100 protein-coding genes and 2 tRNA genes (1 of these 102 running past the window's edge) are annotated in these 114,288 nt (G+C 66.3%); 59 read left to right on the forward strand and 43 right to left on the reverse strand.

Annotated elements, in window-relative coordinates; genetic code table 11:
* Positions 1-18 precede the first annotated feature (18 nt).
* Positions 19-300: a hypothetical protein gene (locus D5301_RS10600; RefSeq protein ID WP_005410817.1), complete on the reverse strand. Its 282-nt coding sequence runs from the start codon at positions 298-300 to the stop codon at positions 19-21.
* 178 nt (positions 301-478) lie between these two features.
* Here D5301_RS10600 and D5301_RS10605 point away from each other — a divergent pair, with 178 nt between their 5' ends.
* The gene (locus D5301_RS10605; RefSeq protein ID WP_012511947.1) at positions 479-814 is read left to right on the forward strand and encodes a Rieske (2Fe-2S) protein; all 336 of its coding nucleotides are present in this window, start codon (positions 479-481) and stop codon (positions 812-814) included.
* Between the two features lie 364 nt (positions 815-1,178).
* On the opposite strand, the gene D5301_RS10610 is transcribed toward D5301_RS10605, so the two are convergent.
* The 4 genes from D5301_RS10610 to thiS form a co-directional block, all read right to left on the reverse strand.
* Positions 1,179-3,026, reverse strand: coding sequence for an SLC13 family permease (locus D5301_RS10610; RefSeq protein WP_110713387.1), 1,848 nt, complete (start codon positions 3,024-3,026; stop codon positions 1,179-1,181).
* A 27-nt stretch (positions 3,027-3,053) separates the two neighbouring features.
* Positions 3,054-3,788 (reverse strand): tRNA (guanosine(46)-N7)-methyltransferase TrmB, encoded by a 735-nt coding sequence (trmB, locus tag D5301_RS10615; RefSeq protein ID WP_010481468.1) that lies wholly within the window; start codon positions 3,786-3,788, stop codon positions 3,054-3,056.
* Positions 3,788-4,582, reverse strand: coding sequence for a thiazole synthase (locus D5301_RS10620; protein ID WP_153855662.1), 795 nt, complete (start codon positions 4,580-4,582; stop codon positions 3,788-3,790). Before D5301_RS10620 ends, trmB begins: the two co-directional genes overlap by 1 nt.
* Positions 4,583-4,699: 117 nt before the next feature.
* A complete protein-coding gene (gene thiS, locus D5301_RS10625) occupies positions 4,700-4,900 on the reverse strand; it encodes a sulfur carrier protein ThiS (RefSeq protein WP_153855663.1) in 201 nt (66 codons plus the stop codon).
* Between the two features lie 207 nt (positions 4,901-5,107).
* Here thiS and D5301_RS10630 point away from each other — a divergent pair, with 207 nt between their 5' ends.
* Together D5301_RS10630 and D5301_RS10635 are read left to right on the forward strand one after the other, a co-directional pair.
* A complete protein-coding gene (locus tag D5301_RS10630) occupies positions 5,108-6,943 on the forward strand; it encodes an autotransporter domain-containing protein (RefSeq protein WP_153855664.1) in 1,836 nt (611 codons plus the stop codon).
* Between the two features lie 115 nt (positions 6,944-7,058).
* Positions 7,059-7,132, forward strand: a tRNA-Gly gene (locus tag D5301_RS10635).
* A 13-nt stretch (positions 7,133-7,145) separates the two neighbouring features.
* Here the strand turns inward: D5301_RS10635 and D5301_RS10640 are convergent.
* A complete protein-coding gene (locus D5301_RS10640; RefSeq protein ID WP_194936638.1) occupies positions 7,146-7,403 on the reverse strand; it encodes a hypothetical protein in 258 nt (85 codons plus the stop codon).
* A gap of 149 nt (positions 7,404-7,552) precedes the next feature.
* On the opposite strand from D5301_RS10640, the gene D5301_RS10645 reads away from it, so the two are divergent.
* A complete protein-coding gene (locus D5301_RS10645) occupies positions 7,553-8,572 on the forward strand; it encodes a hypothetical protein (RefSeq protein ID WP_324187306.1) in 1,020 nt (339 codons plus the stop codon).
* On the opposite strand, the gene D5301_RS10650 is transcribed toward D5301_RS10645, so the two are convergent.
* Positions 8,573-9,010, reverse strand: a complete 438-nt coding sequence (locus tag D5301_RS10650; protein ID WP_153855666.1) for a thioesterase family protein — start codon at positions 9,008-9,010, stop codon at positions 8,573-8,575.
* Positions 9,011-9,139: 129 nt separating this feature from the next.
* Between D5301_RS10650 and rimK the strand changes: the two genes are divergently transcribed.
* From rimK to D5301_RS10710, 10 genes are all read left to right on the forward strand, one after another.
* Positions 9,140-10,018 carry a 30S ribosomal protein S6--L-glutamate ligase gene (gene rimK, locus D5301_RS10655; protein ID WP_153855667.1) on the forward strand — a complete coding sequence of 293 codons (879 nt, stop codon included), beginning with the start codon at positions 9,140-9,142 and terminating at the stop codon, positions 10,016-10,018.
* A 285-nt stretch (positions 10,019-10,303) separates the two neighbouring features.
* Positions 10,304-10,789 carry a hypothetical protein gene (locus tag D5301_RS10660; protein WP_110713376.1) on the forward strand — a complete coding sequence of 162 codons (486 nt, stop codon included), beginning with the start codon at positions 10,304-10,306 and terminating at the stop codon, positions 10,787-10,789.
* A 12-nt stretch (positions 10,790-10,801) separates the two neighbouring features.
* Positions 10,802-11,479, forward strand: coding sequence for a response regulator transcription factor (locus D5301_RS10665; RefSeq protein WP_005410804.1), 678 nt, complete (start codon positions 10,802-10,804; stop codon positions 11,477-11,479).
* The gene (locus D5301_RS10670) at positions 11,442-12,812 is read left to right on the forward strand and encodes a HAMP domain-containing sensor histidine kinase (RefSeq protein WP_110713374.1); all 1,371 of its coding nucleotides are present in this window, start codon (positions 11,442-11,444) and stop codon (positions 12,810-12,812) included. The genes D5301_RS10665 and D5301_RS10670 overlap by 38 nt, the downstream gene beginning before the upstream one ends.
* A gap of 270 nt (positions 12,813-13,082) precedes the next feature.
* A complete protein-coding gene (locus tag D5301_RS10675; protein ID WP_153855668.1) occupies positions 13,083-13,499 on the forward strand; it encodes a hypothetical protein in 417 nt (138 codons plus the stop codon).
* A gap of 222 nt (positions 13,500-13,721) precedes the next feature.
* Complete coding sequence (gene tssI, locus D5301_RS10680; protein WP_153855669.1) at positions 13,722-16,331, forward strand: type VI secretion system tip protein TssI/VgrG; 2,610 nt, start codon at positions 13,722-13,724, stop codon at positions 16,329-16,331.
* Positions 16,324-17,139, forward strand: a complete 816-nt coding sequence (locus D5301_RS10685; protein ID WP_153855670.1) for a DUF4123 domain-containing protein — start codon at positions 16,324-16,326, stop codon at positions 17,137-17,139. Before tssI ends, D5301_RS10685 begins: the two co-directional genes overlap by 8 nt.
* A gap of 10 nt (positions 17,140-17,149) precedes the next feature.
* On the forward strand, positions 17,150-17,311 hold the full coding sequence (locus D5301_RS10690) for a hypothetical protein (protein ID WP_153855671.1): 162 nt from the start codon (positions 17,150-17,152) through the stop codon (positions 17,309-17,311).
* The gene (locus D5301_RS10695; protein ID WP_153855672.1) at positions 17,312-17,938 is read left to right on the forward strand and encodes a DUF3304 domain-containing protein; all 627 of its coding nucleotides are present in this window, start codon (positions 17,312-17,314) and stop codon (positions 17,936-17,938) included. It abuts the gene before it with no gap.
* A 2,699-nt stretch (positions 17,939-20,637) separates the two neighbouring features.
* Entirely contained in the window at positions 20,638-21,024 is a 387-nt protein-coding gene (locus D5301_RS10710; protein WP_153855675.1) for a hypothetical protein, read from the forward strand.
* A 129-nt stretch (positions 21,025-21,153) separates the two neighbouring features.
* Here D5301_RS10710 and coaE read toward each other — a convergent pair whose 3' ends face one another.
* The 3 genes from coaE to D5301_RS10725 are packed head-to-tail and all read right to left on the reverse strand — an operon-like array spanning position 21,154 to position 23,908.
* A complete protein-coding gene (gene coaE / locus D5301_RS10715) occupies positions 21,154-21,765 on the reverse strand; it encodes a dephospho-CoA kinase (protein ID WP_153855676.1) in 612 nt (203 codons plus the stop codon).
* Positions 21,766-21,776: 11 nt separating this feature from the next.
* A complete protein-coding gene (locus tag D5301_RS10720; RefSeq protein ID WP_010481503.1) occupies positions 21,777-22,640 on the reverse strand; it encodes an A24 family peptidase in 864 nt (287 codons plus the stop codon).
* An 8-nt stretch (positions 22,641-22,648) separates the two neighbouring features.
* Positions 22,649-23,908 (reverse strand): type II secretion system F family protein, encoded by a 1,260-nt coding sequence (locus D5301_RS10725; RefSeq protein ID WP_153855677.1) that lies wholly within the window; start codon positions 23,906-23,908, stop codon positions 22,649-22,651.
* 354 nt (positions 23,909-24,262) lie between these two features.
* Between D5301_RS10725 and D5301_RS10730 the strand changes: the two genes are divergently transcribed.
* The 3 genes from D5301_RS10730 to pilB all read left to right on the forward strand — a co-directional run bounded on the left by D5301_RS10730 (position 24,263) and on the right by pilB (position 27,191).
* Positions 24,263-24,712, forward strand: a complete 450-nt coding sequence (locus D5301_RS10730) for a pilin (protein ID WP_153855678.1) — start codon at positions 24,263-24,265, stop codon at positions 24,710-24,712.
* Positions 24,713-24,837: 125 nt separating this feature from the next.
* Positions 24,838-25,245 carry a pilin gene (locus D5301_RS10735; protein ID WP_153855679.1) on the forward strand — a complete coding sequence of 136 codons (408 nt, stop codon included), beginning with the start codon at positions 24,838-24,840 and terminating at the stop codon, positions 25,243-25,245.
* Between the two features lie 215 nt (positions 25,246-25,460).
* Entirely contained in the window at positions 25,461-27,191 is a 1,731-nt protein-coding gene (pilB, locus tag D5301_RS10740; RefSeq protein WP_153855680.1) for a type IV-A pilus assembly ATPase PilB, read from the forward strand.
* 151 nt (positions 27,192-27,342) lie between these two features.
* Here pilB and D5301_RS10745 read toward each other — a convergent pair whose 3' ends face one another.
* Together D5301_RS10745 and D5301_RS10750 are read right to left on the reverse strand one after the other, a co-directional pair.
* Positions 27,343-28,716 carry a sigma-54 dependent transcriptional regulator gene (locus tag D5301_RS10745; RefSeq protein WP_110713353.1) on the reverse strand — a complete coding sequence of 458 codons (1,374 nt, stop codon included), beginning with the start codon at positions 28,714-28,716 and terminating at the stop codon, positions 27,343-27,345.
* Positions 28,717-28,776: 60 nt separating this feature from the next.
* Positions 28,777-30,390: an ATP-binding protein gene (locus D5301_RS10750; RefSeq protein ID WP_164162034.1), complete on the reverse strand. Its 1,614-nt coding sequence runs from the start codon at positions 30,388-30,390 to the stop codon at positions 28,777-28,779.
* Between the two features lie 405 nt (positions 30,391-30,795).
* Here D5301_RS10750 and sucC point away from each other — a divergent pair, with 405 nt between their 5' ends.
* Both sucC and sucD read left to right on the forward strand, forming a co-directional pair.
* Positions 30,796-31,965, forward strand: coding sequence for an ADP-forming succinate--CoA ligase subunit beta (gene sucC, locus D5301_RS10755; RefSeq protein WP_004154430.1), 1,170 nt, complete (start codon positions 30,796-30,798; stop codon positions 31,963-31,965).
* Between the two features lie 20 nt (positions 31,966-31,985).
* Positions 31,986-32,861: a succinate--CoA ligase subunit alpha gene (gene sucD, locus D5301_RS10760; RefSeq protein WP_005410793.1), complete on the forward strand. Its 876-nt coding sequence runs from the start codon at positions 31,986-31,988 to the stop codon at positions 32,859-32,861.
* A gap of 117 nt (positions 32,862-32,978) precedes the next feature.
* Here sucD and D5301_RS10765 read toward each other — a convergent pair whose 3' ends face one another.
* The 6 genes from D5301_RS10765 to D5301_RS10790 form a co-directional block, all read right to left on the reverse strand.
* Complete coding sequence (locus tag D5301_RS10765; RefSeq protein ID WP_153855682.1) at positions 32,979-34,736, reverse strand: ABC transporter transmembrane domain-containing protein; 1,758 nt, start codon at positions 34,734-34,736, stop codon at positions 32,979-32,981.
* A gap of 51 nt (positions 34,737-34,787) precedes the next feature.
* Positions 34,788-35,057 (reverse strand): hypothetical protein, encoded by a 270-nt coding sequence (locus D5301_RS10770; protein ID WP_110713349.1) that lies wholly within the window; start codon positions 35,055-35,057, stop codon positions 34,788-34,790.
* Positions 35,058-35,375: 318 nt separating this feature from the next.
* On the reverse strand, positions 35,376-36,392 hold the full coding sequence (locus D5301_RS10775) for a TraB/GumN family protein (protein WP_153855683.1): 1,017 nt from the start codon (positions 36,390-36,392) through the stop codon (positions 35,376-35,378).
* Positions 36,386-37,399, reverse strand: coding sequence for a hypothetical protein (locus tag D5301_RS10780; protein WP_049447473.1), 1,014 nt, complete (start codon positions 37,397-37,399; stop codon positions 36,386-36,388). Before D5301_RS10780 ends, D5301_RS10775 begins: the two co-directional genes overlap by 7 nt.
* The gene (locus tag D5301_RS10785) at positions 37,393-38,067 is read right to left on the reverse strand and encodes a hypothetical protein (protein WP_153855684.1); all 675 of its coding nucleotides are present in this window, start codon (positions 38,065-38,067) and stop codon (positions 37,393-37,395) included. Before D5301_RS10785 ends, D5301_RS10780 begins: the two co-directional genes overlap by 7 nt.
* Positions 38,068-38,125: 58 nt before the next feature.
* Positions 38,126-38,311, reverse strand: coding sequence for a hypothetical protein (locus tag D5301_RS10790; RefSeq protein WP_141097650.1), 186 nt, complete (start codon positions 38,309-38,311; stop codon positions 38,126-38,128).
* Positions 38,312-38,656: 345 nt separating this feature from the next.
* Between D5301_RS10790 and D5301_RS10795 the strand changes: the two genes are divergently transcribed.
* The gene (locus tag D5301_RS10795) at positions 38,657-40,291 is read left to right on the forward strand and encodes an NAD+ synthase (protein ID WP_153855685.1); all 1,635 of its coding nucleotides are present in this window, start codon (positions 38,657-38,659) and stop codon (positions 40,289-40,291) included.
* 114 nt (positions 40,292-40,405) lie between these two features.
* On the opposite strand, the gene D5301_RS10800 is transcribed toward D5301_RS10795, so the two are convergent.
* Together D5301_RS10800 and D5301_RS10805 are read right to left on the reverse strand one after the other, a co-directional pair.
* Positions 40,406-41,608, reverse strand: a complete 1,203-nt coding sequence (locus D5301_RS10800; protein WP_153855686.1) for a lipase family protein — start codon at positions 41,606-41,608, stop codon at positions 40,406-40,408.
* A 209-nt stretch (positions 41,609-41,817) separates the two neighbouring features.
* Entirely contained in the window at positions 41,818-42,705 is an 888-nt protein-coding gene (locus D5301_RS10805) for an outer membrane protein assembly factor BamD (protein ID WP_110713341.1), read from the reverse strand.
* A 113-nt stretch (positions 42,706-42,818) separates the two neighbouring features.
* On the opposite strand from D5301_RS10805, the gene rluD reads away from it, so the two are divergent.
* The 4 genes from rluD to D5301_RS10825 are packed head-to-tail and all read left to right on the forward strand — an operon-like array spanning position 42,819 to position 45,517.
* On the forward strand, positions 42,819-43,808 hold the full coding sequence (rluD, locus tag D5301_RS10810; RefSeq protein ID WP_110713339.1) for a 23S rRNA pseudouridine(1911/1915/1917) synthase RluD: 990 nt from the start codon (positions 42,819-42,821) through the stop codon (positions 43,806-43,808).
* Positions 43,808-44,578, forward strand: a complete 771-nt coding sequence (gene pgeF / locus D5301_RS10815; protein WP_153855687.1) for a peptidoglycan editing factor PgeF — start codon at positions 43,808-43,810, stop codon at positions 44,576-44,578. Before rluD ends, pgeF begins: the two co-directional genes overlap by 1 nt.
* Before the next feature lie 20 nt (positions 44,579-44,598).
* A complete protein-coding gene (locus tag D5301_RS10820) occupies positions 44,599-45,105 on the forward strand; it encodes a DUF4166 domain-containing protein (RefSeq protein WP_180859878.1) in 507 nt (168 codons plus the stop codon).
* Positions 45,080-45,517 (forward strand): thiol-disulfide oxidoreductase DCC family protein, encoded by a 438-nt coding sequence (locus D5301_RS10825; protein ID WP_153855689.1) that lies wholly within the window; start codon positions 45,080-45,082, stop codon positions 45,515-45,517. Before D5301_RS10820 ends, D5301_RS10825 begins: the two co-directional genes overlap by 26 nt.
* Positions 45,518-45,644: 127 nt before the next feature.
* Here the strand turns inward: D5301_RS10825 and otsA are convergent, their stop codons facing one another.
* The 4 genes from otsA to D5301_RS10845 form a co-directional block, all read right to left on the reverse strand.
* Positions 45,645-47,009 (reverse strand): alpha,alpha-trehalose-phosphate synthase (UDP-forming), encoded by a 1,365-nt coding sequence (gene otsA, locus D5301_RS10830; protein ID WP_324187307.1) that lies wholly within the window; start codon positions 47,007-47,009, stop codon positions 45,645-45,647.
* The gene (locus D5301_RS10835) at positions 47,006-48,787 is read right to left on the reverse strand and encodes a glycoside hydrolase family 15 protein (protein ID WP_153855691.1); all 1,782 of its coding nucleotides are present in this window, start codon (positions 48,785-48,787) and stop codon (positions 47,006-47,008) included. The genes otsA and D5301_RS10835 overlap by 4 nt, the downstream gene beginning before the upstream one ends.
* Before the next feature lie 37 nt (positions 48,788-48,824).
* Entirely contained in the window at positions 48,825-49,583 is a 759-nt protein-coding gene (gene otsB, locus D5301_RS10840) for a trehalose-phosphatase (RefSeq protein WP_110713331.1), read from the reverse strand.
* Between the two features lie 147 nt (positions 49,584-49,730).
* A complete protein-coding gene (locus D5301_RS10845) occupies positions 49,731-52,166 on the reverse strand; it encodes a TonB-dependent receptor (protein WP_153855692.1) in 2,436 nt (811 codons plus the stop codon).
* Between the two features lie 214 nt (positions 52,167-52,380).
* On the opposite strand from D5301_RS10845, the gene D5301_RS10850 reads away from it, so the two are divergent.
* The 4 genes from D5301_RS10850 (at position 52,381) to D5301_RS10865 (ending at position 57,855) form a co-directional block, all read left to right on the forward strand.
* On the forward strand, positions 52,381-52,863 hold the full coding sequence (locus D5301_RS10850; RefSeq protein WP_075676432.1) for a DUF3574 domain-containing protein: 483 nt from the start codon (positions 52,381-52,383) through the stop codon (positions 52,861-52,863).
* 36 nt (positions 52,864-52,899) lie between these two features.
* Entirely contained in the window at positions 52,900-53,757 is an 858-nt protein-coding gene (locus tag D5301_RS10855) for an SH3 domain-containing protein (protein ID WP_153855693.1), read from the forward strand.
* A gap of 132 nt (positions 53,758-53,889) precedes the next feature.
* The gene (locus D5301_RS10860; RefSeq protein WP_153855694.1) at positions 53,890-55,608 is read left to right on the forward strand and encodes a thiamine pyrophosphate-dependent enzyme; all 1,719 of its coding nucleotides are present in this window, start codon (positions 53,890-53,892) and stop codon (positions 55,606-55,608) included.
* 642 nt (positions 55,609-56,250) lie between these two features.
* Positions 56,251-57,855: a hypothetical protein gene (locus D5301_RS10865; protein WP_153855695.1), complete on the forward strand. Its 1,605-nt coding sequence runs from the start codon at positions 56,251-56,253 to the stop codon at positions 57,853-57,855.
* A 79-nt stretch (positions 57,856-57,934) separates the two neighbouring features.
* On the opposite strand, the gene D5301_RS10870 is transcribed toward D5301_RS10865, so the two are convergent.
* Complete coding sequence (locus D5301_RS10870) at positions 57,935-58,645, reverse strand: glutathione S-transferase (protein WP_153855696.1); 711 nt, start codon at positions 58,643-58,645, stop codon at positions 57,935-57,937.
* 172 nt (positions 58,646-58,817) lie between these two features.
* Between D5301_RS10870 and D5301_RS10875 the strand changes: the two genes are divergently transcribed.
* Positions 58,818-59,639, forward strand: coding sequence for a DUF3014 domain-containing protein (locus tag D5301_RS10875; protein WP_153855697.1), 822 nt, complete (start codon positions 58,818-58,820; stop codon positions 59,637-59,639).
* A 181-nt stretch (positions 59,640-59,820) separates the two neighbouring features.
* Entirely contained in the window at positions 59,821-62,406 is a 2,586-nt protein-coding gene (gene clpB, locus D5301_RS10880; RefSeq protein WP_153855698.1) for an ATP-dependent chaperone ClpB, read from the forward strand.
* A 72-nt stretch (positions 62,407-62,478) separates the two neighbouring features.
* On the opposite strand, the gene D5301_RS10885 is transcribed toward clpB, so the two are convergent.
* From D5301_RS10885 to D5301_RS10895, 3 genes are all read right to left on the reverse strand, one after another.
* The gene (locus tag D5301_RS10885) at positions 62,479-63,279 is read right to left on the reverse strand and encodes a MipA/OmpV family protein (RefSeq protein ID WP_153855699.1); all 801 of its coding nucleotides are present in this window, start codon (positions 63,277-63,279) and stop codon (positions 62,479-62,481) included.
* 140 nt (positions 63,280-63,419) lie between these two features.
* Positions 63,420-64,715: an ATP-binding protein gene (locus D5301_RS10890; protein WP_153855700.1), complete on the reverse strand. Its 1,296-nt coding sequence runs from the start codon at positions 64,713-64,715 to the stop codon at positions 63,420-63,422.
* Complete coding sequence (locus D5301_RS10895; RefSeq protein WP_049461520.1) at positions 64,712-65,449, reverse strand: response regulator transcription factor; 738 nt, start codon at positions 65,447-65,449, stop codon at positions 64,712-64,714. Before D5301_RS10895 ends, D5301_RS10890 begins: the two co-directional genes overlap by 4 nt.
* A 182-nt stretch (positions 65,450-65,631) precedes the next feature.
* Between D5301_RS10895 and D5301_RS10900 the strand changes: the two genes are divergently transcribed.
* On the forward strand, positions 65,632-66,918 hold the full coding sequence (locus D5301_RS10900) for an aminotransferase class V-fold PLP-dependent enzyme (protein WP_032128543.1): 1,287 nt from the start codon (positions 65,632-65,634) through the stop codon (positions 66,916-66,918).
* Positions 66,919-67,347: 429 nt separating this feature from the next.
* On the opposite strand, the gene ybaL is transcribed toward D5301_RS10900, so the two are convergent.
* On the reverse strand, positions 67,348-69,045 hold the full coding sequence (gene ybaL / locus D5301_RS10905; protein ID WP_088026892.1) for a YbaL family putative K(+) efflux transporter: 1,698 nt from the start codon (positions 69,043-69,045) through the stop codon (positions 67,348-67,350).
* A 189-nt stretch (positions 69,046-69,234) separates the two neighbouring features.
* On the reverse strand, positions 69,235-71,622 hold the full coding sequence (locus D5301_RS10910; protein ID WP_153855701.1) for a TonB-dependent receptor: 2,388 nt from the start codon (positions 71,620-71,622) through the stop codon (positions 69,235-69,237).
* Between the two features lie 336 nt (positions 71,623-71,958).
* On the opposite strand from D5301_RS10910, the gene D5301_RS10915 reads away from it, so the two are divergent.
* Entirely contained in the window at positions 71,959-73,824 is a 1,866-nt protein-coding gene (locus D5301_RS10915; protein ID WP_043400521.1) for an ABC-F family ATP-binding cassette domain-containing protein, read from the forward strand.
* Between the two features lie 81 nt (positions 73,825-73,905).
* Here the strand turns inward: D5301_RS10915 and ampR are convergent, their stop codons facing one another.
* Complete coding sequence (gene ampR, locus D5301_RS10920; RefSeq protein WP_153855702.1) at positions 73,906-74,772, reverse strand: LysR family transcriptional regulator AmpR; 867 nt, start codon at positions 74,770-74,772, stop codon at positions 73,906-73,908.
* Between the two features lie 175 nt (positions 74,773-74,947).
* Here ampR and blaL2 point away from each other — a divergent pair, with 175 nt between their 5' ends.
* From blaL2 to D5301_RS10935, 3 genes are all read left to right on the forward strand, one after another.
* Positions 74,948-75,859: a L2 family extended-spectrum class A beta-lactamase gene (blaL2, locus tag D5301_RS10925; RefSeq protein ID WP_153855703.1), complete on the forward strand. Its 912-nt coding sequence runs from the start codon at positions 74,948-74,950 to the stop codon at positions 75,857-75,859.
* 86 nt (positions 75,860-75,945) lie between these two features.
* On the forward strand, positions 75,946-77,160 hold the full coding sequence (locus tag D5301_RS10930; RefSeq protein ID WP_153855704.1) for a cation:proton antiporter: 1,215 nt from the start codon (positions 75,946-75,948) through the stop codon (positions 77,158-77,160).
* Positions 77,161-77,213: 53 nt separating this feature from the next.
* Positions 77,214-77,855, forward strand: a complete 642-nt coding sequence (locus D5301_RS10935) for a hypothetical protein (protein ID WP_153855705.1) — start codon at positions 77,214-77,216, stop codon at positions 77,853-77,855.
* Positions 77,856-77,904: 49 nt separating this feature from the next.
* Here the strand turns inward: D5301_RS10935 and D5301_RS10940 are convergent, their stop codons facing one another.
* Entirely contained in the window at positions 77,905-78,648 is a 744-nt protein-coding gene (locus tag D5301_RS10940) for a DUF3011 domain-containing protein (RefSeq protein WP_110713305.1), read from the reverse strand.
* A gap of 158 nt (positions 78,649-78,806) precedes the next feature.
* Between D5301_RS10940 and aspS the strand changes: the two genes are divergently transcribed.
* From aspS to queC, 18 genes are all read left to right on the forward strand, one after another.
* Entirely contained in the window at positions 78,807-80,558 is a 1,752-nt protein-coding gene (aspS, locus tag D5301_RS10945) for an aspartate--tRNA ligase (protein ID WP_153855706.1), read from the forward strand.
* A 16-nt stretch (positions 80,559-80,574) separates the two neighbouring features.
* On the forward strand, positions 80,575-80,892 hold the full coding sequence (locus D5301_RS24025) for a DNA primase (RefSeq protein ID WP_093999652.1): 318 nt from the start codon (positions 80,575-80,577) through the stop codon (positions 80,890-80,892).
* Positions 80,893-80,923: 31 nt separating this feature from the next.
* On the forward strand, positions 80,924-81,445 hold the full coding sequence (locus tag D5301_RS10955) for a GNAT family N-acetyltransferase (RefSeq protein WP_110713301.1): 522 nt from the start codon (positions 80,924-80,926) through the stop codon (positions 81,443-81,445).
* A 75-nt stretch (positions 81,446-81,520) separates the two neighbouring features.
* Positions 81,521-82,153 carry an alpha/beta fold hydrolase gene (locus tag D5301_RS10960; protein WP_110713300.1) on the forward strand — a complete coding sequence of 211 codons (633 nt, stop codon included), beginning with the start codon at positions 81,521-81,523 and terminating at the stop codon, positions 82,151-82,153.
* Between the two features lie 176 nt (positions 82,154-82,329).
* Complete coding sequence (locus D5301_RS10965; protein ID WP_110713298.1) at positions 82,330-83,061, forward strand: YebC/PmpR family DNA-binding transcriptional regulator; 732 nt, start codon at positions 82,330-82,332, stop codon at positions 83,059-83,061.
* 105 nt (positions 83,062-83,166) lie between these two features.
* Entirely contained in the window at positions 83,167-83,688 is a 522-nt protein-coding gene (ruvC, locus tag D5301_RS10970; RefSeq protein WP_088026882.1) for a crossover junction endodeoxyribonuclease RuvC, read from the forward strand.
* A 13-nt stretch (positions 83,689-83,701) separates the two neighbouring features.
* The gene (gene ruvA, locus D5301_RS10975; protein ID WP_005410756.1) at positions 83,702-84,295 is read left to right on the forward strand and encodes a Holliday junction branch migration protein RuvA; all 594 of its coding nucleotides are present in this window, start codon (positions 83,702-83,704) and stop codon (positions 84,293-84,295) included.
* 118 nt (positions 84,296-84,413) lie between these two features.
* Entirely contained in the window at positions 84,414-86,264 is a 1,851-nt protein-coding gene (locus D5301_RS10980; RefSeq protein WP_176510699.1) for a potassium transporter Kup, read from the forward strand.
* 737 nt (positions 86,265-87,001) lie between these two features.
* Positions 87,002-88,042, forward strand: a complete 1,041-nt coding sequence (gene ruvB / locus D5301_RS10985) for a Holliday junction branch migration DNA helicase RuvB (protein ID WP_110713297.1) — start codon at positions 87,002-87,004, stop codon at positions 88,040-88,042.
* Positions 88,032-88,463: a tol-pal system-associated acyl-CoA thioesterase gene (gene ybgC, locus D5301_RS10990; protein WP_049400779.1), complete on the forward strand. Its 432-nt coding sequence runs from the start codon at positions 88,032-88,034 to the stop codon at positions 88,461-88,463. The genes ruvB and ybgC overlap by 11 nt, the downstream gene beginning before the upstream one ends.
* 10 nt (positions 88,464-88,473) lie before the next feature.
* A complete protein-coding gene (tolQ, locus tag D5301_RS10995; RefSeq protein WP_006438802.1) occupies positions 88,474-89,253 on the forward strand; it encodes a protein TolQ in 780 nt (259 codons plus the stop codon).
* A 24-nt stretch (positions 89,254-89,277) separates the two neighbouring features.
* Complete coding sequence (gene tolR / locus D5301_RS11000; RefSeq protein WP_088026880.1) at positions 89,278-89,706, forward strand: protein TolR; 429 nt, start codon at positions 89,278-89,280, stop codon at positions 89,704-89,706.
* Positions 89,696-90,751, forward strand: coding sequence for a cell envelope integrity protein TolA (tolA, locus tag D5301_RS11005; protein WP_110713295.1), 1,056 nt, complete (start codon positions 89,696-89,698; stop codon positions 90,749-90,751). The genes tolR and tolA overlap by 11 nt, the downstream gene beginning before the upstream one ends.
* Positions 90,752-91,035: 284 nt before the next feature.
* Entirely contained in the window at positions 91,036-92,355 is a 1,320-nt protein-coding gene (gene tolB, locus D5301_RS11010) for a Tol-Pal system beta propeller repeat protein TolB (protein WP_110713294.1), read from the forward strand.
* A gap of 64 nt (positions 92,356-92,419) precedes the next feature.
* Positions 92,420-92,938: a peptidoglycan-associated lipoprotein Pal gene (gene pal / locus D5301_RS11015; protein ID WP_153855708.1), complete on the forward strand. Its 519-nt coding sequence runs from the start codon at positions 92,420-92,422 to the stop codon at positions 92,936-92,938.
* Positions 92,939-92,941: 3 nt separating this feature from the next.
* Complete coding sequence (gene ybgF, locus D5301_RS11020; protein ID WP_054172360.1) at positions 92,942-93,760, forward strand: tol-pal system protein YbgF; 819 nt, start codon at positions 92,942-92,944, stop codon at positions 93,758-93,760.
* A gap of 237 nt (positions 93,761-93,997) precedes the next feature.
* Entirely contained in the window at positions 93,998-94,699 is a 702-nt protein-coding gene (gene queE / locus D5301_RS11025) for a 7-carboxy-7-deazaguanine synthase QueE (protein ID WP_153855709.1), read from the forward strand.
* A gap of 78 nt (positions 94,700-94,777) precedes the next feature.
* Positions 94,778-95,443 carry a 7-cyano-7-deazaguanine synthase QueC gene (queC, locus tag D5301_RS11030; RefSeq protein ID WP_014038216.1) on the forward strand — a complete coding sequence of 222 codons (666 nt, stop codon included), beginning with the start codon at positions 94,778-94,780 and terminating at the stop codon, positions 95,441-95,443.
* A gap of 181 nt (positions 95,444-95,624) precedes the next feature.
* On the opposite strand, the gene D5301_RS11035 is transcribed toward queC, so the two are convergent.
* Positions 95,625-96,581 carry a DUF2268 domain-containing putative Zn-dependent protease gene (locus D5301_RS11035; RefSeq protein WP_153855710.1) on the reverse strand — a complete coding sequence of 319 codons (957 nt, stop codon included), beginning with the start codon at positions 96,579-96,581 and terminating at the stop codon, positions 95,625-95,627.
* Positions 96,582-96,759: 178 nt separating this feature from the next.
* On the opposite strand from D5301_RS11035, the gene D5301_RS11040 reads away from it, so the two are divergent.
* Positions 96,760-96,835 (forward strand) — tRNA-Lys (locus D5301_RS11040).
* Between the two features lie 76 nt (positions 96,836-96,911).
* Here D5301_RS11040 and D5301_RS11045 read toward each other — a convergent pair.
* Positions 96,912-97,250 carry a hypothetical protein gene (locus D5301_RS11045; RefSeq protein WP_153855711.1) on the reverse strand — a complete coding sequence of 113 codons (339 nt, stop codon included), beginning with the start codon at positions 97,248-97,250 and terminating at the stop codon, positions 96,912-96,914.
* 231 nt (positions 97,251-97,481) lie between these two features.
* On the opposite strand from D5301_RS11045, the gene D5301_RS11050 reads away from it, so the two are divergent.
* Positions 97,482-98,324 (forward strand): alpha/beta hydrolase-fold protein, encoded by an 843-nt coding sequence (locus D5301_RS11050; protein WP_153855712.1) that lies wholly within the window; start codon positions 97,482-97,484, stop codon positions 98,322-98,324.
* An 82-nt stretch (positions 98,325-98,406) separates the two neighbouring features.
* Entirely contained in the window at positions 98,407-99,345 is a 939-nt protein-coding gene (locus D5301_RS11055; protein WP_153855713.1) for an alpha/beta hydrolase-fold protein, read from the forward strand.
* 37 nt (positions 99,346-99,382) lie between these two features.
* On the opposite strand, the gene D5301_RS11060 is transcribed toward D5301_RS11055, so the two are convergent.
* Both D5301_RS11060 and D5301_RS11065 read right to left on the reverse strand, forming a co-directional pair.
* Positions 99,383-99,808: a response regulator gene (locus D5301_RS11060; RefSeq protein ID WP_049400506.1), complete on the reverse strand. Its 426-nt coding sequence runs from the start codon at positions 99,806-99,808 to the stop codon at positions 99,383-99,385.
* A gap of 94 nt (positions 99,809-99,902) precedes the next feature.
* A complete protein-coding gene (locus tag D5301_RS11065; protein ID WP_153855714.1) occupies positions 99,903-100,670 on the reverse strand; it encodes a CPBP family glutamic-type intramembrane protease in 768 nt (255 codons plus the stop codon).
* A 149-nt stretch (positions 100,671-100,819) separates the two neighbouring features.
* Between D5301_RS11065 and D5301_RS11070 the strand changes: the two genes are divergently transcribed.
* Positions 100,820-101,128: a zf-TFIIB domain-containing protein gene (locus D5301_RS11070; RefSeq protein WP_132810656.1), complete on the forward strand. Its 309-nt coding sequence runs from the start codon at positions 100,820-100,822 to the stop codon at positions 101,126-101,128.
* Positions 101,129-101,217: 89 nt separating this feature from the next.
* Here the strand turns inward: D5301_RS11070 and D5301_RS11075 are convergent, their stop codons facing one another.
* The 6 genes from D5301_RS11075 to D5301_RS11100 all read right to left on the reverse strand — a co-directional run bounded on the left by D5301_RS11075 (position 101,218) and on the right by D5301_RS11100 (position 108,203).
* Positions 101,218-101,730, reverse strand: a complete 513-nt coding sequence (locus D5301_RS11075) for a GNAT family N-acetyltransferase (protein ID WP_153855715.1) — start codon at positions 101,728-101,730, stop codon at positions 101,218-101,220.
* A gap of 81 nt (positions 101,731-101,811) precedes the next feature.
* Positions 101,812-102,792 (reverse strand): copper resistance protein B, encoded by a 981-nt coding sequence (locus D5301_RS11080; protein ID WP_153855716.1) that lies wholly within the window; start codon positions 102,790-102,792, stop codon positions 101,812-101,814.
* Positions 102,789-104,606 carry a copper resistance system multicopper oxidase gene (locus D5301_RS11085; protein WP_153855717.1) on the reverse strand — a complete coding sequence of 606 codons (1,818 nt, stop codon included), beginning with the start codon at positions 104,604-104,606 and terminating at the stop codon, positions 102,789-102,791. The genes D5301_RS11080 and D5301_RS11085 overlap by 4 nt, the downstream gene beginning before the upstream one ends.
* Before the next feature lie 75 nt (positions 104,607-104,681).
* Positions 104,682-105,065, reverse strand: a complete 384-nt coding sequence (locus D5301_RS11090) for a CopL family metal-binding regulatory protein (protein WP_153855718.1) — start codon at positions 105,063-105,065, stop codon at positions 104,682-104,684.
* 232 nt (positions 105,066-105,297) lie between these two features.
* Positions 105,298-107,103, reverse strand: coding sequence for a DNA helicase RecQ (gene recQ, locus D5301_RS11095; protein ID WP_153855719.1), 1,806 nt, complete (start codon positions 107,101-107,103; stop codon positions 105,298-105,300).
* A 551-nt stretch (positions 107,104-107,654) separates the two neighbouring features.
* Entirely contained in the window at positions 107,655-108,203 is a 549-nt protein-coding gene (locus tag D5301_RS11100) for a Dps family protein (RefSeq protein ID WP_005410730.1), read from the reverse strand.
* Positions 108,204-108,289: 86 nt separating this feature from the next.
* On the opposite strand from D5301_RS11100, the gene hrpA reads away from it, so the two are divergent.
* On the forward strand, positions 108,290-112,372 hold the full coding sequence (gene hrpA, locus D5301_RS11105) for an ATP-dependent RNA helicase HrpA (protein WP_153855720.1): 4,083 nt from the start codon (positions 108,290-108,292) through the stop codon (positions 112,370-112,372).
* A 112-nt stretch (positions 112,373-112,484) separates the two neighbouring features.
* Here the strand turns inward: hrpA and D5301_RS11110 are convergent, their stop codons facing one another.
* Complete coding sequence (locus tag D5301_RS11110) at positions 112,485-113,021, reverse strand: hypothetical protein (RefSeq protein WP_153855721.1); 537 nt, start codon at positions 113,019-113,021, stop codon at positions 112,485-112,487.
* A gap of 130 nt (positions 113,022-113,151) precedes the next feature.
* Between D5301_RS11110 and D5301_RS11115 the strand changes: the two genes are divergently transcribed.
* A protein-coding gene (locus tag D5301_RS11115; protein ID WP_248858109.1) for a bifunctional (p)ppGpp synthetase/guanosine-3',5'-bis(diphosphate) 3'-pyrophosphohydrolase crosses the window boundary here: on the forward strand, positions 113,152-114,288 show its 5' portion. It continues 1,020 nt past the right edge of the window; only the first 1,137 of its 2,157 coding nucleotides appear in the window; its start codon is at positions 113,152-113,154; its stop codon lies beyond the right edge, outside the window.

A 114,288-nucleotide genomic window follows, 5' to 3' on the forward strand; every position in this document is an offset into this window, starting at 1 on the left:
GGGCGCGGAGGGCGTGGATCAACGCGAGGCCGGCAGCACCGGCTTGCGCACCACGCGGTACTCGCCTTCGACCACGGTCGGATCGACCGGACGGGCAACGCCCGGCTTGCGCGAGGCCAGCAGCTTCCACGCCAGGCCGACCAGGATCATCGCCGCACCGACGAACACGCCGATGAACACCATCGCGGCCAGGATCGCCAGGCCGAGCAGGCCCACGGCAACGCGCACCAACGGGTGACGCGGCTTGCGCGGCGCGAACAGGGTGCGGAACTGGTTGAAGGCGGATGCGCGATTGAACATGGCGGCTCGATAGGCTGGGATCAGCGAAACCAGAGTATCGGGACGCGCCACTGTCATTGAGTGAAAAACTCGTTAAATATAGCCTATGCTTATTACGGATCAATGACTTGTGTTCATGTCGCAGCCAGTCACCTGAGTGGGCGTGCGACAATGCAGGTTTACTGTCCGAGCCTTCGCCATGACTGCCGCCGCTGCCCTGATCGCCCTTGATGCCATTGCCGATGGCGCGTTTGCCGAGGTCGAAGCGGTGGTCGATGGCGATGCCGAATCGCTGGTGCTGTACCGCGATGGCGCGCAGGTGCGTGCGTTCCTGAACATCTGCCCGCACGCGGGCCGTCGCCTGGACTGGGCCCCGGGCCAGTTCCTGAAGAGCCGCGAGGGCCACCTGGTGTGTGCCGCCCACGGTGCCTCGTTCGCGCTGGACAGCGGCGACTGCATCGCTGGCCCCTGCAAGGGCGACCGCCTGCGCGCGGTGCCGGTGGACGTGCGCGACGGGCAGGTTTATCTCGCCTGAGTCCAGGCCAGGGGTCGGATCCGTTTTCCGCAGGAAAGCGGCTCTTACCCCATCAAGCCAGGAGCAGTCGAGCATGGCTCGACGCTACAAAAGCCGTGTCGACCAAGGTCGACACCTACCAACAGCAGCACGGAATGCCGTTTCGACAGCTCGCATGAATCTGTCGAAGGCGGGGTGGGTCCGGTTGCGGGGGTGTCCGCGGCATGGATGCCGCGGCCAGGCCCCCAGGGACGGGTTTACGGCGTCCCCCGCAACCGGACCCACCCCGCCATCCCACGAAATGCACGCTTTTGCTGTTGAGGTTGCCGGCCAGCGGCCGGCACTACCGGGGTGCAGGGCGCAGCCCTGCCAACAAACCCCAACCTCAGAACATCAGGTTGATCATCAACACCACCACCAGCGTGTAGATCAGCGACAGCGGGCCGCCGACCCGCCACATCTCACGCGGTGTGTAGTTGGCCGGCCCCGTGATCATCGAGATCACCGGATTGGAGGCCGTCATCAGGTTGTTGGACGCCGACAGCGCCACGATCAGCGCGAACGCCGTCGGATTGCCGCCCGCCGCCAACGCCAGGTTCACTGCAATGGGCACCATCACGATGGTCGCGCCCACATGGCTGATCACCAGCGAGAACGCCGTGGTCAGCAGCGCCAGCGCCACCTCCAGTACCCACACCGGTATGCCGGTGGGCAGCTTGTCGATGGTATGGCCGGCCACCCATGCCGCCGCGCCACTGGAATCCATCGCCCAGCCGAGCGGGATCAGCCCGGCCATCATGAACACCGTCTTCCAGTTGATCGAGGCATAGGCCTCGTCCATGCGCAGCACGCCGGTCAGCAGCATGCCGGCCACGCCGGTCATCAGCGTCAGCGCCACCGGCAGCTTGCTGGTCAGCGCGATCAGGATGGTCAGCGCGAAGATCGCCATCGCGATCTTGAACTTGTGCGGGCGCTGCTCGCCGGTCGGGTAGTCGGTCACCACCACGAAGTCACGGCTGCGGGCGGCCTGCGCCAGGTCGGTCCAGATGCTGTGGAACACCAGCATGTCGCCGGCGCGCAGCTGCACGTCGCGCACGTCCTCGCGGATCACCTGCTTGTCTCGGTTGATCGCCAGCAGGCTGATACCGCGCTCCTTGCGCAGGCGCAGGTCGGCCGCGCTCTTGCCGATCACGTTCGAGGTCGGCGGCACCACGGCCTCGGAAATGCCGGCGCGGCTGGGGTTGAACAGGTCGCCCAGATGCTTCAGGCGAGAGGACATGCGCAGGAACTGGTTCTGCGCGAAGTCGCTGATCTGCTCGCGCGGGCCCATCGCACCGAGCACGCTGCCGACCCAGATGCGCATCTCCGCCGGCGGCGCCAGGCGGGTGTCGTTGCCGGTCTTCAGGGCCAGCAGCAGCGGCGCATCGTGCAGGTTCTCCGCCTCGCCCAGGGTCATGCCGACCAGCGGGCTTTCGGCGCTGACCACCAGCTCGAACACATCGCCTTCGATGCCGTAGGTCTTGGCGAAGTAGCTCTCGGTGCGTGCCGGGGTGACCCCGTCGTTGACCAGGCTTTCCTCTTCCACCAGCTTGCGGTCGCCGTAATAGCGGAAGTACAGCAGCGAGGCGATCAGCAGGGCCACGCCGATCGGCAGTGGCGCGAACATGCGCAGCGGCTCGATGGTGGCCAGGCCGGAAGGCAGGTTGTTGTTGGCCGAGGCCAGCAGATCGTTCAGCAGGATCAGCGGTGAATTGCCGACCATGGTCAGCGCACCACCCATCACGATTGCCGCCGAAATGGGCAGCAGCAGGCGCTGCAGGGTCAACCCGGTGCGCGCGGCCAGTCGCGAGGCGACCGGCAGGTACAGCGCCATCACCGACGGGTTCTGCATGAAAGAGGAATTCAGGCCGGCAATGGCCGTGGTCATCATCAACAGCCGCTGCTCGACGCCATGGCCGCGCCGCAGCAGCCACGCGGCCAGCCGGTTCAGCGCCCCGGTGCGGTCCAGGCCCGCACCGAGGATGGTGGTGGCGATGATGCTCATCACCGCGTTACCGGAGAAGCCGCCGAAGATTTCCTCCGGCGCGATCAGCCCGGTGACACCGAGCACCACCAGGACCACCAGCGCGACCACGTCGGCGCGGATGCGCTCGAACAGGAACATCGCCATCGTGAAGCCGACCAGCCCGAGCACGAGCTTCATGTCGTTGGTCAGCGTCAGCGCGGTATCCATGTGGGGAGCGGTGTCCTCAGGCGATCGTCAGGTGCGGTCGTACAGCAGGTCCCAGACGCCATGGCCGAGCTTCTGGCCGCGGGTCTCGAAGTGGGTCTGCGGACGCCAGTCCGGGCGCGGCACGCTGCCACGCGGGCCGGCGCGGTTGACCAGGCCGGCGGTGGCATCGAGCACGTCCCACATCTGCTCGGCGTAGTCCTCCCAGTCGGTGGCGCAGTGCAGGCGGCCACCCGGGCGCAGCTTGCGCACCAGCAGCTCGGCAAATGCAGGCTGCAGCAGGCGGCGCTTGTTGTGGCGCTTCTTGTGCCACGGGTCCGGGAAGTAGATGCGCACTTCATCCAGCGCGCCATCGGCAATCTCGTTCTGCAGCACTTCCACCGCATCGTGGTGGTACAGGCGCACATGGTCGGCGTTGTCGTCGGCCAGCGCGTTCAGCAGCCGGCCCACGCCGGGGGCGTGCACCTCGATGCCGATGTAGTCGCGCGACGGGTCGTGCTGGGCAGCGAAGCGCAGCGCGGCACCGTTGCCGAAGCCGATTTCCAGCACCTTGTGCGCCGGGCGGCCGAAGGTGGCGTCCAGGTCACGCGGCTGGCCGTTGTAGTCGATGCCGAAGCGCGGCCAGCGTTCGTCGAACGCGCGCTGCTGGGCGGGCGTGAAGCGGCCCTGGCGCAATACGAAGCTGCGCACTTCGCGGCGGCCCTCGCTCACGGTGAAGGGCTTGGGCGGGGCCTTGGAACCGGCGCTGTCAAAGGGATTGGTCATCAGCCGATCAACCCATCCACCGGGGAGGAGGCACTGGCGTAGCGCTTGCGCGGGATGCGCCCGGCCAGGAAGGCCTCGCGGCCGGCTTCGACGGCCTTGCGCATGGCACTGGCCATCAGCACCGGGCTGCGTGCACCTGCAATGGCGGTGTTCATCAGCACGCCGTCGCAGCCCAGCTCCATCGCGATCGCCGCATCCGACGCGGTGCCCACGCCGGCGTCGACGATGATCGGCACCTTGGCGTCTTCGATGATCTGCAGCAGGTTGTACTTGTTCTGGATGCCCAGGCCCGAGCCGATCGGCGCGGCCAGCGGCATCACCGCAGCGCAGCCGATTTCTTCCAGGCGCTTGGCCAGGATCGGGTCGTCGGAGGTGTAGACCATCACGTCGAAGCCGTCCTTGACCAGCTGTTCGGCGGCCTTGAGGGTCTGCACCACGTCCGGGTACAGCGACTTCTGGTCGCCCAGCACTTCCAGCTTGGTCAGGTTGTGGCCGTCCAGCAGCTCACGGGCCAGCCGGCAGGTACGCACCGCGTCTTCGGCGGTGTAGCAGCCCGCAGTGTTGGGCAGGATGGTGAAGCGCTCCGGCGGCAGCACGTCGAGCAGGTTCGGCTCGCCCGGGTTCTGCCCGATGTTGGTGCGGCGGATGGCCACGGTGACGATCTGGGCGCCTGCAGCCTCGGTGGCCAGGCGGGTTTCTTCCAGATCCTTGAACTTGCCGGTGCCGGTCAGCAGCCGCGAGCCATAGGTCTTGCCGGCGATCACCAGCGAATCGGGGGAGACATGAACGTTCATGGCGCGATTATCGCTTATCCGCCTGAAGATGGGGTCACGCAGCGGGCGGGGTCGAGCGTGGGGTCAGATCCCTTTGCCTGTGGCAAAGGGATCTGACCCCTGAAGACCCGAGCAGCCTCAGCCCCCGCCCAGCGCGTGCACGATCTCCACCACGTCGCCTTCGGCAAGGACATGCCCGCCATGGCGGCTGCGGCTGACGATCTCGCCATTGACCTCCACCGCCACCCGGCGCTGCAGCAGCTGCTCGGCTTCGAGCAGGTCGTGGACGGTCGCCAGAGCGGGCAGGGTACGGGGTTCGCCGTTGAGCTGGATGTTCATCCGTGCATTGTCGCCGATAGCCCGGTGGGATCGGAACGTTTGCAAATTGAACCGGGCGCCAGCTCTGGCACAACCGGTTTTCACGCGGTCAGGCGACAATCCATGCGGCGGCGCAGCGTGAGCAAACGCCGGCGCAGTGAAACCATTCACCGTGCGCCGGCGTACGTCCGCCGGGTCCTCAACGATATCCCCACAGGAGTTCTTTACATGCTGCTCAGCAAACGCCCGATCCGCTCCCTGATGGCGGCCGCGATCGCGCTGGCCGCGCTTCCGGCCATGGCAGGCGAATCCCCGTATTCCAAGGCCGTGTTCTTCGGTGACAGCCTCACCGATGCCGGCTACTTCCGGCCGTTGCTGCCGCCCGGCGTGCAGCCGGTCACCGGCCAGTTCACCACCAACCCGGGCTGGGTGTGGTCGCAACAGGTGGCCAACTACTACGGTCTCAACGGCGCCGCCAACGGCAACGGCCAGAGTGGCGACAACTATGCGGTGGGTGGTGCCCGCGTCGGCGTGGACGTTCCGAGCGCGATGGGAACCATCCCGTCGCTGAAGTCGCAGGCGGCCCGCTACCTGGCCGCGAACGGCGGCAAGGCTGACGCCAATGTCCTGTATACGGTGTGGGGCGGTGCCAACGACCTGTTCGCCGCCGCCGCTGCGCCGGCGCAGGCGCAGGCCATCATTGGTGCGGCCGTCACCGACCAGATCGCCCTGGTCGGCGCGCTGAAGCAGGCTGGAGCGCAGTACGTGCTGGTGCCGAACCTGCCGAACGTGGGCCTGACCCCGGCCTTCCGTGGCCCGAATGCCGCAGCCGCCACCGCGCTGTCGGCCGGTTACAACAAGGCCCTGTACGGCGGCCTGAAGCAGGCCGGCATCGAGTTCATCCCGCTCGATACCTTCACCGTGCTGGGCGAAGTGGCTGCCAACCCGGGCATGTACGGCTTCACCAACGTCACCAGCACCGGTTGCAAGATCGATCCGGCCAACTCGACGCAGAGCATCCTGACCTGCAACCCGACCAGCTACGTCAGCCCGGATGCGGCCAACACCTACCTGTTCGCCGACGGCGTACATCCGACCACCGCCGGCCACCAGCTGCTGGGCCAGTACGCGGTTTCGGTGCTGGAAGGCCCGCGTCTGCAGCAGGTGCTGAGCCACTCGGCGCAGACCATCGGCCGCTCGCGAGCCGACCAGGTCAGCATGCATCTGGGTGGTCGTCCGGCCGACGGCCTGTCCTGGTGGGGCGGCGTGCGCGGTGACCTGCAGCGCTATGACCACGCCGACCTGTACGACGGCCTGGCGCCGGCCGGCCTGTTCGGTATCGACTGGGCGCGCGACGGCATGGTGTTCGGCGGCTTCGCCGGCTTTGGCCGCCTCAATGCCGACTTCGGCAACAGCCGTGGTGACTTCACCCAGAAGGACACCACCGCCGGTCTGTTCGCGGGCTGGTACCACGACCGCATCTGGGTCAATGGCCAGGTCAGCTACACCTGGTTGTCCTATGACGTGAACCGCAAGGTCCAGCTGGGCCCGGCCACCCGCGAGCACGGTGGTTCGCCGGACGGCAGCAACCTGACCGCTGCCCTGAACGCTGGTTACGAGTTCGGCACCGAGGGCGGTTTCCGCCACGGCCCGATCGCTTCGGTGATCTGGCAGAAGGTGAAGATCGACGGTTACACCGAAAGTGCTGCGGCCGGCACCCTGGCGACCGCACTGGGCTATGACCGCCAGAACGTCGACTCGACCGTCGGCCGCATCGGTTGGCAGGCCCGCTTCGATGGCGGCACCGTCAAGCCGTACGCGCAGGTGACCTACGACCACGAGTTCGAAGACACCAAGCAGGCCAGTGCCTGGCTGCAGACCCTGCCGGAACTGGGCAGCTACCGCGTGCCGGGCCTGAACTTCGACAAGAACTACGCCACCGTGGTGCTGGGTGCCCGTACCGAGCTGTTCGGCCTGCAGAGCAACTTCGGCCTGAGCGCATCGGCCGGGCAGAAGCGTGCCCAGGACGCGACGCTGTTCGCCAACTTCAGCGGCACGTTCTAAGCAGCAACCGCGGGGGGCGGATCCCTTTCCGCAAGGAAAGGGCTCTGACCCCTCGCGGATGCGGTGGCCACCATTGCGCTGTACCGGTCCCTCCGCATAGACTTTCATCCGCGCTGCGGGCGTAGCTCAATGGTAGAGCTGTAGCTTCCCAAGCTACTGACGTGGGTTCGATTCCCATCGCCCGCTCCATCCCGCCTCTCGATCACTCCTGATCGAGCAGGCCACCCAGCCGATCCGCTTCGGCTGAAAGCGCTTTGATCACGGAAAGATGTTCCTTGAGGCGCTCCTGCCGGGAACTGCCCGCCGGCATTTTCGTCAGATTTTCAACGTCACTGAGCACCTGCGAGGAGAACGTGTTCTCCTCCGTTGCTGCGGGCAGCACCGCTGGATATCGCGCTTGGCTTCTCTTAGCCTGTGAGCGCACATTCTGGAGGTCGACGTGATGGATCACAACGAACACTCTGCCTGATCTGCATGGCTTTGAATCCAAGCACGCTTCGCCGTTACACCCAATGGCTGCCCATTCTGGTCTGGGTTGTCATCGGTGTGGCGTGGTGGTCACCTCTGGGAGTGATCGCCGGCTTGGCTGCGTGTCTTGCGTTGGGGGGCGTGCTGCAGCGCTTCGATCTGATCGGCGATGCAGTAGGCGGTGAACGGTTGCGCTCGCGAACACCAGGGCGCTTTGCCAACCGGCCGCCTGCCCACGACGTGCAGCTGGAATGGGGCGAGCTGGGCATGGGAGGGCCCGTCTACAGCACCCAGATGCTGCGTGATGGTGCCATCGTCGAAGACATCGCCATTGCAGGTGGTCGTGATGCCAGTTGCGGATGGAAGGACGTTCCGGGAAGCGCACTGCGCTGGGCCTCCTGCTATGTTGACCGGTGCGAGGCCGTCATCGTCTACGACGAGCGTCACAAGGTGGTGTATGTGCTGGCGATGCCTGGCTGGCAGTTCTGGCAGCAACTGAATGCGCAGCGGCAATCCGAAGGAGACGCTGGCGCCGTGTCGTGGCTGCGCAGCCTGCCCAGCAGCACGCGCCAGCTGTATCCCTGTCGCGGTCTGTGGCTGCACCAGGCGCACCCGGCGCTGAGCGCTGGAGTGCCGAAGGCGTTGCGGCATGTCCTGCCTGATGCCCGGGTGCTGCAGGCCATCCCGCTGCTTCCCGACGACCTGCGCCTGACTGCGCATCCGACCTTGTTCGCGCGCATCTGCCCGTACGCGCTCTGTCTTGATGGCGAGCCCAGTGACCGTCACGCCTGCGATCTGGAGACGGTCATTGCCAGCCCGTCCGGTCGATGCGTGGTGGTGGCGGGCAGCGTGCTCGATGGGGAGCTGCGTCCCATCGAGGGAGTGTGGCTCGTCCACTGGCAGGGGCGTTGGCAAGCCATTGGCCGCCGTGCGATGGGCGGCAGCGGCAAGGCCCGGAGTGGGGCCTGGATCGATGTGATCGAGGCCGGCGATGACGGCATGCTCCGATGCGAGGCCTACCAGGAACGCTGGGAGTTTGATGACATCACGCGTTGCCCGACGGTACACACGTCGCTGGCGCTTCCCGTGGAGTGGCGGGACACTCCGTTGGCACTGCGTGCTCGCAATGGGCGCTTCAACCTTCGCATCCCTTCTCCCTGATCAGGCCTGGGTGGCGCGCTCGCGCGTTTCCCGCAGCGACTGCGCATACTCCTCGGTAAACAGCCCCGACAACGCCCGGCGCTGCCCCGCATCGATCTCGCGCGAAGCGTTGGTCGTGTAGTCGAAATGCACCATCACGCAGCGCCCGCTGGCCACCAGGGCCTCGAACTGGAACGCCTGCTGCACGATCGTCAGCGAAGAGCGGCCGATGCTCTCGATGCGGGTCTCGATGCGCACGTCGTGTCCCGGCTGGATCTGCTGCAGGAAGTCGATTTCGTAGCGGCGCAGGATCAGCGTCAGGTCGCGCATGCCGGCCTCGCGGCTGAAGTACCGGAAGATCTCCTGGCGGCCCTCCTCGAACCAGACGGGCAGGGCGGTGTTGGTGACGTGGCCAAGCACGTCCACCTCGGAAAAGCGTGGGAACACGGTGATCGACATGGGTTTCCTTCCGGTCTGTCCAGATTCTGGCAGTGTGCCGTCCGTTTCCGGCCAGGCCACGCCGCAGAGCATCATCCACCCGCCACACGCCCGCGCTATGCTGCGCGCCTGCCGCCCGATCCTGCCGCGATGAAGCTCGCCATCCTGTCTCGCAACAGCTCCCTGTACTCCACCCGCCGGCTGGTCGAGGCGGCCCGCGCGCGCGGCCACACCGTGCGCATCCTCGATCCGCTGCGCTGCTACATGCGCATCGCCGCCGATGGTTTCTCGATGCATTACAAGGGCAGGCCGATGACCGGGGTGGACATGGTCATCCCGCGCATCGGTGCCTCCATCACCCGCTATGGCACCGCCGTGCTGCGCCAGTTCGAGCTGATGGGCGCGCGCACGCCCAATCCGTCCGACGCGATCCTGCGTTCGCGCGACAAGCTGCGTGCGCACCAGTTGCTGGCGGCCAAGGGCATCGACATGCCGGTCACCGTGTTCGGCGACAACCCCGACGACACTGTCGATCTGTTGTCCATGCTCGGCCCGCCGCCGCATGTGGTGAAGCTCAACGAGGGCACCCAGGGGCGGGGCGTGATCCTCACCGAGAAGGCCAGTGCCTCGCGCGGCATCGTCGAGGCGCTGCGTGGGCTGTATGCCAACTTCCTGATGCAGGAGTTCATCGGCGAGGCCAAGGGCGCCGACCTGCGCTGCTTCGTGGTTGGCGACCAGGTGGTGGCCTCGATGCAACGGCAGGCCCCGGAAGGCGACTTCCGCTCCAATCTGCATGCCGGTGGCACTGCGGTGGGAGCCAAGGCCAGCCGTGCCGAGCAGCAGGTAGCGGTGCGCTCGGCGAAAGCGCTGGGCCTGTCGGTATGCGGGGTGGACCTGATCCGCTCCGCGCGTGGGCCGCTGGTGCTGGAGGTCAACTCCACGCCGGGGCTGGAAGGGATCGAAGCCGCCTGCGGAGTGGATGTGGCCACACGCATCATCGAACATGTTGAAAAGCTCAAAAAGCCCTGATTATTCAGTGGCTTGAAATTCTCATGAGTGAATGAGGCCGGGTTTAACATGCCTTTAATCGGCCCCGGCGTAGCCTTCAGCGAACCGCAGCTCTGCCTCTCAGCAGGATCGGTATCGGGATACAACTTCAGACCCAGGCGGGGGCACCGCCTGGGTCTTTTTTATGGCGATCCAGCTTCGCTTGTGTCTGGAGCCCCTCCTGCTCACCACTCCCGAGTGGCACTTGCTCATGTGAAGGGACGTCAATACAGTCTGCATTCACCTTCGGACAAGGATACGTTTGCCATGAAACGCGCACTGCTCATGACTTGCCTGCTTTCCTGCGCGGTTCTTCCTCCCATTGCATTGGCGGCGAAGGACAAGACTGAGGTGATCCGACCGGGCCAGCCCCTGCTGGCCGAAGTCGAACGGATCGAAACCGATCTAAATGATGGCAAGACCTATTCGGAGCTCAAACCCGATGATCGCAGCCGCGTGCGCGAGGTGCTGGGCCGCCTGCGATCCGCTTCGGAACGCTTCCCGGACGCATCGGCCATGCCTGAATCGGCACGAACTCAAGTGTTCAATGACCAGCAGATCGTGAACACCGTTTTGACACAGGCGCGTGAAGATAGTCGTCTAATATGCAGGCGCGAACGAACTGTGGGTTCCAATCGCCAGCAGACGAGTTGCATGACCGTGGCGGAACGGAATCGCAAGAGAGAAGAAGGCGGCAACGAGCTGCAGCGGGTCCAACGTCTCGGTACACGTATGGATACAACTGATTTTTAATTAGAGGTGACAGTGAGAATCCTGGTAATCGAAGACAACAGCGACATTGCGGCCAACCTCGGCGACTACCTGGAGGACCGGGGACACACCGTGGACTTCGCAGCTGATGGGGTTACCGGCCTGCACCTGGCTGTGGTGCACGAGTTCGACGCGATCGTGCTGGATCTCAATCTGCCCGGCATGGATGGCATCGAAGTGTGCCGCAAGCTGCGCAACGAAGCGCGCAAGCAGACCCCGGTGCTGATGTTGACCGCCCGCGACTCGCTGGACAACAAGCTGGCCGGTTTCGATTCCGGCGCCGACGACTACCTGATCAAGCCGTTCGCGCTGCAGGAGGTGGAAGTGCGCCTGAATGCCCTGTCGCGCCGCGGCAAGGGCGTGCAGACCCGCGTGCTGGAAACCGGCGACCTGGAATACAACCTGGACACGCTGGAAGTGCGCCGCCAGGGCAAGCTGCTGCAGCTCAACCCGACCGCGCTGAAGATCCTGCAGGCGCTGATGGAAGCGGCGCCGGCCGTGGTAACCCGCCAGGAACTGGAAACCCGCGTGTGGGGTGAGGAACTGCCCGACTCGGACTCGCTGCGCGTGCACATCCATGGCCTGCGTGCGGTGGTCGACAAGCCGTTTGAAGTGCCGCTGATCCAGACCCGCCATGGCATCGGATACCGCATCGCCACCCCGGAAGCCTGATTCCGTGGCAACCAAGGGGGAGCGCCGGCGCACGCCCTATCGGCGGCGCCTGCGCAGCCGCATCATCGTCTCGTTCGTGTTGTTGGGCTTCTGCCTGACAACACTGTTCGCGTTCGCCACCAACTGGGCCCGCATGCGCGTGGAAAACCAGTTGGTGGAAGACGTGATGAACCGCAACATCAACGAATATGTGCGTCGGTTCTACGAGAGCCCGGATCGAAACCCCGACCTGCCCGTGCAGCAGATGCGCGCGCGCCTGGTCAAACCCGACAAGTTCGAGGCATTGCGCGAGGAAGAGCCGGATTGGGCAGCGTTGCCTGATGGCAACCACAACATTTCCGGTACCGACGAACGTGGTCAGCCGTACGCCTACAAGCTGGCCGTGCGCAAGACGCCCGACGCCTGGGCGTTCCTGGCCTATGACATGACCGACAGCGTGCGGGGTGGGCAGCAGCTCAACCGCGCGCTGGTGCTGTCGGTACTGGTGTTCAGCCTGCTGTCGCTGGTGCTGGGCTGGTGGTCGGCATCGAAGGTGATGAAACCCGTGTCGGATCTTGCCGCACGGCTGCGCGCCTACCGCGGCGGCACCAGTGACCCCGAACCGCTGGCACCGCGTTTCCCCGATGACGAAGTGGGGCAGCTGGCCCAGGCACTGGACGACTATTCCTCGCGGCTGACCGAAGTGGTGCAGCGCGACCGTGAGTTCAATGCCGACGTCAGCCATGAGCTGCGCACGCCGCTGGCGGTGATTCGTGGCGCCACCGAGCTGCTGCTGACCCGGCCCGGGCTGGATGAGAAGGTGCTGCAGCGTCTGCAGCGTATCCAGCGTGCGGAACAGCAATGCAGCGATCTGATCGGCGCACTGCTGCTGCTGTCGCGCAACGAGCGTGGGCAGGGCACCAGCAACGTCGCTCGCGTGGCCGAACAGTTGCTGGACGCGCATCGCGCCCAGCTGGGTGGCAAGCCACTGGAGCTGGCGCTGGAAGGCGAGCGCAACCTGGTGATCGACGCGCCCGAAGCCGCGTTGTCGGTGGCGCTGGGCAACCTGATCGGCAACGCGGTGAAGTACTCGCAGGATGGCGAAGTGCGCGTGTTCGTCGGCACCAATTCGGTGTCGGTGACCGACAGTGGGCCAGGCCTGAGCGAGGAAGACGCCGCCAAGCTGTTCCAGCGTGGTTATCGCGGCACCCATGCCGGCCATTCGCAGGGCGGTGGCATCGGCCTGTCGATCGTCAGCCGCCTGTGCGATCTGTACGGCTGGCAGGTGAGCGTGCGCCCCGGTGGCGAGCGTGGCGTGATCGCCACCCTGACGTTCTCGCCGAAGCCGTTGTAAGCGCGGACGGCCGTCACACCCGCTTCGGTAGGTGCCGACCTTGACCGGCACTGCATCCGCGAGGCATGGGGTGAATTCAATGTCGCAAGGAGCACGGAAGTGCCTCTTCCTGCCAGTTCGGGCTGGGAGCCGCGCGGTTGTGGGGGCGTGTCGCGGCTCACGGTTCCGGCGATCCCCGCTGCCATTGCCGCATTTGCCTCCTGACAGACTGACGTGCAGATGGCCAGATGCCTGCGCCGGAATCACCCGCCGTCCGCCAGGAGGCTCGCCATGTCACACCGCACCCGTTACCCGAACCTGTATCAACTGGTCGGCGAATCGATCAGCCAGCTGTCCGCCGATATCGCCCAGCGTGTCGAGGACACGCTGTCCCGGCCCGATGGCCTGATGCCGCTCCTGAAGGTCCAGATGGACGTCGACCGCATCACCGGAGAGGCTGCGCAACGCGCCGGGTTGAAAACGTCGGAGTCCGGCACGCTGGCCGGCATCAGGCACACCGTCGCAGGTATCACCATCCTGACCCGGATGATGTACGCCGTGCATATCGCGCGCACCCGCGGAGGTCCGTTGCAGGTCGTACCTTCGGATGCGATGGAAGGCCTGCTGCTGGCTGCACGCGAGCTGACCTGCCACGCGCAACAGCAGTTGTGGGCTGAAAAGATCCGGGGCGGAGCAACGCTGCAGTAGTCGTCGTGGGTCGGCGCATCCTTTGTCGCATTCCGCCTCCCTGGCTGCCAGGCATTGCCTGCACGCCCTGACGTTGATGCCGGTGAGGCCTGTCGTGCCGGGCAGAAATTGATCCTCGACGCTTTTCAGACACTTTTCAGATTGCGTCCCCCGCATTGATCCGCCAAGGCTTGGACTACAGACAAGCGCGCCCTCGCGTGCCGTGTTCGTCGAGGAACTGCCATGGATCACCCATCATCGTTTGTTGCCGCCTACGAGGCGTCGTCGCGCGTCCATCGATTCTGCGGTCCTACCGCCCTGCGGTTGATCGTGGAGCGCTGGCACGGCAGCGAGTCGTTGTCCGAAGGCCTGCGCTGCCAGGTTGATCTGCTGGGCGAGGCATGCGGGCACAGCCTGGATGACTGGCTGACCCGACCGGCAAGCATCACCACACGCCAGCCGGACGGCGCCGAGGTTGTCCGCGTCGGGCTGATCCGCAGCGTCGAGCGCCTGGGTTACGCAGGCCGTCTGGTGCGGTACCGCGTTCACCTGGCCGACTGGACCGCTTGGCTGCATGACAGTCGCCACAGCCGCGTCTTCCAGGATGAGGATGTGGCCAGCATCATCCGCACGGTACTCTCGGTGCATGCGCCCCTGGCGCATTGGTCCTGGCACCTCGGAAGTGCCCATGCGCTGGAGCGTCGGTGCCGGGGCTACCGCGTGCAGTATCGCCAATCGGACATGGCATTCCTGCAGCAGTTGATGGCCGATGAAGGCCTGGGCTGGTGCATCCGCACGCTGCCCGAGGCACCGGGCGGGCACACGCTGATGATCTTCGGCGACAGCACACGATGCTCGCTGCTGTCACCACCGCGGCGCCTTCACCAGAGCCAGCGCGTGCTGGATGGAGGGGGCATCGCACTGTTGCATGAAGCCTGGCGGGTAGTACCGACCCACATGACCCGCGTGACAGACCTGGACGATCCGTTGCGGGTGGTTTCGGCCAGCCTGCCTGTTCGTACAGTGGCCCGTGGCCCCTTGGAGGACTATTCGCCGGCCCGCCACGCGGCGTGGGAGACCTCGCACGACGCCTTGGCCGAGGTGATGCGCGACACCGAAGCGGCGCTGTGTGAGCAGCGGCGCTGGACCGGTGAGGGGACCGAGCCGGACTTCCAGCCCGGCTACGCGTTCGAGGTGCTGCCAGAACCCGGGCAGCGGGCGGTGCCTGCGTTGCTGCTTACGGCGGTGCAACACGCGGCGGTCAATCAACTGCCTGCCGTTGCCGAACTGCAGCAGCACCTGCCGCTGCACGCTTTGCCCGATACCGTGCCCGCAGACCGCGCGCTGAAGCTGGGCTATGCCAACCGTTTCGAGGCCATGCCGTTCGACCGTCGATGGCGACGTTCGCCGGAGGGCAGGGCAGGGCGATCGACGGCCCCCGGGCCACAACTGGCTACCGTGCTCGGCGGCGATGACGGTGCACCGTTGTACATGGACAGCACCGGGCGCATCCGTGTGCGGTTCGGCTTTGCCACCGACAGCAGGGCTGACAGCGGCTGGCTGCGGGTTGCCCAGACCTTCGCCGGCCCTGGCGTGGGCAGTCAGTTCCTGCCCCGCGTCGGCCAGGAGGTGGTGGTGGATTTCATCAACGGCGATCTCTGCCGCCCCATCGTGATTGGCGCGCTCTACAACGGCCGTGGCGAGGCGCGCGCTGAAGCGCTCGCGCAGTCCAGCGATGCTGGCAGCAGCGCCCAGAACAATCTTGCCGGTGGCAACGCCCCGTGCTGGCATGCCGTAGGCGCGGGCGAACCGGCCCAGCGCAATGCAGGCGCCGTGTGGGGCATCAGCTCGCAGAGTTGGGACGGAGATGGCGGCAACAGTCTGGCGTTTGATGACAGCGACGACCAGCTACAGGTGCGACTCGCCACAACGCAGTGCCACAGCGGACTCAGCATGGGACATCTGCGTTACCGGCAGCACAACTTCCGCGGCAGCCTGCGCGGAAGTGGATTCGAACTGCGCACCGACGCGTGGGGAGCCGTGCGTGCCACCGCAGGCCTATGGCTGGACAGCACGCAGCGTGCAGCGTCCGCCCCGGCCGGCCTGCGCGCTGCGCCGGTGGCCCTGCTGCGGCAGACCGTCGTGCTGGCGCAGACCTTTGACGAAGCTGCACGGCAGCAGCGCACAGTGCGGCTGCGTGGCCCTGCCATCGAGGGCGATGGCGCGAGCGTGCTGCAGACCCTGGCCGACAGCGTGGCGGCATCGCAGCGGCTGCAGGGTACTGACGAAGACATCCCCGCAACCGGGTCTGCGGTGCTGGGACTGTCGGCACCGGCAGGCATCTGCCAGGTGGCCGGGCAGGCGATCCAGCTGGGGGTGGGGCACAGCACGCTGCTGGCCAGCGGCGCCAGTTCGGGCGCGATCGTAGGCGGCCACGTGCGTTGGCAGTGCCGCCAGGCCATCGGCGTGCTGGCTGGTGCGACACGCAATCCTGATAGTGCCGGGTTGAGTATGGTGGCTGGCGAACAGGTGCTTGATATGCAGGCGCAGGCAGACGCAGTGCACCTGCAGGCGCGCGCTGGGCTGGTGGCGGCCAGTCGCCAGGAGGAGGTGCAGCTGGCTGCGGGAGGCACCCTGCACATTGCGACGGGGGGCGGCGCGGCAATTACCTTGAAGGACGGCAACCTGCACGTGACCTGCCCGGGCACGCTGACCTTCAAGACCGGCGAACGGCACTTCACTGGCCCAGTGCAGGAGCTGTTTCCGCTGCCGCAGTTCGCGCAGACGGTCTGCGTGGAGTGCCTGCAGAAAGCCATGCAGGCAGGTCTGCCCTGGTCTGCGAAGAATGGCTGACGCCCCGTGGATCGATCCGTGGCGGCATTCCCGGTTGCCGTGGCAGAGCCCCGGCGATCTGCGCGCGGCCGCGCGGCCCGCCTGTGCGCTGCTGGACATGGCATTCGCGCCGGACGCCTGGACGCAGCTGCGCGCGCTGACCGCAGAAATGGAGCCGCTGTTCACGCATCGCTATGCCGGCAATGGATTGGACCGATTGTCGCCGTGCCTGGTTGCCCTGCCGGACGAAGCCGGAGCACGCGAACGGTCCTGGCAGGCGCTGCTGGACCTGAGCCGCGGCACACCAATGCTGTCGGTGCTGCGTACCAGTGCCGACCCGCATGCCCTGGCCGGGCATCTACGGCGGATCTGGGAGGGCTGTTCCAGCACCGGCCAGCCGTGGCTGTTGCGCTGGGCCGATGGGCGCACCGCCTCCCGCCTGCTGGATGCGTTGGACGAAGCACAGCGGATACGCGTGCTGGCTGGTCTGCACGACTGGCACCTGCCTACCCGCATCGGAGATTGGATGTGCGTGACCGGCAAGGGCGGGACGCAGTTCGATGCCGACGCAAGACCACTGACGTTCACTGCGGCTCAGGAAACCGCATTACGGAGCGGAAGCCAGGCCGATGCCATCACGCGCTTCATTCTGCAGCGGCCCGCGCTGCGGCCGGAGGACATGCCGCCCTCGCAGGTGCATCGCTGTGCGGAACACGTGCTGGGACGTCTGGCACGCCGAGGCATCGACCATCCTGCGCTGGCACATCGGATGACGATCAAGGCCGTTGCCTGCTGGAGCGCCCGCCATGGCGATGATGAGATGCCATGAAGGGAGCCGGGTGGCAGCCGAAGACCTGCGCATTCCCGCCGATGTGCGCCGCTGCGTGCACATGGTGGCCGCACATGAAGTACGCGGCTCGTTCCCGGTGGACCTGGTGGATGGCGCGAACTGCGAGCAGATCATCTATCCCAACATGCGTCGCAGGCGAGGGTGCGTTTGAATGAATAGTGTCCGCCGAATGGTCGTGGTGAAGAAAGTGTTCGTAAGCATCGTTCTGATCGGGCTGGCGCTGTTTGCCTTGGCTGGCCTGGTCCTCAAGTTCATGGACTTCAGGATGGGCCCGCTACCGCCTGCTCCGCCGAAGCCACGCATTATTGAGCCTGATACTGGTCATGATATTACCGATGCGCCACCGGAGATGAATCTGAAAATTGGTATTGCCAACTACTCGGATGAGGGGTTGGGGATAGTTTTCATTAATGATGCTTGGGCTGGGGCTATGCGGGCTCGCGCAAGCGGAAATGCTGCCACCTGCTGCGTGACGTTGCCGCGCCTCTGGCATCCCGGGCTGAAGGTTACGGTGGTCTATCGCACCAGTAGTATGTTTATCAAGGATCCCAAGAGCTATGTTGAGAGGGACATCCTTGTCGCTCCGTACAAGCCGTTTCTTGATGGTTTCATTTACTTCTTCTACTTTCCGGATGGCCAAATTCGGGTGGTGGCTACACCTTATACGCCCGGTTATCCTGGCTTCGCATATGACATTGGGTTTGCAGGGCGAGAGCGTGACGAGGAAAGGATTGCCCGATTTCTTGCGGAGACCGCTGTTGAGGAGGTAATAGAATGAGAGTGGCTGTATCGCCTCCGGCTTTTGGCAGTATGACCAAGTTGAGTCATCCTGAAATGGCTCGCAATGCCAGTGCGACTGTTGAATCATCTTCCGATTGTGGTGTGGAGCTCTTCATTGGTTGCTTTTTCGATGGAACGCGAAATCACAGGCTGAATTCTCATCGCCTAGGTAATAAAGCAGAATCAAACATCTCGCGCCTTTTTGAAGTTTTTGATCGCGATCAAAGTGGTGGACCAGGCCGGCGTGCCGTTCGGTTTGCCAGCTATATCCAAGGTGTAGGCACCGAGGCGCTTAAAGAAATTGGCGATACCGGCACCGGTTGGCATGCACGGGCCGGCGCGGCAGCCGGCTGGGGCGGCGAGGGGCGAGTGAACTGGATGCTGATGCAGGTTCAGGATCATTTCCTCGATCACTTCGCAGGTACTACCGTCACCAAAGCGATGGGCTTCGATTCCACTGTCCCCGTCGCGCGCAAGATGAGTGCCGATCTCCGCCTGCATCTGCAGGACGTAGAGCGCCTGGCGCAGGCGGCGCGGATGTCGCTGTCCAACTACCTGGCGGTCAACCAAGGGCAGGAGGAAATCGATCTTCGCAACTCACTCAGCGGCGGCTTCTGGAACATGGTCGGCGCGTTGCAGCGGGTGCGCGGAACCCATCTGGCGCGCGCCGANTCCGCTTGCACCTGCAGGACGTAGAGCGCCTGGCGCAGGCGGCGCGGATGTCGCTGTCCAACTACTTGGCGGTCAACCAAGGGCAGGAGGAAATCGATCTTCGCAACTCACTCAGCGGCGGCTTCTGGAACATGGTCGGCGCGTTGCAGCGGGTGCGCGGAACCCATCTGGCGCGCGCCGATCACGTGGCGCGCCGGGCGGTCTTGCAGGAACGGCGCGCCTTTCTGGAAAAGAAGTTGGCGCCGTTCCAGAAGCAGAATCCCTGGGTAGACCGCATCCGTATATCGGTGTTNNNACTCAGCGGCGGCTTCTGGAACATGGTCGGCGCGTTGCAGCGGGTGCGCGGAACCCATCTGGCGCGCGCCGATCACGTGGCGCGCCGGGCGGTCTTGCAGGAACGGCGCGCCTTTCTGGAAAAGAAGTTGGCGCCGTTCCAGAAGCAGAATCCCTGGGTAGACCGCATCCGTATATCGGTGTTCGGTTTCTCGCGCGGCGCTACCGAGGCGCGCGTATTCTGCAACTNTGGCGCGAACTGCGAGCAGATCATCTACCCCGGGGTGCATTCGGATGTGGGCGGCGGCTACACGCCCGGTGAGCAGGGGCGTTCGCCGAAGGACGCCGACAAGCTTTCACAGATTCCGCTGTGCGACATGTATCGGCATGCGCTGGCGGCAGGCGTGCCGCTGTTGCCCATCGAGAAGGCACGAGTGGAGTTGCAGAGCCAGTTCGAGATTTCCCCGAAACTGCGCCAGCACTACAACGCCTATCTGCAGGCGATGGCGCCGTTCCTGCCGGCTGTGAATCCCGCATCCAGAGCCAATCGCACGGCGGCGCTGATGTATGCGCACTACCGCCAGTATCTGTTGTGGCGGCGCCAGCATCTGGACGACTTCGCCGCGCTGCCGGGTTTCCAGGGTGCGTCGGCGCAGGACCGCGCGGACCTGCGTGGTGGCAACACCGAGCTGGCCCAGGAGGTATGGGGCATGCGCTACAACAACGCTACGCGGCGGGTGCGCAGCACCGTTGTCACCTCGCACCACGGCATGGCTACGCCGCCCCCGTACAACAGCATTCCGGCGTTTGATTTCGTGCAGGCAAAGCTGCGTGGCCAGAAGGAACAGCAGTGGCTGGATGGGCATATCGAGCAGATATGGGAATCGCAGCAGGCACCACCGCAGGCTGTGGCAACGTTTCTGGATGGCTATGTGCACGACTCGCGGGCTTGGTTCAAGCCGTTCGGGTTGGACGATGACGAGTGGCTGCATGTGCAGCAGCGGGAACGCGATTCCTACCGGCAGCGGATGCAGGAGTTGGATGCGATCGAGCTGGCCCACCGGCAGGAGCGGGAGCGCATGCAACGAGCCGGGCAGCTGTTCCAGCCACGGGTGCCGCTGGCGATGTCGGTGCAGGAACTGGAGGAGCTGACAGCGTGGCGCGAGCATCCGGAGAACTATGAGGAAGTATTGCAGCTGACTGGCCGCGAGTACCACTGGCAGTGGGGCTATCTGCGCTGGCGCACCTGTTATCTCAATCCACCCGGTGTGGCGATTGCGGAGGCGTCGGCGCGTAGAGGGCAGGGTGTAGAGGATGCTGCCGCATAGCCATCGCGCGGATTGTCGTAACCGGCACGTAGTTGACCGCCGTGACGGCCCAGCATCGCGGCCCATAGCGACACCTGCGTGACGCGTGCCGCGGCATGGGCGTGCTGTGCCGCACGAATTGGCACGCCCGCGCGCCGCTTGGGATTTCCCCTACAGAACTGACTTTCTTCGGGTGGCCTGATGGCTGAGCCGGGGCGGGTGCCCTGGCCGGGATTGGCGTCCTGAAATCAACTCTTCGACAGGAAGTCTCCGATGTTGTGTTGCGCATCGAGGACAATGCACCGTGGCTCGCCTGCGGCGGACGGTGCGTGGGGATTCCTGGGAATCCGCCGGAGTTTCCACCTGTCGGGAGTTGTCCGGTACGCCAACCCGCACCGTCCGCCACCTCGCCTTTGCGGGTGGCTCGCCGTCTGCGAGGAACCTCATGTCCGCACGCCCCGTGTTTCCCCATCTTTCCGCTCTCATCGGCGACGCCGTTAACCGGCTGCCCGCCGAAGCGGCCGAGCGGCTCGAAACCCTGCTCGATGACCCCGAAGATCTGCTGCCCACCCTGCTGGCCCGCATGGATGGCCGCGACGGTGCCGATGGCCAGCGGCTGGAGGCAGAAGGTCTCAGTCCGGCGCAGGCCGCAACCCGGGCTGGTCTCGGTCGTACGTTGGCGGGTCTGGATGTGCTGGTCCAGGTACTGCACGCTGCCGCCGCCGCGCGTGAACAGGGCGGCGCCCACCAGCAGCTCAGCCCGGATGTGGTCGATGGCCTGCTGCTGGGCGCCCGCGAGCTGGTCCGCCACGCGCGTCAACAGGTGGGGTAGGTCCGTACATATGCGGAATGCCATCTGTGATCGCAGCCGAGCATGGGCTCGGCTCTACAGCAGATCTCCAGATCCCGGCCGCGCGTGGATACGCTTTGGTAGTGCCGGCCGCTGGCCGGCAACCCGGCCTCAGCCCGCAGCCAACCCCAGATACCGCGCATGCAGCTGTTCCACCTGCGCCTGCAGGTCTTCCGGCTGCCCATCATTGACCACCACGTCATCCGCCAGTGCCAGCCGCTGCGCCCGGCTGGCCTGCGCAGCAATCATCCGGTCGGCCAGCGCGGCGTCGATGCCGTCGCGTTGCATCAGCCGTGCATGCCGCACGGCCTCGGGCGCATCCACCAGCAGCACCCGGTCCAGCCAAGGGTAGGCCTTTCGCCCACCGACCTCGGTCAGCAGCGGAATGGCGGCAATCGCATAGGCGCTGGTGGCCTGCTCACACTGCTGTTGCATCAGCTGGCGGATGGCCGGGTGGGTGATGGCTTCCAATGCTGTCCGCTCCGCCGGGTCGGCGAACACGTGGGCGCGCAGGCGGGCCCGGTCCAGACTGCCATCAGCCAGCAGCATGTCGGCGCCGAAGCGTTCGGCAATGCGGGCCAGCGCCGGGCTGCCGGCGGCCACCACGGCGCGGGCAGCCAGGTCGGCATCGGCCACCACGATGCCCAGCGCCTCGAAGCGCCGCGTCACCTCACTCTTGCCCGAGGCGATGCCACCGGTCAGGCCAACCACATAGCGGCTCATGGGGACTCCCCTCAGCGCAGCCCGCTCATCACCAGATACTGCTCCACCAGTGGCGCACCCCACATGAAGTACAGCCAGCCGGCAACGGCCAGGTACGGCCCAAACGGGATGGGCGTGGCGCGGTCACGGCCCCGGCTGTACAGCCAGATCGAGCCGATGATGGCGCCCAGCACCGAGGACAGCAGGATGATCGGCAGGATGCCCTTCAGGCCACACCAGGCGCCGAGTGCCGCCAGCAGCTTGAAGTCGCCGTGGCCCATGCCTTCCTTGCCGGTCAGCTGCTTGAACAGCCACCAGACCGTCCACAGCGACAGGTAACCCACCGCCGCGCCCACCAGGGCGGGCTTGGCCGGCATGTACAGGTTGTCGATGCTGCCTATCAGCCCCAGCCACATCAGCGGCAGGGTCAACTGGTCGGGCAGCAGCTGGGTGCGCAGGTCGATGCCGGACAGGGCGATCAGGAAGCAGGTCAGCACGATGGCGCCGAAGCCCTGCCAGCCGAAGCCGAACTGCCAGACGCAGGCCAGCACCAGCACCGAGGTCAGGGCCTCCACCAGCGGGTACTGCAGCGAGATCGGCGCCTTGCAGTGGCGGCACTTGCCGCCCTGGATGATCCAACTGAACAGCGGGATGTTCTCGTACCAGCTCAGCTTGTGCTTGCAGTGCGGGCAGTGCGACGGCTCGACCACGATCCCCGGTGGGGGTGGTTCATAGAAGTCCGGTTCCTCCAGGACTTCGCGCGCATCGCGCTTCCACTGCCACTCCAGCCGCTTGGGCAGGCGCAGGATGACGACGTTCAGGAAACTGCCCAGCAGCAGTCCCAGGGCGGCCGCGGCGGGGTAGCCGAGGCCGGGGTGCTGGTCGAGAAATGCCATTGATACCTTTAGCCGACGACGGCGCCGAGTTTGAAGATGGGCAGGTACATGCCGATGACAATGCCGCCTACGATGGTGCCAATGAATACCATGATCATCGGTTCCAGCAGGCTGCTCAGAGCATCCACAGTATTGTTGACTTCCTGCTCATAATACTCGGCTACCTTGAACAGCATGGCATCCAGGGCGCCGGCCTCCTCGCCGATGCCGGTCATCTGGATGACCATGTGCGGGAACAGGTTGGTCTGCTTCATGGCCATGTTGACTGGATAGCCGACCGAGACATCGTCGCGCATGCGCAGCACGGATTCCTCATAGACCTTGTTGCCAGTGGCGCCGGCCACGATGCCCAGCGCCTCCACCAGCGGTACGCCGGCCTTGAAGGTCACGGCGGTGGTACGGGCGAAACGGGCGATCGAACTGTTGTGCATCAGCTGGCCGATCACCGGGACCTTCAGGATCAGGCGATCAAACGAGTGCTGCATCGAGGGTGAGCGCTTATAAGCCATCAGGAGTCCGACGCTGCCACCTACAAGGATGATCAGAAGCAGCCACCACCAGGACAGCATGAGGCGGGATGCTGCCACGATCATCTGAGTGAACGCGGGGAGTTCCGCGCCGAAGCTCTGGAAGACCTCCTCGAACTGCGGGACGACGAACATCAGCAGGATTGCAGATACGACAAAGGCCACCACGACGACCATCGCCGGATAGAACAGGGCTTTTTTGATCTTGCCCTTGAGGGCTTCCATGTTCTCTTTGTAGGTAGCGACCGTGTCCAGTACGGTTTCCAGTACACCGGCGCCCTCGCCGGCACGCACCAGATTCCGGTAGAGCTCGTCGAACTGCACAGGATGCTTGCTGATGGCCTCATGCAGCGAAGAGCCTCCCTCGATATCCGCGCGGACGCTCTCAACCATCTTCTTCATGCGGGGGTTCTTGTGCCCGCTGCCGATGATCTCCAGTGCTGAAACAATCGGCACGCCTGACTTCATCATGGTCGCCATCTGGCGGCTGAAGAAGGCAATGTCCTTGGGCTTGATCGGCTTCCCCGCCGCACCGAACAGCGGCTTGGGCTTGGTCTTGACCTGGCCGGGATTGATCCCCTGACGGCGCAGCTCGGCGCGCAGCAGGTTGGCGTTCTTTGCCAGCTGCTCGCCCTTCATCTTCACGCCCCGCTTGTCGGTCCCCTCCCAGACAAACGGCTGCAAGTCCATGGTGGCGCGCGCCACCGGCTCTTTCTTGATCGCACTGCGACTGACAGACATGTTGGCTCCCCAAGGCCCGCCATCCCCAGGCGGGCAACTAGCTGTTGATGGTAGCGGGTTCAGGGCCATCTGGGCAGTTGGCGGGCGGCTCAGTGTGCGAATTCGTGGCAGGGGGCGACCAAAGGTGACGTACTGCGTCACATTGCCGCGTCCATCGCAGATTCGCATGCGGGGGGTTCCCATCCGCGAAATTGCTGCCATCATGGGCGCGGGGAAATCCAGGGGGAGGCGTGCCGGGGTTGGCACGCAACCTGCGTTGATCCACCCGCAGGGGCAGGTCCCGCTCAACCGGCCAATGGTCGGACCGATCCTGTCCGCTGACATCAACCACCACTTATCTTGGGGATGTACCAAATGAAGAACCAGAAGGGCTTCACCCTTATCGAACTGATGATCGTTGTCGCGATCATCGCCATCCTGGCCGCCATTGCGCTGCCGGCTTACCAGGACTACACCGTGCGCGCCCGCGTCTCGGAAGGCCTGACCCTCGCTTCGGCCGCCAAGACCATCGTCGCCGAAAATGCCAGCAACGGCGCTGCCGACCTGGGCCAGGGCTATGCATTCGACGTCACGAAGGCTGACACCAAGAATGTGAAGACGATCGCGGTCACCAAGGAAACCGGCGTCATCACTGTTGGCATGCAGGACAACGCCAAGGCTGTGAGCTTCACCCTGACCCCGATGAGCGGTGGTGCTGCCCTCGCTGCGGGCAGTGTTCCGGGTGACGTGATCACCTGGAAGTGCGAAGTCGCCAACGCTGCCAACAACAAGTACGTTCCGTCGGAATGCCGTAAGGGTTCGTGACGAATGACTACTGTGTGAGCTGAATTGCTCGCACAGTGGAAGAGGGTCCTTTGCCGCTGGTGAGGGGCCCTTTTTTTTTCTGCTTGCATGGGGAAAGCAAGCGGGCATCCTCAAGGGGGAGAGGAATGAACAAGGGGTTTACATTGATTGAGCTGATGGTGGTGGTTGCCATCATCTCGATTCTGACTGCATTGGCGATTCCTGCGTATCAGGACTACACCATCCGTGCCCGTGTCGCCGAGGCCTTGGTCGGGGTCGGGTCATACAAGTCGCTGGTTGCCGAGAACGTTGCGGCGCAAGCCAAGCTGACTTCTTCGGCCTGTGACAACATGGCGGGTATCGGTGGAAAGACGACCAATGTCGAGGCGATTGAGTGCGAGGGAAATGGAGTGCTCAAGGTCACCACGACCGAACGGGCGGGTGCGATCGAGCTACTGTTGACTCCAACGTTGGGAAGCGATTCCGCAATCAGTTGGAGTTGCTCGATCAGGGCCGGTGAGCAACAGCGTGTTCCTGCCGAATGCCGAGGCTGAGTCAGTTGTTGGCTCAGTCACACTCCCACTGATCTGGCAGCGCTATCATGTTCGCGGGAGTAGGGGCCGTGCCTGTTGGAGAAGATGATCTTCGATAGGCCGCATTGCTGAAGGACTGGCATCGTCGTCGATCATCAGGCATCGACGGGCTCTGCTGCCCTGTGCTGCGCCCTTGGAAGGTGCGTAGCACTGTCAGACCACGAGCAAGGATCCCTATGAACGCCGTAACCACCGCCAATCTCGTCGGCATCACCGGCCTGGCCCGTCGCCTGGTCCAGGATGGTGCGCTGGACGAGGCTTCCGCCCGCGATGCCATGGCCAAGGCTGCCGCCGCCCGGCAGCCGCTGCCGACCTGGTTCGCGCAGAACAAGGTGGTTGGGGCAGCCCAGCTGGCAGCCGCCAACGCGGTCGAGTTCGGCATGCCGCTGTTCGACGTGTCCACGTTCGACGCCAGCCAGAACGCCATGAGCCTGGTCAGCGAGGAGCTGCTGCGGAAACACAATGTGCTGCCGCTGTTCAAGCGCGGCGGCAAGCTGTTCGTCGGCACCAGCAACCCGACCCACTCGCTGGATGAGATCAAGTTCCACACCAACCTGGTGGTGGAGCCGATCATCGTCGATGAGGACCAGATCCGCCGGACGCTGGAGCAGTGGCACGCCAGCCATGACACCCTCGGCGACGCCCTGGGCGGCGACGACGAGGGCATGGGAAACCTGGAAGTCGCGGCTGGCGACGAGGACCTGGGGGCCGGTGGCGACTCCGGCATCGACGCCAAGGGTGACGACACCCCGGTGGTGAAGTTCGTCAACAAGGTGCTGGTGGATGCGATCCGCAAGGGCGCTTCGGACATTCACTTCGAACCCTACGAAGACGATTACCGGGTGCGCCTGCGCATCGACGGCCTGCTGAAGATGGTGGCGCGCGCGCCGGTGAAATTGAACCAGCGCATTGCCGCGCGCCTGAAGGTGATGGCGCAGCTGGATATCGCCGAGAAGCGCGTGCCGCAGGACGGTCGCATCAAGCTGAACCTGTCCAAGTCCAAGCAGATCGACTTCCGCGTCAGCACGCTGCCGACCCTGTTCGGCGAGAAGGTGGTGCTGCGTATCCTCGATGGCAGCGCGGCCAAGCTGGGCATCGACAAGCTGGGCTACGAGCCGGACCAGCAGAAGCTGTTCCTGGAAGCCATCCACAAGCCCTACGGCATGGTGCTGGTGACTGGCCCGACCGGTTCGGGCAAGACGGTGTCGCTGTATACCGCGCTGGGCATCCTCAACGATGAGACGCGCAACATCTCCACCGCCGAAGACCCGGTGGAAATCCGCCTGCCCGGCGTCAACCAGGTGCAGCAGAACAACAAGCGTGGCATGACCTTCGCGGCGGCGCTGCGCTCGTTCCTGCGACAGGATCCGGACATCATCATGGTCGGCGAAATCCGCGACCTGGAGACGGCCGAGATTGCGATCAAGGCGGCGCAGACCGGCCACATGGTGCTGTCCACCCTGCATACCAACGATGCGCCGCAGACCATCGCGCGACTGATGAACATGGGTATTGCGCCCTACAACATCACCAGCTCGGTGACGCTGGTGATCGCCCAGCGCCTGGCGCGCCGGCTGTGCGGCAACTGCAAGAAGCCTTCCGATCTTCCCGCGCACGCGTTGCTGGCCGAGGGCTTCACCCAGGCGCAGTTGGATGCAGGCGTGCAGTTGTACGAGGCGGTGGGCTGCGACGAGTGCACCGAAGGCTACAAGGGCCGTACCGGCCTTTACCAGGTGATGCCGATGACCGATGAGATCGCCACCATCGTGCTGGCTGGCGGTAATGCGCTGCAGATTGCCGAGGCAGCGCAGCAGATCGGGGTGAATGATCTGCGCCAATCCGCGCTGAAGAAGGCGGCGGCGGGTATCACCAGCCTGGCCGAGATCAATCGCGTTACCAAGGATTGAGGTAGATCCACGCCATGCGTGGATGCGCGATGCATGGGGTTGCCGGCCAGCGGCCGGCACTACCACGTTGGTGGGTGGATCCACGCCATGCGTGAATGGCGCGGCGGCGCAACGCCAACCAAGGTTGGCGCCTACCAGGGCCGTTCGGCCCTTACTCCATCCCCAGCTTCTTCAGCTTGTAGCGCAGCGCACGGAAGGTAATTCCCAGCTGCGCGGCGGTGCGGGTCTTGTTCCAGCGGTTCTCTTCCAGCGCGCGCTGGATGGCGCTGCGTTCCAGCTGCTCGATGTACGAGGGCAGGGCGGCGCTGCCAGGCTGCAGGTCCACCACCGCTTCGGCGTGCGCTGCGCTGCCGGGCGCGCGCGGGGCGTGCTGCGGCAGGCGCAGGTCGTCGGCGCCGATGCAGTCTTCCTCGGCCAGGGCCAGCGCACGCTCCAGGATGTTCTCCAGTTCGCGCACGTTGCCGGGGAAGGCGTACTGCGCCAGCGCCTCCAGTGCCGAGGGTGCCAGCAGCGGGGTGGCGCGGCCGTGGCTGCGGGCCAGGCGTGCCAGTACCGCGGCGGCCAGTTCCGGCAGGTCCTGGCGGCGCTCGCGCAGCGGTGGCACCTTCAGTTCAATCACGTTGATGCGGTAGTACAGGTCGTGGCGGAAGCGCCCGTCCTCGACCAGCTCGGCCAGATCCTTGTGGGTGGCCGAGAGGATGCGCACGTCCACCGGCTCCTCATTCGCCGCACCGACCGCACGCACCGACTTCTCCTGGATCGCGCGCAGCAGCTTCACCTGCATCTGCAGCGGCAGCTCGGCCACTTCATCCAGGAACAGGGTGCCGCCGTGCGCAGCCTGGAACAGGCCGGGCTTGTCGGCATGCGCACCGCTGAAGCTGCCCTTGCGGTGGCCGAAGAATTCGCTCTCCATCAGCTCGCCGGGAATGGCACCGCAGTTGACCGGCACGAACGGGCCGGCCGCACGTGCGCCCTGGGCGTGGATGGTGCGTGCCACCAGTTCCTTGCCCACGCCCGATTCGCCGAGGATGTAGACCGGTGCCTGGCTGCGCGCGACCTTGCCGATGGTGGTGCGCAGCACGTCCATGGCCGGCGAAGCACCCAGCAGGCGTGCGCCTTGTTCGGCAGCAGGGCCGGGCGCGGGGCGTTCGGCGTTGTTGAGTTCCAGTGCGTGCTTGACCAGGCCGCGCAGCACCGAGATGTCCACCGGCTTGCTGACGAAGTCGAAGGCGCCGGCTTTCAGCGCCTCCACCGCCAGGTCCATGCTGCCGAACGCGGTGATCATCGCCACCGGCGTGCGCGGGTAGTGCTGGGCGATCTCGCTGACCAGCTCGATACCGTTGCCATCCGGCAGCCGCATGTCGGTGATGCACAGGTCGTACGGATTGCTGGCCAGCAGCTCGCGCGCTTCGGCCAGGTTGGCGGCGGTACTGATGCGCAGCCCCATGCGGCCGAGGGTCAGTACCAGCAGTTCGCGGATGTCGCGTTCATCGTCGACGACGAGGGCGCTGCGGGTTTCGTTCATGGGCGTGAAAGATAAACGAGGGGGCTGGAAGCGACAAATGTTTGACGCACAGAATCGGAATCAGGTGGGCAGCAGCGTGTGCGGGCCGGGCAGCACCAGGCGGAAGCAGGAGCCACCGGCGGGCACCGGGATGTAGTCGAGGCGGGCCTGGTTGGCCCGGCACAGCTCGCGGGCGATGTACAGGCCCAGCCCGGTACCGTGCTCCGAGGTGGTGAAGAACGGGCGGAACAACTGCGCCGCCACGGTCTCGGGAATACCGGGGCCGCGATCCATCACGTCAATCACTGCGCTGCGTTCGTGCTGCGCCACGCGCAGGCGCACGCGGGCCGGCTGCTGGCCGATGCGGCCGTATTTCAGGGCGTTGTGCACCAGGACGGTCAGCACCTGGTAGAGGTGTTTCGTGTCGACCTGGGCCATCACCGAGATCTCGCTGATGATCGGTTCGATGCTGTCGGTCTCCAGCGTCTGGCCCTGTTTGTACTCCAGCACGAAGCGGCGCACGAAGGCGACCAGGTCCACGTTCTCGGGCGTGGCGCGTTCGCGACGGGCCAGGCCCAGCACGCTCTCGACGATGCCGTTGGTGCGCTGGCACTGCTGGCGGATGATCTGCAGCAGGCGGCGGTCGCTCTCGTTGAAACCGGTGCCTTCCTCGAGCAGCTGCACGGCGTAGTTGATCGCCGCCAGCGGGTTGCGGATCTCGTGGGCGAGGCTGGCCGAGAAGCGGCCCATCGCCGACAGGGTGAGCGATTCGGCGCGGCGTGAGACCACGCTGGAATCGTCCAGGAACACCAGCGAGAGCTCGCTGCCGGCCAGCAGGCGGGCGAAGCGCGGCTGCACTTCCGGTTGGTCGGGGTTGAGCTGCAGCGGCAGTTCGTCCTGGGCCCAGCCGTTGCGCCAGCGCTGCAGGCGGCGCGCCAGTTCCGGCGCGGCGCTGGCCAGGTCCAGGCGTCCCGTCTCACCGATGCCGTCGTTGTCGCCGAGCAGCATCGACGCGGCTTCGTTGGCCAGGGTGATGCGGTTGTCGGCGTCCACCACCAGCACGCCGGTACGCATGCGCCGGATGATCAGTTCGTTGATCTGGAACAGGTTGGCCACTTCGTCGCCGCGCTGGTTGGCCAGCTGCTGGTTGCGACGGGCGCGGCTGCCCACCTGGTAGCTGATGAAGGCCAGTGCCAGGTAGCTGGTGGCGAACATGGCCAGTTCGGCCAGGGTACGGGTGGGGTCGCCGCCTTCCAGCAGCTTCCAGGTGTACTCGACACCCGTGGCGAGGCTGGCGGCCAACGCCAGGCCCAGGCCCAGGCTGAGCGGCAGCAGGGTGGCGGCGGCGGCGATGTTGAACAGCAGCGACATCGAGATACCGGCACTGGCACCGGGCAGCGCGTGTGACAGCAGGGTGGCGGCGACGATGTCCACCATCACCCCAGTGACCACGATCGGGCGCAGCCAGCGTTCGTTGCGGCCGATCACCAGGGCCAGCAGCGACAACGCCAGATAGATGACCGCAACCACATCGGCCAGCCGTGGGTGATGGGCTTCGCCGACCATGGCCGACAAGGGGCTGTAGAGCAGGGCGGCGATGACCGAGGCGATCAGCACCCGGTACAGCGCGAAGAAGTACAGCTCACGCCGCGGGATCGATTCGATGCGGTCGATCAATGAAGCACTGGGTGACACGCCGGAACTCCCCTTCTGGCTGCCTGGGTCTGGAATCTGCGACAGGCCTGCCTGGCGTCCCCTGAAGCCGGGCGGGCATGTCGCTTCGATGTGGCCTGCGGTGGAAGCCGCCGGGCACCCCCGACTCTACACACCCTGGTTGACCAGTATAGGGCCCCCGCGCAGGTGCCGCCGGAGCGCCCTGGATCGCGCATTTGGCCCGCCGTGGATACCGGTGGGCAACGGCGGCCCCGGCGCAACTGCCTGAATGACGGTGGAAATCTGGCCGGGTGTGGCGTTTTGTACAGACTTCTTTGCGCCCCGGCGCCGGCTCGGCCACAATAGTGGGCCCGCCGCGGTCCATGCCGGCGCCCCGCCGGGGCCCTGAGGAATTGCGTGCGGTCGTTCCTATTCCCACGGTGACGCATGAATTTCCACGAATACCAGTCAAAACAACTGCTTGCCGAGTACGGCATCCCGGTCCCGGCCGGCAAGGTCGCTGCGACCCCGGACGAAGCTGTTGCCGCTGCCAACTCCCTGGGCCAGGGCCCCTGGATGGTCAAGGCGCAGATCCACGCTGGCGGCCGCGGCAAGGCTGGCGGCGTCAAGTTCTGCAAGACCACCGACGACGTGAAGGCCGCTGCGGCCAAGATGCTCGGCACCAAGATGGCCACCTACCAGACCGCTGGCGTTGAACTGCCGGTCAACCTGGTGCTGGTGACCACTGCCGGTGAAATCGTCAAGGAACTGTACCTGTCGGTGCTGGTCGACCGTGGCACCAAGACCATCACCTACATCGCCTCTTCGGAAGGCGGCGTGGAAATCGAGCAGGTCGCGGCTGAAACCCCGGAGCTGATCCACTCGCTGAATGTCGACTTCGTCGAAGGCGTGCAGGGTTACCACGGCCGTGATTTCGGCTTCAAGCTGGGCCTGACCGCCAAGCAGGCCGGCCAGTTCGCCAGCATCATGGTGAACCTGTACCGCCTGTTCAACGAAAAGGACCTGGCGCTGGTTGAAATCAACCCGCTGGCCATCCTGGATGACGGCAACCTGTACGCGCTGGACGGCAAGTTCGACAGCGACGACAACGCCGCGTTCCGCCAGAAGGCCCTGGTCGCCATGCGCGACAAGACCCAGGAAGATCCGACCGAAGTGATCGCTTCGGAACTGGACATCAACTACGTCACCATGGACGGCAACATCGGCTGCATGGTGAACGGCGCCGGTCTGGCCATGGCCACCATGGACGTCATCAAGCTCAACGGCGGCGAGCCGGCGAACTTCCTGGACGTGGGTGGCGGCGCCAACAAGCAGCGCGTCATCGAAGCGTTCAAGCTGATCCTGTCCTCGGACAAGGTTGAAGGCATCTTCGTCAACATCTTCGGCGGCATCGTCCGCTGCGACATGATTGCCGAAGGCATCATTGCCGCCGTGAAGGAAGTGGGCGTCAAGGTTCCGGTCGTGGTGCGCCTGGAAGGCACCAACGTGGAAGAAGGCAAGCAGCTGCTGCGCGACAGTGGCATGGCCATCATCCCGGCTGACAACATCAACGATGGCGCCAAGAAGATCGTTGAAGCTGTCAAGAACGCTGCCTGATCCGACACCAAGGAATTCCCATGTCTGTTTTGATTAACAAGAACACCAAGGTGATCGTGCAGGGCTTCACCGGCCAGCAGGGCACCTTCCACGCCACTCAGATGATCGAGTACGGCACCCAGGTTGTTGGCGGCGTGACCCCGGGCAAGGGTGGCACCACCCATATCGACCTGCCGGTCTTCAACACCGTTGCCGACGCCGTGCAGAGCACCGGCGCCAACGCTTCGGTCATCTACGTGCCGCCGCCGTACGCGGCCGACGCGATCCTGGAAGCCGCTGCTGCCGGCATCAAGGTCATCGTCTGCATCACCGAAGGCATCCCGGTGCTGGACATGCTGCGCGTCAAGAACGTGCTGACCCGTTCGCATCCGGACACCGTGCTGATCGGGCCGAACTGCCCGGGCGTCATCACCCCGGGTGAGTGCAAGATCGGCATCATGCCGGGCCACATCCACCAGCCGGGCAAGATCGGCATCGTGTCGCGTTCGGGCACCCTGACCTATGAAGCGGTCAAGCAGACCACTGAAGTCGGCTTGGGCCAGTCCACCTGCATCGGCATCGGTGGTGACCCGATCAACGGCCTGAACTTCGTCGACTGCCTGAAGCTGTTCAACGAAGACCCGCAGACCGAAGGCATCATCATGGTTGGCGAAATCGGCGGCGACGCTGAAGAAGCCGGCGCCGAGTACATCAAGAACCACGTGAAGAAGCCGGTCGTCGGTTTCATCGCCGGTGCGTCGGCTCCGGCCGGCAAGCGCATGGGCCACGCCGGTGCGATCGCCTCGGGCGGCAAGGGCACTGCTGAAGGCAAGTTCGCCGCGATGGAAGCTGCCGGTGTTGTCACCGTCCGCTCGCCGGGCGATCTGGGCGCTGCCATCGCCAAGCTGGTGAAATAAGATCGACTGCCTCCGGCAGACGATTCTGTAGAGCCGGCCGCTGGCCGGCTGCTTGAAACAGAAAGGCCGCCTCCGGGCGGCCTTTCCTGTTCTGCGGGTGGCACGCTATGGTGGCCATTATTCGACCATGGCCTGCATCTGCGGCCTGATCAGGTCGCGATATCGAGCGCTGCGGATCAGCAGTTCTTCGTGCGACCCGGTGGCGGCGACCGCACCTTCATCGATGAGTACGATTCGATCGGCGGCAAGAATGGTCTGCAACCGGTGTGCGACGATGAGCGTGGTCGGCCCCGTGCCCGTTCCGAAAACATGGTCATGTACCGCCTGTTCGGCGTGTGAATCGAGCGCCGATGTCGGCTCGTCGAGCAGCAGGATATCGGCCCGCTTCAACAGTGCGCGCGCAATGGCTACCCGTTGCTGCTGGCCGCCTGACAATCGGGCTCCGCGTTCGCCCAAGGGCTCATCGTAGCCAGCGGGCAATTCATTGATGAAGGCATCTGCGCCTGAAGACACTGCTGCGTTCCTGACATCCTCGTCGGTAGCGTCGAGCTTGCCGTATCGGATGTTCTCAAGCACGGATCGGCCGAAAATCGCCGGCGCCTGCGAGATCGTCCCGATAGCGTTGCGGATGCTTGCAGGCTGGAACGTGGAGATATCGTGGCCGTCGATGAAGATGGCGCCCGCCCGCACGGGATGCAGGCGCAGAAGCAGCGACAGCAGCGTACTCTTGCCCGCGCCGGATGCGCCCACGATGGCGACCTTTTCCCCCTTCGCAATGTCCAGGTTCAAGCGTCGCAGGACGGGCCTGTCGGGCGCAGCGGCATACCAGAAATCGACATTCTCGAATCGGATGCATCCCTGCAGAGCCTGCACCAGCCTGGTTTCCTGCGCCTCATGGTATGGCAGGTCACCAAATGCGGTGATGCGATCAGTCGCTCCGGCGGAGCGCTGCAGCGCGCCCCATGTGTCCAGAAGCGCGGCGGCGGCCATGCCGCACATCACGGCATACATGGCGAACTGTCCCAGCTGGCCCGCCGAGAGCGTCCGGTCCATGACCTTGTGGGTGCCTGTCCATAACACAGCGGTGATGCCCAGCAGCATGACGATCAATGACAATGCCGTCAGCACAGACTGCCAGGTCGTGCGCCGACGAGCTCCGCTGACGCTGGCATCGAGCGTCGCCGCATGGCGCTCTGTCTCGAAGGGTTCGCGGGCGAAATCCTTGACCGCCCTGATATGGCCCAGCGCTTCCGCCGCAACGACGCGCGATTGCGCAAGCAGATCATTGTAGTCGCGCGCGCTGGCCCGCAGGTGCTTGGAGCCCACGGCGATGGGAACCGATGCAAACGGGATGGCGGCGATCGTCAGCAGCGCCAGGCCAGGGTCGGTAATGAACAACATGGTGACCGCACCGGCCAGCATGATTCCGCTGCGTATTGCCACAGAGAAGCTGACCCCGATGGCTATCCGCAGGTGCTCGATATCCGAGGTCAATCGTGAAAGCAGTTCCGTTGATGGCTGCTGCTGATGGAATTCCAGCGGCTGGACGAGCAATCGTGAGAACAGCTGCCCCCGCAGGTCATTGGTGACTTCGTCAGCGAGGCGATTGATGAAGTAGACCCGCATTGCCGTGGCCACGCCAATCGCCACTGAGATCAAGGCAAGTGTCAGGAAGATGTTGTCGATCTTCTCCAGGCTGTTCAGGTCCAGGCCGCGGTTGCCCCTTGCGGCGATGGGAACGGCAAGGGCGAACGTGGTTGCAACCACGATGCTGGTCAGTGCACCCGCCAGGAGTGGCAGGTGGTTGCGCGAAAGACTCGCCAGCAGCCGGAGGGTACGTGCCACCGGCATGGCCTTCTCGAGGGCTTTATTCACACCCGGCGCTCCTGTCAGTTCCAGTTGCTGGAGCAAGCACCATGGCGATAGCTAGTTCATGCACTTGCGCTGCTCCATCGTCCTGATGATGGCCTCGGCACTGCCGGGGTTTGATGCAAGCGCCTGCCGCAGTTCTGCGCACGCCATCCTCCGCCCCATGCGTGCATACCTTCCCATCCATGAGTTGTCTTCGACGCTCACCTGCAATGTGGGCTCGCGCGCCGGAAAGGCGGCCTGGGCCGGTCTTGTCAGGGAGGGGCGCTTGAACGAGATATCATCTGGACGAATGGCAAGGTCGAGCGGTGCGGGGGCAACAGCCATCGCAGGTCCAGGTGCTTCATCGACCACGTCCAGCGTGGGCCTGCGGGGTGCCGCAGATGCAACTGGCAGCGCCGGGCCAGCAGTCCTGCCGGGCCCTCCCAATGCCCGGGGCATGGCAGCGGGAACGGGCGCCCGCGCGAGAGGGCGCTCGATGAACACGAGCGATACCCTCGTTTCATCATCCCCGACGTTTACAGGTGACTTGCCGGCGACCTGGCACAGCAGGATCAGCAAGGCCAGTTGTGCTGCCGATGCCAGGAAAAGCGCCGATAGTCGATCCACTCGAGGCGACATCGGTCGGTCACTGCGGGAGGGCGTTCAAGGTGACTCGACCTCGTATCCGCGCTGGCGCAGCGCATCGATGTATCCGTCGTTGCCGGACAGGTCGGCGATGGGAAGCACCGCGAGCGTCGTCGTGTTGGTCTGCAGTGCCTTGTCTGCGGCCGCAAGCCATTTCTCCCTTACGACCGTGCGGATGTCGGGCATGCCAAAAGCACGGGCTGCGGGCGCGTTGCTGAGCGAGTCCGTGCATAGTTCATCCCGTTTCGAGGTCAGGGATACGTCGATCCGGGCGGTCTCGCCCGTAGACCATGCATTTGCGTTGGTTACCAGGCGATCCATGCCGGATTCGACAAGATCCATGGTTGCCACCAGGCAGGCGCTGTCGTCGATCGACGTTGACCTGACTGCCTTGAGCATCTGCGCGGCGTTCTGGCGCGAGAGCTTGAGCGTATATCGAGGTGTGTGCAGTCCGATGCCGCGCGCCTTCACTTCGGCGACGATGACGGGAGCGACCACCCCCTTGCTGCTCAGGCCACGCTGGGCCATCACCGCCGACATCAGCTCGTCCGCCGCGGCAAGCGGGCGCTTGCCTTCGAGGTTGCTGCGGCCAGCGAGGTACGTGTCTCGCAGATTCTGCCAGCGCGCGTATACATCCGGTGCCAGGATGTCTTTGAGTTGCGCATTGCCAGGATTGTTCTGTGCCTTCATGTAGCTGTAGCCAAGCGACAGCTTGCCGAGCCAGCCGGTGTCGACGTCTACGGTGAAGGATGGCTCCCACAGCACGGCTTGAGCCTCGGCAATCACCTCTCGCACCGCTGCCGAATCCCATGTGATCGAGGATGGCACCGGCTTGAGCGTGCCCAGGATCCAGAGTGTGTGCTCGCCACGCGAGACTCTCCAGAGTCCGGGACCCGGCGCAACCCCGGACACCACGACGGTATCAAGGGTGCGCAATGGGGGCTCGGTGGCATCTGCTGCGGCGGCGCAGTTGATGCCCGCCGCGGAAAGCGCCGATGCAATGAGGAGCACAAGACGTGATTTCTGTTTCAGCATGTGGGTGCCGTTGCGTCTCTTCTCAGGTCAATTACTGCGGTAGGGGCGAGCATGTCGGGGTCGCGGGCCAGCAGCCCGGCCACGCGCGCCACATCGGACCTCGGCACCTCAAGATGAGGGCCGTTCTGGGCGATGTGTTGCCGTACGTTCTGCCAGTAGATCAGCTGGTGCTGCATGTGGTGTTCATAGAAGGCGAAGAGCCCGCGCATGACGCGGTAGTCGTCTGCAAGCAGCCTGCGTTCGGACTGGCCCTGTGCTGCAGGTGCCGGCTCAGCGCACGGCGGTGCGAAAACGCTCCTGAAGCCCAGGCCCGACGCGACGGGGGTGGAGATCATCGGGACGATCAGCGCATCGGTTCTGCGGGACAATGCGGCGGTGCCGAGCATGATGCTCATCGAGCGCTTGCAGAAGCTGATGGGGTACGTGGCGTTCTCGTCCTTGAAAACGTCCGGCAGGATGAAGACGGCTGCGCCTGCCCTCAGTTCACGGATGGCTGTTGCCAGGCCTTTGCGGGTGTCATGGACGAAACCAACACCGTTGTCCTCGTTCCAGAACCAGCCGTTGAGCCTGTCGAAGATTTCGTTGCCTGGATGGGTTTCCGGGTTTCCATAGAACAGGAAGGTTTTCCGCTCGTGCCGTAAACGCTCCGCCAGCATGATGATCGATAGAATGTAGTGGGCATGGTGCGGCACTGCGATCAGAAGCCCGCGTGGCGTACGTGCCAGTTCATCGAATGCGCTGTAGTCCGTTCGGTCGGCGCGACTGAGCAGGGACAGGAACTCGGTCCGGTTCCCACGCCGCAGAACGTTGGCAACGAACAGCTTCTGCAGGTACCAGTAGTAGTATTCGCCAAATCTCGTGTTTCCCGATTCGGCGCAGGCAACACGCAGGTAGTGCTCGTCGTCGTCGGTCAGAGGGGTCTTGATGATCGACTCGATCCAGGCAATCCGCCGATCAAGGCGGCGCAAGGGACGGGCAAGTTGAGTCAACAATTGCGGAATCAGCATGCAAGCCTTCCCTGTCGATCAACGACATCGCCTTCAAGCGTATCGATCGCTTCCATCAAGGCGTCGAGTTCGGCATCGATACTGTCGGGTTGGTACTGTGCCAGCAGTGCGGATCGGAACATCCTGATCTTTCTGCGCGCGTTGTATGTCCTGATCGCCGGCCTGCGGAGTGACTGTTGTTCGCGCAGCAACCATTGATCCCCCAGGCTGCTGCACTGGTGAAGATGGTCGATGATCCCGTGCAGGATCGCGCTGCTGTCGGCCGAATGGGCCTCGATCGTGGAATAGCCCTGTATGCCCCAGAACGACAGTGCATAGCCGTAGCGCTGATTGAGGATCATTTCGAGCGGCGAGACGTAGATGTCCTCGCGCGAGGTCCGAATCAGCAGGGTTGCTTCGTGTGCTGAGACAAGCTGGTCCGAGAAAATGACGAGTGCTGGTCGCTGGCCGGACTGCGCCAGCTGAACCATGCCGCTTGCGCTCAACCCAGGGCTGTTCTCGTTACACACAACGCGTAGGTGCCCTGCATCTGCGAGCTGTCTGCTTCTGGTCAAGACTGCACGCGTGGATGGCAGGACCAGCGCAAGCGCGTTGGTGCCAGCGTGGTCACTGCCTGCATAGGCATGGAGGCTCCGCTCGAACTCCTCCGGTGCGTTGAATCCATCCATGGAATGTGCTCTCGATAATGAAGAGGGCGAAGGCAACCGCCTTCGCCCTCGATCTGCGTCAGTTGATGCCCGGGTCGATTTCCGGCACGCAGTCATTGCCGTTGCTGCCGCAACAGTCCGAGCAGAACAGTGCTACCGCACCATTCCTCACCACTTCAAATGCGGTGCCAATCGACGTTGCGTCTTCGGCCCTCTGCAGCATCCCAGCTTCAAAGCCTGCGACATCCAATGCCATAGAACTCATCCTGATTCTCCATTCCAATTGGATACAGCGATCAATAGCCGGACCGAATTGGCCGGCCAATCTGGACACAACGTCCAAATTCCTTTTTGAACCAGCTTGCGCGGTGATCTGAGCCGTCGAAGGTGATCACCATGAATTTTTCGTGAATGGGAGAGTGCTACTGATGAAGGCGAAAATCAATAGCCCCAGGACGGACATTCGAGGAGGCGATGGCAGTGCCTGGCCGGCAGGGAAACGTGGTCCTGGTCTGCGCGACGCGGGGCGGACCGATCGCATGCATCGGGCCTGACCGGTCCGTGTCCAAAGGCCTAGAATGGTGCAATTGCAACCACAGGCTGGATTCTCATGGCTTCGATCCGCATCGCGATGGCGCAGTTCGATTTCCCGGTCGGCGATGTCGCCGGCAACACCGAGCGCATCATCGAGATGATCGACCAGGCGCGCGACGAGTATGGCGCCGAGCTGGTGATGTTCCCCGAGCTGGCGGTGAGCGGTTATCCGCCGGAGGACCTGCTGCTGCGTCCCGGCTTCCTGTACGAATGCGAGCAGGCGATGGGCCGTATCGCTGCTGCCTGCCGTGGCATCACCGCCGTGGTCGGCTGGCCGCAGGCGGCTGGCGCGGTGGTCTACAACGCCGCCAGCGTGCTGCGTGACGGCCTGGTCGAACAGACCTACCGCAAGCGCGAGCTGCCCAACTACGCGGTGTTCGATGAGCGCCGCTACTTCGATGTCGATCCGGATGGCGGCAGCTGCGTGTTCGAGGTCAACGGCATTCCGGTGGGCCTGCTGATCTGCGAGGACCTGTGGTTCGCCGAACCGCTGGCCGACACCATGCGCGCCGGTGCGCAGCTGGTGGTGGTGCCCAATGCTTCGCCGTACGAGCGTGGCAAGCACGCCCAGCGCGATGCCGTGCTGGCGGCGCGCACCCGCGAAAGCGGCGCGGCGATTGCCTACCTCAACGTGGTCGGTGGCCAGGACGCGCTGGTGTTCGACGGCGCCTCGGTAGTGGCCGATGGTGACGGCACGGTGCACCCGGCCGCCGCCGCCTTCGTCGACCAGTGGCTGGTGGTGGAGTACGACGGTGAGACCCGCCGCTTCATGCCGCACGTGTGGATGGACGACGGCGACGAGAGCATGGACGCGCTGGCCTGGCGCGCGGTGACCCGTGGCATCCAGGACTACTGCCGCAAGAACGGCTTCAAGAAGGTATGGCTGGGCCTGTCCGGCGGCATCGACTCGGCGATCGTGCTGGCCATGGCCGTGGACGCGATGGGCGCCGAGAACGTCACCGCGGTGCGCCTGCCCTCGCGCTACACCGCAGGCCTTTCCAACGACCTGGCCGCCGAGCAGTGCCAGGCGCTGGGTGTGAAGTTGGAGGCAGTCTCGATCGAACCGGCGTTCAAGGGCCTGATGGAATCGCTGGCGCCGATGTTCGAGGGCACGACCCCGGACGTGACCGAAGAGAACCTGCAGTCGCGCAGCCGTGGCGTGATCCTGATGGCGCTGGCCAACAAGTTCGGTGGCCTGCTGCTGACCACCGGCAACAAGAGCGAGTACGCGGTCGGCTACGCCACCATCTACGGCGACATGTGCGGTGGCTACGCGCCACTGAAGGACCTGTACAAGACGGAGGTGTTCGGTCTTTCCAAGTGGCGCAACACCGTGGGCGGCGCGCCGGTGATCCCGCCGGCCGTGATCAGCCGCCCGCCGTCGGCCGAGCTGCGCGAGAACCAGCTGGACCAGGATTCGCTGCCGGCCTATGACGTGCTGGACGGCATCCTGTACCGCTACATTGACCAGGAGCAGTCGCGCACGGAGATCGTGGCCGCCGGCTACGACGCGGCCGTGGTCGACCGCGTGCTGCGCCTGGTGCGCATCAGCGAGTGGAAGCGGCACCAGGCCGCGCCGGGGCCGAAGGTCTCGCGCCGCGCCTTCGGCCGCGAACGTCGTTACCCGATCAGCAACGGCTACAAGGGCTGAAGCAGCGGTTGGCGGGTAGTGCCGGCCGCTGGCCGGCAACCCGTTGGCCCCTCTCCGGTGGGTGCGGACCTTGGTCCGCACAATGGTCGAAGACCATCCACGCATGGCATGGATCTACTGGGCGTCCTCAAGCAGCTGTTCGAGGCTGGCGGTTTCCGCAGCCTCGTCGAATTGGCCGTCCCCCAGCCGTGCCCGCACGAACGCCAGACCCTCCGCAGCGGCCGCGTCCAGCGTGCCGCGATGGTCGACCGGGTAGCGCCGGAACGCGACCGGCTCGCCACGCAGGGCCAGGCCTGCGGCATACAGCAGGGTGGTCAGGTAGGGCACGTCGCGGTCCTCACTGCCATGGCCCAGCATCAGCGGCTGGCTGAAACCGCGGCGCGGTACGCCGAGATAGTCGTACAGCACCGCCCAGATGCCCGGCACGCTGGTCAGCGGTGCAGTGAACATGCTGCCGGTATCCGCGCCGTCCAGCGTGGCGGCCAGTTCGCCCAGGCACTGCTCGCGTGCCACTGCCACGCGGGCGCGGCCGGTGTCGCTGAGGACGCGGTCGATCTGCGGCGCGACCTGCAGCAGGCCATCAAGCAGGTACGCGTGATAGGCGTTGAGCGCGCCAGGATTGGCGGTGCGGTTGTCGGGCTTCATCACCAGCGCGGTCAGCTCGACCGCGGTGGGCGTACCGGTGGTGAAGCTGCCGCGGTAGTGCAGGGAAGGACCACCATAGGTGGGCGCCAGATGCCCGGCCGTGAGCGCAGCGGCACCACCCTGCGAATGACCAACCGAGACCCAGCGCGGCGACAGCGCTGATGCGCCCAGATACTGGCGGCTGGCCTTGACCAGATCGATGGCGTTGCGGGCCGCCGTGCGGACGTGCAGGTAGGCGTGGTTGCCGGGGCTGCCGAGCCCCTGGTAGTCGGCAGCGACCACGGCATAGCCCTGGGCCAGGAACTGGTCGAGGAAACGCCCGTCGCGTTCGGGCTGGTAGGGGCCCGAGACCGAGGGCGCGCAGCGATCGGCGATGCCCTGGGTGCCATGTGCCCACGACACCACCGGCCAGCCCCCGATGGGCGCCGCGCCCGCGGGGAGATACAGCAGGCCGGTGCCTTCGGCCAGCTGGCCGCGGTGGTCGGGGGTGCGGTAGTGCAGCTTGTACGCTTGCGTGGCCTTGGAGGGCACCCATGACGCGCGATAGGGCGCGGCGGACAGCAGATCACCCGGCGCGGCCGGCGCGGCGCTCAGGGGACTGGACGACAGGACCAGCAGGGCCGTGGCGATGACGCTCGAGAGGGGCCGGAAACGACGGGGCAGTGGGGACATGGGCGCTCCTTGACGGCCGGGATGGCCGTTGCGCCGCAGTGTGGAGGGGCTCGTCCGCGCCGATTGGGACCAGCGTCGCAACCCTTGGGGATTCGTAGGATTCCTAGGTGGGCCCCGGGACGCCGCCGCGCGCTGAGCGTCCTGCAGGAAGCAGTCGAGCATGGCTCGACTCTGCAGAAAGAAGAAAGGCCCCTTGCGGGGCCTTTTTCTTATTTCTTTTCCAGTCGCGCGTTGCGCTGGCCGGTGCTGGCGGACTTCTCGCCGGCGAACGGGTTCAGCTTGCGGATCATCCACGGGTACTTCGGCCACTTGCCTTCCAGCCACGGGTGGTCCGGCTGGTTCAGCTGCAGGACGCGGCGGGCGTCGTCGGCCAGGGTCTTGTTGCCCAGGTGGGTGTAGGAATCAGCCAGCACAGCTACGGCGTCGTACTGGAATGCGCTCTGCGGGTAGGTTTCCAGCAGGTAGTTGGCGCGGCCGGCAGCCGAGACCCAGGCGCCGCGGCGCATGTAGTACAGGGCGTTGTCCAGCTCGTGCTGGGCGAACACGTCACGCAGCTCCAGCATGCGCTGGCGCGCATCGGCGGCGTAGCGGCTGTTCGGGTAGCGGTCGACCACGATGTTGAAGTCCGAATACGCCTGGTGCGGCGTGGACAGGTCGCGGCGGCTGGCATCCAGCGACCATACGCGGCGCAGGAAAACCGTACTGCGGTTGGAGTTGGCCAGGCCGCGCAGGTAGTACAGGTACGCGATGTTGCGATGGGTCGGGTAGGTACGGATGAAGCGGTCGATGCTGGACACCGCGTCATCGTGCTTGCCGGCCTTGTACTGCGCGTAGGCGGTTTCGATCATCGCCTGTTCGGTGTACGGACCGTACGGATACTGGGCCACCAGGCGGCGGAAGCTGGTTTCAGCGCCGCTCCAGTTGCCACCCTGCATCAGCTTGTGGCTCTTCTCGTACAACTGTTCGACCGGCGTCCCTTCATCGGGGCGATCCCCCTTCTTGGCACCACGGTGGCAGCCGGTGGCGGCGATGACCAGCACCAGCAGCAGGGCGGTGAGGCGGACGGGCGCGGAGAGCATGGCGGAGCGTCGGATCATGAGGTCGAGGCGGGACGCGGCTGGAATACGAAGGGTCGATGATAGCCTAGTGTCCTGTCCAGCGACTGAAACCGGCCGCCGGGACCCCAAAATTTCAAAGAATGCCCCCTGCCATGTCTGAACAACCCTCTGAATCGGCCCGCCAGGCCATCGTCCCCGACACCGCTGCCGGCCGTCGTTTCGACGCCGTGGTGGCCGAACTGTTCCCCGAATACTCGCGTTCGCGCCTGACCGAGTGGATCAAGGCCGGTGAGGTGCTGCTGGACGGCGCCCAGGCGCGCCCGCGCGATCCGCTGCGCGGCGGCGAGCTCGTGACCCTCAATGTGGTGCTCGAGACCCAGACCGACGCCCAGCCGGAGGACATCCCGCTGGACGTGCTGTTCGAGGACGAGCACCTGCTGGTGATCAACAAGCCGGTGGGCCTGGTGGTGCACCCGGGCGCGGGCAACCACAGCGGCACCCTGGTGAATGCCCTGCTGTTCCGCGACCCGTCGGTGGCGGTGCTGCCGCGCGCCGGCATCGTGCACCGCCTGGACAAGGACACCAGCGGCGTGATGGTGGTGGCCAAGACCCTGGAAGCGCAGACCGCGCTGGTCGAGCAGCTGGCCGCGCGCGACGTGCACCGCCAGTACCTGGCCATCGTGATGGGTGCGCTGGTGGCCGGCGGTACCGCCGATGCCCCGATCGACCGCCACCCGCGCGACCGCCTGAAGATGGCCGTGCGCGAGGACGGCAAGGAAGCGATCACCCATTACCGCCTGCGCGAGCGCTTCCGTGCGCACACCGCGCTGGAGTGCCGCCTGGAAACCGGCCGTACCCACCAGATCCGCGTGCACATGGCGCACGTTCGCCATCCGATCATCGGTGACCCGCTGTACGGCGGTGCGCTGAAGCTGCCCAAGGGCGCCAGCGACGAGCTGGTGGCCGCGCTGCGCGGCTTCAAGCGCCAGGCCCTGCACGCCGAGACCCTGGAGTTCACGCATCCGATTACCGGTGAGCCGGTGCGCAACACCGCGCCGGTGCCGGACGACATGCTGCACCTGATGAAGGTGCTGCGCGAGGACAGCGAAGCCTTCGCCGCGCGCGAGCGGGACCGCTGGTGATGGCCGCCGCGCTGCCATTGCTGCAGGCGGACTGGCCGGCGCCTCCGGGCGTCCATGCGCTGACCACGCGTCGGCACGGTGCGGGCATCTCGCCGGCGCCGTTCGCGCAGTTCAACCTGGGCAACCGGCACGCGGCCGATGGTGATACCCCGGCCAACGTGGAGCACAACCGCCAGCTGCTGCAGCAGGGGCTGGCACTGCCCTCGGCACCGCACTGGCTGCGCCAGGTGCACAGCAGCACCGTGCTGCGCTTCACCGCGCCGCCGGTGGCCGGCGCCAGCGAACCGGTGGCTGACGCTGCGGTGACCTCGGTGCCGGGCGTGGTGCTGGCGATCCTGACCGCCGACTGCCTGCCCGTGGTGTTTGCCGCGGCCGATGGCAGTGAAGTGGGCGCGGCCCATGCCGGTTGGCGTGGGCTGGCCGACGGCATGCTGGAGGCCACGGTGGCCGCCATGCAGACCCCGCCCGCGCAGCTTCGCGCGTGGCTGGGCCCGGCGGCCGGGCCGGCCGACTACGAGATCGGCGAAGAGGTCTTCCACGCCTTCGTCGGCCATGATCCGGCGGCCGAGGCGGCGTTTGTGGCGACACGCCAGGGGCACTGGAAGGTGGACCTGTTCGCCCTGGCACGTCAGCGCCTGCAGGCGGCGGGCATGGACCCGGCGCAGGTGTATGGCGGCACGGTGTCGACGATGGCCGATCCCGACCTGTATTCGCACCGGCGCGACCGTCGCACCGGGCGCATGGCGACCCTGGCCTGGATCGCGCCCTGACCACGCCGTTGTTCACGCGCGTGCTGGGGCCGGCCTTCGCCACCCTGGCCACGCCGGTGCAGGCGCTGCATGCCGCGCCGTTGCCGTGCCGCTACGTGGGGCAGGCGCGCATCGTGAGAGGGCGGCACTGGCTGGTGCCGCTGCTGGCCGCGTTGGCGCGGTTGCCGAAGGACGGCGACGCGCTGCCCACCGAAGTGGCGTTCAGTGCCCACGGGCAGGGCGAGCAATGGGCACGACGATTCGGTCGCTGGCCGATGGTGTCGCGGCTGTGGGTACACGAGGGATGCCTGCGCGAGCAGCTGGGCGCGGTGCGCTTCGAATTTGATCTGCAGGCCCGCGACGGTGGCATCGACTGGTCGGTGCGGCGGGTCTGGGCGTTCGGGCTGCTGCCGCTGCCGAGGCGCTGGTTTGGTGGTGTGCGTTGCCGCGAAGCCTGGCAGGGTGCGCGTTACACTTTCCTGGTCGATGTGACCTTGCCCTGGGCCGGAGCCCTGATCCGCTATGAAGGCTGGCTCGAACCGCAGTGATTCCGCCGCCGAGGCCGGCAGCGCGGTGATCGTGTTCGATGGCGTGTGCGCGCTGTGCAACCGCTGGGTGCGCTTCCTGCTGCGTTTCGACCGCAAGGGGCGCTACCGCTTTGCGGCGATGCAGGGCGCGCAGGGCAGCGCGCTGTTGCGCGCGCACGGGTTGGACCCGCAGGACCCGATGTCGTTCCTGTTGCTGGACGCGCAAGGGGCCTGGACCGATACCGATGCGATCCTGCGGGTGCTGGCGGGGCTGGGCGGCGCCTGGCGTCTGAGTGGTGCATTGCGCGTGCTGCCGCGCAGCTGGCGTGATGCCGCGTACCGCGCGCTGGCCCGCAACCGCTACCGCTGGTTCGGGCGGCATGACGCCTGTTACCTGCCCGCACCGGAGCAGGCCGCGCGGTTCCTGGATTGACCGCCGGCCTTCTGTAGAGTCGAGCCATGCTCGACTGGGGTTTTTTTTTCCCTGCCGATAGCAGTCGAGCATGGCTCGACTCTACAAGAGCCAGTCGAGCAGGCTCGACGCTACAGGCGCGGCCTCGTCAACCCTCCAGCGCGTCCAGGTAGCTGCGTCGCCAGTGGTTGATGTCGTAGGTGCGCAGGTGCTCCATCATCGCGTGCCAGCGTTCCTTGCGCCTGCGCAGTGACATCGTTGCCGCGGTGGCGATGGCGTCGGCCACGCCGTCCAGATCATGCGGGTTCACCAGCAGCGCCTGCTTCAGCTCGTCGGCGGCGCCGGCCAGCAGCGACAGCACGAGCACGCCGGGGTCTTCCGGGTCCTGCGAGGCCACGTACTCCTTGGCCACCAGGTTCATGCCATCGCGCAGCGGCGTGACCAGGCCCACTGCCGCCGCACGGTAGAAGCCGGTCAGCGTGGCATGGGTGAAGTTCTGGTTGACGTAGCGCAGCGGTGTCCAGTCGGGAGCGGCGTGGCCGCCATTGATGTGCCCGGCGATCTGTTCCAGCTGGCTGCGCAGCTGCCGGTACTCGGTGACATCGCCGCGCGAGACCGGGGCGATCTGCAGGTAGGTCAGCGAGCCGTGCTGGTCCGGATGCCGCTCCAGGTAGCGCTCGAAGCCGAGGAAGCGCTCGGGTAGGCCCTTGGAATAGTCCAGACGATCCACGCCGATGGCCAACTGGCGGTCGCGCAGGCTGGCGCGCAGGTTCTTTACGGCGGCCTTGGTGGCAGCGGTGCCGGCCTGGCGTGCGATCAGCTCGGTGTCGATGCCGATCGGGAACGCCGCCGCACGGAAGCGGCGCCCGCCCGGTGCTTCCAGCTCGCCGTTGTCGAGTACGCGGCCTCCGCCGAACAGGCGCAGGTAGGTCTGGAAGCGATCGGCGTCGCGCTGGGTCTGGAAGCCGACCAGATCGTAGGCATACAGCGCGGAGAACAACCGCAGATGGTCCGGCATCGCCTGCAGCAGGTCGGCCGAGGGCATCGGGATATGCAGGAAGAAGCCAATGCGGCAGCCGATGCCACGCTCGCGCAGCAGCGCACCGAGCGGGATCAGGTGGTAGTCGTGGATCCAGACGATGTCGTCCTCGCGCAGCAGTGGCGCGAGCTTGTCGGCGAACAGCGCATTGACCTTGTGATAGGTCTCGCGGGTGCCGCGATCGTAATCGACCAGGTCCAGGCGGAAGTGCAGCAACGGCCAGAGCGTGCGGTTGGCGAAACCGTTGTAGTAGCCATCGACCTCGCGCTTGCTCAGGTCCAGGGTGACGAATTCGATATCGCCATCCTTCTGCGTGTGCAGCGTGCCGCTACCCTCGCGCACGCTCTTGCCGCTCCAGCCGAACCACATGCCGCCGCGTTCCTTCAACGCGGCCAGCAGGCCCACCGCCAGGCCGCCTGCACGGTTCTCGCCCGGTACGGCCACACGGTTTGAAACCACCACCAGACGACTCACGATGCCTCCTGCCAGGACCGCGACAGGCGCATCGCGGCGGTGATCAGGCCGACATGCGAATAGGTCTGCGGGAAATTGCCCCAGGCCTCACCCGTGTCGAAGGCCAGATCCTCCGACAGCAGGCCCAGGTGGTTGCGCTGTTTCAGCAGCAGCTCAAACATCCCGCGCGCTTCGTCCATGCGCCCGATCGCTGCCAGCGCATCGATGTACCAGAAGGTGCAGATGGTGAAGCTGGTTTCTGGCTCACCGAAGTCATCCGGTGCGACATAGCGGTACAGCGAATTGCCATGCTTGAGGTCGCGGCCGATGGCGTCGACGGTGGCCACGAAGCGGGCATCCAGCGCATCGATGAAGCCGATGTCGGCCAGCAGCAGCAACGAGGCGTCCAGCCGATGACCACCGAAGGTGTCGGTGAAGTGGCCCAGCGCCTCGCTCCAGGACTCGGCCATGATGCGCGCATGGATGGTGTCGGCACGCTCGCGCCAGTAGTGGGCACGATCATCGCGCTTCAGGCGTACGGCGATCTTGCACAGGCGGTCGCAGGCGGCCCAGCACATCGCGCTGGTGTAGGTGTGCACTTCGGTGCGGCCGCGGAACTCCCACAGGCCGGCATCAGGCACGTCGTGCAGGGCGAACGCCTGTTCACCCAAGGGTTCCAGGCGGGCGAAGGTGTGCGCATCGCCCGGGTCCTGCAGGCGGCGGTCGAAGAACAACTGCGTGGACGCCAGCACCACGCTGCCGTAGACATCGTGCTGGCGCTGCACCCAGGCCAGGTTGCCGCGCCGCACCGGGCCCATGCCGCGGTAGCCGGACAGGCTCGGTACTTCGTCTTCGTCCAGCTTGGCCTCGAAGCCGATGCCGTACAACGGCTGCAGCGTGCCGTCGGTGGTGGCCAGGTTGAAGATGTAGCCGAGGAACTGTTCCATCGTGCGCGTTGCGCCGAGGCGGTTCAGCGCACGCACCACGAACGCCGCATCGCGCAGCCAGCAATAGCGGTAGTCCCAGTTGCGCACGCTGCCGGGGGCTTCCGGTATGGAGGTGGTCATCGCCGCGATGATCGCGCCGCTGTCCTCGTACTGGCACAGTTTCAACGTGATCGCACTGCGGATCACCGCGTCCTGCCATTCCAGCGGAATGGACAGGTAGCGCACCCATTCGCGCCAGTAGTCGCGGGTGCGCTGGAAGGCCTCCTGCACGTATCCACTGATCGAGCGGTTGAGCGATTCATCCACGCCCAGGATCAGGTGGATGGGATGATTGAGCACAAACGGCAGACCATCGCGGATGAAGCGCACCGGCACATCGGTGGTCAGCCGCAGCACGTGCTCGGGCAGGATCCAGCGCACATGGTTGCTGCCCCAGGTGGACTCGGGCACGCGCGCGCCCCAGTCGGTCAGTGGCCGTGCGTGCACGGTGATGCGTGGGCTGCCGGCCAGCGGGCGCACCTGGCGGATCAGGCTGACCGGGCGGTAGAAGCGGTCGTTCTGGCGCCAGCGCGGGGCGAAATCAAGGATTTCCAGTTCACCACCGTGCGCATCGCGCAGCACGGTGCGCAGGATCGCGGTGTTGGTCAGGTATTCCTGCTCGCTGCTCGCGAAGTCCTCCAGCTCGATGGCGAAGTCGCCACCGGTCTGCTGGTTGGGGCCGAGCAGGGCACAGAAGGTGGGGTCGCCGTCGAAGGTGGGCAGGCAGCTCCAGACAACGCGGGCACGTTTGTCGACCAAGGCGCCGAAGCTGCCGTTGCCGACCACGCCCAGATCAAGATCGGGTTGGGTCATCACGCGGTACATCTCGGTTGCGGCCGTGGGGGCCGGGTCAATAGGCATTCTCACGCAGCCAGGCGTGCACGCTGCGTATGTCGGGCAGCGCGAATACCGCTTTGCTGGGTTCCCGTTCGCCCACCAGCACGCTCCAGCCATGCTGGCTGTTGGCGGCGTCGAAGCCGAACTCATCGGTGAGGTCGTCGCCGAGGAACACCGGCAGGCGGCCGCGGAACGGCAGGTACTGCATCATCCGCCGCACGGCGCGGCCCTTGTCGGTGCCAACCGGCACGAATTCGACCACATGGTCGCCGGGCTGCAGGCGGTAGCTGGCACGGCCGCGCACATGGCGGTCGGCAAAGGCGCGGACATCACTTGCCGCGTGCGGCGCGCCTCGCCAATGCAGGGCCAGGCCGACGCCCTTGTCTTCCACCAGCACGCCGGGATGGCCGTGGGCGAAGCGCATCGCCTGCTGGTGCAGCGCGTGCAGCCACTCGGCGGTGTCGTCGTCGTGTTCGTCGCGCAGGACACGACCATCCTGGCCACGCAGTTCATGGCCGTGCAGGCCGGCGGCAGGCAATTGCAGGGGAGCGAACAGTTGATCCAGCTGTTCAAGCGGGCGACCACTGACCAGTGCCACGGCACCTTCCAGGCGGTCGCTGATGCGGCCGATGGCTTCACGCACATCCGGCAGCAGCTGCACGGCATCCGGGCGTGCAGCGAATTCGATCAGAGTGCCGTCGACATCGAGGAACAACGCACAGGCGTCATCCAGCAATGGCGGTGGCGGACGCAGGGGGAGCGGTTCAGCCATGACGCCCAGCTTGCCAGCGTGGGCGTGTACGTGGGGTCGAGGGCAGGCTACGAATCAGGGTAGTGCCGGCCGCTGGCCGGCAACCTCAGGGTGCATCCATGGACCGTGACGTTGCCGGCCAGCGGCCGGCACTACCGTACGGGTGAATCAGAACGTATAGCGGACACGGCCGTAGTAATACGCGCCGTTGCTGCCGATCGGCGACAGTACGTCGTACGGCAGATTGCCGAAGTAGTGGATATCGCTGTTGGATCGATCCGGATAGTTGTCGGTCAGGTTCTGCCCGCCGATGGCCACGCTCCACTGCGGCGTGATGCGGTACTCGACTTCCGCATCCAGCTGCCACTCGGCCTGGTAGGTCTGGCGCGGGATGTAGCCATCACCGAAGTTGAACACGCGTGTGGCGCTGCCATAGCGGTTCACGCGGGTGCTCAGCGACCAGTGGTCGTTGCTCCATGCGGCCGAGAAGCTGCCGCGCGTGCGCGGCGTGGCATCGGTAAGGGTGTTGGTTTCTTCGATGCCGAACAGTACGTAGTCCGGGTTCAGCGCACGCAGCTGTGCCGGCGTGGCCAGCACGTTCTTCAGCGTGGTCTTGGTGTAGGCATAGGTGCCGGTCAGCAGCAGCTGGCCGTCGCCCAGCGACTGGCGCCAGTTGCTGACCAGCTCGGCGCCGCGGGTGCGGGTATCGGCGGCATTGACGAAGAAGCTGGCGCTCTGCAGGCCGCTGACGCCGTAGTTGGCGGCCACGTAGTCGGTCAGTGCATCGCCAGTGATGCTCTCCGACAGCGCGATGCGGTCATCGATGTCGATCTGGAAGAAGTCCAGCGACAGGTCGAAGTGCTCGCCAATGCGGCTGGTGAAGCCCAGCGAGGTATTGATCGACTTTTCCGGCTTCAGGTTCTGCGCACCCAGGCCACGTGCGATCGGATTGTTGACCGACAACAGGCGGCCCTGCACCAGCTGGCCGCCAGCGTTGTAGCCGGTGGAAGTGGATTCGTAGCCGATCTGTGCCAGCGATGGCGCACGGAAGTTGTTGGAGATGGCGCCGCGCAACGCGAACGCCGGGGTGAACTCATAGCGCAGGCCGAGTTTGCCGGTCAGTTCACCGCCGAAGTCGTCGTTGTGCTCGTAGCGCGCGGCCAGATCGGAGGAGAACTTCTCGCCGAACTGGCTGGACAGGCTGGCGTAGGCGCTGGCCACGTTGCGCGACAGGGAGGCCGCATCCTGCGGGGTCAGGCCGCCGCCGGCCTGCGAACCGGTCGGGCGATCGGTGTAGGGGCCGGCGGCGTAGCTGGCCGGGTCACCGGGGCGGGTCTGGTAGCGCTCGTGGCGTGCTTCCACGCCCAGGCCCAGGGTGTGGCTGATGCTGTCGCTCTGGGTGAACACACGACTCAGGTCGAGGTTGCCCACGGTCTGTGCGTATTCGTAGTCGGCGGTCTTGAAGCGGGTCGGGCTGGTCGGGCCCAGCGACGCGTTGAGCGAATCACGCAGGCGGTAGGTGAAGTCGTTCTGGCCGTAATCCAGGCTGCCGTCGTAGCTCCACTCGCCCCACTGGCCGCGCACGCCGGCCACCGCCTGCACGTCGCGGTTCTCGCCTTCGGAGATCGGCCGGTAACCGTTCGGATACACCTGCTTCCAGTTGGCATCGCCATCGGGATAGCGGAAGTAGTTCGCGCCTTCGGTATCACGCTGGTTGAAGGTGCCGAACGCGTAGAACGTCGACGTCTGGCCCACCGGAATCTCGGTATTCAACCACAGGTTGATGTCCTTGCTCTTGCCATCGCCCAGCACGTAGTTGCGCTTGCCCTGCAGCGCCAGGTTGCCCGGGGTCTGGTCCCACGGCGGAATCTGGTCGAAGCCGGCGCGGTTGGTGCCGTTGCGGTGCTTGTATTCCAGGCCGATGCGCAGGAAGCCGCCGTCCTCGCCCAGCGAGGTGCCGACCTTGGCGCTGATGTTGCCGGTCTGGCCGTCGGTGAGGGTGCGGCCGATCGGCTTGAGGTCGGTGTGGTTGGCACCGTAGCTGGCCTCGATCTCACCGCCGTCGCCGCCGTTGTCGAGGATCACGTTGATCACGCCGGCCACCGCATCCGAGCCATACAGCGCGCCGGCGCCATCACGCAGCACTTCGATGCGCTTGATCGCGCTGACCGGGATCGAATTGAAGTCGACCGGTGTGGTGCCCTTGCCGATCTTGCTGTCGGTGTTGACCAGCGCGGTGTGGTGGCGACGCTTGCCATTGACCAGTACCAGCACCTGGTCCGGCGACAGGCCACGCAGCTGAGCGGCGCGCACGTGGTCGGCGCCGCCGGAGTTGGACTGGCGCGGGAAATTGAACGATGGCAGCAGCGCCTGCAGCGCGCTGCCCAGTTCCCCGTTGACCACGCCGGCCTTGCGGATGTCCTCGGCGGTCAGCACATCCACTGGCGAGGTGGATTCGAGCACGGTGCGGTCAGCCGCACGGGTGCCGGTGACGATCACGGTGTCGAGGTTGGTGGCGTCCTGGGCCAGGGCCGGGACGGCGGCGGAGGAAAGCGCGAGGGCGATGGCGAGGCCGAGCGGCGACGCGGGCAGGCGGACGGACATGGGGGCTCCAGCAACTACGACGACGGGGAAGGGGGAGATGGTTTCACTTACATCCATACGGATGAAGCGATATATTATCTTCGCGTGATGACCGGTGCCGATGCAAGCCCCTGCCGGTCCGGCATGAGCTGATGCCCGGTTGGCATCAGCACGCCGGGCCGGTGGCGCTGTACGCTGCCGGCTCGCCTTGTCCCCCTTCCCCGGAGCTGTACCGATGAAACACCTTGGCCTCGTCTTCGCCGTGCTGCTGGCCACCAGTGGCTGCGCCAGCCTGTCCTCGCAGGCGCCCAGCGCCTATGCCACGGCCACCACCGCCGAACTGAAGGGTGATGCCGCACGCCCGTCCGCCGGCCACGGCTGGGTACGCAGCGAGCTGTACTTCGGCGTGGGCGAAGAGCAGGGGGCCGGCAACCGCCCGCAGGCCGACACCATCAGCGAGACGCAGTGGCGCACCTTCCTGGACAAGGAAGTGACCCCGCGCTTCCCGGATGGCCTGACCGTGTTCGATGCCTACGGCCAGTGGCTGTTCCGCGGTGATGCCTCGCCCAACCGCCTGCGCACCAAGGTGCTGGTGGTGCTGCACGAGGACACCCCGCAGCGCCGCGCCGATATCGAGGCGATCCGCCTGGCGTGGAAGCAGCAGACCAAGCATCAATCGGTGCTGTGGTCGCGGCAGCCGGTCGAGGTATCGTTCTGAGCTGAAGGTGCCACCGCGGTGCCGCAGGGAGCGATGATGAACTACAGGGAATGCCTGCTGGGCCTGGTGTTGGCCGGCGTGCTGGCACCGACGGCGCAGGCGCGTGGGGACGACAGCGAGACGCTGCGGTTCCAGGTCGCCGCTCACGTGCAGGCGCACGCCGATCCGCAGCAGGACGGCAGCATCGCGGTGCAGCTGTCACCGTCGGGCAAGCGCCAGACGCTGGCGGGTGCGGCGGACGACGACGGCAATTCGCGCTGGTCACTGGAGGACGTCGATTTCGATGGCTACCCGGAACTGGTTGCGCGTGCATCGGTGGGCATGGTCAACGAGGCGGTGGCGGTGTATCGCTTCGATCCGGCCAGTGCTGGGTTCCGCGCGCTGCAGGCGGACACCCATGGCAAGGACAGCTGCGGTGACCTGATGGGGTTGAGCGTGGATGCTGCCACTCGAACCCTGACCAGCAGCTGCCGCAGTGGCCCGATGTGGTACGCCGACCAGTACCGGTTCTCGGGCGCGACGCTCTACCTCTACCGCAGCGAGAGTGTGCTGATGCTGGGCGACACGGTGAACGCCGCGTTGCAATGGGAACAGACCGACGAGCAGGGTCCGCTGGCGGTCTGGCGCACCTATGATCCCGCCGGTCGTGTGCTGGAGACCGCCATCGCCGATGGCCTGGGCGCACCGCCCGACGGGCCGCTACGTGGCCAGCAGGCCACCGTGGTGCCAGCGCGGTTGTTCCTGTTCGATCGACCCGGCGCATCCAGCACCAAACGCTACCTGGTGCAGGGCGACCATGTGGAGATGCTGGATGAGCAGGATGGCTGGATGAAGCTGCGCTACCGCAATCCGAAGCTGGGCGCGGTGGAAGGTTGGATCAACGTCAACGATTGAAGAAAAAAGGGGACGGAGGGAATTAAGTCGTTTGCGGCACATACGACTTAATTCCCTCCGTCCCCTTTTTTTGCGGTGGCATCACTTCATCGGGTCTAGCCTCGGATGTTCCCCCGTTCGAGGATGTATCCGATGAGCAAGCGCGTGGCCGAAATCGTGGTGGACGCCCTGCAGCAGGCCGGTGTCCGCCGTTGCTACGGCATCGTGGGCGATACGCTCAATCATGTGACCGATGCGATGCATGGCAGTGACATCGCCTGGGTGCACGTACGGCATGAGGAAGTGGCCGCATTCGCCGCCGGTGCCGATTCGCTGGTGAGCGGCGAGCTGACCGCCTGTGCCGGCTCCTGCGGGCCCGGCAGCCTGCATTTCATCAATGGCGTGTTCGAGAGCAACCGCAACCGCGCGCCGATGGTGCTGATCGCCAGCCAGGTGGTGACCAGTGAGCTGGGCATGGAATTCCCGCAGGAAGTGGACTTCAAGGCGGTGTACGCCAGTTGTTCGGTGTTCTGCGAGCAGGTGCACAGTGCCGAACAGGCGCGACGTGTGGTCACGCTGGCCTGCCAGGCGGCGATCAGCCGCCGTGGCGTGGCGGTGGTGATCCTGCCCGCCGATATCAGCCAGGCCGAGGTGAAGCACGATGTGCCGTTCTCCGTGCATTACACCCAACCGGTGCTGCGCCCGTCGGATGCCGAGCTGCAGCGCATCGCTGAACTGTTGGGGCAGGGCAAGCGCATTGGTGTCTACGCTGGTGCTGGTTGCCAGGGCGCGCACACGCAGCTGCTGGAACTGGCCCGGCGCCTGCAGGCCCCGATCGCGCACACCTCGCGTGCCAAGGACTTCGTCGAGCCGGACAACCCGTACAACATGGGCATGACTGGCATCTTCGGCATCGAATCCGGCTTCCACACGCTGATGGAGTGCGACACGCTGCTGCTGCTCGGCGCCGACTTCGCCTGGGGCCAGTTCTACCCGGACAAGGCCACGATCATCCAGGTCGACCGCGATGGCAGCCACCTGGGTCGCCGCCATCCGGTGAATCTGGGTGTGGTCGGCGATATCGCACCGACGCTGGACGCCTTGCTGCCGATGTTGCCGCCGCGCGAGGACAGCAGCTTCCTGGACGAATGCATCGAGCGCCGTGACAAGGCGCTGAAGAAGCGCGAGCAGGAAGAACAGCCGGGCGAAGGTGAGTTGATCCACCCGCAGCACCTGACCGCGCTCCTGTCGAAACATGCCACCGATGATGCGCTGTTCACCGCCGACGGTGGCTCGCCGATGGTGTGGGTGTTGCGTCACATCCGTGTCAACGGACGCCGCCGCACGCTGACCAGCCTGCTGCACGGCACGATGGCCAATGCGATGCCGCAGGCACTCGGCCTGCAGAAGGCGTTCCCCGACCGCCAGGTGATCTCGCTGTCCGGTGACGGTGGTCTGGCGATGCTGTTGGGCGACCTGCTGACGGCGGTACAGGAGAATCTGCCGATCAAGGTGGTGGTGTTCAACAACGGCTCGCTGAATTTCGTCGAGCTGGAGCAGAAGGTGGAAGGCCTGCTGGACAACTACACCGACCTGAAGAACCCGGACTTCGGCCGTCTGGCCGAGGTGATCGGCTTCCATGGCCGCACGGTCACCCGCAGCGAGGACCTGGAGGAGGCGGTGCAGGACTTCCTGGCGCAGCGCGGCCCGGCGCTGTTGGATGTGCATACCAGCCGCGCTGAACTGGTGATGCCGCCGCAGATCGAGGCCAAGCAGGTGGCCGGTACCGCGTTGTACGCAGCCAAGGCGGTGTTGAACGGCCGCTTCGACGACGTGAAGCATCTGCTGGTGGACAACTTCCTGAAGAAGTAGGGGGTTGGTCGATGCAGGGCTGCGCCCTGCACCCGCTACGAGCCGGAGGCAGAGCAGAAGCGGGTTTGCTGAGGGATGGCGGGGTGGGTCCGGTTGCGGGGGACGCTGCAAGTACATCCATGTAAGCTCGGTCGCCGCATCCATGCGGCTCACGCCCCCGCAACCGGACCCACCCCGCCTTCGACAGATCATCGCGATCTGCCGGTAGATCCACGCCATGCGTGGATAACGCAAGAATGATCGAAATGATCTTCTGTAGAGCCGAGCCATGCTCGGCTCAGAGGCTTCGCGTACAGCAGCCGAGCATGGGTTCGGCTCTACAACGAGCGCCTGCCTTTGCTTTTGAACTTTTGATTCTCTTCCGTGGTTGGCACCCGCAGGAAACTGTCAGGGGCCGGTCGGGATGGGCTGCGCAGGACCGTTGGCGCCATGGATGGCGCCATCGAGCCCCCAGGGATGGGTTTACGGCGTGTCCTGCGCAGCCCATCCCGACCGGCCCACTCCGATAAAGCTGCTTTTGACGACCCACCCCCAGCCACGAGGGGCTCCGCCGTTGGCTGGAACCCATCATTCCACGACGGAATTGGCGCGCCGGCCCCGCTGGGCCTACCATCGGCGGTCCCCACCCCCACCACCCCTTCCATGTCCGCTCCCGCTTCCGCCGCGCCGCGTCGCTGGTTCGTCGCCGGCGACTTCAACGGCTTCTTCGGCCTGGTCGTCGACAACCTCTCCATCCTCGGCTTCATCGCCATGGCCCTGGTCGGGATCTTCCAGTTCCCCGCCGACGTGGTGTTCGGCCGCATGTTCCCCGGCACCGCCTTCGGCGTGCTGGTCGGCAACCTGCTGTACACCCTGATGGCGCGCCGGCTGGCTGCGCGTACCGGCCGCGACGATGTCACCGCCATGCCGCTGGGCCTGGATGCACCCACCAGCATCGGCATGGCGCTGCTGGTGCTCGGCCCGGCCTTCATCGCCTTCAAGCAGCAGGGCATGGACCCGCATGCTGCGGGCATCGCCACCTGGCAGCTGGGCATGGCCGCGCTGGTCATCATGGGCGTGCTCAAGTTCGTGCTGTCGTTCTTCGGCGAGGCGGTCACCCGCGCGCTGCCGCGGGCTGCGCTGCTGGGTTCCATCGCGGGTATCGCGCTGGTGCTGATGGGCCTGCTACCGCTGCTGGAAACGCTGCGCTCGCCGCTGGTCGGCTTCACCACCCTGGGCCTGCTGCTGTACGTGCTGATTGCCAAGGGCAAGCTGCCGGTGCGTGGCCCCGGCGTGCTGCTGGCCTTCGTGTTCGGTACCGTGCTGTATTACGGCCTCGGTATCGCCGGGCTGGGCGCACCGGGCTTCCATGTGCCGGCGTGGGTGCCGCCGCAGGTGGTGCTGCCGCTGCCGACGCTGGGCTTCCTCGAAGGCCTGCCCACGGCGATGACCTACCTGCCGCTGCTGCTGCCGTTCGGCCTGCTGATGGTGGTCGGTGGCATCAACGTGTCCGAAAGCGCACGCGCCGCTGGTGATGACTACCGCACCCGCGACATCCTGCTGGTGGAAGCGGTGGCTACGCTGGTGGCCGGTGTCTGCGGCGGCGTGGCGCAGACCACACCGTACATCGGCCAGCCGGCCTACAAGCACATGGGCGCGCGCAGCGGCTACACGCTGCTGACCGGCCTGTTTGTCGGCATCGGCGGCATGCTGGGCATCATCTCCGGGCTGGTGCAGTGGCTGCCGCTGGCGGTGCTGGCACCGATCATCGTGTACGTGGCCATCGATATCACCACCCAGGCCTTCCAGGCCACGCCGCGTCACCATACCGGCGCGATGGTGTTCGGTTTCCTGCCGTCGGTGGCCTACCTGCTGGCGATCAAGGCGCCGGGCTGGATCGCACCGGACCAGCTGCCGCAGCTGCTGACCAAGCTCGACGGCCACGGCCTGCCCGAGCTGGCGGTGATCTTCACCCTTGGCAACGGCTTCATCATCACGTCGATGCTGTGGATCTCGGCGGTGGCGGCCATGGTCGATGGACGCCTGCGCCGCGCCTGCGGCTTTCTGCTGGTGGCCGCCGTGCTGACCTTGTTCGGCCTGATCCACTCGGTGGACCCGCGCGGTGGCATCTACCTGCCGTGGGACCTGGACGGACTGGCGCGCATCATCAGCTGGCAGTTTGCCGGCGCGTACGTGGCTTTGGCAGTGCTGCTGGGCCTGCTGTCGCTGCAGAAGCAGGCGGTGAAGCCGCTGGCTGAAAACAGCTGACCCCAGAGTAGTGCGGGCCGCTGGCCGGCATCCTCATGGACCTCGGACGCAGTGTGCAGCTGCCGGCCAGCGGCCGGCACTACCGCTCCCCATCCAGCTCGGGATAGTGGCGGAAGATGCCGTTGGTGTTGAACGGCAACCGCCGTTCCGAGCCCAGATAGGCGGCGATGTTCGGCCGCTTCGCCACCCGCTCCTGCAGCGCACGCAGCAGGGGCAGGGTCGGCACCAGTGCCTGCATGCGGCGCGGGAACATGTAGTCCAGCCCGCTCAGCAGCTGGAACAGCGACAGATCCACATACGAGTGCTCGCGCAGTGCATGACGGCCACCGTTGGCGGCCAGCACCTGCTCGAAGTAGCCGAGGAACTTCGGCAGCCGTTCGCTGCGCAGCGACGCAGCACGTGCCTTGGCCTCGGTCTTCTGCTCTTCGTAGTACTTCGATGCGGCAATCGGATGATGGGTGTCATGCACCTCGGTCACCAGATCAGCGATGGTCAGCTGCAGTTGCAGCGCCTGTATCCGCCGCGAGGCCGCCTGCGGCACCAGGTCCAGCGTCGGGCCCAGGAAATCCAGGATGGCCGCGACCTGCGCGATGACCTGGCGACCGGCCTTCAGGAACGGCGGCGCGAAGGGCTGTGCACCTTCACTGCTGCCATCGAGAAACGCCTGCATCACTGCATCGCCGTGCACCCGCGCCATGTCGATGTAGTCGGCACCGGCATCTTCCAGCGCCAGCCGCACGAACTCGCCACGGCCCTGGATGCCGGTCCAGTAATACAGCGCGTACTGCATGGCGGTGTCTCCACAGGACAAGGACACATAGCCTCGCGCGGGCAGTGCAAAGCAGACGTGAGCGTGAAAGACGGGTGCCTCAACCCGAACGGCAGCGGAACAAGCGGGGAACCGGCTGGAATCAGCGGGGTCACACCTTGTCCATGCAGGTGAAACGATGAGGGACTGCATCATGCAGAGTGGAAAGGCGGTATGGCCCTGGGTGTTGGGCGTGGTGGTGGTCGGTGGCGCGGGCGGTTGGCTGTTCCGCGACCAGCTGAAGAGCCTGGCGGACGGTGTCTCGGTGCCGGTGCAATCAACCCCCGCCAGTACCGGTGCACCACCACAACCGAAGGCGGCCGCAGAGCCCGCGCCAGCACCACCCCCGATCAAGCATCCGCTGGATGCCGAGGCTGCGGCCGACCCGGCGTTGCCCAGGCTGGCTGACAGCGATGCCGCGGCCTGGGGCGCACTGAGCCAGTTGTTCCAGGGCGAGGGGCCGCTGACCCTGTTGCTGCGCGACCACCTGATCCAACGCCTGGTCACCCAGGTCGACAATCTGGACAAGCCCAGCGTGCCGCCGACCGCGCTGGCCGCGCGGCCGCTGCCGGGCAACCTGCAGGTGGAGCCAGGCGAAGGCGGTGAACACATCGCCGTCAGCAACGCGGCGCGCTATGCGCCCTACGTGCAGGCCTTCACCGCGCTGGACCCGGCGGCAACGGCGACAACCTACAAGCGCTTCTATCCGTTGATCCAGCAGGCTTACGTCGACCTGGGCCGGCCCGAGGGCTACTTCAACGATCGTCTGGTCACGGTGATCGACCACCTGCTGGAGACCCCGGAACTGGCCCAGGCGCCGCAGGTGGCACGCGATGAACGCGGCCGCTATCGCTTCGTCGATCCCACCCTGCAGTCGAGGTCCATCGGCCAGAAGGCCCTGCTGCGCATGGATGTGGCGCAGGCAAGGGCGGTCAAGCAGCAGCTGCGGGCGATCCGCAGCGCGATCACCCGCTGAGCCCGTCCACCGCGCAGAACTGATCGGGATCAACGCGCCGACCACACCCGTTCCGGCATGCTGGCCGCAGGCTGACTGGCCTCGGGGTGCAGTCGCAGTCACCCTTGAAACGGGGTGGGGCAACCGCATCTTTCCAGCATCGCCGGCGCGGGCCGGCCCTGATGACCGATGAGGTTTCGCAATGCGGATGGACAAGCTCACTTCGCGTTTCCAGCAGGCGCTGGCAGACGCACAGTCGCTGGCCGTAGGCCGCGACAACAGCATCATCGAACCGGTTCACCTGTTCAGCGCGTTGCTGGACCAGCAGGGCGGCAGCACGCGCCCGCTGCTGGCCCAGGCGGGGGTGAACGTGCCGGTCCTGCGCGAGCGCCTGACCGAGGCGCTGGATGCGCTGCCCAAGGTGTCCGGCCAGGCCGGCAACGTCTCGATGGGCAATGACCTGGGGCGTCTGCTGAACCAGACTGACAAGCTGGCCCAGCAGAACGGCGATGCTTTCATCGCCAGCGAGTGGTTCGTGCTGGCGGCGCTGGAAGACAGTGGCACGCTGGGCATGGCGCTGCGCGCCGCCGGTGCCGACAAGACCCGCCTGCAGGCCGCGATCGACAAGCTGCGTGGCGGCGAGAACGTGCAGTCGGAGAATGCCGAGGAACAGCGGCAGGCGCTGGAGAAGTACACCATCGACCTGACCGCGCGTGCCGAGAGCGGCAAGCTTGATCCGGTGATCGGCCGTGACGAGGAAATCCGCCGCACCATCCAGGTGCTGCAGCGCCGGACCAAGAACAACCCGGTGCTGATCGGCGAACCCGGCGTGGGCAAGACCGCGATCGTGGAAGGCCTGGCCCAGCGCATCATCAACGACGAAGTGCCCGAGGGACTGCGCGGCAAGCGTGTGCTGTCGCTGGACATGGGCGCGTTGATTGCCGGCGCCAAGTTCCGTGGCGAATTCGAGGAACGCCTCAAGGGCGTGCTCAACGACCTGGCCAAGAACGAAGGCCAGATCATCCTGTTCATCGACGAACTGCACACCATGGTCGGCGCCGGCAAGGCTGACGGCGCGATGGATGCCGGCAACATGCTGAAGCCGGCGCTGGCACGCGGTGAGCTGCATTGCATCGGCGCGACCACGCTGGACGAGTACCGCAAGTACATCGAGAAGGATGCCGCGCTGGAGCGCCGCTTCCAGAAGGTCTTCGTTGGTGAGCCGTCGGTGGAGGACACCATCGCCATCCTGCGCGGCCTGAAGGAAAAGTACGCGCTGCACCATGGCGTGGAGATCACCGACCCGGCCATCGTCGCCGCCGCCACGCTGTCCAACCGCTACATCACCGACCGCCAGCTGCCGGACAAGGCCATCGACCTGATGGACGAGGCCGCTTCGCGCCTGCGCATGGAGATCGACTCCAAGCCGGAGGAGCTGGACCGCCTGGAACGCCGGGTGATCCAGCTGAAGATCCAGCGCGAGATGCTGAAGAAGGAAAAGGACGAGGCCTCGCGGCAGCGCCTGGCCGATCTGGAGAACGACATCGAGGCGCTGGAGCGCGAGTTCTCCGACCTCAATGAAATCTGGAAGTCGGAGAAGGCCGCGCTGCAGGGCGCGACCAAGATCAAGGAGCAGGTCGAGCAGGCCAAGCTGGAGCTGGAAGCCGCGCAGCGCCGCCAGGATTTCGCCAAGATGAGCGAGATCCAGTACGGCCTGCTGCCGCAGCTGGAAAAGCAGCTGGCCGCTGCGCAGGAAGCCGAACACAGGGACTTCAAGCTGGTGCAGGATCGGGTCACCGACGAGGAGATCGCCGAGGTCGTATCGCGCTGGACCGGCATCCCGGTCAACAAGATGCTCGAAGGTGAGCGCGACAAGCTGCTGCGGATGGAAGAGGTGCTGCACAACCGCGTGGTCGGCCAGGAGGAAGCGATCAAGGTCGTCTCCGATGCCGTGCGCCGTTCGCGTGCGGGCTTGTCCGATCCGAATCGCCCGGCCGGTTCGTTCCTCTTCCTCGGCCCGACCGGCGTCGGCAAGACCGAGCTGTGCAAGTCGCTGGCCGAGTTCCTGTTCGACAGTGCCGACGCGATGATCCGCATCGACATGAGCGAGTTCATGGAGAAGCACAGCGTCGCCCGCCTGATCGGTGCGCCCCCGGGCTACGTCGGATACGAAGAGGGTGGCTACCTGACCGAGGCCGTGCGTCGCCGTCCGTACTCGCTGATCCTGCTCGACGAAGTGGAGAAGGCGCATCCGGATGTGTTCAACATCCTGCTGCAGGTACTGGACGATGGCCGCCTGACCGATGGCCAGGGCCGCACCGTGGACTTCCGCAACACCGTCATCGTGATGACCTCGAACCTGGGTTCGCACCAGATCCAGGACATGAGCGCTGATGACAGCCCGGAGGCCTACACGCAGATGAAGGCGGCGGTGATGGGCGTGGTGCAGGCGCACTTCCGTCCGGAGTTCATCAACCGCCTGGACGATATCGTGGTGTTCCACCCGCTGGACAAGCAGCAGATCAAGCAGATCGCGCGCATCCAGATGCGTGGCCTGGAAAAGCGGCTGGCCGAGCGTGGCTTGAAGCTGGTGGTGTCCGATGCAGCGTTCGACCTGCTTGGCAACGTCGGTTTCGATCCGGTGTATGGCGCACGCCCGTTGAAGCGCGCGATCCAGGCGCAGCTGGAGAACCCGCTGGCGCAGAAGATCCTGTCCGGTGCCTTCGCCAACGGCGACACCATCGAAGTCGGCAACGACGGCGGCCATCTGGTGTTCGCCAAGGTCTGATTCACACGGGGCACTGCCTGGCCGCAGCGCCCCGTTTCCTGCGAGGTACGCCGGGCCATGCCCGGCGCTCACTCAGAAGCGGTGCGTGTAGCCGCTCATCAGGCCGAACTGGTTGGGCTTCTGCACGATCGGGCTGTCGGCGGCGTCGCCAAGCAGTCGCGTGCCCTCGGCCGAGATGTACCAGTTGCCGTTGCGGCCCACGCGGTGGCTCCATTTCAGGCCAAGACCGGCACTGACCAGGCCGGCTTTCGGCGTGTGCTGGGCAAAGCCGGTGCGCGCCGCCTGTTCCGGGCTGACGCCGTACCAGGTCTGCATGTAGCCACGGTTGCCGTAGTCGGTGGACACGCTGCCGCTGACCACGCCGCCGGCCAGGTCGAACAGCGGCATCGTCAGGTTCAGGTGGATCTGCTGGGTGGCCAGGCCGTTCTCGGCCTTGTCCTCGTCCTTGCGGGTGAACTGCCAGGCGCCACTCAGCACGGCTTCGCCCAGCGTATAACCAGCCGAGACGCCGACCAGGGGACGGGTATCGATATCACCCATGCCGCGCAGGAAATCCGAACCGCCGAGCAGGGAGTCCTTGTCCTTGCGGATGCCGCTGGCGCCGACGTAGGCCCGTACGCGGGTGTGCTCGCCGATGGAGGTGCCCCAGCCGATGCCACTGGTGCCAAGAAACCATCCCCCCGGCGAGGTGACATCGAAGGACAGCGATGGCGTCGCACGATAGTCCTCGCTGCCGCTGTAGCGCGGGGTCACGCCACCACCGGCGGCGACTTCGAAGGTCCAGTGATCATCCTTGGCATGGGCGATCGGCGCGGCGAACAGGGGCAGCAGGGCCAGGCAGAGCAGGGACGGGGAACGGTGACGCTGGGACATGGGCACTCTCGACAATGGGAGGAGTGCAGCACGCGCATCCGGCGTGTGCTGCAGGGTCGCCAGCGTGGCGATATGCCGGCGACCGATCCGTCCGCAGTTGTGCGGGAGTTGTAATCAACTGTAATCGCGCCCGTAGGCGTTCAGCTGGCAGCCAGCGGCCAGTGCATTTCCAGGCGCGCGCCGCCCAGCGTGGCGCGGCTGATGCGCAGCTCGCCGCCGTGGCGGGCTGCAATGCGGTTGACGATGGCCAGGCCCAGGCCGAAGCCGCCGGTATCGCGGCTGCGGCTGTCATCCAGGCGGGTGAACGGGCGCATCACTTTTTCGTGGTCGGCCTCGGCGATGCCCGGGCCGTCATCATCCACGCGCAGGCAGGCGCGGCCACCCACACCGACCAGTGAGACTTCGACCTGCGAATGCGCATGACGCAGTGCGTTGCCGACCAGATTGCTCAGCGCCAGCTGCAGCAGCCGCGGTTCGGCATCCACCCGCGGCAACGCACTGGGCTGCACGCGCACGACAAGTCCGGTCCGTTCCGCGTCGCGTCGCGCATCGGCCAGGCAGTCCTGCAGCCAGTCATTGGCCTCGATGCGTTGCAGAGGCTCGCCGTCGCTGGGGTGTTCCAGGCGTTCATAGGCCAACAGTTCGCTGACCAGCCGGTTGAGTTCGGCCAGGTCGCCATGCAGGCCCTGGGCCAGCCGTGCGCGGCGATCGCGATCATCGCTGTCCTGCATCAGGTCCAGGCCGAAGGCCACGCGTGCGATGGGGGTACGCAGTTCGTGCGAGATCGCATGGGTCAGGTCGCGCTGGCGCTGCACCAGCTCGGCCACGCGTGCGGCCATGCGGTTGGAATGGTCGACGATGACCCGGATCTGCGAGCGCGGCGAGACCTGCGCGCGTGCCTGCAGATCGCCGGCGCCGATGCGGTCGGCATGCACGCGCAGGGCGTCCAGATCACGCCAGAGCAGGCGCACCCAGGCGTACAGGCACAGCCCGAACAGGGCCAGCATCACCGAATAGGCGATCAGGGTGAGATAGAGGGTCATCGACGGCTCGCCTGGCAGGTGCAGGCGCAGCCAGGGGCCATCGGGATGCAGTGGATCAAGCGGCGCCAGTACGATCTCGAACTTCTGCCGGGAGATGAGCCCGTTGCGCCGCAGCTGTTCCTGTTCGCCGGCCTCGAGGGCCGGCGCTGACGGCAGCAGTGCCAGTGCAATGCCATAGTGGGGTTGCCATTGCGCCAGCTGGTTCTGCTGGGCGGCGGAGTCCTTTCCGTCCAGCCCCTGCCGCAATGCATACAACTGGCCGCGCACCTGCTCTGCGAATACACGCTGCTGGAACGGCAGGTAGATGCGATCGAAGATCACGTTGATCAGCAGCAGGGTGATCAGGAAGCTCGCGCCGACCACCAGCCACAGGCGCAGGAACAGCCGCTTCATGCCGACCAGGACGAGGGATTGAACTGGTAGCCGCGGCCCCACACCGTCTTGATCCGCCGCGGTTCGCGCGCGTCATCCCCCAGCTTGCGGCGCAGCTTGCCGATGCTGACATCGACACTGCGGTCCAGCCCGTCGAAGCCGATGCCGCGCACCGCCTGCAGGATCTGGTCACGCGAGAGGATCTGCCCCGGCTGGCTGGCCAGCAGCCACAGGATCTCGAATTCGGTGGTGCCCATGTCCACCGGCTGGCCGTGCAGGTGCACCTCGCGCTGCATGCGGTCGATCAGCAGCTCGCCGTGCATCAGGCGGCAGGGGGTGCCGGTGTTGCTGCTGCCATGACGGCGGCGCAGCAGGGCGCGCAGGCGAGCCAGCAGCAGGCGCGGCTCGATCGGCTTGTGCACATAGTCGTCGGCGCCCGATTCCAGGCCGAGCACCTGCTCGATGTCGTCCTCGCAGGCCGTCAGCATCAGGATCGGCACATCGGAGAAGCTGCGGATCTGCCGGCACACGTCGATGCCGCCCAGGCCGGGCAGCATCAGGTCCAGCACCACCAGTTCCGGCGCGTGCTGGCGGCAGGCGGCACCGGCCAGGTCGCCACGGGCCACATGCTGCACGGCGAAGCCATGTTCGTGGAGATAGTCGCTGACCAGCTCTGCCAGGCGGCGGTCGTCCTCCACCAGCAGGACCGGGGTCGGCGTACCGCTGGCGGTGGGTGTCCAAGGGGATGGCTGCATGCGCGTTGGGCCTCCGTGCCCGGGCAGGGGCGCCCGGTGGCGAAGCCTAGCAATGGCCCATGACGGCTGCCTGAATCGTGGCCAACCTGATAACCGGTGGTACGGACGTCATCGCCAGCGGCTCTCAGCGGATGCTCCTGGCTGGCCTATGGTGGCGGTTTCCCCGGATGGAGCCTGGTGCAATGAGCGACCCGCAGTGGCAACTGGAAACCCTGGCCGTGCACGGCGGCTACCGTCCCGACCCGACCACACGTGCGGTGGCGGTACCGATCTACCAGACCGTGGCCTATGCCTTCGATGACACCCAGCACGGTGCCGACCTGTTCGATCTGAAGGTGCCGGGCAACATCTACACGCGCATCATGAACCCCACCACCGACGTACTGGAGCAGCGCCTGGCCGCGCTGGAAGGCGGCATCGGTGCGCTGGCGCTGGCCTCGGGGCAGGCGGCCATCACCTATGCCATCCAGACCATCGCCGAGGCCGGCGACAACATCGTCGCCTCCAGTGCGTTGTATGGCGGCAGCCTCAACCTGCTGGCGCACACCCTGCCGCAGTACGGCATCCAGGCGCGCTTCGCCGACCCGGCCGATCCGTCCGCGTTCGCCGCGCTGATCGATGAACGCACGAAGGCCGTGTTCGTCGAATCGATCGGCAACCCGCGTGGCAACGTCACCGACATCGCCGCCATCGCCGAGGTCGCGCATGCCGCCGGCGTGCCGCTGATCGTCGACAACACGGTGGCCACCCCGTTCCTGCTGCGCCCGTTCGAGCACGGCGCCGACATCGTGGTGCATTCGCTGACCAAGTACCTCGGCGGCCACGGCAACAGCCTGGGCGGCGCGATCGTCGATTCCGGCCGCTTCGACTGGGCTGCACAACCCCAGCGCTTCGCGCGGCTCAACCAGCCCGACCCCAGCTACCACGGCGTGGTCTATACCGAAGCGCTGGGGCCAGCGGCCTACATCGGCCGCGCGCGGGTGGTGCCGCTGCGCAATACCGGCGCGGCGCTGTCACCGTTCAACGCGTTCCTGATCCTGCAGGGCATCGAGACCCTGGCGCTGCGCATGGAACGCATCAACGCCAACGCACTGGCCGTCGCGCAGTTCCTGAAGTCACACGCAAAGGTGGCCTGGGTGCGCTACGCCGGGTTGGCCGACGACCCCGAGCACGCCGCCGCGCAGCGCTACCTGGGCGGGCACGGCTCGGGCGTACTGACCTTCGGCCTGCCGGGCGGCCGTGAAGCCGGCGCACGCTTCCTCGATGCACTGAAGCTGTTCACCCGCCTGGTCAACCTGGGCGACGCGAAGTCACTGGCCACCCATCCCGCCTCGACCACCCATCGCCAGCTGGACGCCGCCGAACTGGCCAAGGCCGGCGTCAGCGAAGACACGGTGCGGCTGTCGATCGGCATCGAGCACATCGGCGACCTGCGCGCCGACCTGGAACAGGCCCTGGCCGGCGCCTGATAGCCGCACGCTTGGTCGTCATCGCCACAGGCGATCACCACGCACGCCGCGATGCGCTACGGTGGAACTGCCTCTCCAAGGTGTGGCAACGTGGCGATCCAGATCCCCGGTCGATGCGGGTCGACCGGGGATTCTTTTGTTTCCGGGTCAGATCCGTTTTCCTGCGGAAAACGGATTTGACCCCATGCACCGCCGTGTCGACCAAGGTCGACACCTACCAACAGCCGCAGGAAATTGTCGAAGGCGGGGTGGGTCCGGTGGCGGGAGTGTCCGCGGCATGGATGCCGCGGCCAAGCCCCCATGGAAGGGTTTACGGCGTCTCCCGCCACCGGCCCCCCCCCGCCATCCCACGGAATGCCAGCTTTTGCTTTTGTCGTTGACGTTGCTTCAGCAGGTGCAGGGCTGCAAGCCCTGCCGCACCCACACCTCTCACACCACCGGAATACTGTGCTGTCCCAGCCCGCGATACGGCGGCGTGGACATCACCATCTCCGCCAGCGAGTACGCCAGCTCACGCTCGGCCATCACCGTGCCATCCGCACCGTGTTCCAGCAGATGCTTCACCTCCGCATCGCTGTGCGCACGCGCCAGCAGCGTCAGCTCCGGGTTGATCGCCCGCAGCTTGGCCAGCGCCTCACCGGCCTCCAGTGGCTGTGGAATCGCCAGCACCGCAATCTTCGCGCGCTCCGGATGGGCCTCGGCCAGCACCCGGTCGGCGGCAGCACTGCCACGGATCGCCGCCAGGCCCTTGGCGTGCGCCTGCTCGACATGTTCCTTGTTGTCATCGATCACCAGCACCGGCACGCCGCGATCGCGCAGCACCTGTGCCAGCTCGCTGCCGACCCGGCCGTAGCCGATCACGATCGCGTGCCCGTTCAGATCACGCGATGGGCCGATGGCCTCTTCCGGCTCGGCCGGCTGCGGCTGCTGTTCCTGCTTGGCCTGCCAACGGTCCAGCAGCCCGAATACCAGCGGGTTGAGCATGATCGACACCAGCGCACCGGCCAGTACCAGCGATTGGCCTTCCTTCGGCAGGATCTGCAGCGCCACGCCGAGGCCGGCGATGATGAAGGCGAATTCGCCGATCTGCGCCAGGCTGGCCGAGATGGTCAGCGCGGTGCTGGTCGGGTGGCCGAAGGCGCGCACGATGAAGAACGCCGCCGCCGACTTGCCGAACATGATGATCAGCACCGTGGCCAGCACCTGCCACGGGTGCTGGATGAGGATGTTCGGATCGAACAGCATGCCCACCGAGACGAAGAACAGCACCGCGAACGCATCGCGCAGCGGCAGTGAATCATGCGCGGCCTTGTGGCTCAGCTCCGATTCGTTGAGCAGCATGCCGGCGAAGAACGCGCCCAGCGCGAACGAGACGCCGAACAGCATCGCCGAGCCGAACGCCACGCCCAGCGCGATCGCCAGCACCGACAGGGTGAACAGTTCGCGCGAACCGGTGCCGGCGATACGTTCGAGGATCCACGGGATGACCCGGCGCCCGACCACCAGCATCACCGCCACGAACAGGCCCAGCTGCACGAAGGTCCAGCCGATGTCGGCCAGCACGCTGCCCAGCGAGTGCGATTCCTTGGCCGCGTCGGGGCCGAAGACACCGGCCATCACCGGCATCATCACCAGCGCCAGCACACAGGCCAGGTCTTCCACGATCAGCCAGCCGACCGCGATCTTGCCGCGCATGGTTTCCAGCAGGCGGCGTTCCTCCATCGCCCGCAGCAGTACCACGGTACTGGCGGTGGCCAGCGAGAAACCGAAGATGACGCCATGGATGGCGGGCCAGCCCATCAGCGAGGCTACGCCCCAGCCGAGCAGGGTAGCGACCGCGATCTGCCCAATGGCACCGGGGATGGCGATGGCCTTGACCGCCATCAGGTCCTTCAGCGAGAAGTGCAGGCCGACGCCGAACATCAGCAGCATCACGCCCAGCTCGGCCAGCTGGTTGGCCAGCGCCTGGTCGGCAACGAAGCCGGGAGTGAACGGGCCTACGCAGATGCCAGCAACCAGGTAACCGACCAGGGGAGACAAGCGGAGCTTGTTGGCCAGCGCGCCGAAGATGAAGGCGAGCCCCAGGCCAACGGCAACGATGTTGATCAGGTCGGTGTCATGGTGCATCGGCACTCGCAGGAAATCGGGGGTATCCCGATTTTCACCGATGAGGCCAGATACGGCAAACCTTAAATGCGATTGGGGTCAGATCCCTTTTCCCGAAGGAAAAGGGATCTGACCCCACCAGGGGATTGCCGGCCAGCGGCCGGCACTACCAGAGCGGCGCCGGGCATGGCCCGGCGCTACCGATACCGCTTACCAGGTGTACTTGATCCGCCCGTAGACATACGCGCCGTTGAAGCCGAACGGCGAGTAGTTGCTGTACGGCAGCATGCCGAAGGTCGAGTTCTGCAGGTCTTCGGTGCGGTCCGGATACTTGTCCAGCAGGTTGTCGGCGCCCACGGTCAGGGTCCAGTTGCTGCTCGGCTTGTAGCTGGCCGAGGCATCCACCACCCAGGCGTCGCCATAGGTCTGGTCGCGCAGTGCGGTGGCCGAGTTGCGCACCGTGAACTTGCCGTAGCGGGTCGCGGCCAGGCCCAGTTCCCAGTGGTCCGAACGCCAGGTGCCGCTCAGGATCGCCTTGTCGCGCGGATAGCTGTCCTCGATGCGGCCGATCTCATCGCGGCCGATCAGCGACTGGTTCAGGCCCAGCGTGCCGAACACCGCCGGGGTACCGCCGACGCGGCGCACTTCGGTGTCGTTGTAGCTGTACGCGGCGGTCAGTTCCAGGCTGCTGGCGCTGAAGGGCACCGTGTAGCTGGACACGAAATCGACGCCGCGGGTGCGCGTATCCAGGCCGTTGGTGAAGTACGAGAACGCGGTCACCTGCGGCAGGCCCAGGCTGGTCAGCAACGCGCTGGTGGCGGTGTTGGTGGTGATGCTGGACGACAGCGCGATACGATCATCGATGTCGATCTGGTAGGCGTCGACAGTGATGTACAGGCGGTCGACCGGCTGCAGCACCAGGCCCACGCTGTAGGAGGTAGAGGTCTCAGCCTTCAGCGGCGAGGCGCCCAGTGCCTGTGCGGCCTGGCTGGTGGTGGGGAAGGTGCCGCGCTCGACGAACACGCCGTTGGTGAACTGGCTGGTGACCGCCTGGTAGCCCTGCTGCGCCAGCGACGGTGCGCGGAAGCCGCTGGAGGCGGTGGCCCGCAGCGCGACCTTGTCGGTGAATGCGTAGCGCGCCGACAGCTTGCCGGAGAAGCGGTCGCCGAAGTCCGAGTAGTCCTCGTAGCGGCCGGTGATGCCGGCCGAGAACTTCTCGGTCAGGTCCGCTTCCAGGCCGGCGTAGACCGCGTAGTTGTGGCGGTCGGCATGCACTTCATTGGTCGGGGTGAAGCCACCGAAGCCCTGCGCGCCACTGCCGGTGTACGAGTTCAGTTCGCCTGGCTTCTGGTCCCACTTCTCCTTGCGGTACTCACCGCCGAAGGACAGCGTGACCGGATAGGCCAGGCCCCAGTCCAGCGACTTGGTCAGGTCGGCATTGAAGATGTCCTGCTGGTACTTCAGCGTGCCGTCGTAGAACGAGCGCGGGCTGGTTGCACCCAGGCTGTAGTTGATGCTGTTGCGGGTGTGGAAGTCCAGGGTGTTCTCGCCATGGTTCAGGCTCAGGTCCCAGGTCCAGCCGTTGTCGGTGTTGCCCTTGACCCCGGCCACCAGCGAGCGGTCCTTGGAGTACTGGTTGATCTCCGGCACGAAGCCGTCCGGGTAGGTCTGCGCCAGCAGCGCGCTCTGCCCGTTGTGGTTGCGCGAGCGGTAGAACGCGAACGAAGTGATGTCGCGGTTGCTCAGCAGCGCGCTGGCGTAGCCGGTCACGTGGTCGCTGAAGTCGAAGCTGGCGTTGGCCGAGGCGGCGGTGGCATCCACGCGCGGGTCGCCGACGATGAAGGTGGTCTGGCCGATGCTGGGGAAATTGCCGGTGTTGGGGGTGGTGCCGCGGTACGGGCCGGCGCGGTTGCTCTCGTCCTGCTGGCTGATCTGGCCGGCCACGTGCACGCGGCCGCGGCCATTGCCGAACTCGACGCCGGTGTCGCCGGACAGCTGGTACTTGTTGCCGTCACCGGCCGAATACTGGCCGTAGTCCACCGCCAGGCTGCCGCCGCGGCCGCTGCCCTTGAGCACGATGTTGATGACGCCGGCGATGGCATCCGAGCCGTACTGCGCCGACGCGCCGTCGCGCAGCACTTCCACGCGCTCGATGGCAGCGATCGGGATCGCGTTGATGTCCACCGCCGACGAGCCACGGCCGATGCTGCCGTTGACGTTGATCATCGCCGAGGTGTGGCGGCGCTTGCCGTTGACCAGCACCAGCACCTGGTCCGGCGACAGGCCACGCAGCTGCGCCGGGCGCACACCGCTGGTGCCGTCGGTCAGCGCCGGGCGCGGGAAGTTCAGTGAGGGCAGGGCGCGCGACAGTGCGGTGGCCAGCTCACTGGTACCGGTGGACTGCAGGGCTTCGGGGGTGATGATGTCGATCGGCGACTGCGACTCGGCCACCGTGCGGTCGGCCACGCGGGTACCGGTCACGATCACCGTGTCCAGGGTGTTGGCGGCGGTGCCGGCCTGCTGGGCAGCGGCAACGAACGGAGAGCCACCGAGTGCGACAGCGACGGCGGCGGCGATCAGGCTGGTCTTGCGGGTCATCGGGACGGAGCTCCGGTTGGCGGGGGCGGCACCGGAATCGACATCACGGGGGTGAGGCGGACGGCGGTTGTTGCGGTGCGCAAAGCAGGAATTAACGGGATATTCAGTGCCTGTCAAATGCCGGTCATCGGAAAAAACGTTGCAGCAGCAACCATTTAGCCCGGATCGGCACTGGCGGGGGAGGGAGCCCGGGACGCGCGCGGCGAGGACGTGGGAGAGAGGAACGCCGGCCGCCGCGCATCCCGGGACGCGTCAAGTATTCGTTAACGCTAGAATTGCGTCGCAGGAACAGTGCTCACCAGCACATTCCATTCGGTTATATGGACGCCTCCCCCGATGATCTCCCTTCGTAATTTCGCCTTGCGCCGCGGCGAGCGGCTGCTGTTGTCCAATGTCGACCTGACCCTGCACGCCGGTTACCGGGTGGGTGTGGTCGGCCGCAACGGTGCTGGCAAGTCCAGCCTGTTCGCGGCAGTGAAGGGTGAGCTGGAGGCCGACAAGGGCGATGTCGATCTGCCCGGCAAGGTGCGCATCGCCAGCGTTGCCCAGGAAACCCCGTCGCTGCCCGACCCGGCGCTGAGCTTCGTGCTCGGCGGCGACATCGAGGTGGCCGCGGTGCTGGCTGCCGAGGCCGAGGCGACCGCCCGCGAAGACTGGGAAGCGGTGGCCGAAGCGCATACGAAGATGGCCGAGCTCAATGCCTACGACGCCGAAGCGCGTGCCGGCAAGCTGCTGCATGGCCTGGGCTTCCCGGCCGAGACCCACCATCGCGCGGTGTCTTCGTTCTCCGGCGGCTGGCGCGTGCGCCTGAACCTGGCACGCGCGCTGATGATGCCCAGCGACCTGCTGCTGCTGGACGAACCGACCAACCACCTGGATCTGGACGCGGTGTACTGGCTGGAACAGTGGCTGCTGAAGTACCCGGGTACGCTGCTGCTGATCTCGCATGACCGCGAGTTCCTCGACAACGTGGCTACCCACACCCTGCACCTGCACGGTGGCGGCGCCAAGCTCTACCCGGGCGGCTACACCGACTTCGAGCGCCAGCGCGCCGAACAGCTGCGCCAGCAGCAGATCGCGCACGAGAAGGAACAGGCCGAGCGCGCCCACCTGCAGAGCTTCATCGACCGCTTCAAGGCGCAGGCCAGCAAGGCCGCGCAGGCGCAGAGCCGCATGAAGCGCCTGGCCAAGCTGGCCGGCACCGAAGCGGTGCGTGCCGAGCGCGAATTCCGCATCGAGTTCGCGCCGCCGGCCAAGCTGCCGTTCTCGCTGATCCGCCTGAACCACGTCGAGGCTGGCTACGGCAAGGACGCGGTGATCCTGCACAACGTCGGCTTCGGCCTGGAAGCGGGCCAGCGCATCGGCCTGCTCGGCCCCAACGGTGCCGGTAAGACCACCCTGGTGAAGACCCTGGTAGGCGAGCTGGCGCCGATCGTCGGCGAGCGCATGGCGCACCCGGACCTGAAGATCGGCTACTTCGCCCAGCACACGGTGGAGTCGCTGCACGAAGGCCAGTCGCCGATGGAGCATTTCCGCGAGATCGCGCCGGACGCACCGAACCAGTCGTTCCGCGATTTCCTCGGCAAGTGGAACTTCCCGGGCGACCGCGCGTTCGAGCCGGTGGATGGTTTCTCCGGTGGCGAGCGCGCGCGCCTGGCGCTGGCGCTGATCGCCTGGCAGCAGCCGAACGTGCTGCTGCTGGACGAACCGACCAACCACCTTGACCTGGAAATGCGCGAAGCGCTGGCCGAAGCACTGGCCACCTTCGAGGGCGCGATCGTGATGGTCTCGCATGACCGCCACCTGATCGGCCTGGTCTGCGATACCTACTGGCGCGTGGCCGATGGTGTGGTCGAGCCGTTCGACGGCGACCTCGACGCCTACGCGGCGTGGCTGCGCACCCGTCCGCAGGCGCAGGGCACCAAGGCGCGCATGGAGCAGGTGGAAGAGCCGGTGGTGGTCAAGACCGCACCGGTGGCGCAGGTGGTGCAGAAGAAGCCGGTGAACCCGCACAAGCTGGCCGCCGCCGAAGCCAAGGTGGCCGAGCTGGAAGGCGCCCTGGCCGAACTGGACCGCCAGCTGGCCGACCCGGCCAACTACGCCGATGCCACCCGCATGGCGGTGATCGGCCGTGACCGCGAAACCGCTGCCGCCCAGCTGGAAAAAGCCGAAGCCGCGTGGATGGAACTGCTGGAGTCCTGACCGGTAGTGCCGGCCGCTGGCCGGCAGCGCGATGCGCCCACGACGATCAAGGGGGGGGCCGGCCAGAGCGGCCGGCACTACCTACGCGCCCTGCGCCTGCAGCCACTCGCGGAAGCGTTTGGCAGGCTCACGCTCGGCCCGCGAGCGCAGCCGCGTCAGCCAGTAGCGCCCCAGCTCCAGCGTGGTGCTGAACGGCTGCAGCAGGCGACCCTCGGCCAGCTCCTGCTCGAACATGCGCAGCGGCAGCAGCGCCACGCCGGCACCGCCGACCGCGGCCATCGCCACCGTCAACGACGAATCGAACACCGGCCCGCGGGCTTCCACGCCACTCACTTCTGCCGCCAGCAGCCAGCGCGGCCACTCGTCGCTGCGGTAGGAGCGCAGCAGCGGCAGGGTGCCCAGGTCGCGTGGCTGTTTCAGCCGCCGCGCCAGCGCCGGCGCGCAGAGTGGCGCGAACGGCGCGTCGAGGATCGCTGTGCAGGCCTGGCCCTGCCAGTCGCCATCACCGAAGCGGATCGCCAGGTCCAGGCCCTCGCCGGCCAGATCGATGCGGTTGTTGTGGGTCTGCAGGCGCAGCTCGATGTCGGGGTGCGCGGCCTCGAACGCAGCCAGCCGTGGCAGCAGCCAACCGGTGGCGAAGGTGCCGACCACGCCCAACGTCAGTACTTCACGGGCCGGGCCACCGGTGTAGCGCGCGATGCTGGCCGAGATGCGCTCGAACGATTCATTGAGCACCGGATACAGCGCCGCGCCCTCCTCGGTGAGCGCCACGCCGCGCGGCAGGCGATGGAACAGACGGATGCCGAGCCGGTCCTCCAGCCCGCGGATCTGGTGGCTCAGCGCGGCCTGGCTGACACACAGCTCCAGCGCGGCGCGGGTGAAGTTCTGGTGGCGCGCAGCGGCCTCGAAGGCGCGCAGCGCGTTCAGCGGCAGGGTCGGGTGCAGCATCGGGAAGCCGTGAGCCAGGGTGATGGCTGATCCTACCCTTCAGCGAGGAATTTCGTAAATCTCAACGAGTTGATTACGACAGGCATGAATTAAGTTCATGGCTTCCGCTGATATTTCGCGCTGGTCGGCTCCGGGGGGGGCTTCAATAATCGGGCGGTCCCCAGGAGAACCCCGCATGCTCGCCCGTCGCCGATTCCTGCAGTTCAGTGGTGCCGCTGTTGCTTCCTCGCTTGCCCTGCCGTTGCTGGCCCGTGCGGCGGGCAAGACCACCGCCAGTGCACCGACCGAAGCCGCCCTCACGGCCGCCACCGACTTCGCCACGCTGGAAAAGGCCTGTGCCGGCCGCCTCGGCGTGACCCTGTTGGACACTGCGAGCGGCCGCCGCATCGGTCATCGCCAGGACGAGCGTTTCCCGATGTGCAGCACCTTCAAGAGCGTGCTGGCCGCCACCGTGCTCAGCCAGGCCGAGCGCAGGCCCGCGTTGCTGGACACGCGCGTGCCGGTGCGCGATGCCGATCTTCTCTCGCACGCGCCGGTCACCCGCCGCCACGCCGGCAAGGACATGACCGTGCGCGATCTGTGCCGTGCCACGATCATCACCAGCGACAATACCGCCGCCAACCTGCTGTTCGGCGTGGTCGGTGGCCCGCCCGCGGTGACCGCATTCCTGCGCACCAGCGGTGATGCGGTGAGTCGCAGTGATCGCCTGGAGCCGGAGCTGAACAGCTTTGCCAAGGGCGATCCGCGCGACACCACTACGCCGGGGGCGATGGCTGCGACCCTGCAGCGCGTGGTGCTGGGCGAGGTGCTGCAGCCGGCCTCGCGACAGCAGCTGGCCGATTGGCTGATCGACAACGAAACCGGCGACGCCTGCCTGCGCGCAGGCCTGGGCAAGCGCTGGCGCGTCGGTGACAAGACCGGCAGCAACGGCGAGGACGCGCGCAACGACATCGCCGTGCTGTGGCCCGTGGCCGGCGGCGCACCGTGGGTGCTGACGGCATATCTGCAGGCAGGTGCGATCAGCTACGAGCAACGCGCTACCGTGCTGGCACAGGTGGGGCGCATTGCCGATCGCCTGATCGGATGAGGTAACCGGGAGTCATCCAGAAACGGCTTGCCGGATCGGTTCGGCGCGCGCATCCTGCGCGCGTTCGAACCACACGGAAGTCCCCCATGAGCCATGAACTGATCTACCTGCTGCTGATCTTCGCGCTGCTGGTGATCCCGCGCGCGCTGCAGCGTTTCAGCCTGCCCGCGCCGCTGACCTGCCTGCTGTTCGGCATCATCGGCATGCTCTGGCTGGGCGACCAGGCGCACGACGCGGTGATCGGTCTGCTGGCCACGCTGGGCATTTCCTCGCTGTTCCTGTTCGCCGGCCTGGAAGTGGACCTGCAGGCGCTGCGCCGTGGCATGTGGCCGCTGCTGGCGCATCTGGTGATCCGTACCGGCACGCTGTTCGGTGTGGGCTGGCTGGCCTGGCGCTACGCGGGGCTGCCGTGGCAGGCCGCCGGCCTGCTGGCGCTGGCGCTGCTGACGCCGTCCACCGGCTTCATCATGGATTCGCTGTCGCGGCTGGGCCTGAGCGAGGACGAGCGGTTCTGGGTGACCAGCAAGGCCATCGCTGGCGAACTGCTGGCGCTGGCGGCGTTGTTCATCGTGCTGCAGGCGGGTGATCCGGGCCACATGGCGCTGTCCAGCCTGGCGCTGCTGGCGATGATGATCGGCCTGCCGCTGCTGTTCATCGCGCTGGGCCGCTGGGTGGCGCCGCATGCGCCGGGCTCGGAGTTCTCGCTGCTGGTGATGGTGGGCATGGTCGCGGCCTACATCACCTATCTGCTGGGCGTGTACTACCTGGTCGGTGCGTTCATCGCAGGTCTGGTCGCGCGCCTGCTGCACCAGCGCATGCCGCTGCTGGCCTCGCATGAGAACCTGCACGCGCTGCGCCTGTTCGCCTCGTTCTTCGTGCCGTTCTATTTCTTCAATGCCGGCACCAAGGTGCCCAGCGAAGCACTCAGTTTCGAGGCGCTGGGGCTGGGCATCGTGATCACTCTGGTGGTGCTGCCGCTGCGCATCGGTGTGGTCTGGCTGCAGCGCCGGGTGATGTTCGGCGAGAGCTTCCGCAGCAGCCTGCGGGTCTCGCTGGCGCTGGCGCCGACGCTGATCTTCACCCTGGTGCTGGCCGCGATCATGCGCGAGCGCTTCCAGATTCCAGCGGTGCTGTTCGGCGCGCTGCTGCTGTATGCGGCGCTGACCACGCTGCTGCCGTCGCTGGTGTTCCGCACGCCGTTCGATGTCGATCCGGTCGAACAGGAGCCGGCAGGCGAGGGCGCGGCTGCACCGGTGGCGGCCACCGAGACGCTGCCGGAACCGCACATCGCCAAACGCTGAGCGGTTGCCGCACGCGGTTTGCGCCCGTCGGCCATGGCCGTTAGGGTTGGGGCATGAAACTGCCTGCCGTTGTCACCGCTTCCGCCCTCCTGCTCAGCCTTGCTGCGTGTTCGCAGCGCTCCGATACGGTCGCCCATGATCTGGCGACCGCACCGGCCGACGCCTTCATGGCTGCCGTGGCCGCACATTGCGGCCAGGCCTATGCCGGCAAGGTGGTGGAGGACACGCCGGCACCGACCGGCAAGGATCCGTTCGCCGGGCAGCGCCTGGTCATGCACGTGCGCGGCTGTGCCGATCCGGCGCACGAGCTGCGCATCCCGTTCCATGTCGGCGATGACCACTCGCGGACCTGGGTGCTGACCCGCACGGAAACCGGCCTGCGCCTGAAGCACGATCATCGCCACGAAGACGGCAGCCCTGACGCGATCACCCTGTACGGTGGCGACAGCACGCCACCCGGCACTGCCGAGCGCCAGCAGTTCCCGGCCGACAGCGATTCGGTGGCGATGTTCCGCCGCGCCGACATGCTGGCCTCCACGCACAACACCTGGGCGATGGAGATTGATCCCGACCAGACCTTCGTCTACGAGCTGACCCGCCCGGATGGCCGCCGCTTCCGCGTGCAGTTCGACCTGGGCAACCCGGTCGACCTGCCGCCCGCACCGTGGGGCGACGACACAGCACCCGCGCCGTGATCCCGGGGTCGGATCCCTCCTGCGGAGGGCTCTGACCCCGACCCTGCACTCATCGCGTGCCGAAGCGCGCGCGGCAGCCGTTGCTCACCCACACCTGGCCACGTGAGTAGCCCCAGCTGCGGCCTTCCTGGCAGGCACTGCCGGACAGCTGCTGCTGCAGCACCGGGCGGCCCTGGCGCTCATCCCAGTCGCAGGTCTGCGAGCGGTTGTTGTTGCTGCTGCAGGTGACCGAGTAATTGCTGTTGCCACCGCCCCAGCCACCGCCACCACCGCCCCAGCCGCGGGTTTCGGCGAACTCGGCGCGGCAGCCGCCGCTGACCCAGATCGCGCCATTGCGCACGCCCCAGGTGCGGCCCTCGTCGCAGGGGCTGCCGGACAGCTGGCGGACCAGGCGGGCATTGCGCCATCCGACCGGGCAGCTGCGCTCGCGGTTGTTCTGGCTCTCGCAGCGGATCGTCTCGCCGGGGCGGCCGTTGTTACCGCCCCAGCCACCGCCATTGCCGCCGCCCCAGCCACCGCGGGCCTCGACGAATTCGGCGCGGCAGCCATTGGTGACCCAGATGCTGCCATTGCGGCTGCCCCAGGTGCGGCCTTCGTCGCAGGCGCTGCCGGACAACTGGCGGACCAGCTGCGCATTGCGCCAGCCGGTGTTGCAGACCCGTTCGCGGTTGTTCTGGCTTTCACAGCGGACCACCCCGCTCTGCGCATGCGCGGAAGGGGCGGGCAGGGCAAGGGTGCCCAGTGCACCCAGGGCGAGGGTCAGGGCCAGGCTGGCCAGGGACAGCGGTTTCATGGCGGCATCCCATACGGTGGCAGGTGCCCGACTATAGGGAGGGGGGCGATCAAGCCGGTGTGACTGGCCGGATTTGCCCCGGCCGGGGCCTCGGCCGCAGAATACGAGGCTTTCCGGCCCCCATCCGGTGCCGGCGTTCTCCAGCGGAGCTTCCCCCCATGCGTACCCACTTCTGCGGCCTGGTCGATGAGACCCTGATTGGCCAGACTGTCACCCTCGCCGGCTGGACCGACGTGGCCCGTAACCAGGGCGGCGTCTGCTTCATCGATCTTCGAGATCATGAAGGCATCGTGCAGGTGACCGTGGAAGTCGACAACGCCGAAGTGTTCGCCGTGGCCGCGTCGCTGGGCTACGAGGACGTGCTGCAGGTGGAAGGCGTCGTGCGTGCCCGCCACGCGGTGAACGACAAGATGCGCACCGGCAAGGTGGAAGTGATCGCCACCGCCATCACCGTGCTGAACAAGGCCGCGCCGCTGCCGTTCCACGCCCACGAGAATCCGGGCGAGGAAACCCGCCTGAAGTACCGCTACCTGGACCTGCGCCGCCCGGAAATGCAGCGCATGCAGCGCACCCGCATCAAGCTGGTGCAGGCCCTGCGCCGCCATCTGGACGAAAAGGGCTTCCAGGACATCGAGACCCCGATCCTGACCAAGGCCACCCCGGAAGGCGCGCGCGATTTCCTGGTGCCGGCGCGCATGCATCCGGGCGAGTTCTACGCCCTGCCGCAGAGCCCGCAGCTGTTCAAGCAGATCCTGATGGTGGCCGGCTTCGACCGCTACTACCAGATCGCGCGCTGCTTCCGCGACGAGGCCCTGCGTGCCGACCGCCAGCTGGAATTCACCCAGCTGGACATGGAATTCGCCTTCGTCCGCGAGCGCGACGTGCAGGACTTCGTCGAGGACATGATCCGTGCCATCTTCAAGGAAGTGGTCGACGTCCAGCTGGACGCCAGCTTCCCGCGCATGACCTGGGCCGAGGCGATGCGTCGCTACGGTTCGGACAAGCCGGACCTGCGCATCGCGCTGGAGCTGGTCGACGTCGCCGAGCTGGTCAAGGACAGCGAGTTCCCGGTGTTCACCGGCCCGGCCAATGATGCCGATGGCCGCGTCGCCGCGCTGCGCATCCCGGGCGGTGCGTCGCTGAGCCGCAAGCAGATCGACGAGTACGCCGCGCATGCCGCCAAGTACGGCGCCAAGGGCCTGGCCTACATCAAGATCGCCGACAACGGCGAGATCAGCTCGCCGATCCAGAAGTTCTTCAGCGAAGCCGCCTTCGCTGCGCTGGTCGCCCACGTCGGCGCCGGCAACGGCGACATCGTGTTCTTCGGCGCCGGTGGCTACAACAAGGTCTCCGACTTCATGGGCGCGCTGCGCCTGAAGGCCGGCAAGGACTTCGGCCTGGTCGCCGACGGTTGGGCGCCGCTGTGGGTCACCGATTTCCCGATGTTCGAGTGGGACGAGGAAGAACAGCGCTACGTCGCCCTGCATCACCCCTTCACCGCACCGGCCGTGGACGACATCGCCGACCTGCGCGCCAACGCCCGTACCGCCGTCTCGCGCGGCTACGACATGGTGCTCAACGGCAATGAAATCGGCGGCGGTTCCATCCGTATCCACCGTCCGGACATGCAGAGCGCGGTATTCGAGCTGCTCGGCATCGGCGCCGAAGAAGCCCGTGCCAAGTTCGGCTTCCTGCTCGACGCGCTGAACTACGGCGCGCCGCCGCACGGTGGCATCGCCTTCGGCATCGACCGCATCGCCGCGCTGATGGCCGGCACCGAGTCGATCCGCGACGTCATCCCGTTCCCGAAGACCACCGGTGCACAGGATCTGATGACCGACGCGCCGTCGCCGATCGTCGACGCGCAGCTGGCCGAAGTGCACATCCAGGTTCGCCCCAAGACCAACTGATCAGGAGATCCAGGCAATGACCGAGTTTGCGTTTTCGCTGGAGTGGGAAAAGCTGGGCAATGAAGGCTCCGAGGCCACCCTGGTCACCGAGCGTGCACGCGTGTTCGGGGGTTGGCTGGTCCGCGTCGGTACCAACCCGGCGGCGATGGCCCTGACCTTCGTCGCCGACGGCGAAGGCCGTTGGGACGGTGAAGACTTCGGCGTCGAGGATTACGAAGACGACGAAGAGGAAGAGTACGACGAGGACGAGGAAGGCGAGGAAGAAGAGGACGAAGACGAAGAGGAATACGAGGAAGAGGACGAGGAAGAAGCGGAATCGTCTGAAAAGGCTTGACCCGCGCTTCGCCCTGACGTCAACTTCCTGCATGTATTCGATCCGCCGCGCTACCGTGGACGACGCGCCGACCCTGTCGGCGCTGGCCGCCCGCACGTTCACCGAAACCTTCGGCCATCTGTATCCGCCGCAGGACCTGCAGGCCTTCCTCGAGGAGGCCTACACGGTCGAGCGCCAGCGCGTGATCCTGGCCCACCCGGATTACGCGGTGTGGCTGCTGGAGCTGGATGGGGAGGCGGTCGGCCACGCCGCCGCCGGCCCCTGTGGCCTGCCGCATCCGGATGTGAAACCCGGTGACGGCGAACTCAAGCGCCTGTACCTGGTCAAGACCCAGCAGAGCTGCGGCTGGGGCAGCCGCCTGCTGGAAACCGCGCTGGCCTGGCTGGAACACGAAGGCCCACGCACGCTGTGGCTGGGCGTGTGGTCGGAGAACTTCGGCGCACAGCGCTTCTACGCCCGCTATGGATTCGAGAAGGCGGGCGAGTACCTGTTCCCGGTCGGCGACACCCACGATCTTGAATTCATCCTGCGCCGCGCACCGCGCGCAGCCTGACGTTCACCGCCGCTTGCTGCGCGCGCGTGTTCAATCACCGTACGTTCCTGCCCCGCTGACCGCCAGGCTGTTTGCATGACTCCCCCCGTATTGCTGCTGCATGGCATCTGGAATGCCCGTGCCTGGGTCGGGCCGCTGGCCTGGCGTCTGCGCGCGCGCGGTTTCCAGGTGCACGCATTCGGTTACTCCTCGGTCTTCGGTGGCCCCGACGTGGCGGTGCCGCAGCTGCTGGAGCGGCTGGCCGATGCCGGGCCGTTGTCGCTGGTCGGCCACAGCCTGGGAGGCCTGCTGGCGCTGGAAGCGCTGCGCCGCAATCCGCAGCTGCCGGTGCAGCGCGTGGTCTGTCTGGGCTCGCCGCTGCGCGGCAGCGGTACCGCGCGCTCGTTGTCCGATCACGGCTGGGGCCTGGCGCTGGGGCGCAGCAGCGAGCTGCTGCTGGATGGCCTGCCGGACTGGCGGGGCAAGGCCGAGGTCGGCCTGATCGCCGGTTCAGTGCCGCACGGGCTGGGCAGCCTGCTGGGCGCCATCGACGATGCCTCCGACGGCACCGTGGCCCTGGCCGAGACCCGCCTGCCGGGCCTGGCCGACCATTGCGTGGTGCGTACCAGCCACAGCGGTCTGGTGGTGTCGCCCGACGCCGCGCGGCAGACCGCGCATTTCCTGCGCCACGGCCAGTTCGACCACAGCCGCGACGCCGCCGCTGCGTAAGGCCCGGCAGTGGGACCGTTCTGTAGAGTCGAGCCCACGCTCGGCTGCTGTCCGGTCAGGCGCCGCTGAGCCGAGCATCGGCTCGGCTCTACAACAATACGGGCCTAGACACGGTTGCAGCGCCCGATCAGGTAGAATCCGCGCCTTGATCCTGAAGCAGCCAGACGGTAGCACCCATGGGTAGAGGCCCCTCCATCGAAGCCCGCAAGAACGCGTCCGACGCGAAGCGCGGCAAGATTTTCACCAAGATCATCCGCGAGATCGGCGTTGCCGCGCGCGGCGGTGGAGGCGACCCCAACAACAACCCGCGCCTGCGCGTGGCCGTGGACAAGGGCCTGGCCGTGAACATGTCCAAGGACGTGATCGAGCGCGCCATCAAGAAGGCCACCGGTGAACTGGAAGGCGTCGACTACGAGGAAATCCGCTACGAGGGCTACGCTCCGGGTGGCGTGGCCGTGATCGTCGATTGCCTGACCGACAACCGCGTGCGCACCGTGGCCGATGTCCGCCATGCGTTCAGCAAGTGCGGTGGCAACATGGGCACCGAAGGCTCGGTGGCCTTCATGTTCAAGCGCCTGGGCGTGCTCAGCTTCGCCCCGGGCGCCGATGAGGAAGCCATCACCGAGGCCGCTATCGACGCCGGCGCCGATGACATCGTGGTCTATCCGGATGACGGTTCGATCGACGTGGTCACCAGCCCTGACGCGTTCAACGCGGTCAAGGATGCGATGGCCGCCGCTGGCCATGTCGCCGACCACGCCGAGATCACCTTCCGCGCGGACAACGACATCAAGGTCGAGGGCGAGGTCGCCCTGCAGGTCAAGAAGCTGCTGGACATGCTTGAAGACCTGGACGACGTGCAGGACGTGTATTCCAACGCCGAACTCGGCGCCGACGCCTACGCCTGAGCCGTCTTCGACGGCCTGGGCGCGGGCCGTTGAACGGTCACCGCGGACAGTCATGAGCCCATACGCCTGCCAGCGCATTCCGTTCCTCCCCGCCAGGAGTGCAGCATGACCCGCATTCTCGGCATCGACCCCGGTTCGCAGCGGACCGGGGTCGGCATCATCGATGTTGACGCCACCGGCAAGGTCAGCCACGTGCACCACCAGCCACTGGTGTTGCTGGGCGCCGACGATTTCCCGCAGCGCATGAAGCTGCTGGTGCTGGGCCTGGCCGACCTGTGCCGGGAATACCAGCCGAACGAAGTGGCCATCGAAAAGGTGTTCATGGCGCGCAATCCCGATTCGGCATTGAAGCTGGGCCAGGCCCGTGGCGCGGCGATCTCCGCCGTGGTGCTGCGCGACCTGCCGGTGCACGAATACGCCGCCAGCGAGATCAAGCTGGCGGTGGTCGGGCGCGGTGGTGCCGAAAAGCAACAGGTTCAACACATGGTCGGGCTCATGCTCAACCTGAAAACCAAGCTGCAGGCCGACGCGGCCGACGCGTTGGCGGTGGCGATCACCCATGCCCACGTAAGGGCGACGGCCAACCGCCTGGGGCTCAGTGCCCGCCAGGCGTGGGGCCGCAAATGAGGAGCTGCACGCAATGATCGGTCGACTGCGCGGCATCGTCGCCTACAAGGCGCCGCCGTGGCTGGTGGTGGACGTGAACGGAGTGGGCTACGAACTGGAGGCGCCGATGAGCACCTTCTACGACCTGCCCGAGCTTGGCCGCGAGGTCACCCTGTACACCCATTACTCGCAGAAGGAAGACAGCGTTTCGCTGTACGGCTTCCTGCGCGAAGGTGAGCGGCGCCTGTTCCGCGACGTGCAGAAGGTCAGTGGCATCGGCGCGAAGATCGCGCTGGCCGTGCTGTCCGGCGTCACTGTCGAGGAGTTCGCGCGCATGGTCCAGGCTGGTGACATCACCGCGCTGACCCGCATTCCGGGCATCGGCAAGAAGACCGCCGAGCGCATGGTGCTGGAGCTGCGTGACCGCGCGGCCCAGTTCGGTGCCGGCGGCGCGCTGCCCACCGGCAGCGGCCCGGCCCCGGCCGATCCGCTGTCCGATGCCACCGTGGCCCTGCAGCAGCTGGGCTACAAGCCGGCCGAAGCCGCACGCATGGCCCGCGATGCCTTCAATGAAGGCGACGAAGTGGCCACCGTGATCCGCAAGGCGCTGCAGTCCGCGCTGCGCTGAGCCGCGTCCCTTTCCCCCAACCTACCGCCTGAGCTTCGCCAGGAGTCCCATGTCCAGCAGTCAAACCCCGCACACAGCCGCCCCCGGCGGCCACGGTCACGCCCCTCCAGCCGGAGGCATGGCGCTGATCATCGGTGCGATCGGCGTGGTCTTCGGCGATATCGGTACCAGCCCGCTGTACACCCTGAAGGAGGCGTTCTCGCCGCACTACGGGCTCAACAGTGACCACGACACCGTGCTGGGCGTGCTGTCGCTGGCGTTCTGGGCGCTGAACATCGTGGTCACGCTGAAGTACGTGACCATCATCATGCGCGCCGACAACGACGGCGAGGGCGGCATCATGGCGCTGATGGCGCTGACCCAGCGCACGCTGCGCAACGGGTCGCGCTCGGCCTATGTGGTCGGCATCCTCGGCATCTTCGGTGCCTCGCTGTTCTTCGGTGATGGCGTGATTACCCCGGCGATCTCCGTGCTTGGCGCGGTCGAGGGCCTGGAGGTGGCCGCGCCCGGCCTGCATGCCTTCATCGTGCCGATCACCGTAGTCGTGCTGCTGGCGGTGTTCGCCGCGCAGCGCTTCGGCACCGAGAAGATCGGCAAGGCGTTCGGCCCGATCACCTCGGTCTGGTTCATCTCGTTGGCCGCGATCGGCATCTACAACATCGTCGACGCGCCGGAAGTGTTGAAGGCCTTCAACCCGTGGTGGGCGATCCGCTTCTTCATGGAGCACAGCTGGCACGGTATCTTCATCCTCGGTGCGGTGGTACTGGCCGTGACCGGTGGTGAGGCGCTGTACGCCGACATGGGCCACTTCGGTGCCAAACCCATCCGCCACGCCTGGTATTTCTTCGTGCTGCCGTGCCTGGTGCTGAACTACCTGGGGCAGGGCGCACTGGTGCTCAACCACCCCGAGGCGCTGAAGAACCCGTTCTTCGAGGCAGTACCGCCGTGGGCGCTGTACCCGATGATCATCCTGGCCACGATGGCGGCGGTGATCGCGTCGCAGTCGGTCATCACCGGTGCGTTCTCGGTCTCGCGCCAGGCCATGCAGCTGGGTTACATCCCGCGCATGCGGATCAAGCACACCTCGCACGACACCATCGGCCAGATCTACATCCCGGGCATCAACTGGGGCATCGCGGTGATGGTGATCGGCCTGGTGCTGGCCTTCCGCAGCTCCTCCAACCTGGCCGTGGCCTACGGCATCTCGGTGTCGGCCACCATGCTGATCGACACCCTGCTGCTGGCCCTGGTGGCGCGATCGCTGTGGCCGAAGGCGCGCAAGTGGATCCTGCCGCTGTGCGTGGTGTTCTTCATCATCGACCTCGGCTTCGTCATCGCCAACGGTGCCAAGCTGCTGCAGGGCGCCTGGTTCCCGGTGGTGCTGGGCATCTTCCTGTTCACCATGATGCGCACCTGGCGCCGTGGCCGCGAGTTGCTGCGTGATGAGATCCGCAAGGACGGCATCCGCCTGGACACCTTCCTGCCGGGCCTGATGCTGGCACCGCCGGTACGCGTGCCGGGCACCGCGGTGTTCCTCACCGCCGACCCGACCGTGGCCCCGCACGCGCTGATGCACAACCTCAAGCACAACAAGGTGCTGCACGAGCGCAACGTGTTCCTGCACGTGGAAACCCTGCCCATTCCCTATGCGATGGAAGGGCAGCGGCTGAAGATCGAATCGGTGGGTGACGAGTTCTACCGCGTCTACGTGCGCTTCGGTTTCATGGAGACCCCGGACGTGCCGCTGGCGCTGATGCGTTCCTGCGACCACGGCGGTATCTACTTCGACCCGATGGACACCACCTTCTTCGCCAGCCGCGAAACCATCGTCGCCACCGCCAACCGTGGCATGCCGATCTGGCGCGACAAGCTGTTCGCGCTGATGCATCGCAACGCCGCCCCGGCCACCGGCTTCTTCCGGATTCCGGGCAACCGCCTCGTGGAACTGGGCGCGCAGGTGGAGATTTAATCCCCACCTGCGCTACGTCCCACGATTTGCTGCGCAAACCGTGGGCCCCGCACGCATTCCACCTTGTCCCCGCGCCTGTCGGCGCGCCCCCTTGAAACGCAGGCGCCTTGGGCGCCGGCGTTCCGCGCATTCCACCTTATCCCCGCGCTTGTCGGCGCGCCCCCTTGAAACGCAGGCACCTTGGGCGCCGGCGTTCCGCGCATTCCACCTTATCCCCCCGCCTGTCGGCGCGCCCCCTTGAAACGCAGGCACCTTGGGCGCCGGCGTTCCGCGCATTCCACCTTATCCCCGCGCTTGTCGGCGCGCCCCCTTGAAACGCAGGCACCTTGGGCGCCGGCGTTCCGCGCATTCCACCTTATCCCCCCGCCTGTCGGCGCGCCCCCTTGAACAACAAGGGGGCTCCACTTGCGGAGACCACTCGACTTCTCAGGTCCATCCACGCACGGTGTGGATCTACCGTGTCGACCAAGGTCGACACCCACCAAGAGCAGCCCATGTCAGCCCGACAGATCGCAGGACTCTGTCGAAGGCGGGGTGGGTCCGGTTGCGGGGGCGTGAGCCGCATGGATGCGGCGACCGAGCTTACATGGACGTACTTGCAGCGTCCCCCGCAACCGGACCCACCCCGCCATTCCCCAGGAACTCAGCTTTGGCTGTTGCTTTGGCCGTTGCAGTTGCTTCTGCGGGTGCCGGGCGCAGCCCGGCCGAAACCCGCGCTTTTGCCGCATAATCAGCACATGACCGACGACCGCATCATCGGCGCCGGCGCCACCCGCGAGGATGACGCCGCCGACGCCAGCATCCGCCCCAAGCGCCTTGCCGACTACCTCGGCCAGGTGCCGGTGCGCGAGCAGATGGAGATCTACATCCAGGCGGCCAAGGGGCGCGGCGACGCGCTCGACCATGTGCTGATCTTCGGGCCGCCCGGCCTGGGCAAGACCACCCTCAGCCATGTCATCGCCAACGAACTGGGCGTGGCCCTGCGGGTGACCTCCGGCCCGGTGATCGAGAAGGCCGGCGACCTCGCCGCGCTGCTGACCAACCTGCAGCCGCACGATGTGCTGTTCATCGACGAGATCCATCGCCTGTCGCCGGTGGTGGAAGAAGTGTTGTATCCGGCGATGGAAGATTTCCAGATCGACATCATGATCGGCGAGGGCCCCGCCGCCCGCTCGATCAAGATCGACCTGCCGCCGTTCACCCTGATCGGTGCCACCACCCGGGCCGGCCTGCTGACCGCGCCGCTGCGCGATCGCTTCGGCATCGTCCAGCGCCTGGAGTTCTACAGCGTCGAGGAGCTGACCCGGATCGTGCGCCGCTCGGCAGCCATCCTGGCCATCGACTGCACCGCCGATGGCGCCGGCGAGATCGCACGCCGCGCGCGTGGCACCCCGCGTATCGCCAACCGCCTGCTGCGGCGCGTGCGCGACTACGCGCAGGTCAAGGCCGGCGGCCACATCGACGAGGCCGTGGCCCAGGCCGCGATGAAGATGCTGAAGGTCGACCCGGAGGGCTTCGACGAGCTTGACCGGCGCCTGCTCAAGACCATGGTCGACTACTTCGATGGCGGCCCGGTCGGCATCGAATCGCTGGCGGCGGCGCTGTCCGAAGAGCGCGGCACGCTGGAAGACGTGGTCGAGCCCTACCTGATCCAGCAGGGCTTCCTGGTGCGCACCGCGCGTGGCCGCATGGCCACCCACAAGGCCTACCGGCACATGGGCCTGAAGCCGAAGAACCCGCCGCAGGACCTGTTCGCGGAGGTTCCCGATGCCGGTTGAGCCCCGATTCAGTTGGCCGACACGCATTTACTGGGAAGATACCGACGCAGGTGGCGTGGTCTACCACGCCCGCTACGTGGCCTTCATGGAACGGGCCCGGACCGAATGGATGCGAGCGCTGGGCTACGGCCAGGAGCGCATGCGCGCCGAGCACGGGATGGTCTTCGCGGTGCGCTCGATGCAGATGGATTTCATCAAGCCGGCGCGGCTGGATGACACCCTGCAGGTGAGCGCCCGCCTGGTCCAGCTGAAGAAGGCCAGCATGGTCTTCGACCAGCAGATCCTGCGCGACGGCGAACTGCTGCTGTCGGCGCAGGTCCGCATCGCCGCACTGGAAGCGGCCAGTTTCCGCCCGCGTGGCATGGACGAGGCCGTCCTTGCCGTGCTGCAACCCCACCTCCACCCCGAATCCGAACACTGAGGAACAACGGATGATCGCAACGCTCCTGGCCCTGCAGGCCACGGTCACCGAGGCACTGCCGGCCGACGTCAGCAACGCCGCGACACAGACCCTTGCCCAGGCCACCACCGGCGGCGGCATCAACTACCTCGAACTGATGGCCAAGGCCAGCCTGCCGGTGAAGATCATCGTGCTGCTGCTGCTGGTCGGCTCGTTCGTCAGCTGGGTGATCATTTTCCGCAAGGCCCGCGTGTTCAAGCAGGCCACCCGTGAAGCCGACGAGTTCGAGAACCGCTTCTGGTCCGGCGCCGACCTGGGCAAGCTGTACAGCTCGGCCACCGACCGCAGCCGCAACGTCGGCGGCCTGGAAGCGATCTTCGAAGCAGGCTTCCGCGAGTACACCCGCCTGCGCGACAAGCGCCGTCTGGATGGCCGCGCGCAGCTGGAAGGCGCACAGCGTGCCATGCGCACCACCTACACCCGCGAAGTGGACCAGCTCGAGCGCAACCTGGAACTGCTGGCCAACATCGGCTCGACCGCGCCGTACGTGGGTCTGGTCGGTACCGTGTTCGGCATCATGGTGACCATGCACGACATGATCAGCAGTGGCGCGCAGGCGGGCATCGCCGCCGTTGCGCCGGGCATCTCCGAAGCGCTGTTCGCCACCGCCATCGGTCTGTTCGTGGCGATCCCGGCGGTGTGGGCCTACAACCGCTTCACCACGCGCGTGGAGCGCATGTCGGTGCGGTTCGAGACCTTCGCCGAAGAGTTCAGCTCCATCCTGCAGCGCCAGAGCGCTGGCGACGAGTAAGCGCCTGACCCGGGAGTCCAAGCCATGTCCGCTGCCATCGGTCGCCGCAAGCGCCGCAAGCTGAAATCGGAAATCAACGTCGTTCCCTACATCGACGTCATGCTGGTGCTGCTGATCATCTTCATGGTCACCGCGCCGCTGCTCACCCTGAGCTTCGACGTCGACCTGCCGCAGTCCAACGCCAAGGCGCTGGAGAGCAAGCAGGACCCGGTGATCGTCTCGGTGCGCCAGGACGGCCAGCTCAGCCTGAAGCTGGCTGACGCCAAGGAACCGACCGCCGTGTCGGCTGAGGAACTGGAAGGCCGCCTGGCCGGCATTGCCGCCCAGGACAAGGGCGTGCGCGTGATCGTTGCCGCCGACCGCGCCGTGGCCTATGAAAAGGTCATCGCCGCGATGGATGTGATCAAGCGCGCCAAGGTAGACAAGGTAGGCCTGGCCACCGATGCACGCTGACGCCCTGCCACCTTCGCATCAGCGCGAACCCGGCTGGGGCCTGCCCTTGGCGCTGGCGTTGCTGGTGCACCTGCTGGTCGCGCTGGTCTTCATCGTGGCCTGGTTCTGGTCGCCCGAGCGCAACACCGATGCCGCTGCCGGCGACCCGTCGGTCGAGGCCAGCCTTGCGCTGTCCGCGTCCGAGGCGTCCGCCGCGCGTCAGGCCCTGCGCCAGTCGGAAAAGCTGGAAGACCTGCCGCCACCGGTCGCCGAGCCGATTCCGGTGCCCGAAGACACCATCCCGCCACCGCAGCCGATTCCCGAGCCGCGCCCGCAGGACGCCCCCACGCCGCAGCAGCAACAGGCGCAGGAGCGTGTCGCACAGCCGGACACCAAGGACCAGGAAGCGGTGAGCGCGCTGGCCATCTCGCAGGAGAAGGCCAAGCAGGAACAGGAAGCCAAGCGCCGCCAGGAGCAGATCGACCTGACCGAACGCAAGCGCCAGGAAGAAGCGGAGCAGAAGCTGCGCCTGGCCAAGCAGCAGGAAGCGGACGAAAAGAAGAAGCAGGCCGAGCAGGAGCGCGTGGCGGCTGACAAGGCCGAGGCCGAGAAGCAGAAGAAGATCGCCGAGATCCGCGCCCGCCGCGAGCAGGCCGAGAAGGAAGCCAAGCTGGCCGAGCAGAAGCTGCGCCAGGTCGCCGCCGCGCGCAATGCCGCCGGTAGTGCGGCCGCCGGTGCCAGCGGTGCGTCCCAGCCGGCTGCGGGTGGCGGTGGCAACAGCGATGATCTTTCGGCCAAGTACGCGGCCGCGATCCAGGCCAAGGTGCTGTCGCAGTGGGTACGCCCGGATACGGTGCCGCTGGGCCAGCGCTGCACCATCACCATCACCCAGATTCCGGGGGGCACGGTGATGCAGGCCAAGGTCAGCCCGAACTGCCCGTACGACGAGGCCGGCAGGCGTTCGATCGAGGCCGCCGTGCTCAATGCGCAGCCGCTGCCGTACCGCGGGTTCGAGTCGGTGTTCGCGCGCACGCTCAACTTCACCTTTACCGCCCAGGATCGCTGAGGCGGGCAGGGCAGGGTGGCCAGGGAGCCACCCGCGCCCATGGATGTCGCGCTTGCCTCTGGCAGGCCCGGTTTCGACCGGGCAGGCTGAGCCTGCTGTCGAACGCTGCCCGGCCGGGTGGCGTGATCGGGGCAGGCGGGTGCGATGTTAGCCACGACGTTAACGGTGCGTGAGAGGACGGGCTGGAACTGACCCGGAATTCACGTACCCTTGGTTCATGATTGCGAAGCGGTTCACTCCCGCTTTGCTATCCCTCGTTCCGGTTTCCCCCTATTGAGCGCTCCATGAAAAAGATGCCTCGCTGGCTTGCCGTGTTTGCGGCCCTGTTGCTGCCCTTCGCTGCCGTTGCGCAGCAGAGGGGACTGGATATCGACATCATCGGTGGCAATGCCTCCGCGTTGCCGATCACCATCGTGCCGATGCCCTACCAGGGTTCGGCCGCCGCACCGCAGACCGACGTCGCTGGCGTGGTCCGCGCCGACCTCGAGCGTTCGGGGCAGTTCCGCACGCTGCCGGAAGCACAGATCGTCGAAAAGCCGGTCCGTGGCGGCGACATCCAGTTCGCCACCTGGCGCGCGCTGAAGCAGAACTACATCGTGGTCGGCCGCGTGCTCGACGCCGGTGCCGGTGCCTACCGCGTCGAGTACGAACTGTTCGACGTGCCCAAGGGTGAGCGCCTGCTGGGCCTGGCGATGACCGCCCGTGGCAACGCCATGCGTGACGTCGCCCACCAGATGGCCGACGCCATCTACGAGAAGATCACCGGCATCCGTGGCGCCTTCTGGACCCGCATCGCCTACGTGACCGCCAGCGGCAAGGGCGACGCCATGCGCTACGCGCTGATGGTGGCCGACTCCGACGGCTTCAATCCGCAGACCATCGTGCGCTCGGCCGAGCCGCTGCTGTCGCCGTCGTGGAGCCCGGATGGCAGCAAGCTGGCCTATGTCAGCTTCGAGCGTGGCAACTCGGCGATCTACATCCAGAACATCGGCACCGGCGCGCGTGAACTGGTCACCAGCTTCCGTGGCATCAACAGCGCCCCGGCGTTCTCGCCGGACGGCCGCAAGCTGGCCCTGACCCTGTCGCGTTCGGGCAACCCGGAAATCTACGTGATGGACCTGGGCAGCAAGCAGCTGACCCAGCTGACCAACCACTTCGCCATCGATACCGAGCCGACCTGGGCGCCGGACGGCAGCGCGGTGTACTTCACCTCCGACCGCGGCGGCCGTCCGCAGGTCTACAAGGTCGGTGCGGGCGGCGGCAGTGCCGAACGCGTGACCTTCCAGGGCAACTACAACGCCAAGCCCTCGGTGTCCTACGATGGCAAGAAGATCGCCGTCGCCCAGGGCTCGGGCAACAGCTACAAGATCGCGATGATGGACAGCTCGCTGGGGTCGCCTCGCTGGAGCACGCTGTCCCCGGGTTCGCTGGATGAATCTCCGAGCTTTGCGCCCAACGCAAGCATGGTGTTGTACGCCGCCCGCGAGGGTGGCCGTGGTGTCCTGTACGCCGTTTCTGCCGATGCGCGCGTGCGCCAGCGGTTGGTTCTGGCTGACGGAGATGTGCGCGAACCGGCATGGTCCCCATACCGTACCCAGCGCTAAAAGAGTGTTAATATTTTCGCTGTCTTGAACCCCTCATCGGCCTAGGAGCCACAAAGGTATCGCCATGAACAAGTCCACCCGCGTTCTGCTTGTTTCCCTGCTGTCTGTGGCCGTCCTGGCCGGTTGCTCGAAGAAGGTGAAGGAAGAGCCGGCAGCCCCGGTCGGCACCGGCACCTCGACCACCACCCCGACCGCTCCGTCGACCTCCGGCCTGTACGGCCCGGGCGACCTGGACACCGACGCTTGCCTGCGCCAGCGCGTTGTCTACTTCGACCTGGACAAGGAAGACGTGAAGCCGGAATTCCAGGCCATCATGGCGTGCCACGCCAAGTACCTGCGTGACCGTCCGTCCTCGCGCATCACCCTGCAGGGCCACACCGACGAGCGCGGTTCGCGCGCGTACAACCAGGCCCTGGGCGAGCGTCGTGGCAACGGCGTCAACTCGGCCCTGCAGGCCAACGGTGGCTCGGCTTCGCAGCTGACCGTCGTGTCCTACGGTGAAGAGCGTCCGGTCTGCACCGAGTCGAACGAGTCCTGCTGGTCGCAGAACCGTCGCGTCGAAATCGTCTACACCGCGCAGTAATCCATGCGCATTGGCATCAAACTGATGCTGGTCGTTGCGGCAGCCCTCGTGGCTGCCGCACCGGCGCATGCACAGCGACAGAGCCTGGCTGACCGCGTCGGCGCGCTCGAGCAGCAGATGTACAACAACAGTGCCAACCAGGACCTGTTGAACCAGATCAATCAGCTGCGGCAGCAGGTCACCAGCCTGCAGGCCTCGATCGAGCAGTTGCAGCACGACAACGCCCAGCTCAAGCAGTCCGCCCAGGACCAGTACCTGGATCTGGACAGCCGCCTGAACCGGTTGGAAGGGGGCAATGCCGCCCCGGCCCTGCCGCCCGTTCCGGCGAGCGCGCCGAAGGCCGCCCCGGCCCCGGCAAAACCCGCAGCGGCGGCCACTTCCGAGCGGCCGCCTTCCGTCCATGGGGATGCCGGCAGCCTTGCCGCCACCGGCGACGAGCGCACTTCCTACAACGTCGCCTTCGATTCGCTGAAGGCCGGCAAGTACGATGATTCGGCGCAGCTGTTCCTGAGCTTCCTGCAGCTGTACCCGAACGGCGTCTATGCGCCGAACGCGCTGTACTGGCTGGGCGAGAGCTACTACGCCACCCGCAATTTCCCGATGGCCGAGACCCAGTTCCGTGAACTGCTCTCGCGCTATCCGACCCACGACAAGGCCGCTGGCGGCCTGCTCAAGGTCGGCCTCTCGCAGTACGGCGAGGGCAAGGTCGACCAGGCCCAGCAGACGCTGGAGACCGTCGTGGCACAGTACCCCGGCTCGGACGCCGCGCGTACCGCGCAGGACCGCCTGCAGTCGATCCGTCTCGGCAAGCAGATCCGCTGATCCGCTGACCGGGCGTACAATATGTGTCCTGTAGAGCCGAGCCCACGCTCGGCTGCTTTCGTTTCCGGTTCGGCAAACCTGCCCGGATCCGGCAGCGCCGGGCCATGCCCGGCGGCTCGCATTACCGGCTGGGCCACACCCGACCGGCCGCTGTTGTAGAGCCGGGCCATGCTCGGCTGCTTTCGTTACCGGCCACGGTAGCCCACCCGCCACGTGTCCCACCAAGAAGTCCCCGCCATGATCGCCGTTACCCCGTCCAGCGCCGCCGCCACGCCCAGCGAGATCGTGCAGTCGCCGCTGCCACGCCTGAAGATCACCGAGATCTTCACCTCGCTGCAGGGCGAAGCCGATACCGCCGGCTGGCCGACCGTGTTCGTGCGCCTGACCGGCTGCCCGCTGCGTTGCCAGTACTGCGACACCGCCTATGCCTTCCACGGCGGCACCTGGTGGGACATCGACGACATCGTGACGGAGGTGCTGGCCCAGGGCGTGCGCCACGTCTGCGTGACCGGTGGCGAGCCGCTGGCACAGAAGCGCTGCCTGGTACTGCTGCAGAAGCTGTGCGACGCCGGCATGGACGTCTCGCTGGAAACCTCCGGCGCGCTGGACGTCAGCGCCGTGGACCCCCGGGTATCGCGCGTGGTCGACATCAAGACCCCGGGTTCGGCCGAAGTGGCGCGCAACCGCCTGGAAAACCTGCCGCTGCTGACCGCGCGCGACCAGATCAAGTTCGTCATCTGCAACCGCGAGGATTACGACTGGGCCAAGGCGATGGTGGCCGAGCACGATCTGGTGAAGCGTTGCACCGTGTTCTTCTCGCCGAGCAAGGGTGAGATCACCGCGCGCCAGCTGGCCGACTGGATCGTCGAAGACCGGCTGCCGGTGCGCTTCCAGATGCAGTTGCATAAAATCCTGTGGAACGACGAGCCGGGCCGATGAGCCGGCGCAGCGTTCCCTGATGTAGCTCCGGCGCGGGACAGCGTGCTGGCTTTCCCCTCCCAACCGGATGTTTTACCCATGAAGAAGGCAGTCGTGCTTCTCTCCGGCGGCATGGATTCAGCCGCCGTCATCGCCATGGCCCAGGAACAGGGCTTCGCCGTGCATGCCCTGAGCGTGCGCTACGGCCAGCGCCATACCTCCGAACTGGATGCCGCCGCCCGCGTGGCCAAGGCCCAGGGCGTGGTCGCGCACAAGACCGTGGACGTGGACCTGCGCAGCATTGGTGGCTCGGCGCTGACCGACGATATCGACGTGCCCGAGGCCGGCGGTGCCGGCATCCCGGTCACCTACGTACCGGCGCGCAACACCATCATGTTGTCGCTGGCGCTGGGCTGGGCCGAAGTGCTTGGCGCCAACGACATCTTCTGCGGCGTCAACGCCGTGGACTACTCCGGCTACCCGGACTGCCGCCCAGAGTTCGTGGCCGCGTTCCAGGCACTGGCCAACCTGGCTACCAAGTCGGGCGTGGAAGGCGCAGGCATCAAGGTGCACGCGCCGCTGCAGTTCCTCAGCAAGGGCCAGATCGTCAGCGAAGGCGTGCGTCTGGGCGTGGACTTCGGCCTGACCGTGTCCTGCTACAACGCCGACGCCAACGGCGCCGCCTGTGGCCACTGCGATGCCTGCCGCCTGCGCGCGCAAGGCTTTGCCGAAGCCGGCGTCGCCGACCCGACGCTGTACGCCTGACCGCGTCTGGTAGAGCCGGCCGCTGGCCGGCTTCCCTGATGGGTGTGAATTCCAAGATGGTGGGTGCGAACTGCTCCTCGGTGGGTGCGAACCTTGGTTCGCACTCCCTGACCCGCCGGGCAGGTCTGACTATGGTGGGTGCCAACCTTGGTTGGCACTGTCTGCCAGGCAAGGCCCGGCGTTATCTCTGCCGCAACCACCCCGACGCGTCAATAAACGCCCGCACCGCCCCCGGGTCGGCATAGTCCAGCTCGATCATCCGCGCGATCGCCGCCTTCTCATCAGCCTGCTGTCGCATGTACTCCTGCGCGATGCGATACCCGGCGTAATAGCCCACATCACTCACCCCGAACGGATTGCGGGCGCTGTTGTACAGCCAGTTGTCCAGGTCATCGCCGTCCATCTCAGCGATGAAGCGCGTGCGGATTTCCGCCTCGTGTGTTGCGCCGTAGTCGTAGAAGGGCAATGCCGGCCGGCGCCCGCTCAGTCGCTCGGCCACATACTCGGCAACACCCTCGCGTACCGCGTACTGGGCCAGGCTGCCGGTGGTCTCGCGCTGCTGGGTATGTACGTACTCGTGCAGGTTGTTCTGCGCGTTGTTCGCCCCCGGGCGGCTGTCGTAGAAGATCCGCAGGCGGCTGCGCATCGGCTCCGGCAGCTCGCTCACGTCCACGCGTTCATCGCCCAGCGCCATCTCCGCGCCGATCAGCACCTTGTCACCCAGCGTGGTGCCGCCGGTGCGCAGCACACCGACCGCGTAGGTGATGGTGGCCGGGCGCAGCGCCGGGTAAAGCTCCCGGAACGCGGCCAGGTCCCGTTCCAGGGTGGCGCTGGCCTGCTGCGCGTTGGCGGTCAATGGGCGTACCGACGTCCAGAAGCGCGGCCACGCACGCATGGCCTCGGCGTACTCGCGGGCGGTGTAGTGGCGCACCTGCATCAGTGCACGCAGGCCAGGGCTGCCCGGATCGATGTAGCGCTGCTGGACGAGTGCCACCTGGCGTTCGACGTCGGGCTCGGCGCGCACCGCGTCATAGGTGGCCCAGAAGCGGCCGATATCATCGGTGACGACCTGGGAAGGGGCGGCCAGTACCGAACATGGCAGCAACAAGGCAGCAATCAGGCTGACGATCAGACGCATCCATGGCTCCGGGGAAGGATCACAGATGGGATGCGACGGCGGCCCGGAAGGTTTAAGCGGGCTCACCAGATCGGGTAGTGCCGGCCGCTGGCCGGCACCTTCGGCACACCCGGGCTTCGCGCTGCCCGCCAAAGTAGGGTAGAATGCCCACCCCGCCGAAAGGCTGGGGCAGTGCAATGGGCCGTTAGCTCAGTCGGTAGAGCAGAAGACTTTTAATCTTTTGGTCGAAGGTTCGAATCCTTCACGGCCCACCATTGCATCCAATGACCCAGGTCATTCAGAAAGGCACCGCCAAGCGGTGCCTTTTTTGTTGCTCCCGGTGCCGGGCTCCTACTTCGTCCGCGCTCCCTTTGCCGTTGCGGCTGCTGCGTCAGCAGCCTCCTGTGCAGCCGTTGCTGCGGCATTCGCAGAGCGCTCGATCGCGACGCGTTCCGCCTCGAAATCGGCCCGGCGCTGTGCACTCATCCTGCGCTCCAGTTCCATCGATGCGACGAAGCTCTCCGGATACTTCGAGGCACAGGCCTGTTGCACCAGCTGCACCGCGTGATCGGACAACCCCGGCTGGATATGACCCAGCAGGCAGTCCGCATACGACGCAGATGTGGATTGGCTCCCTGTGGGTTGCGGTGAGCCTGCGGCAAGGGCAACAGCAATCAATGCACTCAACATCGAAACCTCCTTGTAGTGGTCGGCTAGGGCGGCTGGGGCTGTCAGCTTCGAGCATAGCGCCATCCTGGCCCGTCGTCGCTCGGCGGGCGCATCATGGTTCCAGCACGCATGGACCAGAATCGAGCGTTCGGCAGGGATGTGCCTTCGCGTGAATCCATCGCATTGCAGTGCGACCCACCCGGCTCGAGGCCCTGACGCTATGCTCGGCACTTTCCCAGGATGGGCCGTCCCATGCGTCTGATCGTGCTGTCGCTGTTGTTGTCCGTCGTCTCCGCCGCACCGCTGATGGCCGCCGAAACCACGTCGCCCGCTGCCGCCACACCCCTGGTGATCGGCGAGACCTTCACCATTGAGTCGAAGGTGCTTGGCGAAACCCGTCGCATCAATGTCTATCGCCCGCAGCCATGGGGCCTGGACCCGAAGGCGCCGTTGCCGGTGTTGTACATGCCCGACGGCGGCATCGGTGAAGACTTCCTGCATGTGGCCGGGCTGGTGCAGGTGCTGAGCGGCAACGGCAGCATGCGTCCGTTCCTGCTGGTTGGCATCGAGAACACCGAACGCCGCCGCGACATGACTGGCCCCAGCAAGGACCCGCAGGACCAGAAGATCGCGCCCCGCATTGGGGGATCGGCGGCCTACCGCGCGTTCCTGCGCGATGAACTGATGCCACAGGTACGCCAGCGCTACCCGACCACCGACGAGCGCGCGCTGATCGGTGAATCGCTGGCCGGCCTGTTCGTGGTCGAGACGCTGCTGCAGGAGCCAACACTGTTCAACAGCTACATCGCGCTGGACCCCAGCCTGTGGTGGAACCGTGGTGCAATGCTGGCCGGGGCGGCCAAGCAGCTGCCGGCGGTGACGCGTGCGCAGCCGCGCGTGTTCCTGGCCAGCAGTGGGCAGCCGGAGCTGGCCGCATCCACTGCACGACTGGCCGAGTTGCTGCAGCAGTCATCGCCATCTCCGCTGGTGAAGTACCTGCCACTGCCGGAGGAAACCCACGCGACGATCTATCATCCGGCCGCATTGCAGGCGCTGCGCACGCTCTTCCCGGCGCCGTCCCCGGCCTCGCCCTGACCGCACTGGCACCGTGTCGCATGCCATGCAAGGATGCGGCAGCGGTGCCATCCGGTGCGCCGCCCGCAACGGGAGCGTGTGGATGCAGCGTGTGCGTGGATGGAGTGTGGCGGCCTGCCTGGCCGTGAGTGGCTGTGCGATGTCGGTGGCGCCGCCGGCAGCGCAGAGTGAAGCGAAGGAGAGCGCGGCAGCCGCTGCGCCAGGCGTGGTGCTGCCGGATACGGAAGCGTTGCGCATACATGACCCCATGGGCCGCGACTATCCGATCTGGGTGGCGCTGCCGGCCGACTATGCCGCGCACCCTGAAAAGCACTATCCGGTGCTGTACGTGACCGATGCGCTGTACAGCTTCCCCTTGGTGCGCAGCGTGCGCAACATGGTCGGGCAGAAGGGCGTCAACATCGAGGATTTCATCCTGGTCGGTTTGCCGCCGCAGGAGGGGCTGACGTCGAAGCAGAGCCGCTCGCGTGATTACACCCCCAGCAATCCGGCGCGCACCGATCCGCGTGACTACAGCGATGACGTCAGCTATGGCGGCGCCGCACACTACCGCGATTTCCTCGCCGAACGCGTGTTGCCGATGATCGATGCGCGCTACCGCACCGATCCGGCGCGACGCGCCTATGCCGGCCATTCCTATGGCGGCCTGTTCGGTGCCTACGTGCTGACCACGCGTCCGGACATGTTCCGGACCTACATCCTGTCCAGCCCGTCGCTGTGGTTCGACAACCACTTTGTGCCGCGCCTGCAGGCCGAGGCCAAGGCGCCTGCGCAGCCGACCACGGTGGTGCTGTCAGTCGGCAGCTTCGAGACGGTCAAGCCCGAACCGCGCTACTTCACCCGCAACGACATGCTGCGCCACAACGCCGAATTCGCCGAGCAGCTACGCGCCAGCGGGCATTCGTTGAAAGTGGAGAACATGGTGATCGATGACGAGGACCACTTCACGGTCTACCCGGACATGATCACCCGCGCGTTGTTGAAGGTGTTCCCGGGTACCGGGCCGTACAGCAGCGGTTGACGACCGGTTGCATCCACGCATGGCGTGGATGATTGCCTCAGGCCGCGCTGGCCTGCGGCGGCGGTATCAACGTGGCATCCGCTGCATGGCGGAAACACAGGCGGATGGCATCGAGCAGTTCGCTCATGCTGTACGGCTTGGGCAGGAAGTGGATGCCGGCGCGCAGCTGCGGCAGCACGCGGTGCTGGTCCATGCCGGAGGTGACCAGGATCGGCAGCTGCGGCAGGTGCTCGCGCACGCGGTTGGCGGTTTCGATGCCGCTGATGCCGCCCAGGCAGACGTCGGTGAACAGCAGGTCGAATGGTTCGCCGGCGTTGAGCAGGCCCAGTGCGGCCTCGGCGCTGCTGACAGCGGTGACCTGGCAGGCCTGGCTTTCCAGGGCGAGGCGACTGAGTTCCTGGGTTTCCTCGGCGTCCTCGATCAGCAGGACGCGCGGTTCCACAAAGCGCTTGGACAGCAACATGACGCGGCAACTCCGGACAACAGGGGGAGCGAAAGGCGCGCAAGTATGCGCAAGCCGGTAGTGAGCCCGGCGTGCACGGCAAGCTAAGTGGGCGTTACAGCCGCCCGCGCCGCTGGCGGCGCACGTGCCAGGCCAGCACCAGCACCGCCAGCAGGGCCGTGCCGATGCGCAGGCTGGTGGCCTGCCAGCCGAGCGCGACGGCGTCATCAAGGCTGAACACATTCCAGGCCAGGTTCATCGACACGTGCAGGACCAGGCCACACCAGAGGGTGTCGCCATCCAGATGGTCCAGCCAGGCGAAGATGAAGCCGCCCAGGGCGATTACCGCGCCAATGAACAGCGCGATGCCGCCACCGTTGAAGCCGCCGAAGCCGAGCCAGTGCACCATGCCGAACAGCAATGCCTGCGGCAGCGCGAGCAGCGGCCACGGACCACGCACGATCTTCACCAGCAGCACGAAGCCCAGGCCGCGGAACAGCACTTCCTCGGCCAGCGGGAACAGCACGCCCAGCATCGTGGCATCCAGCGTGGTCAACGCCGTGTTCGGGGTACCGAGCAGCGCCAGGCCCAGCCAGCACGGCAGGCTGGCCAACAGCACCCACATCGGGCCTCCCCAGCCATTTCCGCGCAGCCCGAGGCTGGCCGACAGACCCATGCCACGGGGCCGCAGCAGCGCGGCCAACAGTAGTGCCGCCAGCACCGCCAGCGCATTGTCCAGCAGGCTGCCGCCGTAGGGCATGGGCAGGGCAGGAATCGGAGTCCCTGCGGCCGCGGCGATATCGCGCAGGTTCAGGCCCAGGCCAACGCCCAGCAGGACCAGCAGCAGGCGCGCGGTGGTGGGCAGGCGGGACAACGCGGTCATGTACGCACTCCCTGCGGAACAGGGGCCCAGTGTGTGCGACTGCCGCCGCATCGGCGTGCGTCGGAAGTCCCTGTGCCATCGGTCATGCGTTGCCGCACAGTCATCACCGCACAGGTACAGTCGATGCAGGACCGACAGGAGCAATGCCGATGCTGTGCCCCGTGTGCAAGACCCAGACCCTGCAGATGGCCGAACGCCATGGCATCGAGATCGACTATTGCCCCGGCTGTCGGGGCGTGTGGCTGGATCGTGGTGAACTGGACAAGATCATCGAGCGCGCCGGCGCCGGTGCGGCCGTGCCGCCGCCCGCGCCTGTACAGCAGCATCCGGCATCCTCTCCGCCGCCGGTGATGCACCGTGATACCCGCCACTTGGGCCAGCGCTACGAGGACAATCGGGGCCACGGATACAAGAAAAAGAAGAAGGACAGCTTCCTGTCGGAGCTGTTCGACTTCTAGGCGCTTCGCGCTTTGTGGAGTCGAGCCATGCTCGACTGGCTGTTGCCGCCAATAGTCGAGCATGGCTCGACTCTACAGGGGGCGCGTGATCACGTCCGCCGCAGGATGAACTCGCGGTCGTGGGTGTCGCCGACGATGAAGTCGTACTCGCCGACCTTGTTGCAGCCGTAACGCGCATAGAAGCGCTGTGCGCCGAAATTTTCTTCCCACACGCCCACCCACAGGGTGCGGCGCTGCGGTTGGTCCAGCCACGCCATGAACGCGTCCATCAGGCGTGCACCGTGGCCGCCGTTCTGGTGTGTGGCCAGGATGTAGAACCGCTTCAGTTCGATGTCGCCCTCGCGTGACTCGGCATGCGGCAGGGTGTTGGCACCGGCGGCCAGATAGCCGACCACCGACTCACCGTCCATCAACAGCCAGATGGCACTGCGTGGATCGGACAGTTCGATGCGCTGCGGCTTGCTGCTGTAGTGGTCCTGCAGGAAATCGTGCAGCTCCTGCGGCGGATACGAGTCGCCCCAGGTTTCGTTGTAGGTGGTGATGGCGATCGCCGACAGGGCGTCGACATCGGCAAGGGTGGCGCGGCGGATCTGCAACGACATGGCGGGGCCTGCAATGGAGCGTGGCGCAGTGTAGCCGGCCCCGGCGACTGCCGGGGCTGGCCATTGCTCACGAACCGCTGCTCAGAACCACATGCGCACGCCGGCCACCCAGCGTGTGTCGCGCGCGTGGTCACCGGCGTAGTCGGCGGTGTCGCCAAACGTGCGTTCGTGGCTGATGCCGATGTACGGCGCGAAGCGGCGGCTGAACTCATAGCGCAGGCGCAGACCGGCCTCCACCTTGTTCAGTCCGCGACCGATGCCGTACTCCGGTTCATCCTTGGCCGCGACGGTGGCTTCCAGCAGCGGCTGCAGAATCAGGCGGTTGGTCAGCAGCACGTCGTACTCGACCTCGGCCTTGGCCAGCACCTGGCCGCCGGAGCCCATGTACAGCGTGGCCGAGCTTTCGAACTTGTACGGCGCCAGGCCCTGGATGCCGACCGCTGCCCAGGTGCGCGAGTCGGCCGGGCGGAAGTCCTGGCGCACGCCGACCAGCACGTCCCACCACGGCGACACGCTGCGGCCATACAGCGCTTCCAGTGACGACGATTCGGTGCGGCCACGACTGCGTTCGCCATCGGTGCGCAGCCACAGGCGGTTGATGTTGCCGCCGATCCAGCCAGTGGCCTCCCAGGCCTGGCCGTTGCTGCTCTTGCCGTCCCAATGCTCAAGCCGGTCGATCAGCAGCAGGCTGTTGATCTCTGGCGCATGCTCCATCGCACCGTGGGCGATGGGCGGGAAGGCAGCGGCACGGTCAGCATCGGTCGGGACCGGGATCGGCTCGCGCGGTTCGGTGGGCGCGGGCGCGCCGTGACCCATCGCCGCATGATCCATCCTGGAATGGTCCATCTTCGAGTGATCCATGGCTGAGTGGTCCATCGCGCCCGAACCCATCTTCGAATGATCCATCTTCGAATGATCGACAGGTTCGACCGGTGCCTTCACGGTCTTCGCCGGCGGATCCATCGCGGCCATGTCATGACCAGCGTGCGACTGCGCGAACACCGGCAATGCGGCGGCCAGGCCCAGGGCCAGCAGGCTGGGGGAAAGCAGTGAGCGGCTCATTCTTCGATCCTCACTTCGCGCATCATGCCCGCTTCCATGTGGTACAGCAGATGGCAGTGGTAGGCCCAGCGGCCGAGCGCATCGGCGCGCACGCGGTAGCTGCGGCGGGTGCCGGGCGGCATGTCGATGGTGTGCTTGCGCAGCTGGAACTCGCCCCGCGCGTTTTCCAGATCGCTCCACACGCCGTGCAGGTGGATCGGGTGCTGCATCATGGTGTCGTTGACCAGCACGATGCGCATGCGCTCGCCGTAGTTCAGCCGCAGCGGTTCGGCGCTGGCAAACGGGATGCCATCGAACGACCAGGAGAATTTCTCCATGTGGCCGGTCAGGTGCAGCTCGATCTCACGGCTCGGCTCGCGGCCATCCGGGTCTTCGAACAGGCTGCGCATCGCGCCATAGGTCAGCACCTGGCGGCCGTTGTCGCGCAGGCCGATGCCGGGGTCGTCCAGCTTTGGTTCGGTAGCCGAACTCTGCATGTCCACCAGCGGGTTGTTGCGCTCGCTGGCCGGGTGCTTCGGTGCCTTGCTGGCGGTATCGGCGCCAGCCTGTGCCCCGTGGCCCATGCTGGCGCCGCAGCCGCCTTCCATGCCCTTCATCGCGGCCATGTCGTGGCCACCACCGCCCATGTCATGGCCCGACATGCCATGGCCCATGTCGGCCATGGTCAGCAGCACGCGTGGGTCGCGCTCGGGAATCGGCGCCTGCAGGCCGTGGCGAACCGCCAGCGTGCCGGCGGCGTAGCCGGTGCGGCCCATGTCCTGGCAGAAGATCGTGTAGGCATCCTGGCCGCTCGGTTCGACGATCACATCGTAGGTTTCGGCCGGGGCGATGCGGAACTCATCGATGCTCACCGGGTGGATGTACTGGCCATCGGCGGCGACCACGGTCATCTTCAAACCAGGAATGCGCACGTCGAAGTAGGTCATCGACCCGCCATTGATGAAGCGCAGCAGCACCTTCTCGCCACTGCGGAACAGCCCGGTCCAGTTGCCCGCCGGGGCGGTGCCGTTCATCAGGTAGGTGTAGGTGTTGGCGTTGACGTCGGACAGGTCGGTCGGCGTCATCCGCATCCGTCCCCACATGCCGCGGTCAGACAGCGCCGCCGACCAGCCGTCGCGCTTCACGTCGCGCAGGAAATCCGGCAGCGTGCGCATGTAGTAGTTGTCGTACGCCGCCAGCTTCTTCATGCGGCGGAACAGCGCGCCCGGGTCCATGTCGGTCCAGTCGGACAGCATGATCACGTGCTCGCGGTCGTGCCGGTACGGCGCCGGCTCGGCGGGGTCGATGATCAGTGCACCGTACAGGCCGGCCTGCTCCTGGAACATCGAGTGGCTGTGGTACCAGTAGGTGCCCGACTGCTTCAGCTCGAAGTGGTAGTGATAGGTCTCACCGGGGCCGATGCCGTTGAAGCTCAGGCCGGGCACGCCGTCCATGTTGGCTGGCAGCAGGATGCCGTGCCAGTGGATCGAGGTCGGATGGCGTTCCAGCGTGTTGCGCACGAACAGGTCCACAGTCTGGCCTTCGCGCCAGCGCAGGATCGGTGCCGGCAGCGAGCCGTTGACGGTGATCGCCGGGCGGGTGCGGCCGGTGAAGTTGGCCAGCGATTCGCCGATGGCCAGTTCGATGCGGGTGTCGCTGAGCACGGCGGGGGCGCCGGCCAGCCGTGGGGCGGCCGTGGCGGCGGCGAGCGCGCGCTGCGGAACGCCGACAGCGGCGATGCCGGCAACCACGCCGCCGGCGGCCAGGCCCTGCACGAACAGGCGGCGCGACGGCATGGGCACAGCGCCCGGACCGGGGGGAATGCGGGTATTCATGGTGGTGACTCCAGACACGTAAAGACGCCGGCAGGCGGCCGGCTACGGTGCGCAGGGCGCACGGTGCGTGTGGAATCAGCCGATGGGAGGACGCGAGATCGGCGGCAGCGGCGGCGCCGGACGGCCAGTGGCCGGCATCGGCTGCGGGGCCAGCGACAGCGCCGGGCCGGCCATGACCGGCAGCGGCAGTACCATCAGCAGCGGGTGCTGGGCACAACTGCGCACGCAGTCCTTGATCTGGCAGTGGGCGTCGTGGGCGGGCGCCTTGGCCTGCGGGGCCTCGTCGGCCTGCATACCCGCGTGGTGGTGGCAGTCGGCAGTGTCGCCATCAACAGCAGTGGCTGCGGCGTGGGCCATCCGGCCCATTTCCTCGTGACCGCTGGCCATGGCCGCGTTCAACCCGTTGAGCAACAGGCTGAGCATGAGCACGACACGGAGCAGAGTCGAGGCCAGGGACATGGCGCTAATCTAGCTGCAAGCGAGCGCGGATGCACTTCCGGCTGAATGGCCGGTTCAAGGTTGGAGCAGCACCAATGTATGTAGAGCCGAGCCCATGCTCGGCTGTCGTCCCCGCAGAAGCAGCCGAGCGTGGGCTCGGCTCTACAAGGGCAGCAGCGTAGGAGTAGCGCCGGGTCATGCCAAGCGAGCGCGAAGCGCGGCCGATCCACGGGCCGCCGGGCATGGCCCGCCGCTACCCTTCTTCGCGCACGATCTCGACCAGGCGCGGGCCGTAGCGGCTCAGCTTGGTGCCGCCGATGCCGCCGACCCGGGCCAGTTCGTCCAGGCTCGTCGGGCGCTGTTCGGCGATGTTGCGCAGGGTGCTGTCGTGGAAGATCACGAAGGCCGGCACGTTCTGTTCGCGGGCCAGTTCGGCACGCAGGCCGCGCAGCGCGTTGAACAGCGCCAGATCCTGCGGCAGCACCGACAGGCCGGTGCGCTGCGCGCTGCGCTCGCGGCCGCTGGTGCTGCTGGCCGGATCGCGGCGCATGCTGATCTGGCGGCGGCCGGTCAGCACGTCGCGGCTGGCGTCGGTCAGGCGCAGGCCACCGTGGCCCTCGCTGTCCACTTCCAGCAGGCTGGCGGCAACCAGCTGGCGGAACACGCTGCGCCAGGTGCGCGCGTCGAGGTCGCGGCCGATCGCGTAGGTGCTGAGCTTGTCGTGGCCCTGCTGCTTGACCTTCTCGTTCTCGCTGCCGCGCAGGACGTCGATCAGGTGGCCGACGCCGAAACGCTGGCCACTGCGGTAGACGCAGCTCAGCGCCTTCTGCGCCGGAATGGTCGCGTCCCACGAGGCCGGCGGCGTCAGGCAGTTGTCGCAGTTGCCGCAGGGCTGGGGATAGGTCTCGCCGAAACCGGCCAGCAGCACCTGGCGACGGCACTGCATCGACTCGCAGTAGCCCAGCAGGTGGTCCAGCTTGGACCGCTCCAGCTGCTTGCGCTCTTCGCCGGCTTCGGACTGCTCGATCATCTGCTTGAGCAGCACCACGTCGCCCAGGCCGTAGCACAGCCAGGCCTCGGCGGCCTCGCCATCGCGGCCGGCGCGACCGGTTTCCTGGTAGTAGCCTTCCATCGACTTGGGCAGGTCGGTATGCGCGACGAAGCGCACGTCCGGCTTGTCGATGCCCATGCCGAAGGCGATGGTGGCGCACATCACGATGCCGTCCTCGCGCAGGAAGCGGCGCTGGTTGCTGGCGCGTACTTCCGGTGGCAGGCCGGCATGGTAGGGCAGGGCGTTGAAGCCCTGGCCGCAGAGGAATTCGGCGGTCTCTTCGACCTTGCGCCGCGACATGCAGTAGACGATGCCGGCCTCGCCACGGTGGCCGCGCAGGAAATCGGTCAGCTGCTTGCGGGCGTTGTCCTTCTGCACCACGGTGTAGCGGATGTTGGGGCGGTCGAAGGAGCTGACGAAGTGGCGTGCTTCCTGCAGATCGAGGCGCTCGGCGATCTCGCGCTGGGTCGGCGGATCGGCGGTGGCGGTCAGCGCGATCCGCGGGATCTGTGGCCAACGCTCGTGCAGCACGGTCAGCTGGCGGTACTCGGGGCGGAAATCATGGCCCCACTGCGACACGCAGTGTGCTTCATCGATGGCGAACAGGGCGATCTGGCTGCGCGACAGCAGCGACAGGAAGCGGCCGGTCAGCAGGCGCTCGGGGGCGACATAGAGCATGTCCAGCTCGCCCGCGAGCAGTTCGCGCTCGACGCGGCCAGCGGTCTCGGCGTCCAGGGTCGAGTTCAGGTACTCGGCACGCACGCCGAGCTGGCGCAGGGCCTCGACCTGGTCCTGCATGAGCGCGATCAGCGGCGAGATGACGATGCCACATCCGTCACGCAGCAGGGCCGGGACCTGGTAGCACAGCGACTTGCCACCGCCGGTGGGCATCAGTACCAGGGCATCATGACCGGCAGCCACATGCTCCACGATGTCCTGCTGCGGACCACGGAAATCGTCGTAACCAAAGACGCGTTGGAGCAGGTCGTGCGCGGGACGGGAAGGCATCCGGCTAGTTTACCTCCCGGAGGCGGCGGCAGGGCTGCGCCCTGCACCTGCTACAAGCCAGAGCAACGTCAAAGGCAACAGCCGGCTCTGGGGTGTCTTCTGGCTGGGCGGGGCGGTGTGGGCTTGCAGGACACGCCGTAAACCCGTCCTTGGGGGCTCGATGGCGCCATCCATGGCGCCAACGGTCCTGCAAGCCCACACCGCCCCACCCCCGACAGTTTCCCGGTGACGGTGGATCCATCCACGCCATGCGTGGATGAAATCTGTCAGATATCGACAAACAAAATGGGGTCAGATCCGTTTTCCTGCGGAAAACGGATCTGACCCCAAGCAATGCCCTGGCAGATCGCGAAAATCTGTCGAAGGCGGGGTGGGTCCGGTTGAGGGGGTGTGAGCGGCATGGATGCCGCGACCAAGCCCCCATGGACGGATTTACGGCGTCCCCCTCAACCGGACCCACCCCGCCAACCTTCAGGAAACTGGCTTTTGCTCTGGCTCTGGCTTGAAGGCTTCGGCGGGTGCAGGGCTGCAAGCCCTGCCGCCCCCAACCCTTACTGCAGCAGGGAACGCAGCATCCAGGCGTACTTCTCGTGAGTCTGCAGGCGCTGGGTCATCAGATCCTCGGTCGGCGCGTCGTCACCCTTGGCCGCCACCTCCAGCACTTCACGTGCCGTACGGCAGACCGCTTCGTTGGCGACCACCAACTGGCGTACCATTTCACGCCAGTCCGCACTGTCGGTCAGGCCCGGTTCCTCGGCGATCGAGGTCAGCGCAGCGAATTCCCGGTAGGAGCCCGGGGCATTGAAGCCCAGCGCGCGGATGCGCTCGGCCACGTCGTCCAGTGCCGCCCACTGCTCGGTGTACTGCGTCTCGAACATGGTGTGCAGCGAGTTGAACATCGACCCGGTCACGTTCCAGTGGAAGTTGTGCGTCTTCAGGTAGAGCGTGAACGCATCGGCCTGGAAGCGCGACAGACCGTCGGCGATCTTCTTGCGGTCGCCCTGGGTGATCCCGATATCGATGTTCGGCGCCGACGGTGCCGCCGCTGCAAGCTTCTGCTTGCCGGTCTTGGCCTTGGTCGTGCTCTTGGTCTTCGCCATGGGGTTCCTCCTTGTGGAATCGTTGGCCTTCACAATAAACCGGTCGTGATGACTGGTCGCTTTCAAAGTTTTGAACGAACCGATTGATGAACTCTATCGATAAAAATCCGCCGCCCCGCCTGCGCCAACAGCGTGCCGCCATCGACGGCGCCATGAGCCGCGACCGGGGCCGTTTGCTGGGAATGCTCTCGCGTTGCCAGGCCAAGCCACAGGATGCGGTGCTGGCCGCCACCTTCGAGCAGGCCTTGCAGGCGTCGGTGCAGCGCCGGCAGGTCCGGGCGCAGCAGCAGCCGTCCATTACTCTGGACCCGCAGCTGCCGATTGCGCGTGAAGCCGACGCCATCATCGGGTTGATCCGCGACCACCAGGTCGTGGTGATCGCCGGTGAAACCGGCTCGGGCAAGACCACCCAGCTGCCGAAACTGTGCTTGGCCGCAGGCCGTGGCCAGGCCGGCATGATCGGCTGCACCCAGCCGCGACGGATTGCCGCGCGTGCGGTGGCCAGCCGCGTGGCGCAGGAACTGCAGAGCGAACTGGGCCAGCTGGTCGGCTACCAGGTGCGCTTCAACGACAAGGTCAGCGAAGACAGCCGCATCAAGTTCATGACCGACGGCATCCTGCTGGCGGAAATCGCCAGCGATCGCTGGTTGTCGAACTACGACACGATCATCGTCGACGAGGCGCACGAACGCAGCCTCAACATCGACTTCCTGCTGGGCTACCTGAAGCAGCTGCTGCGCAAGCGCCCGGACCTGAAGCTGATCGTCACTTCGGCCACCATCGACACCGAACGCTTCGCCCAGCATTTCGACAATGCGCCGGTGATCAGCGTCGAAGGCCGCACCTATCCGGTGGAAGTGCGTTACCGCGCGCTGGAAGGCGAGGGCGAAGAGCAGGGCGAGCGCACCGTCAACGACGCCATCGTGTCGGCCATCGACGAGATCACCCGCCTGGATGGGCGCGGCGACGTGCTGATCTTCCTGCCGGGTGAGCGCGAGATCCGCGATGCGCACCAGTCGCTGGAACGGCGCAAGTACCGCAACACCGAGGTGCTGCCACTGTACGCGCGCCTGTCCAACCAGGACCAGGACCGGGTGTTCAATCCCGGGCCGAACCGGCGCATCGTGCTGGCCACCAACGTGGCGGAAACCTCGCTGACGGTGCCGCGCATCCGCTACGTGGTCGATCCGGGCTTTGCCCGCGTCAAGCGCTACAGCCCGCGCAACAAGCTGGACCGCCTGCACATCGAGCCGATCTCGCAGGCCAGCGCCAACCAGCGCAAGGGCCGCTGCGGCCGTATCGCCGAGGGCATCTGCTACCGCCTATATGCCGAGGCCGATTTCCAGGCGCGGCCGGAGTTCACCGATCCGGAAATCCGCCGCTCCAGCCTGGCCGGGGTGATCCTGCGCATGCTGCAGCTGGGCCTGGGCCGCATCGAGGAGTTCCCGTTCCTGGAAGCGCCGGACGAACGCGCGGTGGCCGATGGCTGGCAACAGCTGACCGAACTGGGCGCGATCGACGCCGAGCGGCGCATGACCACCATCGGCAAGCAGATGGCACGCCTGCCGGTGGACGTGAAGCTGGCGCGCATGCTGGTCGCCGCGCAGGCCGCCGGCTGCCTGCGGCCGATGCTGGTGATCGCCTCGTTCCTGGGCATCCAGGACCCGCGCGAGCGCCCGCCCGAAGCGCGTGGCGCGGCCGACAGCGCGCATGCGCAGTTCGCCGATGGGCGGTCCGAATTCGTCGGCGTGCTGCGCCTGTGGGATGCCTATCGGCAGGCTCACGAAGACCTGACCCAGTCCAAGCTGCGCGACTGGTGCGGTCGCCATTTCCTCGGTTTCCTGCGCATGCGCGAATGGCGCGAGCTGCATCGACAGCTGCGCCTGCTGTGCGAAGAACTGGGCTGGAAGGAAGAGGCCAACGAGGCCTCGATGGCGCCGTTGCTGGCTGGCAGCAGTGCACCGGCTCCGGCGCGCGATGACGCCGCTGCAGTGAAGGCCACCCGTGGCCAGCTGCACCGTGCCGCGCGCCTGGCCCGCGAAGGCAAGGCCGAGGCGGCCCCGGCGCCAGTGCCCGTGCGCGCGCAGAAGGAACAGGCACCGGTTGGCGGCGGTTTCAGCGAACGCGTGCGTGCCGCTGCGTACCAGACCCTGCATCGGGCGCTTGTGGCGGGCCTGCCGACGCAGATCGGCCACCGCACCGAGAAGGGCGATTTCCAGGCGCCACGCCAGCGCCGCTTCCTGCCGTTCCCGGGTTCGGCGCTGTCCAAGCGGCCGCCGCCGTGGCTGCTGGTGGCCAACCTGCTGGATACGCAGAAGGTGTGGGGCATGACCCTGGCGGCGATCGAGCCGGACTGGGTGATCGCCGAACTGCCGCACCTGCTGCTGCGCAAGCACTTCGATCCGCACTGGTCGCGCGCGCAGGGCCAGGTGCTGGCCTCCGAGCAGATCAGCCTGTTCGGCCTGGTGCTGGCGCCGAAGAAGCCGGTGCACTACGGCCGCATCGCGCCGGGCGAAGCGCACGACATCTTCGTGCGCCAGGCACTGGTGACCGGTGAGATCAACACCCGCGCCAGCTTCGTGGCCGACAACCAGAAAGTGCTGGAGATCGCCCGCGAGGAAGAAGCCAAGCTGCGCCGTGCTGGCATCGTTGCCGACGAGGACTGGCAGGCGCGCTGGTACCTGGACCGGGTGCCGCCGCAGATCCATTCGGCGGCGGGGCTGGACACCTGGTGGAAGGGGCTGGCGCCGGAACAACGCAAGACCCTGCACTGGTCCCTGGTCGATCTGTTGCCGGGTGAGGGCAGCGAACAGGAGCGCTATCCGAAGTACCTGCCGCTGGGCCAGGCGCGCCTGCCGCTGCATTACCGCTTCGAACCGGGTGCCGACGACGATGGCGTGACCCTGGACGTACCGCTGCACCTGCTCAACGCACTGGACCCGGTGCAACTGGGCTGGCTGGCGCCGGGTTTCGTCGCCGACAAGGCCTCGGCACTGATCCGCAGCCTGCCCAAGGCGATGCGCCGCAACTACGTGCCGGCACCGGACTTCGGCCGCGCGTTCTACGAGGCGTTCCCGCAGCCCAGCGCCGATGCCATTACCGGCGAACTGGCGCGCTTCCTGTCACGTGCGACCGGCGCAACGGTGACCGCGCTCGATTTCGAGCCTGGTTCGATCGAACCGCACCTGCACATGAACCTGCGGCTGCGCGACGAGCAGGGCAAGGTGCTGGCGACCTCGCGCGATCTGGACGCACTGCGCGCGAAATTCGGTGGTCGTGCCGGCGATGCGTTCGCTGCACGCGCTGGGCGCGAGATGGCCGCCGATGGCCTGCGCACGTTCCCGGCCACGCCGATTCCGCTGCAGGTACCCGGTGAAGCGGGCGTGCCGGCCTATCCGGCGCTGCTGGACGAGGGCGACAGCGTGGCGCTGCGCATCTTCGCCGATCGCCAGCAGGCGCAGGAGGCCCATCCGCTGGGCGTGCGCCGGCTGCTGGAGATTGCCCTGGCCGAGAAGGTGAAGCAGGCGCGCAAGCAGCTGCCGGTCGGTGCCAAGACCGGCCTGTTGTATGCGGCGATCGAGTCGCAGGAGCGCCTGCGTGGCGACCTGGTCGATGCGGCGATGAACGCGGTGCTGGCCGAGGGCCTGGAAGACATCCGCGATGCGGCGGCCTTCGAACAGCGACGTGAGCATGCGGCCAAGGCGTTGTTCGGCGAGGCCATGTCGCGGCTGAAACTGGCCGAGACCATCCTGGCGCTGGTGGCGGAACTGAAGCCGATGCTGGAAGCACCGTTGATGGGCTGGGCGCGCGGCAATCTGGACGACATGGAAGCGCAGCTGGTCGGCCTGATCCATCCCGGCTTCCTGCGCGATACGCCGGCTGACGCGCTGGCACAGTACCCGCGCTATCTGAAGGCGATGATCCTGCGCACCGAGCGCGCCAAGCGTGATCCGCCACGTGACCAGGCACGCATGCTGGAACTGCATCCCTTCCTGGAAGCGCTGGAAGCGGGGGAGCAGCAGGGACTGCGCGAGCGCCCGCAGTGGCAGGCCCTGCGCTGGGACCTGGAAGAGCTGCGGGTATCGCTGTTCGCGCAGGAGCTGGGTGCACGCACCGGCATCTCGGCGAAGAAGCTGGCGCAGCGGGTGACCGCACTGCGCCAGGCGTGAATCCTGTCCTGTAGCGCCGAGCCGAGCCGATGCTCGACTGCTGGCGATGGACGATCGCGTTCCATCGGAAAGCAGCCGAGCATCCGCCAGGCTCCACAGGACAGGCAATCCGTTACTTGGTACGGCGTACCTTCGGTTGTACGTTCACGCCTTCGATCTTCATGTACCAGACACCGAGCATTCCGGGCTTGATACTGACGTTTGGCGACTGCTTGCGCACCCCAGGGGTCGTGGACGTGTCGGTCTGCTCCCATTCCTGGCCGTTGTCCAGCACGTAGATGCGGCCCTTGCCGAAGCCGCGGAACTCGCCCTGCAGCACACCGGTGATCGGTTCGCTGCTGCCGAAATCGAAGAAGCCGCGGTTCTTCACGATCACTTCCTGACGGCCTTCCTCGCGCGCCGTTTCCCGTACGGCCGCAACCGCCTGGGTGGTGGCCGCTTCGACCTTGCCCTGCAGCCAGCGGTTCAGCGTGGCCAGTTCCTGCGCGTTGAGCTTGTCCAGGCCGGCCGCCTTGAACTCGGCCGGTGACATCTGCTGCTGCAGGTCACCCTCCACCACGCGCTGGGCCAGCGCAGGCGCCGACAGGGACAGCAACAGTGCGGCACAGGCCAGCAGCCGTAGACGGAAACGCGGGACGATCGAGGACATGTCGGGACTCTCCTGGGTTTGCCCGCGAGTGTAGCGGCATGTCTTCATGCCGGGTGATGGTGGCCGCGGTGATTGTCCCTGAACGGCGCCGGCGCTAGTGTAGGGGCCTCTGTCTTGCCTGCTCGATGCTGTGAACCGCGCTTCCGTCCCCGGCCTGGATGCCTTGTTGAACCGCCCCTCGGCAGCCGTGCTGCCTGCTCCGCTGCGCCAGGCCCTGCGCGGGCACTGGGAAGCGCCGGACTGCGACCATCAGATGCGCGCCAGCTGGTCGGTGCTGGGCGACACCCTCGACGCACTGGCGATGCTCTCGGCCGACGAAGGCGCGGTGGTCGCGGCCCTGCTGTTCGATCTGCCCGGCCTGCGCGCCAGCCTGGAGCAACTGCCGCTGGGCAACCACAAGGCCGCAGTGATCGGCCTGCTGGATGGCCAGGATGCGGCCGACCCGGTCTGGGCACTGCATGCCGGACGTGAGGCAGGGCGCAACAGCGAGGGCCTGCGCCGCCTGCTGCTGGCGATCATCCGTGACCTGCGCGTGGTGCCCATCCTGCTGGCGCGGCAGCTGGCGCGCATGCGCGCGGCCGACAAGCTGGACGATGAGCAGCGTCGCGCGCTGGCGCAGCTGACCCGTGACATCCATGCACCGCTGGCCAATCGATTGGGCATCTGGCAGCTGAAATGGGAGCTGGAGGACCTGGCGTTCCGCCACCTGGAGCCGGAGACCTATCGGCGCATCGCCCGCGAGGTCGACGAAACCCGCATCGCCCGCGAGCGCTACGTCGAGAACGTCAAGAAGGTGCTGTCGCGCGAACTGGTCGCGCAGGGCATCAAGGCCGAGGTCAGTGGCCGCCCGAAGCACATCTACAGCATCTGGCGGAAGATGCAGAAGAAGCGGCTGGCGTTCGACCAGCTGTACGACATCCGCGCGGTGCGGGTGATGGTCGATGATGTCGCCGCCTGCTATGCCGCGCTGGGCGTGGTGCATGCGCTGTGGGCGCCGGTGCCGAGCGAGTTCGACGATTACATCGCCCGGCCCAAGGCCAACGACTATCGCTCGCTGCATACCGCCGTGGTCGGTCCGGAAGGCCGCACCATCGAAGTGCAGATCCGTACCCACGAGATGCATTCGCAGGCCGAGCTGGGCGTGGCCGCGCACTGGAAGTACAAGGAAGGCGGCAAGGGCGCGGAAAAGTCCTTCGACCGCAAGATCACCTGGATGCGCCAACTGCTGGAGCAGGCGCAGGATGGGCAGGGCAATGAACTGGCCGGG

Source organism: Stenotrophomonas sp. MH181796, from assembly GCF_009659995.1.
In the GTDB taxonomy this organism is placed as follows: Bacteria; Pseudomonadota; Gammaproteobacteria; order Xanthomonadales; family Xanthomonadaceae; genus Stenotrophomonas; species Stenotrophomonas riyadhensis.

Excerpts from the sequence above, each read along its gene's own strand:
- D5301_RS10600 (WP_005410817.1), bottom strand. The coding sequence starts at position 300 with ATGTTCAATCGCGCATCCGCCTTCAACCAGTTCCGCACCCTGTTCGCG.
- D5301_RS10605 (WP_012511947.1), top strand. The coding sequence starts at position 479 with ATGACTGCCGCCGCTGCCCTGATCGCCCTTGATGCCATTGCCGATGGC.
- D5301_RS10610 (WP_110713387.1), bottom strand. The coding sequence starts at position 3,026 with ATGGATACCGCGCTGACGCTGACCAACGACATGAAGCTCGTGCTCGGG.
- trmB (WP_010481468.1), bottom strand. The coding sequence starts at position 3,788 with ATGACCAATCCCTTTGACAGCGCCGGTTCCAAGGCCCCGCCCAAGCCC.
- D5301_RS10620 (WP_153855662.1), bottom strand. The coding sequence starts at position 4,582 with ATGAACGTTCATGTCTCCCCCGATTCGCTGGTGATCGCCGGCAAGACC.
- thiS (WP_153855663.1), bottom strand. The coding sequence starts at position 4,900 with ATGAACATCCAGCTCAACGGCGAACCCCGTACCCTGCCCGCTCTGGCG.
- D5301_RS10630 (WP_153855664.1), top strand. The coding sequence starts at position 5,108 with ATGCTGCTCAGCAAACGCCCGATCCGCTCCCTGATGGCGGCCGCGATC.
- D5301_RS10650 (WP_153855666.1), bottom strand. The coding sequence starts at position 9,010 with ATGTCGATCACCGTGTTCCCACGCTTTTCCGAGGTGGACGTGCTTGGC.
- rimK (WP_153855667.1), top strand. The coding sequence starts at position 9,140 with ATGAAGCTCGCCATCCTGTCTCGCAACAGCTCCCTGTACTCCACCCGC.
- D5301_RS10660 (WP_110713376.1), top strand. The coding sequence starts at position 10,304 with ATGAAACGCGCACTGCTCATGACTTGCCTGCTTTCCTGCGCGGTTCTT.
- D5301_RS10670 (WP_110713374.1), top strand. The coding sequence starts at position 11,442 with ATGGCATCGGATACCGCATCGCCACCCCGGAAGCCTGATTCCGTGGCA.
- D5301_RS10675 (WP_153855668.1), top strand. The coding sequence starts at position 13,083 with ATGTCACACCGCACCCGTTACCCGAACCTGTATCAACTGGTCGGCGAA.
- tssI (WP_153855669.1), top strand. The coding sequence starts at position 13,722 with ATGGATCACCCATCATCGTTTGTTGCCGCCTACGAGGCGTCGTCGCGC.
- D5301_RS10685 (WP_153855670.1), top strand. The coding sequence starts at position 16,324 with ATGGCTGACGCCCCGTGGATCGATCCGTGGCGGCATTCCCGGTTGCCG.
- D5301_RS10695 (WP_153855672.1), top strand. The coding sequence starts at position 17,312 with ATGAATAGTGTCCGCCGAATGGTCGTGGTGAAGAAAGTGTTCGTAAGC.
- D5301_RS10710 (WP_153855675.1), top strand. The coding sequence starts at position 20,638 with ATGTCCGCACGCCCCGTGTTTCCCCATCTTTCCGCTCTCATCGGCGAC.
- coaE (WP_153855676.1), bottom strand. The coding sequence starts at position 21,765 with ATGAGCCGCTATGTGGTTGGCCTGACCGGTGGCATCGCCTCGGGCAAG.
- D5301_RS10720 (WP_010481503.1), bottom strand. The coding sequence starts at position 22,640 with ATGGCATTTCTCGACCAGCACCCCGGCCTCGGCTACCCCGCCGCGGCC.
- D5301_RS10725 (WP_153855677.1), bottom strand. The coding sequence starts at position 23,908 with ATGTCTGTCAGTCGCAGTGCGATCAAGAAAGAGCCGGTGGCGCGCGCC.
- D5301_RS10730 (WP_153855678.1), top strand. The coding sequence starts at position 24,263 with ATGAAGAACCAGAAGGGCTTCACCCTTATCGAACTGATGATCGTTGTC.
- D5301_RS10735 (WP_153855679.1), top strand. The coding sequence starts at position 24,838 with ATGAACAAGGGGTTTACATTGATTGAGCTGATGGTGGTGGTTGCCATC.
- pilB (WP_153855680.1), top strand. The coding sequence starts at position 25,461 with ATGAACGCCGTAACCACCGCCAATCTCGTCGGCATCACCGGCCTGGCC.
- D5301_RS10745 (WP_110713353.1), bottom strand. The coding sequence starts at position 28,716 with ATGAACGAAACCCGCAGCGCCCTCGTCGTCGACGATGAACGCGACATC.
- sucC (WP_004154430.1), top strand. The coding sequence starts at position 30,796 with ATGAATTTCCACGAATACCAGTCAAAACAACTGCTTGCCGAGTACGGC.
- sucD (WP_005410793.1), top strand. The coding sequence starts at position 31,986 with ATGTCTGTTTTGATTAACAAGAACACCAAGGTGATCGTGCAGGGCTTC.
- D5301_RS10770 (WP_110713349.1), bottom strand. The coding sequence starts at position 35,057 with ATGGCTGTTGCCCCCGCACCGCTCGACCTTGCCATTCGTCCAGATGAT.
- D5301_RS10775 (WP_153855683.1), bottom strand. The coding sequence starts at position 36,392 with ATGCTGAAACAGAAATCACGTCTTGTGCTCCTCATTGCATCGGCGCTT.
- D5301_RS10780 (WP_049447473.1), bottom strand. The coding sequence starts at position 37,399 with ATGCTGATTCCGCAATTGTTGACTCAACTTGCCCGTCCCTTGCGCCGC.
- D5301_RS10785 (WP_153855684.1), bottom strand. The coding sequence starts at position 38,067 with ATGGATGGATTCAACGCACCGGAGGAGTTCGAGCGGAGCCTCCATGCC.
- D5301_RS10790 (WP_141097650.1), bottom strand. The coding sequence starts at position 38,311 with ATGAGTTCTATGGCATTGGATGTCGCAGGCTTTGAAGCTGGGATGCTG.
- D5301_RS10795 (WP_153855685.1), top strand. The coding sequence starts at position 38,657 with ATGGCTTCGATCCGCATCGCGATGGCGCAGTTCGATTTCCCGGTCGGC.
- D5301_RS10800 (WP_153855686.1), bottom strand. The coding sequence starts at position 41,608 with ATGTCCCCACTGCCCCGTCGTTTCCGGCCCCTCTCGAGCGTCATCGCC.
- D5301_RS10805 (WP_110713341.1), bottom strand. The coding sequence starts at position 42,705 with ATGATCCGACGCTCCGCCATGCTCTCCGCGCCCGTCCGCCTCACCGCC.
- rluD (WP_110713339.1), top strand. The coding sequence starts at position 42,819 with ATGTCTGAACAACCCTCTGAATCGGCCCGCCAGGCCATCGTCCCCGAC.
- pgeF (WP_153855687.1), top strand. The coding sequence starts at position 43,808 with ATGGCCGCCGCGCTGCCATTGCTGCAGGCGGACTGGCCGGCGCCTCCG.
- D5301_RS10825 (WP_153855689.1), top strand. The coding sequence starts at position 45,080 with ATGAAGGCTGGCTCGAACCGCAGTGATTCCGCCGCCGAGGCCGGCAGC.
- D5301_RS10835 (WP_153855691.1), bottom strand. The coding sequence starts at position 48,787 with ATGACCCAACCCGATCTTGATCTGGGCGTGGTCGGCAACGGCAGCTTC.
- otsB (WP_110713331.1), bottom strand. The coding sequence starts at position 49,583 with ATGGCTGAACCGCTCCCCCTGCGTCCGCCACCGCCATTGCTGGATGAC.
- D5301_RS10845 (WP_153855692.1), bottom strand. The coding sequence starts at position 52,166 with ATGTCCGTCCGCCTGCCCGCGTCGCCGCTCGGCCTCGCCATCGCCCTC.
- D5301_RS10850 (WP_075676432.1), top strand. The coding sequence starts at position 52,381 with ATGAAACACCTTGGCCTCGTCTTCGCCGTGCTGCTGGCCACCAGTGGC.
- D5301_RS10855 (WP_153855693.1), top strand. The coding sequence starts at position 52,900 with ATGAACTACAGGGAATGCCTGCTGGGCCTGGTGTTGGCCGGCGTGCTG.
- D5301_RS10860 (WP_153855694.1), top strand. The coding sequence starts at position 53,890 with ATGAGCAAGCGCGTGGCCGAAATCGTGGTGGACGCCCTGCAGCAGGCC.
- D5301_RS10865 (WP_153855695.1), top strand. The coding sequence starts at position 56,251 with ATGTCCGCTCCCGCTTCCGCCGCGCCGCGTCGCTGGTTCGTCGCCGGC.
- D5301_RS10870 (WP_153855696.1), bottom strand. The coding sequence starts at position 58,645 with ATGCAGTACGCGCTGTATTACTGGACCGGCATCCAGGGCCGTGGCGAG.
- D5301_RS10875 (WP_153855697.1), top strand. The coding sequence starts at position 58,818 with ATGCAGAGTGGAAAGGCGGTATGGCCCTGGGTGTTGGGCGTGGTGGTG.
- clpB (WP_153855698.1), top strand. The coding sequence starts at position 59,821 with ATGCGGATGGACAAGCTCACTTCGCGTTTCCAGCAGGCGCTGGCAGAC.
- D5301_RS10885 (WP_153855699.1), bottom strand. The coding sequence starts at position 63,279 with ATGTCCCAGCGTCACCGTTCCCCGTCCCTGCTCTGCCTGGCCCTGCTG.
- D5301_RS10890 (WP_153855700.1), bottom strand. The coding sequence starts at position 64,715 with ATGAAGCGGCTGTTCCTGCGCCTGTGGCTGGTGGTCGGCGCGAGCTTC.
- D5301_RS10895 (WP_049461520.1), bottom strand. The coding sequence starts at position 65,449 with ATGCAGCCATCCCCTTGGACACCCACCGCCAGCGGTACGCCGACCCCG.
- D5301_RS10900 (WP_032128543.1), top strand. The coding sequence starts at position 65,632 with ATGAGCGACCCGCAGTGGCAACTGGAAACCCTGGCCGTGCACGGCGGC.
- ybaL (WP_088026892.1), bottom strand. The coding sequence starts at position 69,045 with ATGCACCATGACACCGACCTGATCAACATCGTTGCCGTTGGCCTGGGG.
- D5301_RS10910 (WP_153855701.1), bottom strand. The coding sequence starts at position 71,622 with ATGACCCGCAAGACCAGCCTGATCGCCGCCGCCGTCGCTGTCGCACTC.
- D5301_RS10915 (WP_043400521.1), top strand. The coding sequence starts at position 71,959 with ATGATCTCCCTTCGTAATTTCGCCTTGCGCCGCGGCGAGCGGCTGCTG.
- ampR (WP_153855702.1), bottom strand. The coding sequence starts at position 74,772 with ATGCTGCACCCGACCCTGCCGCTGAACGCGCTGCGCGCCTTCGAGGCC.
- blaL2 (WP_153855703.1), top strand. The coding sequence starts at position 74,948 with ATGCTCGCCCGTCGCCGATTCCTGCAGTTCAGTGGTGCCGCTGTTGCT.
- D5301_RS10930 (WP_153855704.1), top strand. The coding sequence starts at position 75,946 with ATGAGCCATGAACTGATCTACCTGCTGCTGATCTTCGCGCTGCTGGTG.
- D5301_RS10935 (WP_153855705.1), top strand. The coding sequence starts at position 77,214 with ATGAAACTGCCTGCCGTTGTCACCGCTTCCGCCCTCCTGCTCAGCCTT.
- D5301_RS10940 (WP_110713305.1), bottom strand. The coding sequence starts at position 78,648 with ATGAAACCGCTGTCCCTGGCCAGCCTGGCCCTGACCCTCGCCCTGGGT.
- aspS (WP_153855706.1), top strand. The coding sequence starts at position 78,807 with ATGCGTACCCACTTCTGCGGCCTGGTCGATGAGACCCTGATTGGCCAG.
- D5301_RS24025 (WP_093999652.1), top strand. The coding sequence starts at position 80,575 with ATGACCGAGTTTGCGTTTTCGCTGGAGTGGGAAAAGCTGGGCAATGAA.
- D5301_RS10955 (WP_110713301.1), top strand. The coding sequence starts at position 80,924 with ATGTATTCGATCCGCCGCGCTACCGTGGACGACGCGCCGACCCTGTCG.
- D5301_RS10960 (WP_110713300.1), top strand. The coding sequence starts at position 81,521 with ATGACTCCCCCCGTATTGCTGCTGCATGGCATCTGGAATGCCCGTGCC.
- D5301_RS10965 (WP_110713298.1), top strand. The coding sequence starts at position 82,330 with ATGGGTAGAGGCCCCTCCATCGAAGCCCGCAAGAACGCGTCCGACGCG.
- ruvC (WP_088026882.1), top strand. The coding sequence starts at position 83,167 with ATGACCCGCATTCTCGGCATCGACCCCGGTTCGCAGCGGACCGGGGTC.
- ruvA (WP_005410756.1), top strand. The coding sequence starts at position 83,702 with ATGATCGGTCGACTGCGCGGCATCGTCGCCTACAAGGCGCCGCCGTGG.
- D5301_RS10980 (WP_176510699.1), top strand. The coding sequence starts at position 84,414 with ATGGCGCTGATCATCGGTGCGATCGGCGTGGTCTTCGGCGATATCGGT.
- ruvB (WP_110713297.1), top strand. The coding sequence starts at position 87,002 with ATGACCGACGACCGCATCATCGGCGCCGGCGCCACCCGCGAGGATGAC.
- ybgC (WP_049400779.1), top strand. The coding sequence starts at position 88,032 with ATGCCGGTTGAGCCCCGATTCAGTTGGCCGACACGCATTTACTGGGAA.
- tolQ (WP_006438802.1), top strand. The coding sequence starts at position 88,474 with ATGATCGCAACGCTCCTGGCCCTGCAGGCCACGGTCACCGAGGCACTG.
- tolR (WP_088026880.1), top strand. The coding sequence starts at position 89,278 with ATGTCCGCTGCCATCGGTCGCCGCAAGCGCCGCAAGCTGAAATCGGAA.
- tolA (WP_110713295.1), top strand. The coding sequence starts at position 89,696 with ATGCACGCTGACGCCCTGCCACCTTCGCATCAGCGCGAACCCGGCTGG.
- tolB (WP_110713294.1), top strand. The coding sequence starts at position 91,036 with ATGAAAAAGATGCCTCGCTGGCTTGCCGTGTTTGCGGCCCTGTTGCTG.
- pal (WP_153855708.1), top strand. The coding sequence starts at position 92,420 with ATGAACAAGTCCACCCGCGTTCTGCTTGTTTCCCTGCTGTCTGTGGCC.
- ybgF (WP_054172360.1), top strand. The coding sequence starts at position 92,942 with ATGCGCATTGGCATCAAACTGATGCTGGTCGTTGCGGCAGCCCTCGTG.
- queE (WP_153855709.1), top strand. The coding sequence starts at position 93,998 with ATGATCGCCGTTACCCCGTCCAGCGCCGCCGCCACGCCCAGCGAGATC.
- queC (WP_014038216.1), top strand. The coding sequence starts at position 94,778 with ATGAAGAAGGCAGTCGTGCTTCTCTCCGGCGGCATGGATTCAGCCGCC.
- D5301_RS11035 (WP_153855710.1), bottom strand. The coding sequence starts at position 96,581 with ATGCGTCTGATCGTCAGCCTGATTGCTGCCTTGTTGCTGCCATGTTCG.
- D5301_RS11045 (WP_153855711.1), bottom strand. The coding sequence starts at position 97,250 with ATGTTGAGTGCATTGATTGCTGTTGCCCTTGCCGCAGGCTCACCGCAA.
- D5301_RS11050 (WP_153855712.1), top strand. The coding sequence starts at position 97,482 with ATGCGTCTGATCGTGCTGTCGCTGTTGTTGTCCGTCGTCTCCGCCGCA.
- D5301_RS11055 (WP_153855713.1), top strand. The coding sequence starts at position 98,407 with ATGCAGCGTGTGCGTGGATGGAGTGTGGCGGCCTGCCTGGCCGTGAGT.
- D5301_RS11060 (WP_049400506.1), bottom strand. The coding sequence starts at position 99,808 with ATGTTGCTGTCCAAGCGCTTTGTGGAACCGCGCGTCCTGCTGATCGAG.
- D5301_RS11065 (WP_153855714.1), bottom strand. The coding sequence starts at position 100,670 with ATGACCGCGTTGTCCCGCCTGCCCACCACCGCGCGCCTGCTGCTGGTC.
- D5301_RS11070 (WP_132810656.1), top strand. The coding sequence starts at position 100,820 with ATGCTGTGCCCCGTGTGCAAGACCCAGACCCTGCAGATGGCCGAACGC.
- D5301_RS11075 (WP_153855715.1), bottom strand. The coding sequence starts at position 101,730 with ATGTCGTTGCAGATCCGCCGCGCCACCCTTGCCGATGTCGACGCCCTG.
- D5301_RS11080 (WP_153855716.1), bottom strand. The coding sequence starts at position 102,792 with ATGAGCCGCTCACTGCTTTCCCCCAGCCTGCTGGCCCTGGGCCTGGCC.
- D5301_RS11085 (WP_153855717.1), bottom strand. The coding sequence starts at position 104,606 with ATGAATACCCGCATTCCCCCCGGTCCGGGCGCTGTGCCCATGCCGTCG.
- D5301_RS11090 (WP_153855718.1), bottom strand. The coding sequence starts at position 105,065 with ATGTCCCTGGCCTCGACTCTGCTCCGTGTCGTGCTCATGCTCAGCCTG.
- recQ (WP_153855719.1), bottom strand. The coding sequence starts at position 107,103 with ATGCCTTCCCGTCCCGCGCACGACCTGCTCCAACGCGTCTTTGGTTAC.
- D5301_RS11100 (WP_005410730.1), bottom strand. The coding sequence starts at position 108,203 with ATGGCGAAGACCAAGAGCACGACCAAGGCCAAGACCGGCAAGCAGAAG.
- hrpA (WP_153855720.1), top strand. The coding sequence starts at position 108,290 with ATGAACTCTATCGATAAAAATCCGCCGCCCCGCCTGCGCCAACAGCGT.
- D5301_RS11110 (WP_153855721.1), bottom strand. The coding sequence starts at position 113,021 with ATGTCCTCGATCGTCCCGCGTTTCCGTCTACGGCTGCTGGCCTGTGCC.